Annotated in this window: 113 protein-coding genes, 7 pseudogenes and 4 riboswitches (2 of these 124 running past the window's edge); of the genes and pseudogenes, 54 read left to right on the top strand and 66 right to left on the bottom strand. The window is 75.3% G+C overall.

Features of this window, described 5'->3' with window-relative positions; all coding sequences use genetic code 11:
- Both sigB and dtd read right to left on the bottom strand, forming a co-directional pair.
- Positions 1-35 carry the start of an RNA polymerase sigma factor SigB gene (gene sigB / locus JKP75_RS12120; RefSeq protein WP_200490984.1) on the bottom strand. Its footprint begins 958 nt before the window's first position, so 35 of the gene's 993 nt are visible here — the first part of the coding sequence; it begins with the start codon at positions 33-35; the stop codon falls past the left edge of the window.
- Positions 36-281: 246 nt separating this feature from the next.
- The gene (dtd, locus tag JKP75_RS12115; RefSeq protein ID WP_309229787.1) at positions 282-731 is read right to left on the bottom strand and encodes a D-aminoacyl-tRNA deacylase; all 450 of its coding nucleotides are present in this window, start codon (positions 729-731) and stop codon (positions 282-284) included.
- A gap of 94 nt (positions 732-825) precedes the next feature.
- Between dtd and JKP75_RS12110 the strand changes: the two genes are divergently transcribed.
- The gene (locus JKP75_RS12110; RefSeq protein ID WP_200490986.1) at positions 826-1167 is read left to right on the top strand and encodes an STAS domain-containing protein; all 342 of its coding nucleotides are present in this window, start codon (positions 826-828) and stop codon (positions 1165-1167) included.
- Between the two features lie 74 nt (positions 1168-1241).
- Here JKP75_RS12110 and JKP75_RS12105 read toward each other — a convergent pair whose 3' ends face one another.
- A complete protein-coding gene (locus tag JKP75_RS12105; protein ID WP_200493117.1) occupies positions 1242-2210 on the bottom strand; it encodes a LysR family transcriptional regulator in 969 nt (322 codons plus the stop codon).
- A 72-nt stretch (positions 2211-2282) separates the two neighbouring features.
- Between JKP75_RS12105 and JKP75_RS12100 the strand changes: the two genes are divergently transcribed.
- The 4 genes from JKP75_RS12100 (at position 2283) to JKP75_RS12085 (ending at position 7496) form a co-directional block, all read left to right on the top strand.
- Positions 2283-3266 carry a DMT family transporter gene (locus tag JKP75_RS12100; RefSeq protein ID WP_200490988.1) on the top strand — a complete coding sequence of 328 codons (984 nt, stop codon included), beginning with the start codon at positions 2283-2285 and terminating at the stop codon, positions 3264-3266.
- Between the two features lie 96 nt (positions 3267-3362).
- Positions 3363-5723, top strand: coding sequence for a heavy metal translocating P-type ATPase (locus tag JKP75_RS12095; protein ID WP_200490989.1), 2361 nt, complete (start codon positions 3363-3365; stop codon positions 5721-5723).
- The gene (locus JKP75_RS12090; RefSeq protein WP_200490990.1) at positions 5720-6640 is read left to right on the top strand and encodes an ABC transporter ATP-binding protein; all 921 of its coding nucleotides are present in this window, start codon (positions 5720-5722) and stop codon (positions 6638-6640) included. The genes JKP75_RS12095 and JKP75_RS12090 overlap by 4 nt, the downstream gene beginning before the upstream one ends.
- Positions 6630-7496 carry an ABC transporter permease gene (locus JKP75_RS12085; RefSeq protein ID WP_200490991.1) on the top strand — a complete coding sequence of 289 codons (867 nt, stop codon included), beginning with the start codon at positions 6630-6632 and terminating at the stop codon, positions 7494-7496. The genes JKP75_RS12090 and JKP75_RS12085 overlap by 11 nt, the downstream gene beginning before the upstream one ends.
- Positions 7497-7505: 9 nt before the next feature.
- Here the strand turns inward: JKP75_RS12085 and JKP75_RS22870 are convergent, their stop codons facing one another.
- The 3 genes from JKP75_RS22870 to JKP75_RS12070 all read right to left on the bottom strand — a co-directional run bounded on the left by JKP75_RS22870 (position 7506) and on the right by JKP75_RS12070 (position 9326).
- Positions 7506-7625, bottom strand: coding sequence for a PLDc N-terminal domain-containing protein (locus JKP75_RS22870; RefSeq protein WP_200493116.1), 120 nt, complete (start codon positions 7623-7625; stop codon positions 7506-7508).
- 201 nt (positions 7626-7826) lie between these two features.
- Positions 7827-8465, bottom strand: coding sequence for a hypothetical protein (locus JKP75_RS12075; protein ID WP_200493115.1), 639 nt, complete (start codon positions 8463-8465; stop codon positions 7827-7829).
- Positions 8466-8891: 426 nt separating this feature from the next.
- Entirely contained in the window at positions 8892-9326 is a 435-nt protein-coding gene (locus tag JKP75_RS12070; protein ID WP_200490994.1) for a monooxygenase family protein, read from the bottom strand.
- 51 nt (positions 9327-9377) lie between these two features.
- On the opposite strand from JKP75_RS12070, the pseudogene JKP75_RS12065 reads away from it, so the two are divergent.
- Positions 9378-9944 (top strand): annotated as a pseudogene (locus tag JKP75_RS12065) (TetR/AcrR family transcriptional regulator); the annotation flags it as partial.
- Here the strand turns inward: JKP75_RS12065 and cobA are convergent.
- The 9 genes and pseudogenes from cobA to JKP75_RS12025 all read right to left on the bottom strand — a co-directional run bounded on the left by cobA (position 9892) and on the right by JKP75_RS12025 (position 19407).
- A complete protein-coding gene (gene cobA, locus JKP75_RS12060; RefSeq protein ID WP_309229786.1) occupies positions 9892-11268 on the bottom strand; it encodes a uroporphyrinogen-III C-methyltransferase in 1377 nt (458 codons plus the stop codon). The pseudogene JKP75_RS12065 and the gene cobA overlap by 53 nt on opposite strands.
- Positions 11265-12308, bottom strand: coding sequence for an Rv2231c family pyridoxal phosphate-dependent protein CobC (cobC, locus tag JKP75_RS12055; RefSeq protein ID WP_200493114.1), 1044 nt, complete (start codon positions 12306-12308; stop codon positions 11265-11267). The genes cobA and cobC overlap by 4 nt, the downstream gene beginning before the upstream one ends.
- A complete protein-coding gene (locus JKP75_RS12050; RefSeq protein WP_200490996.1) occupies positions 12305-12670 on the bottom strand; it encodes a cobalamin biosynthesis protein in 366 nt (121 codons plus the stop codon). Before JKP75_RS12050 ends, cobC begins: the two co-directional genes overlap by 4 nt.
- Complete coding sequence (locus JKP75_RS21365) at positions 12667-13245, bottom strand: hypothetical protein (protein WP_309229785.1); 579 nt, start codon at positions 13243-13245, stop codon at positions 12667-12669. The genes JKP75_RS12050 and JKP75_RS21365 overlap by 4 nt, the downstream gene beginning before the upstream one ends.
- Positions 13184-14032, bottom strand: a pseudogene (locus JKP75_RS21360) (cobyrinate a,c-diamide synthase); the annotation flags it as partial. The gene JKP75_RS21365 and the pseudogene JKP75_RS21360, both read right to left, overlap by 62 nt.
- Before the next feature lie 56 nt (positions 14033-14088).
- A complete protein-coding gene (cobO, locus tag JKP75_RS12040) occupies positions 14089-14703 on the bottom strand; it encodes a cob(I)yrinic acid a,c-diamide adenosyltransferase (protein WP_200490998.1) in 615 nt (204 codons plus the stop codon).
- A gap of 1 nt (position 14704) precedes the next feature.
- The gene (locus JKP75_RS12035) at positions 14705-16609 is read right to left on the bottom strand and encodes a VWA domain-containing protein (protein WP_309229784.1); all 1905 of its coding nucleotides are present in this window, start codon (positions 16607-16609) and stop codon (positions 14705-14707) included.
- Between the two features lie 225 nt (positions 16610-16834).
- Positions 16835-16907: riboswitch (cobalamin riboswitch) on the bottom strand.
- Positions 16908-16972: 65 nt separating this feature from the next.
- Positions 16973-18472, bottom strand: coding sequence for a cobyric acid synthase (locus tag JKP75_RS12030; RefSeq protein ID WP_200491000.1), 1500 nt, complete (start codon positions 18470-18472; stop codon positions 16973-16975).
- Positions 18469-19407, bottom strand: a complete 939-nt coding sequence (locus JKP75_RS12025) for a cobalamin biosynthesis protein (protein ID WP_200491001.1) — start codon at positions 19405-19407, stop codon at positions 18469-18471. The genes JKP75_RS12030 and JKP75_RS12025 overlap by 4 nt, the downstream gene beginning before the upstream one ends.
- A gap of 54 nt (positions 19408-19461) precedes the next feature.
- Between JKP75_RS12025 and cbiE the strand changes: the two genes are divergently transcribed.
- Genes cbiE through JKP75_RS12010 form a run of 3 tightly spaced genes read left to right on the top strand, consistent with a single transcriptional unit; the run spans position 19462 to position 22183 of the window.
- On the top strand, positions 19462-20691 hold the full coding sequence (cbiE, locus tag JKP75_RS23980; RefSeq protein WP_200491002.1) for a precorrin-6y C5,15-methyltransferase (decarboxylating) subunit CbiE: 1230 nt from the start codon (positions 19462-19464) through the stop codon (positions 20689-20691).
- A 5-nt stretch (positions 20692-20696) separates the two neighbouring features.
- Positions 20697-21437, top strand: coding sequence for a precorrin-4 C(11)-methyltransferase (gene cobM, locus JKP75_RS12015; RefSeq protein ID WP_200491003.1), 741 nt, complete (start codon positions 20697-20699; stop codon positions 21435-21437).
- Positions 21434-22183 (top strand): cobalt-precorrin-6A reductase, encoded by a 750-nt coding sequence (locus tag JKP75_RS12010; RefSeq protein ID WP_200491004.1) that lies wholly within the window; start codon positions 21434-21436, stop codon positions 22181-22183. The genes cobM and JKP75_RS12010 overlap by 4 nt, the downstream gene beginning before the upstream one ends.
- Here JKP75_RS12010 and JKP75_RS12005 read toward each other — a convergent pair.
- From JKP75_RS12005 to JKP75_RS11980, 6 genes are all read right to left on the bottom strand, one after another.
- Positions 22171-23673, bottom strand: a complete 1503-nt coding sequence (locus JKP75_RS12005) for a precorrin-2 C(20)-methyltransferase (protein ID WP_200493113.1) — start codon at positions 23671-23673, stop codon at positions 22171-22173. The genes JKP75_RS12010 and JKP75_RS12005 overlap by 13 nt on opposite strands.
- 74 nt (positions 23674-23747) lie before the next feature.
- Complete coding sequence (locus JKP75_RS12000; RefSeq protein WP_200491405.1) at positions 23748-24368, bottom strand: precorrin-8X methylmutase; 621 nt, start codon at positions 24366-24368, stop codon at positions 23748-23750.
- Between the two features lie 20 nt (positions 24369-24388).
- Entirely contained in the window at positions 24389-25546 is a 1158-nt protein-coding gene (locus JKP75_RS23975; RefSeq protein ID WP_200491005.1) for a nitrite/sulfite reductase, read from the bottom strand.
- A gap of 108 nt (positions 25547-25654) precedes the next feature.
- Complete coding sequence (locus JKP75_RS11990) at positions 25655-26422, bottom strand: CbtA family protein (protein ID WP_200491006.1); 768 nt, start codon at positions 26420-26422, stop codon at positions 25655-25657.
- A gap of 13 nt (positions 26423-26435) precedes the next feature.
- On the bottom strand, positions 26436-26639 hold the full coding sequence (locus JKP75_RS11985) for a CbtB-domain containing protein (protein ID WP_200491007.1): 204 nt from the start codon (positions 26637-26639) through the stop codon (positions 26436-26438).
- A gap of 33 nt (positions 26640-26672) precedes the next feature.
- Positions 26673-26845: riboswitch (cobalamin riboswitch) on the bottom strand.
- The gene (locus JKP75_RS11980; protein ID WP_200491008.1) at positions 26842-27585 is read right to left on the bottom strand and encodes a (2Fe-2S)-binding protein; all 744 of its coding nucleotides are present in this window, start codon (positions 27583-27585) and stop codon (positions 26842-26844) included. It overlaps the preceding riboswitch by 4 nt.
- Positions 27586-27731: 146 nt before the next feature.
- Here JKP75_RS11980 and cobF point away from each other — a divergent pair, with 146 nt between their 5' ends.
- From cobF to JKP75_RS11965, 3 genes are all read left to right on the top strand, one after another.
- Entirely contained in the window at positions 27732-28496 is a 765-nt protein-coding gene (gene cobF, locus JKP75_RS11975) for a precorrin-6A synthase (deacetylating) (RefSeq protein ID WP_200491009.1), read from the top strand.
- Between the two features lie 70 nt (positions 28497-28566).
- Positions 28567-28636, top strand: a riboswitch (cobalamin riboswitch).
- A 52-nt stretch (positions 28637-28688) separates the two neighbouring features.
- Positions 28689-32339, top strand: coding sequence for a cobaltochelatase subunit CobN (gene cobN, locus JKP75_RS11970; RefSeq protein ID WP_200493112.1), 3651 nt, complete (start codon positions 28689-28691; stop codon positions 32337-32339).
- A gap of 24 nt (positions 32340-32363) precedes the next feature.
- Complete coding sequence (locus JKP75_RS11965; protein ID WP_200493111.1) at positions 32364-32951, top strand: HhH-GPD-type base excision DNA repair protein; 588 nt, start codon at positions 32364-32366, stop codon at positions 32949-32951.
- A gap of 100 nt (positions 32952-33051) precedes the next feature.
- Here JKP75_RS11965 and JKP75_RS11960 read toward each other — a convergent pair whose 3' ends face one another.
- Together JKP75_RS11960 and JKP75_RS11955 are read right to left on the bottom strand one after the other, a co-directional pair.
- Complete coding sequence (locus JKP75_RS11960) at positions 33052-33657, bottom strand: DUF305 domain-containing protein (protein ID WP_242471278.1); 606 nt, start codon at positions 33655-33657, stop codon at positions 33052-33054.
- A 103-nt stretch (positions 33658-33760) separates the two neighbouring features.
- Complete coding sequence (locus tag JKP75_RS11955; RefSeq protein ID WP_200491010.1) at positions 33761-34168, bottom strand: four-helix bundle copper-binding protein; 408 nt, start codon at positions 34166-34168, stop codon at positions 33761-33763.
- Positions 34169-34365: 197 nt separating this feature from the next.
- On the opposite strand from JKP75_RS11955, the gene JKP75_RS11950 reads away from it, so the two are divergent.
- From JKP75_RS11950 to JKP75_RS11920, 7 genes are read left to right on the top strand one after another with little or no spacing between them, the layout of a single operon-like run.
- On the top strand, positions 34366-34806 hold the full coding sequence (locus tag JKP75_RS11950; protein ID WP_200493110.1) for a molybdopterin-dependent oxidoreductase: 441 nt from the start codon (positions 34366-34368) through the stop codon (positions 34804-34806).
- 34 nt (positions 34807-34840) lie between these two features.
- Positions 34841-36208 carry an IS256 family transposase gene (locus JKP75_RS11945; RefSeq protein ID WP_375335624.1) on the top strand — a complete coding sequence of 456 codons (1368 nt, stop codon included), beginning with the start codon at positions 34841-34843 and terminating at the stop codon, positions 36206-36208.
- Positions 36209-36245: 37 nt separating this feature from the next.
- A complete protein-coding gene (locus tag JKP75_RS11940; protein WP_200493109.1) occupies positions 36246-38315 on the top strand; it encodes a molybdopterin oxidoreductase family protein in 2070 nt (689 codons plus the stop codon).
- A complete protein-coding gene (locus JKP75_RS11935; RefSeq protein ID WP_200491013.1) occupies positions 38312-38794 on the top strand; it encodes a hypothetical protein in 483 nt (160 codons plus the stop codon). The genes JKP75_RS11940 and JKP75_RS11935 overlap by 4 nt, the downstream gene beginning before the upstream one ends.
- Positions 38794-39453 carry a GPR1/FUN34/YaaH family transporter gene (locus tag JKP75_RS11930; protein WP_200491014.1) on the top strand — a complete coding sequence of 220 codons (660 nt, stop codon included), beginning with the start codon at positions 38794-38796 and terminating at the stop codon, positions 39451-39453. The genes JKP75_RS11935 and JKP75_RS11930 overlap by 1 nt, the downstream gene beginning before the upstream one ends.
- A gap of 25 nt (positions 39454-39478) precedes the next feature.
- The gene (locus JKP75_RS11925; RefSeq protein WP_309229782.1) at positions 39479-40729 is read left to right on the top strand and encodes a cation:proton antiporter; all 1251 of its coding nucleotides are present in this window, start codon (positions 39479-39481) and stop codon (positions 40727-40729) included.
- Positions 40730-40731: 2 nt separating this feature from the next.
- Positions 40732-41247, top strand: a complete 516-nt coding sequence (locus JKP75_RS11920; protein WP_200493108.1) for a DUF421 domain-containing protein — start codon at positions 40732-40734, stop codon at positions 41245-41247.
- Here JKP75_RS11920 and JKP75_RS11915 read toward each other — a convergent pair.
- From JKP75_RS11915 to JKP75_RS11900, 4 genes are read right to left on the bottom strand one after another with little or no spacing between them, the layout of a single operon-like run.
- Positions 41212-42552, bottom strand: coding sequence for a DUF2254 domain-containing protein (locus JKP75_RS11915; RefSeq protein WP_200491015.1), 1341 nt, complete (start codon positions 42550-42552; stop codon positions 41212-41214). The genes JKP75_RS11920 and JKP75_RS11915 overlap by 36 nt on opposite strands.
- A 47-nt stretch (positions 42553-42599) precedes the next feature.
- Entirely contained in the window at positions 42600-43109 is a 510-nt protein-coding gene (locus tag JKP75_RS11910; RefSeq protein ID WP_200493107.1) for a GerMN domain-containing protein, read from the bottom strand.
- Positions 43110-43133: 24 nt separating this feature from the next.
- Positions 43134-44531 (bottom strand): HAMP domain-containing sensor histidine kinase, encoded by a 1398-nt coding sequence (locus tag JKP75_RS11905; protein WP_200491017.1) that lies wholly within the window; start codon positions 44529-44531, stop codon positions 43134-43136.
- On the bottom strand, positions 44528-45205 hold the full coding sequence (locus tag JKP75_RS11900) for a response regulator transcription factor (RefSeq protein WP_309229780.1): 678 nt from the start codon (positions 45203-45205) through the stop codon (positions 44528-44530). Before JKP75_RS11900 ends, JKP75_RS11905 begins: the two co-directional genes overlap by 4 nt.
- 180 nt (positions 45206-45385) lie before the next feature.
- Between JKP75_RS11900 and JKP75_RS11895 the strand changes: the two genes are divergently transcribed.
- The 4 genes from JKP75_RS11895 (at position 45386) to JKP75_RS11880 (ending at position 48157) form a co-directional block, all read left to right on the top strand.
- Positions 45386-46159, top strand: a complete 774-nt coding sequence (locus JKP75_RS11895; protein ID WP_200491019.1) for a hypothetical protein — start codon at positions 45386-45388, stop codon at positions 46157-46159.
- A gap of 578 nt (positions 46160-46737) precedes the next feature.
- The gene (locus JKP75_RS11890) at positions 46738-47289 is read left to right on the top strand and encodes a hypothetical protein (RefSeq protein ID WP_200493106.1); all 552 of its coding nucleotides are present in this window, start codon (positions 46738-46740) and stop codon (positions 47287-47289) included.
- A complete protein-coding gene (locus JKP75_RS24645) occupies positions 47286-47834 on the top strand; it encodes a CBS domain-containing protein (protein ID WP_200493105.1) in 549 nt (182 codons plus the stop codon). Before JKP75_RS11890 ends, JKP75_RS24645 begins: the two co-directional genes overlap by 4 nt.
- Complete coding sequence (locus JKP75_RS11880; RefSeq protein WP_200491021.1) at positions 47831-48157, top strand: hypothetical protein; 327 nt, start codon at positions 47831-47833, stop codon at positions 48155-48157. Before JKP75_RS24645 ends, JKP75_RS11880 begins: the two co-directional genes overlap by 4 nt.
- 53 nt (positions 48158-48210) lie before the next feature.
- Here the strand turns inward: JKP75_RS11880 and JKP75_RS11875 are convergent, their stop codons facing one another.
- Positions 48211-48837: an HPP family protein gene (locus tag JKP75_RS11875; RefSeq protein WP_200491022.1), complete on the bottom strand. Its 627-nt coding sequence runs from the start codon at positions 48835-48837 to the stop codon at positions 48211-48213.
- 36 nt (positions 48838-48873) lie between these two features.
- The gene (locus JKP75_RS23970) at positions 48874-49791 is read right to left on the bottom strand and encodes a universal stress protein (RefSeq protein ID WP_200491023.1); all 918 of its coding nucleotides are present in this window, start codon (positions 49789-49791) and stop codon (positions 48874-48876) included.
- Positions 49792-49992: 201 nt separating this feature from the next.
- On the opposite strand from JKP75_RS23970, the gene JKP75_RS23965 reads away from it, so the two are divergent.
- Positions 49993-50325 carry a DUF3099 domain-containing protein gene (locus tag JKP75_RS23965; protein ID WP_200491024.1) on the top strand — a complete coding sequence of 111 codons (333 nt, stop codon included), beginning with the start codon at positions 49993-49995 and terminating at the stop codon, positions 50323-50325.
- Between the two features lie 5 nt (positions 50326-50330).
- Here JKP75_RS23965 and JKP75_RS11860 read toward each other — a convergent pair whose 3' ends face one another.
- The 5 genes and pseudogenes from JKP75_RS11860 to JKP75_RS24635 all read right to left on the bottom strand — a co-directional run.
- Entirely contained in the window at positions 50331-51164 is an 834-nt protein-coding gene (locus JKP75_RS11860; RefSeq protein ID WP_200491025.1) for an ABC transporter ATP-binding protein, read from the bottom strand.
- Entirely contained in the window at positions 51161-52111 is a 951-nt protein-coding gene (locus JKP75_RS11855) for an iron chelate uptake ABC transporter family permease subunit (protein ID WP_200493104.1), read from the bottom strand. Before JKP75_RS11855 ends, JKP75_RS11860 begins: the two co-directional genes overlap by 4 nt.
- A gap of 99 nt (positions 52112-52210) precedes the next feature.
- Complete coding sequence (locus tag JKP75_RS11850) at positions 52211-53254, bottom strand: iron ABC transporter permease (protein WP_200493103.1); 1044 nt, start codon at positions 53252-53254, stop codon at positions 52211-52213.
- 34 nt (positions 53255-53288) lie between these two features.
- On the bottom strand, positions 53289-53579 hold the full coding sequence (locus tag JKP75_RS24640; RefSeq protein WP_375539250.1) for an ABC transporter substrate-binding protein: 291 nt from the start codon (positions 53577-53579) through the stop codon (positions 53289-53291).
- 112 nt (positions 53580-53691) lie between these two features.
- Positions 53692-54309 (bottom strand): annotated as a pseudogene (locus JKP75_RS24635) (ABC transporter substrate-binding protein); the annotation flags it as partial.
- A 224-nt stretch (positions 54310-54533) separates the two neighbouring features.
- On the opposite strand from JKP75_RS24635, the gene JKP75_RS11840 reads away from it, so the two are divergent.
- Positions 54534-54764 (top strand): DUF3039 domain-containing protein, encoded by a 231-nt coding sequence (locus tag JKP75_RS11840; protein WP_200491029.1) that lies wholly within the window; start codon positions 54534-54536, stop codon positions 54762-54764.
- A gap of 1 nt (position 54765) precedes the next feature.
- Here the strand turns inward: JKP75_RS11840 and JKP75_RS11835 are convergent, their stop codons facing one another.
- The 5 genes from JKP75_RS11835 to ppgK form a co-directional block, all read right to left on the bottom strand.
- Positions 54766-55866, bottom strand: coding sequence for a YihY/virulence factor BrkB family protein (locus tag JKP75_RS11835; protein ID WP_200491030.1), 1101 nt, complete (start codon positions 55864-55866; stop codon positions 54766-54768).
- Positions 55867-55940: 74 nt separating this feature from the next.
- Entirely contained in the window at positions 55941-58361 is a 2421-nt protein-coding gene (locus tag JKP75_RS11830) for a VanW family protein (RefSeq protein WP_309229779.1), read from the bottom strand.
- Between the two features lie 142 nt (positions 58362-58503).
- Positions 58504-58728 (bottom strand): hypothetical protein, encoded by a 225-nt coding sequence (locus JKP75_RS11825; RefSeq protein WP_200491031.1) that lies wholly within the window; start codon positions 58726-58728, stop codon positions 58504-58506.
- 728 nt (positions 58729-59456) lie between these two features.
- Positions 59457-60815, bottom strand: a complete 1359-nt coding sequence (locus tag JKP75_RS11820; RefSeq protein ID WP_200491032.1) for an RNA polymerase sigma factor — start codon at positions 60813-60815, stop codon at positions 59457-59459.
- Positions 60816-61051: 236 nt separating this feature from the next.
- Positions 61052-61795, bottom strand: coding sequence for a polyphosphate--glucose phosphotransferase (ppgK, locus tag JKP75_RS11815; protein WP_200491033.1), 744 nt, complete (start codon positions 61793-61795; stop codon positions 61052-61054).
- Between the two features lie 55 nt (positions 61796-61850).
- Between ppgK and JKP75_RS11810 the strand changes: the two genes are divergently transcribed.
- Positions 61851-62678 carry an inositol monophosphatase family protein gene (locus tag JKP75_RS11810; protein ID WP_200491034.1) on the top strand — a complete coding sequence of 276 codons (828 nt, stop codon included), beginning with the start codon at positions 61851-61853 and terminating at the stop codon, positions 62676-62678.
- A gap of 4 nt (positions 62679-62682) precedes the next feature.
- On the opposite strand, the gene JKP75_RS11805 is transcribed toward JKP75_RS11810, so the two are convergent.
- Both JKP75_RS11805 and JKP75_RS11800 read right to left on the bottom strand, forming a co-directional pair.
- Complete coding sequence (locus JKP75_RS11805; protein WP_200491035.1) at positions 62683-63231, bottom strand: LytR C-terminal domain-containing protein; 549 nt, start codon at positions 63229-63231, stop codon at positions 62683-62685.
- Between the two features lie 29 nt (positions 63232-63260).
- The gene (locus JKP75_RS11800) at positions 63261-64307 is read right to left on the bottom strand and encodes a phosphotransferase family protein (protein WP_200491036.1); all 1047 of its coding nucleotides are present in this window, start codon (positions 64305-64307) and stop codon (positions 63261-63263) included.
- A 299-nt stretch (positions 64308-64606) separates the two neighbouring features.
- On the opposite strand from JKP75_RS11800, the gene JKP75_RS11795 reads away from it, so the two are divergent.
- The 6 genes from JKP75_RS11795 (at position 64607) to JKP75_RS11770 (ending at position 68386) form a co-directional block, all read left to right on the top strand.
- On the top strand, positions 64607-64906 hold the full coding sequence (locus tag JKP75_RS11795; RefSeq protein ID WP_200491037.1) for a DUF4193 domain-containing protein: 300 nt from the start codon (positions 64607-64609) through the stop codon (positions 64904-64906).
- A gap of 75 nt (positions 64907-64981) precedes the next feature.
- Positions 64982-65863 (top strand): hypothetical protein, encoded by an 882-nt coding sequence (locus tag JKP75_RS11790; protein ID WP_200491038.1) that lies wholly within the window; start codon positions 64982-64984, stop codon positions 65861-65863.
- Between the two features lie 42 nt (positions 65864-65905).
- Complete coding sequence (gene dut / locus JKP75_RS11785; protein WP_200491039.1) at positions 65906-66388, top strand: dUTP diphosphatase; 483 nt, start codon at positions 65906-65908, stop codon at positions 66386-66388.
- 1 nt (position 66389) lies between these two features.
- On the top strand, positions 66390-67160 hold the full coding sequence (locus JKP75_RS11780) for a DUF3710 domain-containing protein (RefSeq protein WP_200491040.1): 771 nt from the start codon (positions 66390-66392) through the stop codon (positions 67158-67160).
- A complete protein-coding gene (locus tag JKP75_RS11775; protein ID WP_200491041.1) occupies positions 67157-67534 on the top strand; it encodes an OB-fold nucleic acid binding domain-containing protein in 378 nt (125 codons plus the stop codon). Before JKP75_RS11780 ends, JKP75_RS11775 begins: the two co-directional genes overlap by 4 nt.
- Positions 67535-68386 (top strand): DUF3159 domain-containing protein, encoded by an 852-nt coding sequence (locus JKP75_RS11770; protein ID WP_309229778.1) that lies wholly within the window; start codon positions 67535-67537, stop codon positions 68384-68386.
- Positions 68387-68444: 58 nt separating this feature from the next.
- Here the strand turns inward: JKP75_RS11770 and JKP75_RS24630 are convergent.
- A pseudogene (locus JKP75_RS24630) lies at positions 68445-69114 on the bottom strand (potassium channel family protein).
- On the bottom strand, positions 69114-69782 hold the full coding sequence (locus JKP75_RS11760) for a TrkA family potassium uptake protein (RefSeq protein WP_200491043.1): 669 nt from the start codon (positions 69780-69782) through the stop codon (positions 69114-69116). Before JKP75_RS11760 ends, JKP75_RS24630 begins: the two are co-directional and overlap by 1 nt.
- Positions 69783-69952: 170 nt before the next feature.
- Between JKP75_RS11760 and JKP75_RS11755 the strand changes: the two genes are divergently transcribed.
- From JKP75_RS11755 to JKP75_RS11715, 9 genes are all read left to right on the top strand, one after another.
- Positions 69953-71980, top strand: coding sequence for an APC family permease (locus tag JKP75_RS11755; RefSeq protein ID WP_200491044.1), 2028 nt, complete (start codon positions 69953-69955; stop codon positions 71978-71980).
- On the top strand, positions 71973-73280 hold the full coding sequence (locus JKP75_RS11750) for a class I SAM-dependent RNA methyltransferase (protein WP_200491045.1): 1308 nt from the start codon (positions 71973-71975) through the stop codon (positions 73278-73280). The genes JKP75_RS11755 and JKP75_RS11750 overlap by 8 nt, the downstream gene beginning before the upstream one ends.
- Positions 73281-73308: 28 nt before the next feature.
- Positions 73309-73995, top strand: coding sequence for an SGNH/GDSL hydrolase family protein (locus JKP75_RS11745; RefSeq protein ID WP_200491046.1), 687 nt, complete (start codon positions 73309-73311; stop codon positions 73993-73995).
- 51 nt (positions 73996-74046) lie between these two features.
- Positions 74047-74274 carry a DUF4177 domain-containing protein gene (locus tag JKP75_RS11740; RefSeq protein WP_200491047.1) on the top strand — a complete coding sequence of 76 codons (228 nt, stop codon included), beginning with the start codon at positions 74047-74049 and terminating at the stop codon, positions 74272-74274.
- A 55-nt stretch (positions 74275-74329) separates the two neighbouring features.
- Positions 74330-74698, top strand: coding sequence for a hypothetical protein (locus tag JKP75_RS11735; RefSeq protein ID WP_200491048.1), 369 nt, complete (start codon positions 74330-74332; stop codon positions 74696-74698).
- 127 nt (positions 74699-74825) lie between these two features.
- Positions 74826-76745, top strand: coding sequence for a 1-deoxy-D-xylulose-5-phosphate synthase (gene dxs, locus JKP75_RS11730; protein ID WP_200491049.1), 1920 nt, complete (start codon positions 74826-74828; stop codon positions 76743-76745).
- Complete coding sequence (locus JKP75_RS11725) at positions 76742-77023, top strand: MTH1187 family thiamine-binding protein (RefSeq protein WP_200493101.1); 282 nt, start codon at positions 76742-76744, stop codon at positions 77021-77023. Before dxs ends, JKP75_RS11725 begins: the two co-directional genes overlap by 4 nt.
- A 342-nt stretch (positions 77024-77365) precedes the next feature.
- Positions 77366-77659, top strand: a complete 294-nt coding sequence (locus JKP75_RS11720) for a hypothetical protein (protein ID WP_200493100.1) — start codon at positions 77366-77368, stop codon at positions 77657-77659.
- Positions 77656-78474 carry a sugar ABC transporter substrate-binding protein gene (locus tag JKP75_RS11715; protein WP_200493099.1) on the top strand — a complete coding sequence of 273 codons (819 nt, stop codon included), beginning with the start codon at positions 77656-77658 and terminating at the stop codon, positions 78472-78474. Before JKP75_RS11720 ends, JKP75_RS11715 begins: the two co-directional genes overlap by 4 nt.
- Positions 78475-78789: 315 nt before the next feature.
- On the opposite strand, the gene JKP75_RS11710 is transcribed toward JKP75_RS11715, so the two are convergent.
- Both JKP75_RS11710 and JKP75_RS11705 read right to left on the bottom strand, forming a co-directional pair.
- Complete coding sequence (locus JKP75_RS11710; protein WP_200491410.1) at positions 78790-80037, bottom strand: ribonuclease D; 1248 nt, start codon at positions 80035-80037, stop codon at positions 78790-78792.
- 94 nt (positions 80038-80131) lie between these two features.
- Positions 80132-80752 carry a DUF3000 domain-containing protein gene (locus tag JKP75_RS11705; RefSeq protein ID WP_200491051.1) on the bottom strand — a complete coding sequence of 207 codons (621 nt, stop codon included), beginning with the start codon at positions 80750-80752 and terminating at the stop codon, positions 80132-80134.
- 115 nt (positions 80753-80867) lie between these two features.
- Here JKP75_RS11705 and hemE point away from each other — a divergent pair, with 115 nt between their 5' ends.
- Together hemE and hemG are read left to right on the top strand one after the other, a co-directional pair.
- Entirely contained in the window at positions 80868-81929 is a 1062-nt protein-coding gene (gene hemE / locus JKP75_RS11700) for a uroporphyrinogen decarboxylase (protein ID WP_200493098.1), read from the top strand.
- The gene (hemG, locus tag JKP75_RS11695) at positions 81926-83299 is read left to right on the top strand and encodes a protoporphyrinogen oxidase (RefSeq protein WP_200493097.1); all 1374 of its coding nucleotides are present in this window, start codon (positions 81926-81928) and stop codon (positions 83297-83299) included. The genes hemE and hemG overlap by 4 nt, the downstream gene beginning before the upstream one ends.
- A 20-nt stretch (positions 83300-83319) precedes the next feature.
- Here the strand turns inward: hemG and JKP75_RS23960 are convergent, their stop codons facing one another.
- Both JKP75_RS23960 and JKP75_RS24625 read right to left on the bottom strand, forming a co-directional pair.
- Positions 83320-85572 (bottom strand): LuxR C-terminal-related transcriptional regulator, encoded by a 2253-nt coding sequence (locus JKP75_RS23960; protein ID WP_309229776.1) that lies wholly within the window; start codon positions 85570-85572, stop codon positions 83320-83322.
- A gap of 98 nt (positions 85573-85670) precedes the next feature.
- Positions 85671-86165: pseudogene (locus tag JKP75_RS24625) on the bottom strand (ATP-binding protein); the annotation flags it as partial.
- 147 nt (positions 86166-86312) lie between these two features.
- On the opposite strand from JKP75_RS24625, the gene JKP75_RS23955 reads away from it, so the two are divergent.
- The 4 genes from JKP75_RS23955 to hemQ all read left to right on the top strand — a co-directional run bounded on the left by JKP75_RS23955 (position 86313) and on the right by hemQ (position 88415).
- Complete coding sequence (locus tag JKP75_RS23955) at positions 86313-86900, top strand: hypothetical protein (RefSeq protein ID WP_200493095.1); 588 nt, start codon at positions 86313-86315, stop codon at positions 86898-86900.
- The gene (locus JKP75_RS23950; RefSeq protein WP_200491053.1) at positions 86897-87409 is read left to right on the top strand and encodes a YceI family protein; all 513 of its coding nucleotides are present in this window, start codon (positions 86897-86899) and stop codon (positions 87407-87409) included. The genes JKP75_RS23955 and JKP75_RS23950 overlap by 4 nt, the downstream gene beginning before the upstream one ends.
- Positions 87410-87486: 77 nt before the next feature.
- Entirely contained in the window at positions 87487-87702 is a 216-nt protein-coding gene (locus tag JKP75_RS11675; protein ID WP_200493094.1) for a hypothetical protein, read from the top strand.
- Positions 87699-88415, top strand: a complete 717-nt coding sequence (hemQ, locus tag JKP75_RS11670) for a hydrogen peroxide-dependent heme synthase (protein WP_200491055.1) — start codon at positions 87699-87701, stop codon at positions 88413-88415. Before JKP75_RS11675 ends, hemQ begins: the two co-directional genes overlap by 4 nt.
- Before the next feature lie 93 nt (positions 88416-88508).
- Here hemQ and msrB read toward each other — a convergent pair whose 3' ends face one another.
- The 3 genes from msrB to JKP75_RS23945 are packed head-to-tail and all read right to left on the bottom strand — an operon-like array spanning position 88509 to position 91742.
- Positions 88509-88925: a peptide-methionine (R)-S-oxide reductase MsrB gene (gene msrB / locus JKP75_RS11665; protein WP_200491056.1), complete on the bottom strand. Its 417-nt coding sequence runs from the start codon at positions 88923-88925 to the stop codon at positions 88509-88511.
- Between the two features lie 44 nt (positions 88926-88969).
- A complete protein-coding gene (locus JKP75_RS11660; protein WP_200491057.1) occupies positions 88970-89629 on the bottom strand; it encodes a response regulator transcription factor in 660 nt (219 codons plus the stop codon).
- The gene (locus JKP75_RS23945; protein ID WP_200491058.1) at positions 89622-91742 is read right to left on the bottom strand and encodes a sensor histidine kinase; all 2121 of its coding nucleotides are present in this window, start codon (positions 91740-91742) and stop codon (positions 89622-89624) included. The genes JKP75_RS11660 and JKP75_RS23945 overlap by 8 nt, the downstream gene beginning before the upstream one ends.
- Before the next feature lie 178 nt (positions 91743-91920).
- Here JKP75_RS23945 and JKP75_RS11650 point away from each other — a divergent pair, with 178 nt between their 5' ends.
- Positions 91921-92559: a hypothetical protein gene (locus JKP75_RS11650; protein ID WP_200491059.1), complete on the top strand. Its 639-nt coding sequence runs from the start codon at positions 91921-91923 to the stop codon at positions 92557-92559.
- 74 nt (positions 92560-92633) lie between these two features.
- Positions 92634-93110, top strand: a complete 477-nt coding sequence (locus JKP75_RS11645; RefSeq protein WP_200491060.1) for a hypothetical protein — start codon at positions 92634-92636, stop codon at positions 93108-93110.
- 78 nt (positions 93111-93188) lie between these two features.
- Here the strand turns inward: JKP75_RS11645 and JKP75_RS11640 are convergent, their stop codons facing one another.
- Together JKP75_RS11640 and JKP75_RS11635 are read right to left on the bottom strand one after the other, a co-directional pair.
- Positions 93189-93392: a cold-shock protein gene (locus tag JKP75_RS11640; protein WP_014377016.1), complete on the bottom strand. Its 204-nt coding sequence runs from the start codon at positions 93390-93392 to the stop codon at positions 93189-93191.
- A gap of 125 nt (positions 93393-93517) precedes the next feature.
- Positions 93518-94003, bottom strand: coding sequence for a hypothetical protein (locus JKP75_RS11635; RefSeq protein WP_200491061.1), 486 nt, complete (start codon positions 94001-94003; stop codon positions 93518-93520).
- A gap of 297 nt (positions 94004-94300) precedes the next feature.
- Here JKP75_RS11635 and JKP75_RS11630 point away from each other — a divergent pair, with 297 nt between their 5' ends.
- Complete coding sequence (locus JKP75_RS11630; protein ID WP_200491062.1) at positions 94301-94774, top strand: PilZ domain-containing protein; 474 nt, start codon at positions 94301-94303, stop codon at positions 94772-94774.
- A 188-nt stretch (positions 94775-94962) separates the two neighbouring features.
- Here JKP75_RS11630 and JKP75_RS11625 read toward each other — a convergent pair whose 3' ends face one another.
- From JKP75_RS11625 to JKP75_RS11610, 4 genes are all read right to left on the bottom strand, one after another.
- Entirely contained in the window at positions 94963-95826 is an 864-nt protein-coding gene (locus JKP75_RS11625; RefSeq protein WP_200491063.1) for an ATP-grasp fold amidoligase family protein, read from the bottom strand.
- 74 nt (positions 95827-95900) lie between these two features.
- The gene (locus JKP75_RS11620; RefSeq protein ID WP_200491064.1) at positions 95901-96962 is read right to left on the bottom strand and encodes a DNA polymerase domain-containing protein; all 1062 of its coding nucleotides are present in this window, start codon (positions 96960-96962) and stop codon (positions 95901-95903) included.
- A 37-nt stretch (positions 96963-96999) separates the two neighbouring features.
- Positions 97000-98568: an alpha/beta hydrolase gene (locus JKP75_RS11615; protein WP_200491065.1), complete on the bottom strand. Its 1569-nt coding sequence runs from the start codon at positions 98566-98568 to the stop codon at positions 97000-97002.
- 69 nt (positions 98569-98637) lie between these two features.
- Positions 98638-99711: an ATP-dependent DNA ligase gene (locus JKP75_RS11610; protein ID WP_200491066.1), complete on the bottom strand. Its 1074-nt coding sequence runs from the start codon at positions 99709-99711 to the stop codon at positions 98638-98640.
- Between the two features lie 102 nt (positions 99712-99813).
- Here JKP75_RS11610 and JKP75_RS11605 point away from each other — a divergent pair, with 102 nt between their 5' ends.
- A complete protein-coding gene (locus tag JKP75_RS11605; RefSeq protein WP_200491067.1) occupies positions 99814-100155 on the top strand; it encodes a GYD domain-containing protein in 342 nt (113 codons plus the stop codon).
- On the opposite strand, the gene JKP75_RS11600 is transcribed toward JKP75_RS11605, so the two are convergent.
- Both JKP75_RS11600 and JKP75_RS11595 read right to left on the bottom strand, forming a co-directional pair.
- Positions 100152-100754 (bottom strand): CoA pyrophosphatase, encoded by a 603-nt coding sequence (locus tag JKP75_RS11600; protein ID WP_200493093.1) that lies wholly within the window; start codon positions 100752-100754, stop codon positions 100152-100154. The two genes, JKP75_RS11605 and JKP75_RS11600, sit on opposite strands and share 4 nt — an antisense overlap.
- 82 nt (positions 100755-100836) lie before the next feature.
- Entirely contained in the window at positions 100837-101520 is a 684-nt protein-coding gene (locus tag JKP75_RS11595) for a signal peptidase I (protein WP_200493092.1), read from the bottom strand.
- Positions 101521-101606: 86 nt separating this feature from the next.
- On the opposite strand from JKP75_RS11595, the gene JKP75_RS11590 reads away from it, so the two are divergent.
- Together JKP75_RS11590 and JKP75_RS11585 are read left to right on the top strand one after the other, a co-directional pair.
- Positions 101607-102587, top strand: coding sequence for a hypothetical protein (locus tag JKP75_RS11590; RefSeq protein ID WP_200491070.1), 981 nt, complete (start codon positions 101607-101609; stop codon positions 102585-102587).
- Positions 102584-103177 (top strand): hypothetical protein, encoded by a 594-nt coding sequence (locus JKP75_RS11585; RefSeq protein WP_200491071.1) that lies wholly within the window; start codon positions 102584-102586, stop codon positions 103175-103177. Before JKP75_RS11590 ends, JKP75_RS11585 begins: the two co-directional genes overlap by 4 nt.
- 11 nt (positions 103178-103188) lie before the next feature.
- Here the strand turns inward: JKP75_RS11585 and JKP75_RS11580 are convergent, their stop codons facing one another.
- Positions 103189-103878 carry a response regulator transcription factor gene (locus tag JKP75_RS11580; RefSeq protein WP_200491072.1) on the bottom strand — a complete coding sequence of 230 codons (690 nt, stop codon included), beginning with the start codon at positions 103876-103878 and terminating at the stop codon, positions 103189-103191.
- On the bottom strand, positions 103875-105365 hold the full coding sequence (locus JKP75_RS11575) for a sensor histidine kinase KdpD (RefSeq protein WP_200491073.1): 1491 nt from the start codon (positions 105363-105365) through the stop codon (positions 103875-103877). Before JKP75_RS11575 ends, JKP75_RS11580 begins: the two co-directional genes overlap by 4 nt.
- 254 nt (positions 105366-105619) lie before the next feature.
- Here JKP75_RS11575 and JKP75_RS11570 point away from each other — a divergent pair, with 254 nt between their 5' ends.
- A complete protein-coding gene (locus JKP75_RS11570; RefSeq protein ID WP_200491074.1) occupies positions 105620-106225 on the top strand; it encodes a hypothetical protein in 606 nt (201 codons plus the stop codon).
- Positions 106226-106276: 51 nt separating this feature from the next.
- On the opposite strand, the gene JKP75_RS11565 is transcribed toward JKP75_RS11570, so the two are convergent.
- The 6 genes and pseudogenes from JKP75_RS11565 to JKP75_RS23935 all read right to left on the bottom strand — a co-directional run.
- A complete protein-coding gene (locus JKP75_RS11565; RefSeq protein WP_200491075.1) occupies positions 106277-107008 on the bottom strand; it encodes a dihydrofolate reductase family protein in 732 nt (243 codons plus the stop codon).
- Position 107009: 1 nt separating this feature from the next.
- Positions 107010-108560, bottom strand: a pseudogene (treZ, locus tag JKP75_RS11560) (malto-oligosyltrehalose trehalohydrolase); the annotation flags it as partial.
- 337 nt (positions 108561-108897) lie between these two features.
- On the bottom strand, positions 108898-109536 hold the full coding sequence (locus JKP75_RS23435; protein ID WP_200491076.1) for a transglycosylase family protein: 639 nt from the start codon (positions 109534-109536) through the stop codon (positions 108898-108900).
- Positions 109536-109682: riboswitch (cyclic di-AMP (ydaO/yuaA leader) on the bottom strand. (Overlaps the previous gene by 1 nt.)
- Positions 109683-109858: 176 nt before the next feature.
- Positions 109859-110269 (bottom strand): MOSC domain-containing protein, encoded by a 411-nt coding sequence (locus JKP75_RS24620; RefSeq protein ID WP_242473463.1) that lies wholly within the window; start codon positions 110267-110269, stop codon positions 109859-109861.
- Between the two features lie 292 nt (positions 110270-110561).
- Positions 110562-110669 (bottom strand): annotated as a pseudogene (locus JKP75_RS24615) (hypothetical protein); the annotation flags it as partial.
- A 153-nt stretch (positions 110670-110822) separates the two neighbouring features.
- Positions 110823-111891 carry the 3' portion of a hypothetical protein gene (locus JKP75_RS23935; protein WP_309229774.1) on the bottom strand. The gene runs 224 nt beyond the window's last position, so 1069 of the gene's 1293 nt are visible here — the last part of the coding sequence; its start codon lies off the right edge, out of view; the stop codon is at positions 110823-110825.

Below are 111891 nucleotides of genomic sequence, written 5' to 3'. Positions count from 1 at the left end.
AGGGTGTCGGTGGGGGAAGACTGCAGCAGCGTCACGATGCTTCTTCGTCCTTGCCTTCGATGCGGATGCACCCGCCGGTCGTCGGTGGCTCGGCGGTGCTGTCATCCGGGGGGTCGACGGGGGCGCCCGGGTTGGCCGGACCGCCCCTGTCTGTCGTCTGTCCGGTGTGGTACGGAATGCACAACGGCGCGAGCCGCCCCGTGTGTTCCGCCGTTCCCCGCTTCACAGGCAATCCGCAGGGAGTGTCGTCGCTCACCCCTGCTACCCGCGGACGGGCGAGGTCAGACCTCCAGGAGCAAGGTCATCGGCCCGTCGTTGACCGAGGACACCTGCATCCGCGCCCCGAAGACGCCGGTGGCCACCGTCGCGCCCCGCCGCCGCAGCTCGGCCACCACCTCGTCGACCAGCGGTTCGGCCACCTCGCCGGGCGCCGCCTCCGACCACGAGGGGCGCCGGCCCTTGCGGGTGTCGGCGTAGAGCGTGAACTGGCTGACGACGAGCACCGGCAGACCGAGGTCGGCGGCCGAGACGGTGCTGTCGTCGCCCGGGAAGATGCGCAGCTCGTGGATCTTGCGGGCCAGCAGCCGGGCGCGGCCGGCGTCGTCGTCGTGGCCGACCCCGACCAGGGCCAGCAGGCCCGGGCCGATCTCGCCGACGGTCCGGCCCTCCACGGTGACCGCCGCTGCACCGACCCTGGTCACCACCGCACGCGCCTGGTCATCGTCGCGCACCGGTCGTACCGTCGGGGCACGGACCCGCGGTGCACCCGAGGTGCCATGTGGGGCCGGCGGCACGGTCGTACCTGGCCAGCACGAGGGGGCGTCCATGGACGCGGACTCCGCCCCGGGGGTGCCCGGGGGGACGATCGCGATCGAGGTCGAGGGCGATCAGCGGGTGCTGGTCCTCCGCGGCACCGTGGACACCGCCGAGGCCACCCACTTCCGCGCCGCCCACGGGCGGGATCGGCAGGTGGTGGACGCCATCGACGCCGGGTCGGTCACGTTCATCAGCTCGTCGGGCCTGAGCCTCATGGTCATGTACCTGGAGGCGGCGGCTGCGGCGGCCGGCCGGCGTCCGGTGCTCCGCTCGGCGTCACCGACGGTGAACCACGTGCTCCGCTCGGCGGGGCTGGACGCACTCTTCCCGCGGAGCGGGCCCGCGGCATGACGCCGCGGTCACGAGCGTCGTCCGGAGCAGCCGGCCTTGCGCAGGGCCGACGGGCCCCGGACCACACGTCGGGATCATCGCGGTCCCGGCGCCCCGGACGAGCCGCTCGAGGGCGCAGCGGGCGCGGCGCCGGCCAGCGAGCGGCCCTGCCGGTCCACGGTGGCCAGGACGGTGCGCAGCGCGGGACCGGGCCGGCCCTCGCGCGTCGCGACCACCAGCCGCCGCCGGACGACGCCCTCGGCAACGCTGCTGACCGCCAGGCCGGGGTCCGCAGCCGGCAGGGTGAGCGCCGGCATCAGGGCGACCGCGCCGGCGGTGCGGACGAGCTCGAGCTGCACGTCGGCGTCGTTCGAGCGGTGCCGCAGGTCCGGCTCGTAACCACCCAGCTCCCGGCAGGTGCCCACGACCGACGCGTGGTGGCCGGTGCCAGCGGCGGACGAGGCCCACACCTCGTCCCGCAGGGCCGCCAGGGGGACGGCGCCGCCCGGCGCGGCGAACGGGTGCCCGGCGGGCAGCACGAGCAGCAGCGGTTCCTCCAGCAGCGGGGTGAACGCCAGGCCGGCCGGGCGGGGTCGCGGGTGGCCGTCGTACTCGTCGCTGACGACGAGGTCGAGCCGGCCCAGGCGCAGCTCCGGCAGCGCCTGCTCCACCTCCAACTCGGAGATCTCGACCCGGAGCCGGGGGTGCTCGGCGAGCAGCCGGGCCACCGCCGGCACGAGGACGCGGCGGGTGGCCGACTGCAGGCCACCGACGCGGACCGTGCCGCGGACGTCGTCGGTCAGCGCGGCGAGGTCGGCCCGGGCCGACTCCGCCGCGGCGAGCAGGACGGCGGCGTGCCGGGCGAGCAGGTGCCCGGCGTCGGTCAGCCGGACCCCGCGGCCGGCCTTCTCGACCAGCTGCGCCCCGACCTCGCGTTCGAGGACGGCGAGCTGCTGGGACACCGCCGAGGGGCTGTAGCCCAGCGCGGCGGCGACGGCGCCGAGCGTGCCGCGGGTCTCCAGCTCGCGGAGCAGCCGCAACCGCCGGAGGTCCAGATCGACCATGCAGGAATGCTAACCAGTCCGCTCCAGGAACCGTCACTGGACCTGGACGGATGGGGACCGGATGCTGGCTGCGTGGGTCCCCTCCTCTGCCTGGTCTCGGCCACCTGCTTCGGCGCGATGGCCGTCTTCGGCAAGTTCGCCTACGAGGCCGGCGTGACCCCCGCGGCGCTGGTGCTGCTCCGCTTCGCCCTGGCGGCGCTGCTCCTGCTCGCGCTGCTGCGGCTGCGGCCCGGGTTGCGCACCGGGCGCCCGGACCCGGCCAGGGGAGGAGCACCGGCGCGGCTGCCCCGCCGGGTGGTGCTCACCGCCCTCGGTCTCGGCGCGTTCGGCTACGCCACCCAGGCCTCGTTGTTCTTCGCGGCGCTCGAGCGCACCGACGCGTCGCTCGTGGCGCTGGTGTTCTACACCTACCCGGCGCTGGTCACGCTGGCCGCCGCGCTCCTCGGTCGCGAGCGGCTGACGCCGCCCCGGGCGGCCGCGCTGGCCGTGGCGTCGTGCGGCACGCTGCTGGTCCTGCTCGGGGCCGGCGGTGTCCCGGTCGACGTCGCCGGCGTGACCATGGCGTTCGGCTGCGCGGTCACCTACACCGCCTACATCCTCGTCGCCGACGGCGTGGTGCACCGGGTGCCGCCGGTGGTGCTCTCCGCGCTGGTCATGAGCGGTGCCGCCGTCGCCCTGGCGCTCCGCGCCCTCGTCTCCGGGGGGATCGACCTGGGGTTCGGCCCGGCCGGGTGGTTCTGGATCGGGTGCATCGCCGTGGTCTGCACGGTCGTGGCGATGCTGACCTTCTTCGCCGGGCTGCGCCGGGTCGGGCCGTCCGGGGCGGCGATCCTCTCCACCCTGGAGCCCGTCGTCACCGCCGCGCTCGCGGCGGTCGCGCTCGGGGAGGTGCTCACGCCGCTGCAGGCCGGCGGCGGGCTGCTGGTGCTGGCGTCGGTGGCCGTTCTGCAGCTCCGTCCGCGGCGGCGGGCCGGCAGCGGTCCGGACGCCGCCCCGCACGGCCTGCCCGACCGCCGCGCGGGGGTCGAGGTGCCCGCGCTGACCGCGGGGTCCTGACCCGGCGCCCCACCCGCGGAGGAGCCGGGACCTCCGTCCTCGGTTTCGAGGACCAACGCCACGGGCCGGTGGGGTGGGCGCCACCATCATCGGGGGATGGACGGCGGTCGGGACGGCGACGCGACGACGCTCCGGTCCGGCACGTGGCCGCTGCGGACGGCGCGGCGGTGGGTCGAGCCGGCCCTCCTGGTCGCGACGACGGGGCTGCTCGCCGCCGGCGGGCTCGCCTGGGCGACCGGCGCCGGCCGCTGGGACGACGTCCTGTGGGCGGCGGCGACGCTGCTCGCCCTCGTACCCGCCGTCGGGTGGGTGGTCGTCGCGCTCCTGCGCGGGAGACTCGGCGTGGACCTCATCGCCGTGCTGGCCCTGGTGGGCACCCTGGCGGTCGGCGAGCACCTGGCCGGCGCGCTGATCGCGGTGATGCTGGCGACCGGGCGGGCGCTGGACGCCGCCGCGCAACGGCGGGCGACGCGGGACCTGCGCGCGCTGCTGGAGCGGGCGCCGCGCACGGCCCGCCGGCGGGTCGGTGGTGAGGTGACCGAGGTCGACGTCGGAGAGGTGGCCGTCGACGACGTCGTGGTCGTGGGCCCGGGTGAGGTGCTGCCGGTCGACGGCGAGGTGCTGGCCGGGCCGGCGGTGCTGGACGAGTCGGCGCTGAGCGGGGAGGCGGAACTCGTCGAGCGGGCGGCCGGGGACGCCGCGCGCAGCGGCACGCTCAACGCCGGCGGGGCCTTCGAGCTGCGGTGCACGGCACCGGCCTCCCGCAGCACCTACGCGGGGATCGTCGCCCTGGTCGAGCAGGCGGGGGCGGACACCGCGCCGGTGGTCCGCCTGGCGGACCGGTTCGCCGCCTGGTTCCTCCCGCTGTCGCTCGCCGTGGCCGGGCTGGCCTGGGCGGGGAGCGGCTCCGCCGAGCGCGCGGTGGCGGTGCTGGTGGTGGCCACCCCGTGCCCGCTGCTGCTGGCCGCCCCCGTCGCGATCGTCTCCGGCCTGTCCCGGACCTCCCGGCTGGGGGTGGTGGTCCGCACCGGGGGCGCGCTGGAGAACCTGGGGCACGCTCGCACGATGGTCGTCGACAAGACCGGCACGCTCACGGCGGGCCGGCCGGCGGTCGTCGAGGTGCTGACCTCCCCGGGCGGCTCCCCGGAGGAGGTCCTGCGGCTGGCCGCGTCGGCCGATCAGCTCTCCCCGCACGTGCTCGCCGAGGCCGTCGTCGCCGAGGCGCGGGTCCGCGGCCTGGGGCTGTCGCTCCCGACCGCCGTCGAGGAGGTGCCCGGCCGAGGGGTCGCCGCCACCGTCGACGGCGTCCGCATCCGCGTCGGCAAGCGCGAGGAGGTACCCGGGGACGGGTGGGCGCGGACGGCCGTCAGCCGGGCGGGGCTCGACGGTTGCGCGGTGGTGTGGGTGGAGGCGGACGCCGCGCCCGTCGGAGCGGTCCTCCTCAGGGACCCGGTCCGGGCCGACGCCGGCCGGACGTTGCGGCGGCTGCGGGCGGCCGGCATCGAGCGGCTGGTCATGCTCACCGGCGACCGTCCCGAACCGGCGCGCGAGGTGGGCGCAGTGCTCGGCCTCGACGAGGTGCGGGCCCAGCAGACGCCGCAGAGCAAGGTCGACGCCGTCCGCGACGAGCAGCGGCGCGCCGTCACCATCATGGTCGGGGACGGGCTCAACGACGCCCCCGCCCTGGCCGCCGCCACGGTGGGGATCGCGATGGGGGCACGCGGCGCCACCGCGTCGTCGGAGGCCGCCGACGTGGTGCTGACCACCGACCGGCTCGACCGGGTGGCCGACGCGATGGAGATCGCCCGCCACGCCCGCCGCATCGCGGTGCAGAGCGCCGTCGCGGGCATGGGCATGTCGCTCGCGGCCATGGCGGTGGCCGCCGTCGGGTTGCTGCCGCCGGCGTTCGGGGCGCTGCTCCAGGAGGCGATCGACGTCGCCGTCATCGTCAACGCGCTGCGCGCGCTCCGCGGTGGCGAGGTCGGTGGGCGGCCCGTCCAGCCCGGCACGCAGGCCCTGCTCCGGCGGTTCGAGGCCGAGCACGATGACCTCCGCCAGGTCCTCCCGCTGGTGCGGGAGGCGGCGGACGCGCTGGCGACGGGGTCCGCGCCGCAGGCGGTCGAGGCGCTGCACCGGGCGAGGGCGGCCCTGGAGGACCGGCTCGTGCCGCACGAGGAGGCGGAGGAGGCCGAGCTGTACCCCGCCCTGGCCCGGGCGCTGGGCAGCGGTGAGGCGGTGGCGCCGATGAGCCGGGCGCACGCCGAGATCGGCCGGCTCACCCGCCGGCTGGCGACCCACCTGCACGCCCTCGACCTCGGGGCGGAGCTCGACCCGGCGCGCCGGCAGGACCTCCTGGCCTGCCTGTACGGGCTGCACGCCCTGCTGGAGCTGCACTACCTCCAGGAGGAGGAGAACTACTTCGCGATGGCGACCGACCGGGCCGGGGAGTCGGGATGACCGGCGGCGCAGCCGAGGTCGCGGTGGCCACGACGGGCCTGACCAAGCGGTTCGGGCGCACGACCGCCCTGCAGGACGTCGACCTGGCGGTCCGCCGCGGGGAGGTGCTCGGGTACCTCGGGCCCAACGGCGCGGGGAAGACGACGACGCTGCGGCTGCTCATGGGCTTCCTGCGCCCCACCTCCGGATCGGCCCGCGTGCTCGGCCTGGATGCCTGGCGGGACGCCGCCCGGGTCCACGCCGACGTCGGCTACGTCGGCGGGGAACCCGCGCTGCACGACCGCCTCACCGGACGGGAGCACGTCCGGGCGACGGCGCGGCTGCGCGGGGGCGACGGACCCGGTCGTGCGCCGGAGCTGGCCGGCCGGCTCGACCTGGACCTGGACCGGCCGGCGCGGGAGCTGTCCAAGGGGAACCGCCAGAAGCTCGCCCTGGTCCTGGCGATGATGTCCGACCCGCCGCTGCTCGTCCTGGACGAGCCGACCAGCGGGTTCGACCCCCTGGCCCAGCAGGAGTTCCAGGCGCTCCTGCGCGCGCACACGGCCACCGGAGGCGCCGCCCTGCTCTCGTCGCACGTCCTCGGGGAGGTGCAGCGCAGCGCCGACCGCATCGGCGTCCTGCGCGCGGGCAGGCTCGTGGCGGTCGAGGCCATGGAGGACCTGCCTGCCCGCTCCCTCCACCGGGTCCGCGCGCGCTTCGAGGACGAGGTCCCCGCCGGCGACTTCGCGGGCCTACCGGGCCTGCGCGACGTCGTGGTGAGCGGCACGGCGCTGTCCTGCAGTGCGCCGGCGTCGGCCCTGGACGCCCTGTGCCGGCGGATGGCCACCCACCGGCTGGCGGACCTGGAGTGCACCGAGGCGGACCTGGAGGAGACCTTCCTCGCCTACTACGGGACGGAGCGGGCCGGTGCTGCCTGACGTGCTCGACCCCGCTCCGTCGCCCCCGGACGCCGTGCGGCCGCGCGCGGGACGGAGTGCGCGGCCCGGCGAGGTGCTCCGGCAGAGCCTGCGGTTGCAGCGGCGCAGCCTGCTGGCGTGGTGCGCGGGTCTGGCCGCGATGGTGGTGCTCTACGGCTCGCTGTGGCCGAGCATCCGCGACGAGCCGTCGATCACCGACGTCATGGACCAGCTGCCCGAGGTGCTGCGATCGCTCCTGGCGACCGCCGACATGTCGACGCCGGTCGGGTACGTCCAGGCGGAGCTCATGGGCCTGACCGGCCCGCTGCTGGTCATCCTGTTCGCCGTCCTGGCCGGTGCCGCCGGGATCGCCGGTGAGGAGGACCGCCGGTCGATCGACCTGCTGCTGGCCAACCCGGTCAGCAGGACGAGAGTGGTCGTCGAGCGCACCGCCGCGACGGTGGTCGCGACCGCGGTCGTGGTCACTGCCCTGGGCGTGGCTCTGGCCGCCGGGGGCGTGCTCTTCGGCCTGGACCTCCCGCTGGCGCACGTGCTCGCCGCGATGCTGCACCTGTGGCTGCTCGGCGCCGTCTTCGGCGCCCTCGCGGCAGCCGTCGGCGCGGCCACCGGCAGCGTGGCCCTCGCGCGTGCGGTGCCGGCCGCGACGGCGGTCCTCGCCTACCTGGTCAACGGGCTGGCGCCCCTGGTCGGCTGGCTGGAGCCGGTGCGCGACCTGTCCCCGTTCGCGCAGTACCAGGGGCACGTCCCGCTGGCCTCCGGGGTCTCCTGGCCGGCCGTCGCGGTGTCGGCCGGCACGGTCCTGGTGCTGGGCGTGGTCGCGGTGTCCACGTTCCGGCGTCGCGACCTCCGCGGCTGAGCGCGGGCGTCAGCCGCGGCGTCCCCAGCGGAACCAGGCCGCCGGTCCCACGAAGTTCACGGCGATGACCGCGGCCCACACCGGCTTGGGCCCGTTGACCCGCGCGGGCGGGCGGGAGGCGAGGTCCACCCCACGCCGTCGCGGCCAGGGAGAGCTGGACCGAGGCGAGCACGAGCACCCCGGTCTGCTGGGCCGGGCTCAGGTCGCGCCAGCGTCGTCGCGCCATCGGTCCTCCTCGGTCGTGGGCTGGTGGTCCTGGGTGGGGTGGGTCCTGGGTGCACGGATCCTCCCGCCATCCGTGGACGACGTCCACGGCGGCCGCGCTCCGGCTCAGGCGGTGGCGCGGCGCGAGATGACGCGGGCGGCGAGCACGGTGAGCACGGTCCCGGCGGCGATCCACCCCACGATGACCCAGAGGGCCGGCGCCATCCCGGTGCCGCCGAAGTAGACGGCGCTGCGCAGCGCGTCGACGCCGGCGCCGTTCGGCAGCCACGGGCCGATCTCGCGCCAGAACCCGGGCAGGAGGGGGTAGGGGTAGGCGCCCCCGGCCGACGGGTTGCCGACGACGACGAAGACCAGGATGGTCGCGGCGATCCCGAAGATGCCGAAGAGCACCTGGAAGCTCATGGTGACCGTGGCCGCGCTCAGCACGAGCAACGTGGCCACGGCGAAGACCGCGCCGACGTGCCCGGTGATCGCGCCCAGCACGGGGCCGGTGATGATCGCGATGCCCAGCCCCACGGCGAGCGCGTAGGGGACGGTGGCGGCGAGGCGCCACAGCGTGCGGCGGAAGGTGGCCGGGCGGGCGCCCTTCGCCATGCCCAGGACGGCGGCCAGCAGGTAGCCCGCGAGCACCGCGCCGACGGCGACGTAGAACGCGCTCGAGCCCTGCGGGTCCCCGGACTGGTGCGGCACGGCGTCCGAGACGGCGAGCGTGCGCCCCTGCTCGTCCTCGACCGCGGTGAGCACCCGCTGCACCGCCGTGGAGATCGCCGCGCCCTGGCCGGAGGCGACGAGCAGGGTGTCCTCGGTTGCGGCGGGGTCGACGAGCAGGGCGCCGGAGATCTCGTCGCGCTCCAGGAGGCGGCGCGCGGCCGCCTCGTCCTCGACCGCGCGGGCCCGCAGCGGCTCCGCCGTCGATCCCGTTGAGCCCGTCCACGAGTTGCCCGCTGACCTGCGCCGGGGCGACGAGGGCGACCGGGATGCGGTGCGGGGTCGGGGCGTGGAAGGCGCCGACGTAGGAGAGGACGAACCCCAGGCAGAGCAGGGCCACGCCGACCACCAGCAGCAGCGTCCGGGGCGCGAAGGCGTCTCGCAGCTCCTCGGCGAACGTCTCCGTGGCGGGCCGGCCGGGCTCGGCGGGAGCCTCGTGCCGGCCGGTGGTGCTGGAGGTGCTCATGGTCGGGAACTCCTCGGGGCGGCGGCCGGCCCGGGTCCGTGTCGAGGGCCGACCGAGTCTGGCACACCCACGCCGGCGCCCCAGGACCGCCGGCGGCGGGGGACGTCGCAGTTGTCGCGGGTGCGCCGGTTGAACTCCCGCCAGGCGGGGAGGTGTGCGGCGTCCCGCGCGCGGGCGTAGCGGTCGAGGTCCTCGGCGCTGCGCCGGTACTGGACGGTGAGCACCGCGCGGCCGCTGACATAGGTGCGGGCGGAGAGCAGGCCGAGTTCGGGGTGCCGGGCGAGCTCGCGCAGCATCCGGGGCATCGCCGCCGCGACCGGCAGCCAGTGCCGGAGGCGCGCCGGGCGGTTGACCCGCATGCCGATCAGGAAGGCGACGGTTCCGGGCGGGGCGTCGGCGGTCGTCCGGCCGGCGAGTGCGATGCGGCTCATCGGATCTCCTGGGGGTGGGGCGTTCCGGCTGCCCATGTGGACGCCGGCAACATGGACATCGCAGTACGGCCGGTGGACACTGTCAACATGGTTGAGCACCCCCGCGCTGCGCGGCGTTACCACCACGGCAACCTGCGGGTCGCGCTCATCGACACCGCCGTCGACCAGGCCCGGGCCGGTGGGGCCGAGGCCGTCGTGCTGCGCGACGCGGCCCGCCGCACCGGGGTCTCGCACAACGCGGCCTACCGGCACTTCGCCGACCGCGACGACCTGCTCGCGGAGGTCTCCGCCCGGGGCATGGCCGAGCTGGAGCGGCGTATGCGCGACCGGCTCGACGAGCTCCCCGGTGCCGGGCAGGGCGAGCCGACCGCGCGGCTGCGCGCGGTCGGCCGGGAGTACGTGCACTTCGCGCTCGCCGAGCCCGGGCTCTTCGCGACCGCGTTCGCCTGCGCGCGGCCCGAGGAGGGTGCCGCGGGGGAGGGCGCCTACGGGGTGCTCTCCGGCGTCCTCGACGAGCTGGTCGCCACCGGGGTGCTGCCCGCCGAGCGCCGCCCCGGCGCGGACGTCACCTGCTGGGCGGGGGTGCACGGCTTCGCCGTCCTCTGCCTGCAGGGCCCCCTGCGCGACCTGCCGGAGCAGCAGCGGGAGGAGCAGCTGGACGGCCTGCTCGACCGCCTGGCGCGCGGGCTCTAGCCGTCCCGGCGTGCCGGAGCCCCGCACCGGCCGGGACGACGCCGCCGGCGGGGGCCCGGAGGTGGCGGGGGCTCAGCCGAGGAGGGCACCCCGAGCCGCGTGCTGCCCGATGGGCACCGCCGGCGAACCCGGCGACGTCACCGACCACCCAGACGGCGGGCGGGCAGATCCCCTCGTCGCGGATCGTGGCTCCGAGCCGCGCCAGCGACGTGGTGACGACCCGCTGCGCATCCGTCGTCCCCTCGGTGACGACGGCGACCGGGGTGTCCGGCCGGCGGCCATGGTCGACCAGCGCTGCCGCGATCGCGGCGGCGGTCTCGACCCCCATGAGGACGACGACCGTGCCGCGCAACCGCCCGATCGCGGCCCAGTCGACGAGCGACTGCGGATGCCCCGGCGGCAGGTGGCCGGAGACGACGACGAACTCGTGGGTGAGACCGCGGTGCGTGACGGGGATGCCGGCGACCCCGGGCACCGCGACGGCACTGGTCACGCCCGGGACCACCTCCACCGGGACGTCGGCGGCCGTGCACGCGAGCAGTTCCTCCATGCCGCGGCCGAAGACGAACGGGTCCCCGCCCTTGAGACGCACCACGCACCTGCCCGCACGGGCGTGCGACACCAGCAGCGCGTTGATCTCGTCCTGGGGCATCGCCCGCCTGCGCGGCAGCTTCGACGCGTCGACCACCTCGACATCGGGTCGCAGCCCGGCCAGCAGCGTCCGGGGACCCAGGTGGTCGACGACCACGACGTCGGCCTCGGCCAGCGCCTCCCGCCCGCGGACGGTGATCAGCCCGGGGTCGCCGGGGCCGCCGCCGACGAGCACGACCCGGCCGCCCCGGCGGTCGCGGAGGAGCGGGGCCCCGCCGTCCGGCAGCGCCGGCCGGGCGCTGGACGCGTCCGGGGCGTCGGTGCGGGTGCAGAAGACCCGGGCGCGCTCGGCGTCGGCGGCGACGGCCCCGTCCACCACCGGGTCCGCGGTCGCGGTGACCGCGTACCAGGCGCCGTCCAGGTCGCCCGGTGCGTAGCGGCGGCGGATCCAGGCCAGGGCGCCGGAGTCGGCCAGCGCCTCCAGCGCGGGGACGACGGCCGGGCTCACGACGGTCACCAGCGCGCCGGAGGCGAGCAGCCCGGCGGTCGCCCGGTAGGCGACGGTGCCCCCACCGGCGACCACCACCGGGCGACCCTCCAGCCGCAGGCCGACGGGGTGGAGGGGAGCGGACGGGCGGGGGAGCGGCGGGGTGCTCACGGCACCTCCTCGGGGGTGGGGGCGGACGACAGGACGGCGGCGAGGTCGGCGGAGAAGGCGGAGGAGATCCCGGGGGTCCGCACGGCCACCCTCAGGTGGTCCGGCGTCAGGCCGGGGAACGTGTCGCCGCGGCGCACCGCCCAGCCGCGCTGCCGGAGCTCCGCACGCACCCGGGCGCCGTCCGGGACGCGGAGGAGCACGAACGACGAGCGGGGGGTGCCCTCCACCAGCACCGACGGCGGCAGGCTGCGGAGCAGGACCTCCCGCCGGTGGCCCAGCTCGCGGGCGGCGGCGTCGGCCTCCGCGCGGGCGGCCGGGGTGCTGCACGCGGCGAGCGCGGCGAGGGCGGGCGTCGACACCGGCCAGTGCGGTTGCTGCGCCTCCAGGGCGGCGATCAGCGGTGCCGGACCGAGCGCGTAGCCGACCCGCAGGCCGGCCAGCCCCCAGGTCTTGGTCAGGCTGCGTACGACGAGGACCCCGGGCAGGTCCCGCCGGGAGGCCAGCGACTCCCGCTCGCCGGGGACCGTGTCGGCGAACGCCTCGTCGACGACGAGCACCCGGCCCGGTCGCGCGAGGGCGGCGATGTCCGCTGCCGGGTGCAGCACCGAGGTCGGGTTCGTGGGGTTGCCGAGCACGACGAGGTCGGCGTCCCCGGGGACGGCCGCCGGGTCGAGCCGCCGGCCGTCGTCGGCGCTCAGCACCACCCGGGTGACCGGGTGCCCGGCCGCGCGGAGCGCCGCCTCCGGCTCGGTGAACGAGGGGTGCACCACGGCGGCGAGCCGGGGGCGCACCGCCCGTGCGACGAGGACGAAGACCTCGGCGGCGCCGGCGGCCAGCAGCACCTCCTCGACGGGGCGGCCGTGCGCGGCGGCGACCGCCGCACGGGCGGCGACGGGGTCCGGGTAGGCGGCCGACGCGTCGAGGGACGCGTGCAGGACGGCGCGCAGCCAGGGGGGCGGGGCGTCAGCGCGCACGTTGACCGCCAGGTCGACCAGGCCGGGGCCCAGGTCGGCGTCGCCGTGGTGGCGCAGGTCGGTCACCGGGCCACCGCCACGGTGACCCGGCCGACCACCGTCTTCGGCACCAGGAGCGAGCCGCCGCCCAGCAGGGCGGCGGCCTCGGCCACCGAGGCGGTGCCGACCGCAGCCGCCACCCGGTCGGACGGGGACGGCACGAGGACGGCGGCCAGCACGGCCGCCGGGGAACCGACGAGCTGCCAGCCCCGCCGGGTCGCCGCCTCCACCAGGCCCGGTTCGGCGAGCCGGGCGTCGAGCGTCGCGAGGCGCACACGACCGGGCGCGGCCGGCAGCACCGCGTCCACGGCGGCCAGCACCGCGTCCACGGCGGCCAGCACCTCGTCGGCGCCCACCCCGCTCGACGTCCCCACGCCCACGGTGATCACGGGCGCTCCGCCGGTTCGGGGACCCGCAGCGGTGCCGCGCGGACGTCCTCCGGTCGTCCGGCGGTGGCGCACGCCGCGACGAAGCGTTCGGCAAGCCGCGGGCTGCCGGCCCAGTTGAGGTGCAGGTAGGAGGCGTGCACGGAGCCGGGGGTGAAGCCCTCGGCTCCGGTCGGGGACCAACGCCAGGCGCCGTCGCGACCGACCGGGGGATCGGCGCGCGTGCGGTGGAACTCGTGCCCGCGCACCCGGGCCCCGGCCGGGGCCAGCACGGAGTCACCGACGGCGACCGCCTCCCGGTACCCCAGGGTCAGCCGGGGGGACATCGCCGTGACGACGTCGAGCACCCCGCACATCGGCCTGCCGTCGAGCTCGCGGGCCAGGTAGAGCAGCCCGGCGCACTCGGCGGCGATCGGCGCACCGCGCGCCGCGAGTGCCGCGATGCCGGCGCGCAGGGTTCCGCTTCGCGGACAGCTCGGCGGCGTGCACCTCCGGGAAGCCGCCGCCCACGACGAGGCCCGCGGTCCCCGGTGGCAGCGCCTCGTCGCGCAGCGGGTCCACCGCCACGACCTCCGCACCGGCCGCCTCGAGCAGCTCGGTGTTCTCGGCGTAGCCGAAGGTGAAGGCGGGGCCGCCGGCCACCGCGATCCGCGGGCGGCCGGGTGCCGGCGTGACCTCGTCGGCCGGGTCCCACGGCGCGGCGTCCAGCGGGGGAGCGGAGCGTGCGAGGGCCAGCACGGCGTCCAGGTCGACAGCGTGCTGCACGACATCGCCGAGCAGGCGGACGGTCGCCACGGCGGCGTCCGATCGCTCCGCCGCCGGGATCAGCCCCAGGTGCCGCGACGGGGTGCGCAGCCGCTCCATCCGCCGGACCGCGCCGAGCACCGGCACCCCGGCGGCGGCCAGCGCATCGCGCAGGATCGCCTCGTGCCGGTCGCTCCCGACCCGGTTGAGGACCACGCCACCGAGCCGGACGCCGGGGTCGAACGTGGCGAAGCCGTGCACGAGCGCGGCCACGGAGCGGGCCTGCGAGGAGCCGTCGACGACGAGCAGCACCGGCGCCCGCAGCAGACCCGCGACGTGGGCCGTCGATGCGAAGCCGGGCTCGACCGACGGGTGGGTGGCACCGTCGAACAGGCCCATCACGCCCTCGACGACGGCGACGTCGGCGGGACGCGGGTGCAGCGCACCCCGCAGGAACAGCGGGGCGATGCGGTCCTCGCCGACCAGCCAGGGGTCCAGGTTGCGGCCCGGGCGGCCGGCGGCGAGGCCGTGGTACCCGGGGTCGATGTAGTCGGGACCGACCTTGTGCGGGGAGACGGCGAGCCCGCGGGCGGTGAGCGCGGCGATGAGCCCCGTGGCCACCGACGTCTTGCCGGCGTTCGAGGAGGGGGCGGCCACGACGAGCCGCGGCACTGCCGTCACCACTCGATGCCTCGCTGTCCCTTCTGGCCGGCGTCCATCGGGTGCTTCACCTTGGTCATCTCGACCACGAGATCTGCCGCCCCGATCAGCGCCGGGTGGGCGTCCCGGCCGGTGATGACCACGTGCTGGGCGCCCGGGCGGTGCGTCAGCGTCTCGACCACGTCGTCGACGTCCACCCAGCCCCACGTCAGGGGGTAGGTGAACTCGTCGAGCACGTAGAAGCGGTGCGCCTCGGCGGCGAGGTCGCGCTTGATCTGCGCCCAGCCCTCGGCGGCGTCCGCGGCGTGGTCGGACTCGGTGCCCGCGCGGCGTGACCAGCTCCAGCCGGAGCCCATCTTGTGCCAGACGACCGGCCCGCCTTCGCCGGTCTGCTCGTGCAGGCGGCCCAGCGCGGTCAGCGCGTTCTCCTCGCCGACCTTCCACTTGGCGCTCTTGACGAACTGGTAGACCGCGATCGGCCAGCCCTGGTTCCAGGCGCGCATCGCCATCCCGAAGGCGGCGGTGGACTTGCCCTTCATCGGGCCGGTGTGCACGACGAGCAGCGGCCGGTTGCGCCGCTGCCGCGTGGTCAGCCCGTCGGCCGGGACGGCCTCGACCTGCCCCTTCGGCATCTCAGGCCACCTGCCGGGCGTCGCGCACGGTCGCGGCGAGGCCGTCGGCGGCGAGGTCGCCCGTGCTCAGGGTCGGCCCGCCCAGGACGGCGCCGAGGGCCGAGGCCAGGCCCAGCCGGACGGGCCCGGACTCGCAGTCGACGACGACGGCGGCCACCCCCGAGGCGGCGAGCAGCCGGGCGGCGGCGTGCGCCTCGGCGAGAGGGGCACCGCCCCGTGCGCCGGTGGCCCGACCGTCGGTGACGACGACGAGCAGCGGGCGGCGGCGCGGGTCCCGGATGCGCTCCACCCGCAGCACCTCGGCGGCGCGCAGCAGCCCGGCGGCCAGCGGGGTGCGGCCGCCGGTGGGCAGCTCGGCGAGCCGCGCGGCGGCGGCCTCGATCGACCAGGTGGGCGGCAGGGCCAGCTCCGCCTCCGCACCGCGGAAGGTGACCAGCCCGACCTTGTCCCGGCGCTGGTAGGCGTCGACCAGCAGCGAGAGGACCGCACCCTTGACCGCGCCCATCCGGGCGCGCGACCCCATCGAGCCGCTGGCGTCGACGACGAAGAGCACGAGGTTGCCCTCCCGCCCCTCGAGCGTCGCCTGGCGGAGGTCCTCCCGGACGATCCGCAGGCCGGGGCCGGTGCGGCCGCGCGCCCGCTGGTGCGGCGCGGCGGCGAGCACGGTGTCGGTGAGGTGCAGCTTCGTGACGTTCGCGACCGGGCGGGTGGAGCCGACGACCCGGCCGCGCTCCGAGCGGGCGCGGGACCGGCGGCCGGCCGCGCCGGCACCGATGCCGGGCACCTCGAGCCGTCGCGCGCGGAACGTCCCGGACGGTGCGGCCGCCGCCTGGTCGGGGACCGGCGCGGCATCGGTGCGGCCGCCGCCCTCACCGCGCGGCGCCGTCGTCGGGGACCCGCCGTCGCCGTCCGGGACTTCCTGTACCGGAAGTCCCTCGTCGTCCGGGACTTCCTGTACCGGAAGTCCCTCGTCGTCCGTGGAGGAGACGTCCGGGTCGCTCGGCGGGGGAGGTGCACCGCCGCCGTCCCCGGGGCCGTCGTCCTCCGGGCGGCTGTCGGCGAGCGCCTGCTCCAGGCTGTCCTCGTCGAGGCCGGGGGCGTCGAGGGGATTGCGCCGGCGGCGGTGGGGGAGCGCGAGGCGGGCGGCCACCCGGACGTCGTCCTCGGTCACCTCGTCGCGGCCGGACCAGGCGGCGTGCGCCATGGCGGCGCGGGCGGTGACCAGGTCGGCGCGCAGGCCGTCCACGTCGAAGGCGGCGCACACGGCGGTGATCTGCCGCAGGGCGGCGTCGGAGAGCAGCACGCGGGGCAGCCGGGCCCGGGCGTCGGCGATCCGGTCGGCCAGCGCGGTCTCCTCGGCCGCCCACCCGGTGGCGAAACCCGTCGGGTCGGCGTCGGAGGCGAACCGCCGGCGCACCACCTCGGCGCGGACCGCCGGGTCCCGCGGCGCGGCGACCTCGACGGTCAGGCCGAACCGGTCGAGCAGCTGCGGCCGCAGCTCGCCCTCCTCGGGGTTCATGGTCCCGACCAGGAGGAAGCGGCTGGCGTGCCGGACGGAGATGCCCTCGCGCTCGACGTAGGCGGTGCCCATCGCGGCCGCGTCCAGCAACAGGTCGACCAGGTGGTCGTGCAGCAGGTTGACCTCGTCCACGTAGAGGACGCCCCGGTGGGCGGCGGCCAGCAGGCCGGGCTCGAAGGCCTTCACGCCCGCGGTGAGCGCACGCTCCAGGTCCAGCGAGCCGACGACGCGGTCCTCCGAGGCCCCCACCGGCAGCTCGACCAGCCGGGCCGGCCGCTCGGGGCCGGCCGCGGTCGGCTCGTGCGGGCCGTCGGGGCAGGCGGGATCGGGGGCGGCCGGGTCGCAGGCGAAGCGGCAGCCGGGCACGACGGCGACCGGCGGCAGCACGGCGGCCAGGGCGCGGACCCGTCGTCGACTTCGCCGTGCCCTTCTCGCCGCGCACGAGCACGCCGCCGACGGCGGGGGAGACGGCGTTGAGCAGCAGGGCCAGTCGCATGTCGTCCATGCCGACGACGGCGCTGAAGGGGTAGGTCATGCGTGGATACGGCGCACGGGAGCACGCTTCCTCTCCCCGGGTGTCCACGCCCGGAGGTGGCAGGAGCGCGACGGCGGGAGTTCCTGACTCACCGACCCGGGGGCCGGCTCACAGTGGCGGGACCGCGCCGGAATCTCACCGGGCTTCCTCCACTGCCGTCGCGTGTGGCGGCGTCATGCAACCACAGCCTCCCGGCGGCCGGACAGCCCCGGGGGTCAGGCGCCGGCCGCACCCGGCGGCAGCAGCGGCAGCCCGGAGGGGGCGCCGGACTCGATCAGCCGCCACAGCGCGTCGGTGTCCGCGTGCTCGGCGATCAGGTCGCCGAGCCGGTCCAGCCGGGCCTCGCGGACGGCGGCGAAGTCGGTGTCCGGCGCTGGCACGAACCGGCGACCGGTGGTGCGCGCGACCTCGGCGAGGAACGCGCGGCGGAAGCCGTCGTTCTCCAGCGCGCCGTGCCACGTCGTGCCGGAGACCGCCCCGGCCTGCGCGCCGTCCAGGAAGGGCTCGGCGCCGTCGTCGACGGTCACCACGCCGTGGTGGATCTCGTAGCCGGTGACCTGCTGGCCGAGGGCCGACCCGGTCGGGCGGCCCAGGGTCTTCTCCCGCTCGAAGCGCACCTCGGTGGGCAGCAGACCGAGCCCCGCGACGGTGCCGGCGCGGGACTCGACGGCGTCGGTGATGCTGCGGGCCAGCATCTGGTGCCCGCCGCAGATGCCGAGCACCGGCCGGCCGGCCGCGGCGTGCCGGGAGACCGCCTCGGCCAGCCCGGTCTCCCGGAGCCAGCGGAGGTCGGCGACCGTCGCGCGGGTACCGGGCAGGACGACCAGGTCGGCGTCGGCGAGGTCCTCGGGCCGGGTGACGTACCGGACCAGGACCCCGGGCTCGGCGGCGAGCGCGTCGAGGTCGGTGACGTTCGACAGGCGCGGCAACCGGGCGACGGCGACGCGGAGCACCTCCTCGCCGTGCGGGGGGGCGCCCGACACGGCGCCGGTGGGGACGCCGAGGGAGTCCTCGACGTCCAGCTCCAGGCCGCCGAGCCACGGCAGCACGCCCAGCGTCGGCCGGCCGGTGAGCCGTTCCAGCTCCACCAGGCCCGGCTCCAGCAGGCGGACGTCACCGCGGAACTTGTTGACCAGGAAGCCGGCGACCAGCCGCTGGTCGGCCGGCGGCATCAGCGCGACCGTGCCGTAGAGCGCCGGGAAGAGCCCGCCGCGGTCGATGTCGCCGACCACCAGCACGGGCAGGTCGGCCGCCGTCGCCAGCCCCATGTTGGCGATGTCGTCGGCGCGCAGGTTGATCTCGGTCGGGGAACCGGCGCCCTCGCAGATCACGACGTCGAAGCGGGCGCGCAGGTCGGCCAGGGAGGCCAGGGCCTGCTCGAGCAGGGCGGCCTTCATCGGCCGGTAGGACAGCGCGGTGACGTCGGCGACCGCCCGGCCCAGCACCACCACCTGGCTGGAGTTGTCGCCCCCGGGCTTGAGCAGCACCGGGTTCATCGCCGCCTCGGGCACTACCCGCGCGGCCGCGGCCTGCATGACCTGCGCCCGGCCGATCTCGGCGCCGTCGGGGGTGACCACGGAGTTGTTGCTCATGTTCTGCGCCTTGAACGGCGCCACCGAGACGCCCTCCCGGGCCAGCCACCGGCAGATGCCCGCGGTGACCACCGACTTGCCGGCGTCCGACGTGGTGCCGGCGACCAGCAGCGCCCCGCTCACGGCCGGCTCCGCAGCAGCCGACCGCCGACCGCCAGCCCCGTGGCGCCGAGCCAGATCGCCCGCGACAGCCGCACCGCGGCCGTGATGTCGGCCGGCCCCGGCGCCCGTCCGGAGCCCAGCGCGGGCCGGACCTCGACCCGGGTGCCGTAGACGTTGCGCCCACCGAGCCGCACACCCAGCGCGCCGGCTGCGGCCGCCTCGCAGCGGCCGGAGTTGGGGCTCGGGTGGGCGGCGCCGTCCCGGAGCCAGGTGCGCAGCGCGCCGGCGGCCGAGCCGCCGGCCACGGGTGCGCAGGCGACCGTGAGCGCGGCGGTGAGCCGGGCCGGCAGCCAGTTGGCGACGTCGTCGAGCCGGGCGGCGGCCCAGCCGAAGCGCGCGTAGCGCGGCGAGCGGTGCCCGACCATCGCGTCGAGGGTGTTCACCGCGCGGTAGCCGAGCAGCCCGGGGAGCCCGGCCACCGCACCCCAGAACAGCGGCGCGACGGCGGCGTCGGAGGTGTTCTCGGCGACCGACTCGACGGTGGCCCGGGCCAGGCCGTCCGCGTCGAGCGACTGCGGGTCCCGGCCGGCGAGCGCCGGCAGGGCCGCCCGGGCGGCGGCGAGGTCGCCGGCGTCCAACGCCGTCCGCATCCGCTCGGCGGCCCGGCCCAGCGAGGTGCCGCCGAGCACGGCCCAGGCGGCCACCGCGGTGGCGACGGTCCGCGCCGCCGGCCGGCGGCGCGTGCCGCGGTCAACGAGCACGCCGATCCCGGCCGCGCCCGCGACCAGCGCGGCGGTGTGGCCGGCACCGGCGGCCCGGGAGTCGCGCCAGACCCGGCGCTCGAGCCCGGCTGCGACGGCACCGAAGCCGGCCACGGGGTGGGCGCGCCGGGGGTCGGCCAGCAGCAGGTCGGCGGCGGCGCCCAGGGCGAGGCCGGCCGCGATCGGGGTGTCCATCGCCGGTCATCGTGCCAATGGGCTCCGCGGACCCCGTGCCTAGGATCGCCCGCTGTGCGCGCCGACGAGCAGGGGACGAGCGCGCCGGTGACCGTCGTGGGCATCGGCGCCGACGGCTGGGACGGGCTGCCGCCGGTCGCCCGCCGGGTGATCGAGGGCGCCGACGTCCTGCGCGGGAGCGCCCGCCAGCTCGGGCTCGTGCCCGGCGACGTGCCGGCCGAGCGGGTGCCCTGGCCCTCGCCGATGGCACCGGCGCTCGCCGCCCTGCCGGAGGCGCACCCCGGCCGGCGCGTGGTGGTCCTGGCCAGCGGCGATCCGATGCTCTCCGGGGTCGGCACCGCGCTGGTCCGGCTGCACGGACCCGGCGCGGTGCACGTCCTCCCGCACCCCTCGTCGGCGAGCCTGGCCTGCGCGCGGCTGGGCTGGGCGGTCGAGGAGACCGCCCTCGTGACCGTCGTCGGACGGGCGCTGGAGCTGGTCACCCCGCACGTGACCCCCGGGCGCCGGCTGCTCGTGCTGGGCTCCGACGGTGGCACGCCGGCGGAGGTGGCGGCGCTCTGCGCGCGGTTGGGCTACGGCGCGAGCCGGATCACCGCGCTCGCCCAGCTCGGCGGGCCCGCCGAGCACGTGCTGACCGGATCGGCCGCGGACTGGCCGCACGGCGTCGTCGACCCGTTGGTCGTCACCGCGGTCGAGGCGGTGGCCGACGAGGCCACGGTGCCCCTGCCGGTGGTGCCCGGGCTGCCCGACGAGGCGTTCGAGGACGACGGGCAGCTCACCAAGCGGGACGTGCGGGCGGTCACGCTGGCGCGGCTCGCGCCGCTGCCGGGCCGGCTGCTGTGGGACGTCGGCGCCGGGGCGGGGTCGATCGGCATCGAGTGGATGCGCGCCCACCCGTCCTGCCGGGCCGTGGCGGTCGAGAGCCGGCCGGACCGCGCGGCGCGGATCCGCGGCAACGCCGCCCGGCTGGGTGTCCCCGGACTGCAGGTCGTGGAGGGGCGGGCGCCCGAGGCCCTCGCCGGGCTGCCCGCCCCCGACGCCGTCTTCGTCGGCGGCGGGGCGACGACCCCGGACCTGCTGGACACCTGCTGGGCCGCACTCCGGCCGGGCGGGCGGCTGGTGGTCACCGCGGTCACGCTGGAGAGCGAGGCGGTGCTGGCCGGCTGGTTCGCGCGCGTCGGGGGTGACCTGGTCCGGCTGTCGGTCGCGCACGGCTCGCCGGTCGGTTCGTTCACCGGCTGGCGACCGGCCATGCCGGTGACCCTCCTCAGCGTGGTTCGGTAGCGGCCATGACCGTGCACTTCATCGGCGCCGGACCGGGTGCGGCCGACCTCGTCACCGTCCGCGCCGCCCGGCTCATCGCGAGCGCTCCGGTGTGCCTCTACGCGGGCGCGCTGGTGCCGCGCGAGCTGCTGGACACCGCGCCCGAGGGCGCCCGCCTCGTCGACACCGCCGACCTGGACCTGGACCAGATCACCGCGGAGCTGCTGGCCGCCCACGAGGCCGGGCTCGACGTCGCCCGGCTGCACTCCGGCGACCCGTCGGTCTACAGCGCCATGGCCGAGCAGATGCGCCGGCTGGACGCGCACGGCGTGCCCTACGACGTCGTGCCGGGGGTGCCGGCGTTCGCCGCGGCCGCCGCGTCGCTGAAGCGGGAGCTCACCGTGCCCGGCGTCGGGCAGACCGTCGTGCTCACCCGGACCTCGGCCCGCTCCACGCCGATGCCCGCGGGGGAGCAGCTCGCCGCCTACGCCGCGACCGGGGCCACGCTCGTGCTGCACCTGGCGGTGCAGCGGCTCGGCGAGCTCGCGCCGCAGCTGGCCGAGCACTACGGGCCCGAGGGGCCGGTCGCCGTGGTGGCCCGTGCCAGCCGGGACGACGAGCTGGTGCTCCGCGGCACGCTGGCCGACATCGCCGCGCAGGTCGAGGCGGCGGGGGTGCGCCGGACGGCGGTCGTCGTCGTCGGGCCCGTGCTGACCGCGGGGCAGTTCCCCGACAGCCACCTGTACTCGACGACGCGACCGCGGTGAGCGGGACGCCGCCGGGGCGGGTGCTGGTGCTCGGCGGCACCGGCGAGGCGCGCCGGCTGGCCACGGCCCTGGTGGACGAGGGCGTCCCGGTGCTCAGCTCCCTGGCCGGGCGGGTCGCCGATCCGGTGCTGCCGCCCGGTGACGTGCGCGTCGGCGGCTTCGGGGGCAGCGATGGGCTGGCCGCCTGGCTCTCGGCGCACCCCGTCCAGGTGATCGTGGACGCGACGCACCCGTTCGCCGTCGCGATGACCGCCTCGGCCGCGACCGCCGCCGCGGCCACCGGCGTCCCGCTGCTGCGCCTCCAGCGCCCGGGCTGGACGGCGGAACCCGCCGACGACTGGCGCTGGGTCGACTCGCTGACCGGGGCGGCCGAGGCGGTGCGCGGCTTCGGGTGCGTCTTCCTCACCACCGGGCGCCAGGGGCTGGCCGCCTTCGCGACGCTCACGGCGCACTGCGTCGTCCGCTCGGTCGACCCCCCGGACCCGCCGTTGCCGGCGCGGACCACCGTCGTCCTCGAACGCGGCCCGTTCAGCCTCGCCGACGAGCTCGCGCTCCTCCGCGAGCACGCGGTGGAGGTCCTCGTCACCAAGGACAGCGGCGGCGCCATGACCGCGGCCAAGCTGACCGCCGCCCGCGAGCTCGGGCTGCCCGTGGTGGTCGTGCGCCGGCCGCCCCTGCCTCCGGGGGTGCCGGTGGTGGGGACGGTCGACGAGGCGCTCTCCTGGCTGCGGGGTCAGCCCGGGTAGGTCCGCGACGTCCAGACCAGGCCGGAGGGCCCCACCCGGGTCTGCGACGAGCCGATGATGAGCAGGCACCGCATGTCGACGGTCTCCGGGTCCAGGTCGCCCAGCGTGGTCACGGTGAGGCGTTCCTCGGCCCCGCCGACGTCCCGGCCGACGACGACCACCGTCTCCGGCGCTCGGACCTCCAGCAGCGCCTGCTGTGCCTCGCCGAGCTGGTGCGGGCGGTGCTTCGAGCGCGGGTTGTAGAGGGCGATGACCAGGTCGGCCGCGGCCGCGTGGCGCAGCCGGTCGAGGACGACGTCCCACGGCTTGCGGACGTCGGACAGCGACAGCACGCAGAAGTCGTGCCCGAGCGGGGCCCCCACCTTCGAGGCCACCGCCTGGGCCGCGGTGAGGCCGGGCACCACCCGCACCGGCACCCCCGCGAACTCCGGCCGCTCGGCCACCTCCAGCACCGCGGCCGCCATCGCGAAGACCCCCGGGTCGCCGCTGGAGACCACGGCCACCCGCCGGCCGGAGCGGGCCAGCCCGAGGGCGTGCGCGGCGCGCTCGGCCTCCACCCGGTTGTCGGTCGGGAAGCGCTCCTGGCGGGGGTTGGCCGGCACCCGGTCCAGATAGGGCCCGTAGCCGATCAGCACCTCGGCGCAGGCCAGCGCGTCCGCGGCCTCGGGGGTGGTCCAGTACCGCGCCCCCGGCCCCAGGCCGACGACGACCACCTGGCCGGTGGCCGTGCCGCCACCCGGGTCCGGCTCGGCTCCGGGCAGCTCGCCGGTCAGCGGGCTGGGCAGCAGCGCGAGGGAGAAGTAGGGAACCGTCTCCGGGTCGACGTCGGCCAGCGGCGCCGTGCGCTGCCCGACGGTGGTGGCGCGCTCGACGTACAGGGCGCGGTCGAGGACGCCCGCCCGCTCGAACGCCTCGCGGACGTGCGGGAACGTGCGGCCGAGCTTCATGACCGCGGCCGAGTCCGTCGTGGACAGCCACTCGGTCAGCTCGTCGGCGGGCAGCGTGCCGGGGAGCACGGTGAGCACCTCGTCCCGCTCTACCAGCGGCCGGCCGACGGCCGCGGCGGCGCCGCTCACGCTGGTCACGCCCGGGACGACCTCGGTCGGGTAGCGGTGCGCCAGCCGCTTGTGCATGTGCATGTACGAGCCGTAGAAGAACGGGTCGCCCTCGGCCAGGACGACGACGTCGCGGCCGGCCTCGAGGTGCGCGGCCAGCCGGGCGGCCGCGGCCTCGTAGAACTCGTCGATGGCGCCCTGGTAGCCGCCGGGGTGGTCGGTGGCCTCGGTGGTGACGGGGTAGACCAGCAGCTCCTCGATCTGGCCCGCGCGCAGGTAGGGCTCGGCGATGCCGCGCGCCACCGACCGGCCGTGGCGGGCCGCGTGGAAGGCCACGACGTCGGCCGCGCCGATGAGCCGGGCGGCCTTGACGCTGACCAGCTCCGGGTCGCCCGGGCCCAGCCCGACCCCGTACAGCCGTCCCTGTCCGCTCATCGCTCCTGCTTCGCTCCCGCGGGGCCCTCCGCTCCTCGCTCGTTCCTCGCTGCGATGCTCACGCCCCTGTCCGCTCATTCGACGTCGCTCGCGATCGCGTTCACCGCAGCCGCGGTGATCGCGCTGCCGCCGCGGCGGCCGCGGACGACCAGGAAGTCGAGGTCGGAGGCGGCCAGCGCCTCCTTCGACTCCGCGGCGCCGATGAAGCCGACCGGGATTCCGAGGACGGCGGCCGGCCGGGGCCCGCCCGCGGCGACCATCTCCAGCAGGTGGAACAGCGCGGTGGGGGCGTTGCCGATCGCGACGACGGCGCCCTCCAGGCGGTCGCGCCACAGCTCGGTCGCGGCGGCGGTGCGCGTGGTGCCGAGGTCGGCGGCGAGGGCGGGCGTGCGCGGGTCGTCCAGGGTGCAGACCACGTCGTTGTCCCGGGGCAGCCGGCGCCGGGTGACGCCGGACGCGACCATCCGGACGTCGCAGAGCACCGGCGCCCCGGCGTCCAGAGCTGCCCGGGCGCGCTGGACGACGGCGGGGGACCAGGCCACGTCCTCGACCAGGTCGACCTGCCCGCAGGCGTGGATCATCCGCACGGCCACGCGGGCGACGTCCGCGGGCATGCCGCGCAGGTCCGCCTCGGCGCGGATGGTCGCGAACGACTGCCGGTAGATCTCGGCGCCGTCCCTCTCGTACTCGTGCAGGTGCTCGGGCATCGGCGTCGCTACGTTCCGTTCGTGATCAGGTAGCCGTCGCCGGTGGCGACGACGTCGAGGACAGGGCCTGCGGGGCGGCCGCAGCGGCGGGCGCAGCCCACCCAGTGCTGGCGGGTGCCGCCCGCCGGGAGGGCGCCGGCCGTCACCGCGCGGACGACGTCGGCCCGGACGTCCGCGAGGGAGTTCGCGCATCCCGGGCGTCCGGCGCAGGAGGTGACCTGCAGCCAGGCGCTGCCCGGGTCCAGGACCAGGCCGGCAGCGGTGAGGGTGGCCGTGGCCGACGCGTCCGGCAGGTCGGGGACCACGACGCTCCGCCAGGGGGTGAGCTGCAGCTCGCCCCTGGACAGGTCGGCCAGCAGCAGCGCCTGGTCGGTGGTGAGCCGGCCCAGCGGGACGACGGCGGTCAGCGCCGTCCGCCCGTCGTCCTGGTGCACGGCGCCGGCCGGTCCGGCCGGGAGGGGAGGGGCGGGCGCGATCCGCACGGGCACCGGGTCGCCGAGGGTCGCGGCGACGCGCGCCGGCCCGTCGGCCAGCTCGCCGAGCCGCCACGCGGTGCCGCCCTGCGCCGCGCGCTCGGCGACGAAGGCGCGGGACGCGGCCAGGGCCAGATCGACCGCGCCCGCGTGATCGGCGCGCAGCCCGCTGTCGTGGCCGGCCAGCAGCAGCGCCGCGCTGCCCGGCCCGAGCGCCCGGAGCGCGACGTCCGCGCCCTGGCCGGCGACGTCGCCGCGGCCGTCGTCGAACGCGACCAGGAACCGGCCGGGGAGTGCGGCGAGCGACGGGTCCCCGCACAGGCCGGTGTCGAAGGCCCGGACCCAGGGGCGGACGTCGACCAGCCCTCCGGACCGCCCGGTGAGGGCGCTGGCCAGCACGTTGCGGGCCGTCTCGTGGGTCTCGCTCGGGAGGAGCCCGGTGTCGGCCAGCCGCGCGCCCAGCTCTCCCTCGGCGCCGTCGAGGAGCCCGCGCAGCTGCAGGTTCCCCCGGCTGGTCAGCTCGAGCGCGGCGTCGCCGAGGTCACGGGCGGCCGCCGCCAGCACCCGGCACTGGTCGGCGGTGAGCAGCCCTCCCGGTACGCGCACCCGCGCGAGCCGGCCGTCCGCGGCGGCATGGGTCCGGAGCGCGCCGGGGCAGGCGTCGGCCCGGTTGCGGGCAGGGGTGGGGGTCACGGCGATACCTGGGGGTCGGGTCGTCGGTCGGAGACGTCGACGCGCACGGGGTGGCCGTCCACGGCGGGACGGCCACCCCGTGCGGTCGCACGGGGCGGGACGCGCCGGTCAGCGCACCCGGGGACCGCGGGTGGCGCGATCGGCGAACCACCCGCCGGCCAGCCCGATGCCCGCCCACAGGACGGCCAGCTGCCCCAGCGACGCGAGCCGGAAGTCCCAGACCACGGCCGCCGGGACGTCGGCGGCGATCACGTCGGGGTTGTCCGGCACGAGCACCAGGACCAGGGCGAGCGCGACGGCGGAGGCCACCACCGCGGCCACCGTCGTCCCGGGCACGCCGACGCCGCGGGCCCGCAGCGCCTGGACCAGCACGCCGACCAGCACGGCGGCGACGACCCCGCACAGCAGGGTCGCGCCGTAGATGGCGGTCCGGGTGCCCACCGTGTCCGGGTCGCCCACGGCCGGCGGGCTGGCGGGCAGCTTCAGCGCCGGCAGCAGCGCCAGCACCGCGAACCCGACGGCGGCGAGGACGGTCACCCGGGCGAAGTCGGTGCGCCCGGGGAGCCGGTGGCGGACGGCGCCGTAGACGGCGGCGAAGACCACCGCCAGGACGACACCGGCCAGCACCGTGCCCAGGAAACCGCCGACGAGCTGCTCGCCGCGGCTGAACAGCTCCTCGCCGTGGTCGTGGCCGGCCTCGCCGGCGGTGCGCGCCTCCTCGAGGTCGAGCGCGGGCGCGATGGCCCGCTCGGTGACCAGGAGCGAGAAGACGCCCGCCAGCGCCCCGGCGACGAGGCCTCCCGCCACGAGGCGGGAGAACAGCGTGCCGAAGCCGGGCGGCTGGGTGGTGGACGGTCGGTCGAGGACCTCGGTCATCTCCCGTGCCCCGTCAGTGACAGGGCATGCCCAGCGAGTGCCGGGCGTCGTGGAAGAACTCGTGCGCGGTCCCGCCCATCGAGGCGAGCACCGCCCCGTTGTCCTGGGCGATGAGGTAGAGCCCGAACAGGCCCAGCAGGGCGAGTGCCCAGGCCCAGGCGGGGACGGCGATGCGGGATGCGGCGGTCGCCGGGTGCGCGTGCGGAACGGAGGTCATGACTGGGAAACCTTTCTTCCATGCCTCGTGGAGTGGGATGGTGCGCGCCGCAGCAGGTTTCCTGACTCCCGGATCGTCGCTCGCCCCGACCTTCCCGGTCATGTTCTGACCAGTGGTGCCATGCGGGGTCTGCTCCTCGGTCACAGTGGCGAGGACCGTGCCGGATTTGAACCGGCTTCCCTGACACTGCGGCGGTGGGACCCTACGCCGGGTCGTCGGGCGTGCCCCCGGGCGCCTGCCGGAGGACGCAGTCACCGCAGGTCCCCGCGCCGGGGATCCGGTAGAAGAGGCAGCACGACCGGCGGACGAAGGAGCCGTCGCTCCGGTGCGAGCCGGTGCCGGCCAGCGGGCCGCTGCGCAGCAGCGCCCTCAGCACCTCGTCCGCCGCCGCGGCCAGCCCTGGGCGGGCCTGCGCGGCCATCCGCAACGCGCCGGCCGTCGCGGAGACCACGTTGCCGGCGAGCACCTGCGGCGGGACGCCGGTCGCCGTCCGGACCGCGTCGCCGAGGGGTGCGATCGCCGGCGCCAGCCAGTGCTCGTCGAACGCGCCGGCCAGCTGCTCGGATCCGCCGGCCGGCACCGCTCGCGGCAGCGTGACGGCCAGCGGGTGGGGGTTGGTGCCCGACAGCCGCAGGTGCACCGACGACGTGGCGGACACCGGCAGCGTGCCGGTCAGCAGCGCCGCGCCGAGCACGGGTGCGACCAGCCGGGCGACCAGGCCGAGGTGGGCGATCGACGCCCCCACGACCGGGTCCACCGCCGGGGAGCCGGGGCCGCCCGCGAGGACCGTGCGGACCTCGGCCAGCCGGCCGCCCAGGACGGCGGGGTCGGCGGTCAGCCGGTCCCAGGTGACCCAGTCCGGGCCCGCGTCCGGGGAGGTCGCGAAGAACGGCCCGAGGTCGGCCGCGGCGGCCAGCGCGGCGCGCGCGGCGGGGTCCCCGGGCATGCGCACAGCATGCCGTGCGCCGCGGGCGTGCCCGGAGCGCGCGCCCGGTCGGTGGCGGCGGGCCGGGTGGTCTCGGTGACACTGTCCCGGTTCGGACACCCACCGGTGGCTCCCGTCCCGGACCCACCCGTACGGAAGGGGCGCGCGTGCGTCGCCTGCTCGTCATCGGCATCGGCGCCGGGGATCCCGCCTTCGTCACCGTGGGTGCCGTGGAGGCGCTCAACCGGGTCGACGTCTTCCTCGTGCTCGACAAGGGGCCGGCGACGGCGGACCTCACGCGCGCCCGCCGCGACGTGTGCGAGCGCTTCATCACCCACGACCGCTGGCGGCTGGTGGAGCTGGCCGACCCGGAGCGGGACCGCCGCACGCCCGCCTACGAGCGGGCCGTCGACGACTGGCGCGACGACCGCGCGGCGCTCCTCGAGCAGGCCCTCGCGGACGAGGTGCCCGACGGCGGGACCGCGGGCTTCCTCGTGTGGGGTGACCCGTCGCTCTACGACGGCACGATCCGGGTCATCGAGAGCATCGCGGCGCACGGCTCGATGGACCTGGAGTGGGAGGTGGTCCCGGGGATCACCAGCGTGCAGGCGCTCACCGCCCGGCACCGGATCCTGCTCAACCGGGTGGCGGGCGCGGTGCACCTGACGACGGGCCGGCGGCTGGCCGAGGCGTTCCCGGACAACGCCGACGACGTCGTGGTCATGCTCGACTCGCACCTCGTCTGCCGGAAGTACGCCGACCAGGACCTCGACATCTACTGGGGGGCCTACCTGGGCACCGAGGACGAGATCCTCGTCAGCGGCAAGCTCGCCGACGTCATCGACGACATCGCCGACGAGCGGGCCGCGGCCCGCGAGCGCAAGGGCTGGGTGATGGACACCTACCTGCTCCGCCGTCCCGAGCGGGCCTGACGGGCCCGGCCGGCCCGTCGCCGGGCCGGCGCGGCGCTCGCGGTAGCGTGCGCCCATCGCGGCAGTCAGCGAGGAAACCGGTGCGATTCCGGTGCGGTCCCGCCACTGTCAGCCCCGAGAACGGGGTGAGCCAGACACTCCGGCTGCCGTGCCCGACGACCCGGGGCGCGGACCCCGAGTGAGGAACGCGCCGTGAGCGACCCTGCCTCCAGCACCCCTGCCTCCAGCACCCCTGCCTTCGCGTTGCTGTCCACCAGCGACACCGACCTGCTCTCCGCCCGCGCCTCGGGCGCCGGCTGGCGGCTGGGCAACCCCGCCCGGCTCGACGGCGCCGCGCTCGCCGCGATGGTCGAGGGCAGCGCGCTGGTCGTCGTCCGCATCCTGGGGGTGCGGCGGCAGTACGAGGAGATGCTGGCCCCGCTGCTGGCCGGCCCGGCGCCGGTCGTCGTCCTCGGCGGCGAGCAGGTGCCCGACGCCGAGCTCATGGAGCTGTCCACCGTCCCGATGGGGGTGGCCACCGAGGCGCACGGCTACCTCGCGCAGGGCGGCCCGGACAACCTCGTGCAGCTGCGCCGCTTCCTGTCCGACACCGTGCTGCTCACCGGCGAGGGTTTCGAGCCGCCGTCGGTCGCGCCCGACTGGGGTGTCCTGGACCGCACCCCGCGCCGCACCGACGGCCCGGTCGTCGCCGTCCTCTACTACCGGGCGCACCACCTCTCCGGGAACACCGGCTTCGTGGAGTCGCTGTGCCGCGCGGTCGAGGACGCCGGCGGGCGGGCGCTCCCGGTGTTCACCTCCTCGTTGCGGTCGGTCGACCCCGGGCTGCTCGAGACGCTGCGGGGTGCGGACGCCATGGTCGTCACGGTGCTCGCGGCCGGCGGGGCCCGGCCGGCCACGGCCCAGGCCGGCGGGGACGACGGCGCGTGGGACGTCGGCGAGCTCGCCGCTCTCGACGTCCCGGTCATCCAGGGCCTGTGCCTCACCCGGTCGCGCGCCGAGTGGGCCGCGGACGACGACGGGCTCTCCCCGCTCGACGTCGGCAACCAGGTCGCCATCCCCGAGTTCGACGGCCGGCTGATCAGCGTGCCGTTCTCCTTCAAGGAGACCGACGAGGACGGGCTCACCTCCTACGTCGCCGACCCCGAGCGGGCCGCCCGCGTCGCCGGGACCGCGGTCGCGCACGCGCGGCTGCGGCACACCCCGCCCGGGGAGCGGCGGATCGTCGTGATGCTGTCGGCCTATCCGACCAAGCACGCCCGCATCGGCAACGCCGTCGGTCTGGACACCCCGGCGTCCGTCGTCCGGCTGCTCGCCGCGATGGCCGGCCAGGGCTACGACATCGGGCCGTTCGACGGGCCGGACGCGCTGCCCGGCGTGGCCGAGCTCGACGGCGACGCCCTGTTCCACGCGCTCATCGCCGCCGGTGGGCAGGACGCCGACTGGCTCACCGAGGAGCAGGTCTCCGGCAACCCGGTGCGCATCCCGGCGGCCGCCTACCGCGCGCACTTCGACTCCCTGCCCGCCGACCTGCGCGAGACGGTGGAGGAGCACTGGGGCCCCGCGCCCGGCTCGCTGTTCGTGGACGGGGACGACATCGTGTTCGCCGCCCTGCGGGCCGGCAACGTCGTGGTGATGGTCCAGCCGCCCCGCGGCTTCGGCGAGAACCCGATCGCGATCTACCACGACCCCGACCTGCCGCCCTCGCACCACTACCTCGCGGCCTACTGGTGGCTGCGCTCGGAGTTCGGCGCGCACGCACTCGTGCACGTGGGCAAGCACGGCAACCTCGAGTGGCTGCCGGGCAAGAACGTCGGCCTGTCCGCCTCCTGCGGTCCGGACGCCGCGCTGGGCGACCTGCCGCTGATCTACCCGTTCCTCGTGAACGACCCGGGCGAGGGGTCGCAGGCCAAGCGCCGCGCGCACGCCACCCTGGTCGACCACATGGTCCCGCCGATGGCGCGGGCGGACAGCTACGGCGACATCGCCCGGCTGGAGCAGCTGCTCGACGAGCACGCGAACGTCGCGGCGATGGACCCGGCGAAGCTGCCCGCCGTCCGCGCGCAGATCTGGACGCTGCTGCAGGCCGCGAAGCTCGACGCCGACCTGGGCCTGCACGAGCGCCCCGAGGACGACCACTTCGACGAGATGATCCTGCACGTCGACGGGTGGCTCTGCGAGATCAAGGACTCCCAGATCCGCGACGGCCTGCACGTGCTCGGGGCGCCGCCCACCGGGCAGAACCGCGTCGACCTCGTGCTGGCCATGCTGCGCGCCCGCCAGATCTGGGGCGGTTCGGTCGCGCTGCCCGGGCTGCGCCAGGCGCTGGGCCTGGTGGAGGACGGCACCGCGGGCCTGCAGGAGACCGACCGCGTCGAGGCGCTGGCCGAGGCGCTCGTCCAGGGGATGGAGAGCCGCGGCTGGACGGTGGCGGCGGTCGGGGACGTCGTCCGCGAGGTCCTCGACCGCGACGACGCCGGGGTCGCCGCCGTCCTCCGGTTCGCCGCCGAGGAGGTCGTGCCCCGGCTGGACCGGACGACCGACGAGCTCGACGCGACCCTGCACGCCCTGGAGGGCGGCTACGTGCCGGCCGGCCCCTCGGGCTCGCCGCTGCGTGGGCTGATCAACGTGCTGCCGACGGGCCGGAACTTCTACTCCGTCGACCCGCGCGCGGTGCCGTCGCGGCTGGCCTGGGAGACCGGGCAGGCGATGGCCGAGTCGCTCGTCGACCGGTACCGCGCCGACACGGGGGAGTACCCGCGTTCGGTCGGGCTGTCGGTGTGGGGCACCTCGGCGATGCGCACGTCGGGCGACGACATCGCCGAGGTGCTCGCACTGCTGGGCGTGCAGCCGGTCTGGGACGAGGCGTCCCGCCGGATCACCGGCCTGGAGGTCGTTCCGCTCGACGAACTCGGCCGGCCGCGCATCGACGTCACGGTGCGGATCAGCGGCTTCTTCCGCGACGCCTTCCCGCACGTCGTGACCATGCTGGACGACGCGGTGACCCTGGCCGCGGGGCTGGACGAGCCCGCGGAGCAGAACTACGTCAAGGCGCACGTGGACGCCGACGTGGCTACCCACGGCGACCGGCGCCGCGCGACCACCCGGGTCTTCGGCTCCAAGCCGGGCGCCTACGGCGCCGGCCTGCTGTCGCTGATCGACAGCCGCAACTGGCGGGGCGACGCCGACCTCGCCGAGGTGTACGCGGTGTGGGGGGGCTACGCCTACGGCCGCGACCTGGACGGCGTGCAGGCCCGGCCGGACATGGAGGCCGCGTACCGGCGGATCGCGGTGGCGGCGAAGAACGTGGACACCCGGGAGCACGACATCGCCGACTCCGACGACTACTTCCAGTACCACGGCGGGATGGTCGCCACGGTGCGCGCGCTGACCGGCACCGCGCCGGCGGCCTACATCGGCGACTCCACCCGGCCCGAGCAGGTGCGCACCCGGTCGCTGACCGAGGAGACCGCCCGGGTGTTCCGCGCGCGCGTCGTCAACCCCAAGTGGCTGGCCGCCATGCGCCGGCACGGCTACAAGGGCGCGTTCGAGCTGGCCGCCACGGTCGACTACCTGTTCGGCTACGACGCCACCACCGGCGTGGTCGCGGACTGGATGTACGAGAAGCTCGCCCAGACCTACGTGCTCGACCCGGAGAACCGTGCCTTCATGGAGCAGTCGAACCCGTGGGCGCTGCACGGCATCGCCGAGCGGCTGCTGGAGGCGGTCGACCGGAAGATGTGGGCCGAGCCGGACCCCGCTCTGCTGGCGGAGCTGCAGCAGGCCTACCTCGACACCGAGGGCGACCTGGAGGGCGGGGAGTCCCCGGCGACGGCCCGTCGCTGACCGGCGGAGCGGCACACTGCCGGGGTGCCGAACCTCCGCATCGCCCAGGACGACGCCGCCGACGAGCTGCTGGGCCGCGACCCGCTCGCGCTGCTGATCGGGATGCTGCTGGACCAGCAGTTCCCCATGGAGCGGGCCTTCTCCGCGCCCCGGCTGCTCGCCGACCGGCTCGGCGTCGACACCCTCGACGCCGCGCAGCTGGCCGGCATGGACCCCGAGGCCCTGACCGCGGTGTTCCAGGGGCCGCCGGCGCTGCACCGCTACCCGGGATCGATGGCCGGCCGCGCCCAGGAGCTGTGCCGGCTGCTCGTCGAGCGCTACGACGGGCGCGCGGAGAACCTGTGGGCCGGCGCCACCGACGGCAAGGCGCTGCTCCGCCGGTTGAAGGAGCTCCCGGGTTTCGGCGCGCAGAAGGCGTCGATCTTCCTGGCGCTGCTCGGCAAGCAGTACGGCGTCGCCCCGGACGGCTGGCGGGAGGCCGCCGGCGCCTACGGCGAGGAGGGCTCGCACCGCTCGGTCGCCGACATCACCGGGCCGGAGTCGCTGGCCGAGGTGCGCCGGTTCAAGCAGGAGCAGAAGGCGGCCGTCAAGAAGGCGGCAGGCGCCGGGTGATGGCAGAGGGATGCCGGACGTCCTGCGCGCAGAGCCCGCTGCAGGCGGAGCAACCGGCCCGTCGCTAGGCGAACGGACGCGCCGCCGCCGCCTCCGCCGGTCAGCCGGTGGGGCAGTCGCGCAGGGCCGACACGTCGAACTCCGGGATGGGACGCGCCGCTGCCTCTTGCGCGGTCGAGGCTTTCCCGTTGCGTTCGATGTCGTCGAGGAGCCAATCCATCTCCATGATCTCCCGGCGCTGGGCCTCGCTGATGGAGACGGCGAGCTCGCAGACGCGGACGTCGGAGATCCCGGCACGCTCTGACCTGGTGATGGCCAGCGAGTGGTGCGGGATCATCGAGCTCATCCAGTCCTCGTCCTGGACGGTCGTCTGACTGCGGTCGAGGAACACCCCGACGCCGAGCAGAACGAGGCTCGCTACCACGATCGCGATGTTGGCCTTGGTGTTGCGGTACATGTTCAGCATCCAGCCGAGCATCACCAGGCCCATCGTCCCGCCCATGGTGAGCGCCATGAACACGCGGCTCTCGCTGAACCGCACGTGACCCCACTCGTACGTGCCGGCGAACATGGCCGCGTACATCACCACCATGGCGGTGAGGATCATCGCCCCGAAGCGCAGGTACATGGTCCTGCTCATCGGGTCGCTGCCGCCGTGGTTCCCGTCATGCGTCTGCGGGGGGTCATGCTCGGCTGGCGAGGCCATGGAGGACTCCGTTCTCGAGTTGGGGCCCCTGCTCGGCCACGCGCGCAGGAACTGGTGCCTTCGTTCCTGACACGGGGAGCAGGAGCGGCGATGGGGAGGTGGGTCAGCCCAGTGCGGAGATGAGCTCCAGGCAGGCTTGTTCGCAACGACGGCAGGACTCCGCACACACCCGGCAGTGCTCGTGCATGGAGGCGTGCCCCCCGCACTCGTCCCCGCAGGCCTTGCAGGCCGCCGCGCAGGCCTCGAGCACCGCGCGGGTCAGGTTCGCGTCGTAGCCGGTGTGACGGGAGAGCACCCGGCCGGTGGCGTCGCAGACGTCGGCGCAGTCGAGGTTGGTGCGGATGCACTTCGTGAGCTCGGCGACCATGTCCTCGGACAGGCAGGCGTCGGCGCAGGCGGTGCAGGCCTGGGCGCACTCGACGCACGCCTCGATGCACTCCCTCAGCTTGTCGCGGTCAACGCCGCCGAGGTCCTTGGGGTAGGTCTCGAGCATCTGGCTGGCAACCGTCATGTCTCCTCCTCCGGGCGCCGGTGGGAGGCGTTCTTTCGACGCATGCGGCTTCCACCGACCACTCGCCACCTACCCCGGGCGTCGCACGCACCGCTCCGATGTCACAGATCTGTCATGTGGTGCCAGCGGCAGACGTGCAGGCACGGGTAGGGGTCGGGCGGCTCTACCGGGCCGTTCGTGGAGCGGAGGAGGACGTGATGGGGCGCATCGACCGGATCGCCGAACCGTGGGGGACCCGCACGCCGTACGGGCCGGGGGAGACGTGGCCGACCCGGGTGGACTCCTACCTGGCCGAGGGGCTGACCGAGGACGACGTCGAACGGTGGGTGCAGTCGGCGACGATCATGCACTCCAACGGCGACGGGCTCGACATCGCGGTCAAGGACGCCCGGATCGTCGGCGTCCGGGGCCGGGCGGTGGACCGGGTCAACCACGGCCGGCTGGGCCCCAAGGACCTGTACGGGTGGCAGGCGAACAACTCGCCCGACCGGCTGACCAGGCCGCTGATCCGCCGGAACGGCGAGCTGGTGGAGACCGACTGGGACACCGCGATGGACGCCGTCGCCGGCCGGTGCCGCGAGTTGCTGGACGAGCAGGGCCCGAGGGCGTGTCAGATGGTCTGTGTAGGAGCTGCGTGAGCCTGGGGCTGTGGCCTCGGGAGGGAGCACCCTGATGACCGTGACCGATGAGCAGGCCGGCGACCCGGGTGGCCCGGGCCGGGTGAGCGGGGCGCAGCTGCGGCAGCTGTTGGCCGATGACACGTGGCTGGATGCGTTGATCGACCGGGCCGAGACCGGCGGAGTGGCGCTGACCGGGGAGGGCGGGTTCCTTCCGGAGCTGGTCAAGGCCGTCCTCGAGCGGGGACTGGCCGCTGAGCTGACCGAGCACGTCGGCTACGAGCGGGGCGATCCGGTCGGCCGGGGCTCGCCGAACAGCCGCAACGGCAGCACGCCCAAGACGGTGCAGTCCGAGGTCGGCCCGCTGCCGCTGGCCGTGCCCCGGGACCGGGCGGGCAGTTTCACCCCGCAGCTGGTGCCCAAGGGCGAACGCCGCCTCGGCGGCCTGGACGACATGATCATCTCGCTCTACGCGGGTGGGATGACGGTGCGCGACATCCAGCACCATCTGGCCCGCACGATCGGCACCGAGCTGTCCCACGACACGATCAGCAAGATCACCGACGCGGTGCTCGACGAGGTCGGCGCATGGCAGGCTCGGCCGCTGGAGCCGATCTACCCGATCGTCTACGTCGACGCGCTGGTGGTGAAGATCCGCGACGGCCATCAGGTGCGCAACCGGGCCGCGCACATCGTGGTCGGAGTGGACCTCGACGGCATCAAGCACGTGCTGGGGATCTGGGTGCAGGCCACCGAGGGCGCGAAGTTCTGGGCCGGCGTGGTGGCCGAACTGGCCAACCGCGGCGTGCGGGACATCCTCATCGCCTGCTGTGACGGGCTGACCGGCCTGCCCGAGGCGATCGAGGCGACCTTTCCGCACACGACCGTGCAGACCTGCGTGGTGCACCTGATCCGCGCCTCGATGCGGTTCGTGTCCTACGGCGACCGCAAGAAGGTGGCCGCCGCGCTCAAGGGCGTCTACACCGCCCCGACCGCCGATGCCGCCGAGACCACGCTGCTGGAGTTCGCCGACTCCGACCTGGGACGCAAATACCCGGCGGCGGTGGCGACCTGGCAGAACGCCTGGGAGCGGTTCATCCCGTTCCTCGCCTTCGGACCCGCGCTCCGCAAGATCATCTACACGACGAACATGATCGAGTCGCTGAACTACCAGCTCCGGAAGATCATCAAGAACCGGGGGCACTTCCCCAACGACGCCGCGGTGATCAAGCTGCTCTGGCTGGCGATCCGCGACATCGAGGACAAGCGGGCCCGGGAGCGGCTCAAGGACCGCGGCAAGCCGGCCAACCAGCGCACCGCACCCGGCAAGCTCGTCGAGGGCGCGGTCACCCAGGGCTGGAAGCCGGCCATGGCCGAGATGATGATCGCCTTCGGCGACCGCATCGAGCCTTACCTCAGCTGACAACATCAAGATCGACTGCAGGTCTTACACAGAGAAGTTGACAAGCTCCTTCCCGAGCGCAGTCGCCTTCTACACGACCGGGCAGCTGTTCCTCGAGGAGTACTACACCCTCGGGCTGATCGCGCACGGCGGGATCGGCACCAATCACGTCGACGGCAACACCCGGCTGTGCACGGCCACGGCGGCCGCCGCGCTCAAGGAGACCTTCGCCTCCGACGGCCAGCCGGGCAGCTACACGGACATCGACTCCGCCGACGTGATAGCCCTCTACGGGCACAACATGGCCGAGACCCAGACCGTCCTCTGGACCCGCATCCTCGACCGGCTCGCCGGGCCGAACCCGCCGCAGATCATCTGCGTCGACCCGCGTGAGACGCCCGTGGCCCGAGCGGCCACCGTGCACCTGGCCCCACGGCCGGGCACCAACGTGATGCTGATGAACGCTCTGCTGCACGAGATCGTCGGCAACGGCTGGATCGACCGCGAGTACATCGAGGCCCACACCGTCGGCTTCGACGAGCTGGAGAAGCGCGTCCGCGACTACCCGCCGGAGGTCGCTGCCGAGGTGTGCGACGTCCCGGCCGAGGACATCCGCGCGGCGGCCCGCATCATCGGGCACGCGCAGCGGCTGCTGTCGACGGTGCTGCAGGGCTTCTACCAGTCCCACCAGGCCACGGCGGCCGCCGTCCAGGTCAACAACATCAACGTCGTGCGAGGCATGCTCGGCCGGCCCGGCTGCGGGATCCTGCAGATGAACGGCCAGCCGACGGCGCAGAACACCCGCGAGGCGGGCGCCGACGGTGACCTGCCGGCGTTCCGCAACTGGTCCAACGACAGCCACATCAAGGACCTCGCCCGCATCTGGAACGTCGACCCGATGGACATCCCGCACTACTCGCCGCCCACGCACGCCATGCAGATGTTCCGCTACGCGGAGGAGGGGTCGATCCGCTTCCTCTACGTCACTGCGACCAACCCGGCGGTCTCGCTGCCCGAGCTGGCCCGGATCCGGGAGATCCTGGCGCAGGAGCGGCTGTTCCTGGTCGTGCAGGACATCTTCCTGTCCGAGACCGCGCAGCTGGCTGACGTCGTCCTGCCCGCGGCGACGTGGGGTGAGAAGACGGGCACCTTCACCAACGTCGACCGCACGGTGCACCTGTCGGAGAAGGCGGTCGAGCCGCCGGGGGAGGCGCGTGCCGACCTGGACATCCTCATCGACTTCGCCCGGCGGCTGGACCTGCGGGACAAGGACGGCGCCCCGCTGGTGAAGTGGTCGGACCCCGAGGGCGCCTTCGAGGGCTGGAAGGAGTGCTCGAAGGGACGGCCGTGCGACTACAGCGGTCTGTCCTACGACAAGCTGCGCGGCGGTAGCGGGATCCAGTGGCCGGTCACCGAGGACGCGCCCGACGGCACCCAGCACATCTACGTCGACGGGCAGTTCTGGGCGCAGCCGGAGTACTGCGAGAGCTACGGCCGCGACCTGGTCACCGGCGCCGCGCTGGACGAGACCGAGTACCGCGCGCTCAACCCGACGGGCCGGGCGGTGCTCAAGGCTGCCGAGTACCTGCCGCCGCACGAGCTGGTCAGCGAGGAGTACCCGTTCCAACTGATCACCGGCCGCACGCTCTACCACTTCCACACCCGCACGAAGACCGGCCGAGCGCCGCAGCTGCAGGCCGCTGCGCCCGAGGTCTGGGTCGAGATGTCGGCCTCGGACGTCGCCGACCGAGGCTGGGCCGAGGGCGACCTGCTGGAGCTGCGGACGCCACGCGGGCGCGTGGAGGCGAAGCTGCGGATCAGCGGCATCAGGCCGGGGGTGCTGTTCCTGCCGTTCCACTACGGCTACTGGGACGAGCCCGGCGGGCACGAGCCGGACGGCTTCGGCCGGGCGGCCAACGAACTCACCCTCACCGACTGGGACCCCTGCTCCAAGCAGCCGATCTTCAAGACCGCCGCCGCCGCGGCCGACCGGCTCGGCTCCGGGGACGGCCCGTCGGCGGCGCCCACCACCACGAGCTCGCGGCCGGTCACCGGCGACGTACCGCCGACGCGGGGCGGGCCTGCGGCCGAGGCCGTGGAGGAGCTCGCCACGGGAGGTGCGCGATGAAGCTGGGCCTGGCCATCGAGGAACTGCACCGCTCGGAGAACCACCTCGCCCGGGTGCTGCTGGCCGTGTCCGACCGGCACAAGGCCGACCACGAGGTGTTCTACGTCGCCCGCGACATCGCCGGCTGGTCGCAGCGGCACGTGCAGGAGCTGGCCCGCATCGGGGCAGACTTCGGCGTCGACCTCGACCCCGAACCGGAGGGCGAGCCGGGGATCCTGGAGAAGATCCAGCAGGCCACGTCGGACCTGCTCGGCCGCCGGCCCGAGCCCGGGCTGCTGCTGCTCGCCGATCTGCGGCACGTGCACCGCGAGGCCGCCGGGGTGTCCCTGGACTGGGAGCTGCTGGCCCAGGCCGCGCAGGGCGCTCGCAAGCGGGAACTGCTGGAACTGGCCGAGCGCTGCCACCCCGACACGCTGCGGCAGATGCGCTGGGCCAACGCCAAGCTCAAGGAGTCCGCGACGCAGGCGCTGGTCAGCTGATGGAGCCGCAGACCCGCGTCGTCCTCCGGCCCATCGCCACCCCGCTGCCCCCGGGGTTTCTCGCGCTGGCCCTGTCGACCGTGATGTTCAGCGCGGTCCAGCTCGGCTGGATCGCTCTCGCCGAGGGCCGGATCGCGGCGCTGACGGCGCTGCTCGCCACGCTGCCGCTGCAGTTCCTGGCCGCGGTCATCGGCTTCCTCAGCCGCGATCCGGTGGCCGCCACCGGCATGGGCATCCTGTCTGGCACCTGGGCGGTCATCGGCTACACGACGCTGACCTCGCCCCCGGGCGCGGTCAGCGACGGCCTCGGCGTCTTCCTGCTGACCGCCGGCCTCGCCATGGTCGTCCCGGCGGCCGCCGCCGCGGGCAGCAAGGCCGTGCCTGCCGCGGTCATGGCGCTGGCCGGCACCCGCTTCCTCGTCACGGGGGCCTACGAGCTCACCGGCTCGACCGGGTGGAAGACCGCGGCCGGCTGGGTCGGTCTGGCGCTGGCGGTCGTCGCCTTCTACGCGGCTCTGGCGCTGGAGCTCGAGGGCGCCCGGCGGCGGACGGTGCTTCCGCTGGGGCGGCGCGGCCCGGGGCAGGCCGCAGTCGACGGACGTGGACCGCTGCAGCCCGCCGACCTCCGGGACGAGGCCGGCGTCCGGCCCCAGCTGTGAGTACTGGTCGCGAAGGGCGAGGCCGGTGCTGATCGACGTCGTGCTCGTCGCCGCGGGCGTGCTGGGCCTGGCGGTGGCTGCGCTGTCGGATCGGTTGCGTCGTCTCCCCGTCTCCGAGCCGGTTCTCGCGCTCGCCGCGGGCGTGCTCCTGGGGCCGGAGCTGCTGGGCCTGCTCGACGTGCCGCCCCTGACCGAGGACAGCACCTGGCTGCACACGACCACCCGCCTGCTGCTGGCGATCTCGGTGATGGCGGTGGCCCTGCGGTACCCGTTCGGCGGCGCCCGCAGGCGGCTGCGCCCGGTGCTCCTCCTGCTGGCGGTCGCGATGCCGGTCATGGCCGGGGTCACCGCGGGGCTCGCCGCGTGGGTGCTGGGTGTCGGGCTCGGCACGGCGGTGCTGATCGGTGCCGCGCTGTGCCCCACAGACCCCGTGCTGGCCTCCAGCGTCGTGACCGGCGGGCCGGCCGAGGAGGACCTCCCGGCCCCGGACCGGCAGATCCTGTCGCTGGAGTCCGGGGCCAACGACGGCCTGGCGTTGCCCCTGGTCCTGCTGGCCCTCGCCGTGGCCGGCGCCGACAGCATCGGTGCCGCGCTGGCCGAGTCGGTGTGGCAGGTGGCCGGGGCGGTCCTGCTGGGCGTCCCGGCCGGCTGGCTCGGCGCCCGCGCGCTGCAGGCGGGGAAGAACCACGGGTCCGTCGACACCGGCCCCCGGCTGCTCTTCACCGCGGTGCTGGCCTTCGCCGTCCTGGGGGCAGCCGGGCTGCTGCACGTGGACGGCATCCTCGCGGTGTTCGTGGCGGGGCTCGCCTTCAACTACGCGGCCACCGGCCCGGACCGCACCGACGACGTGCCGATCGACGAGGCGGTCAACCGCTTCCTGGTGCTGCCGCTCTTCGTGGGCCTCGGAGCCGTCCTGCCGTGGTCGGCGTGGGCAGACCTGGGCTGGCGTGGGCTCGCCCTCGTCGTCGGTGTCCTGCTTCTCCGTCGGCTACCGGTGGTGTGGTTGCTGCGCCGGCCCCTCGGCCTGGGTGGGCCGGACGCGGCCTTCCTCGGGTGGTTCGGCCCGATCGGGGTGTCGGCGGTGTTCTACCTGGCGATGGAGGCCGAGCGGCTGGCCGTGGATCCGGTCGTGCTCGCGGCCGGCAGCCTCGTCGTCGCCGCCAGCACGGTCGTCCACGGGACGACGTCGGCGCCTAGCCGGGTGTTCTACCGGCGGGCCGCCCAGGCCGGGGCCGGCAGCGGGCACAGGAAACGCGTGAGCGAGAGGGAGGAGTGACCGTGTGGTTCGACTCGTGGTCCGACCTGGTCCGGGTGGCCGTCATCGGCGCCAGCGCCTACCTCACCGTGGTGGTGGTCCTCCGGCTGTCCGGCAAGCGCACGCTGGCCAAGCTCAACGCCTTCGACCTGGTCGTCACCGTCGCCCTCGGTTCCACCCTGGCGACGATCCTGCTCAACAGCGACGTGTCCTGGACAGAGGGTGCGCTTGCGCTGGCCGTGCTGGCGCTGCTCCAGTCGCTGGTGGCCTGGGGCACCGTGCGCTGGCCGGGCGGTCGGAAGGTGGTGACCGCACGGCCGACCCTGCTGCTCCGCGACGGGCGCGCCCTGCCGGAGGCGTTGCGGGCCGAACGCGTGACGATGGACGAGGTCCGCCAGGCGGTGAGAGCGACCGGGTCCGGCGACCTCACGTCGACCGCCGCCGTCGTCCTGGAGAGCGACGGCTCCTTGAGCGTCATCTCGGCCAGTCGGCTGGGGAACGGGTCAAGCCTGGAAGGGGTGCGCGCCCGCGACGCCTGACCGGTCGGTCCACGTGTCCGGGGGCCAGTCGCCCGCGAGCGCGTCCGCGAGCTGCCGCCGCCAGCGCGCCGTCTCGGTGGCGTCCACGGCCGCGGACGTCTCCGACAGCCGGACGATCCGATCCATGTGGTCGGTCAGTTGTTGATCGATCACCCCGCGTGGAGCCCGCCAAGCGAGCTCGCGCAGCAGGGCAGCCAGGCGGCGCAGGACGGCGGGCTGTCCCTCCGCGAAGTGCACCGGCTCCTCGAGCCCCAGCTGGACGAGAGCCGACAGGTCCCACTGGGGCAGCAGGAGGCGCAGGACGCCGTCGTGGTCGTGCAAGGGCGTCGCCCGAGGCGGGCGGGTGAGGACCTCGCCCAGCAGGGCGGAGACGTGCGAGAGGGCGTGCACGGCTGTCGTCGGGTCGTTGGTGCCCGGGGAGAGCGCCCGCACGGCGATGTCGACCGTCTTGCGGAGGCTGTAGGCGATGTCGTGGTCGGGGACGCGCTCGAAGCGCAGGTGCACGCTCTCGTCCAGCGACCGCTTCACCGCATCGGTGTCGGCCTCCGCTCCCGGGTGTGAGGGCCAGACGTGTGCAAGGGGGGTACCGGCGACGACGGAGTCCCCGATGCGGTGGGCGAGGAGCACCGTGGCCCCGGCGGACTCGGCCACATCCACGATGCGGGGCCCGTCCACATGGGTGATGAACCCGCTGGCCGAGGCGACGACGATTGCCGGGGTGCCGGTCGGAAGGACATAGCCCGCCGCATCGCCGTCGTCGCTCGGAAGTTCGCGGGCGAAGGTGGCCTGGGCCTCGTCGGAGACGTCCCGCAGCATGGTCTCGACGCGGAGCGAGCGCGCCAGGTGGCCGAGGAAGAGGACCAGGGCCACGACGCTGACCACCGTCAGCACGAACGCCGCGGTGACCGAGGCCCGGGGGACGAACGCGGGACCGGCCGACTGCTCCGTCCGCACCGTCCGCAGCACCGTCAGGGCGTAGACGAAGGTGCCGACCAGGACGGCGAGGGTGGCCTGGACGACGCGGTCGGTCACGAACGTCTGCAGCAGACGCGGTGAGTGCTGGCTGCTGCTCAGCTGGAGGGCGACGACGGTGAAGGAGAACGTCAGGCCGGTCACCGAGATCAGGGATCCGGCGATGGCGGCGAGGACGTCGCGCGCCGCGGAGGGTCCCCCTCCGAACACGAAGGTGAGCGGATGCTCCCCGCCGGGTTCCTCGAGAACCTGGTCCACCGCCGGCAGACCGATGCCGAGCCCGATGGCCAGTGCGATGGCGAGGACCGGGAGTGGCCACAGGGAGCTGCGCAACCGGCTCCACACCCAGCTCCCGGCGCCCGGGCGTGCTCGACCCGCCCTCACCGGGGTGCCACCGATCCGTAGTCGGCCCGGTCGACCGGTTCGTCGGTGAGCCCGTCGTCGGTGGGCACCTCCAGGGGGCTGCCGTCGACGCTGAACCGGACCTCGTCCACCCCGGGGAACTCGGTCACCGTCCAGACGATCTGGGCGACGGCGAGCTGCTGGTTGCCCCCCAGGAGACCGGTGAACTCACGGGTGACCGTGACGGTGACCGAAGGGTCGTCCGGGGTGGGTCCGCTGTGCCGCAGGGTCTGCGGTGCCAGCGCCGTCCGCAATCCTGCGTCGACCTCGGACGGTGTCAGCCCTGCGACGAGCAGGTCCAGGGCGGCGTGCACGTCGGCCGGTCCGACGGGCCGGGACACCGCCTCGAGCTGACGGCCGCGGATGAACCACAGCTCGACGGCGCCGTCGTCCACCACCGGCTCGGTGGTCGAGGTCCGAGCCGGGGCCCCGACGACGAGGCTCTCGGGCCGGTCCTGGGTCGGCACGCCGCAGGCGGCGAGCGCCATTCCCGAGGCGAGGGAAGCAGATGATCAGTCGTCGCACGACGCCTCCCAACGGGGCAGGGTGACGGTCAGACGTGCTCCGCCCTCGGGGCTCTCGGACAGCGAGACGCTGCCGCCCATGCCCCCTACGTGCCGCGCCACCAGCGAGAGCCCCAGACCGGAGCCGTCGGACCGAGCTCGGTTCGCGTCGCGCCCACGGGCGAACCGCTCGAAGACGCGCGACCGTTCGGCCTCGGGGACACCGGGGCCTGCGTCGTCCACCAGGATGCTGGCCTCGGCCGGACTCGCCTCCACCCGGACAGCCGTAGCGCCGCCGCCGTGCTTCTCGGCGTTCTCCAGCACGTTGCTCACGACCCTCTCCAGGCGTCGCTTGTCCGCACGTACGACGGCCGTCCGCGCATCGGGGGCGACGACGAGGGGAACAGCCGGCCCGCCGGTGGTCTGGCGCCTGGACAGGGACTCGGTCACCAGGTCGGCCAGGCGGACGTCCTCGAGCACGGCATCTTCCGCGCCGGCGTCGGCGCGGGAGATCTCCAGGAGATCCGCCACCAGCCGCTCGAAGCGGGTGACCTCGGCGCGGAGCAGCTCCAGACCCTCGCGCCCGTCCTCAGGGAGGTGTCCGTCGTACGCCTCCAGCAGCGCGAGGGCACCTGTGATCGTGGTGAGCGGGCTGCGGAGCTCGTGGCTGACGTCGGCGGCGAACCTGGCGTCGCTGCGGACCCGCTCCTCCAGCCTGGCCACGGTGGCGTTGAACGACCGGGCGATGGGGATCAGGGACGGATCCCCCTGCGGATCGATGCGGGCGGTCAGGTCGCCGGCCGCGATCGCTGCCGCCGCGCCCGCCACCCGGTCGAGCGGGCGGAGCGTCGGCCGCGTGGCCCAGCTGCCGACCAGCAGCGACGCCGGAACCACGGCCAGGGTCGCGCCGGCGAGGACGCCGGCGAGCACCCGGTAGGTGTGGTCGAGCTCGTCCAGCGGGAACACCTCGAAGTAGCCGCCGCCGGTCGTCTCGAGGGGCACGCCGATCCCGAGGACCGTCTGGCCGTCCACGTCGAACCGCTGGCGGGCGGGGGTCCCGTCCAGGACCACCTGCCGCAGGCGGGGCGGTATGTCGTCGCGGCCGACCGTCAGCGACGTGGTGATCCAGCGGTCGCCGTCGCCCAGGAGGGACGTGGATCCGGTCTCTCGCGGGAGCTGCGACAGCAGCTGTTCGGAGGACAGCCCAGCGGCTCCGGATGCGCGCTGGACCTGCGCCGCGTTGGCCATGGTCTGCGCCAGCGTGGCCCGTTCCCGGCCGACGAGCAGGTAGCGGGACACCCCGAGCCACACCCCGACGGCGAGGACGATGCTGAGCACGACGGCCACGGTGGTGAACGCCAGGGTGGCGCGGCCGCGCAGGGTTCCCGGCCAGCGGGCGGCTCTCATGCCGGCACCCGGTACCCCAGGCCCCGCACGGTGGTGACCACCTCCGGTCGGGCCGGATCGGCCTCGACCTTCTTGCGCAGCCGGCGGATGTGCACGTCCACGAGGCGGGAGTCCCCGAAGTAGTCGTAGCCCCACACCCGTTGCAGCAGGTCCTCGCGGCTCAGGACGCGGCCGCGGTCGGCGACGAGTTCGACGAAGAGGCGCAGCTCGGTCTTGGTCAGCTCGATGGGCACACCGTCGCGGGTGACCGAGCCGGCGAGCGGGGACACCTCGATGCCGTTGACGACGATCGTCGGCGGCTCGCCGCCCCCGCGGTTGCGCCGGGCGATGGCGCGCACCCGCGCCACGATCTCCTTGGGTACGAACGGCTTGGTGACGTAGTCGTCCGCGCCCGCCTCCAGTCCGGCCACGACGTCGTCGCTGTCGGACCGGGCGGTCAGCATGATGACGGGAGTCGTACTCGTCTTCCGGATCTCGCGGCACACCTGGAAACCGTCGAGGCCGGGCAGGCGGAGGTCCAGGAGGACCACGTCGAACGGCCGGCCGCTCAGACGGGCCAATCCCTCCTCGCCGGAGGCGGCACCGCTCACCTCGAAGCCCTCGCGCTGCAGGGTCATCTCGACCACCCGGCGGATGCGGGCGTCGTCCTCGATGACCAGAACCGACTGCGGCACGTCGGGCAGTGTGCCCGCGTGCGCACGGCCTGAACGGTCCACGTCCGAACTGTGCATCTCCTCTCCACGGGAAGGCGGGCTGAGCGCGGAGATCGTCACGGATCTGTCATGGCCGGGCGGACTACCGCCACAGGGCGGGGGAAGGGCACCTCGTCGGCAACCGGCGGCGGGAGGCATCGGGTGGACGTCGATCTCACGACGACGGGGTCGGTGGTGGGGGCGCTGGTCATCAGCCTGCTGCTGGCCGCGCTGCACGTGGCGGCGCCACGCATCCGTCGGCTGCCCCTCGTTCCCGAGCGGGTGACCGGCTCCTTCGCTGGGGGCCTGGCGGTGGCGTACGTCTTCCTGCACCTGCTGCCGGAGCTCGCCGAGGGCAACGAGGCGATCGGCGAGGCCCTGAGCGACGTGCTGGAGCCGACACCGCTGCTGGACCTCGGCATCTTCCTGGTCGCACTGGCCGGATTCGCCGCCTTCTACGGGCTGGAGCGCCTGGCCCGGTCCCGGGCGGCCACGGCGGGGGGAGCGCGGGAACCGGCCGGGGTCTACTGGCTGCACCTGGGGTCGTTCATGATCTACAACGCCCTGATCACCTACACGATGGCCCTACGGCTCCGGACCGGCGTCGCCTTCGCCGTCCTGTTCGCCCTCGCGATGGGCCTGCACTTCGTGCTCACGGACCGCTCGCTCGAGGAGCACTACCCGCGCCGGTTCCCCCGCAGCGGCCGCGCCCTCCTCGCCGCCGCCCTCCTGCTCGGGTGGGGCCTGGACGCGCTCTTCGCACCCACGAGCACGGTGGTCGTCGCTCTTCTCACCGCGCTGCTCGGTGGATCCATCCTGCTCAACGTCTTCAAGGAGGAACTGCCCTCCACCGGCCGGTCGAGCTACGGCTGGTTCCTCACCGGCCTGGCCTTCTACGCCGCGCTGTTGACCGCGGTCACGGCGCTGGGGAAGTGAGGGTGCTGGGCGCCGCCGGGTCGTCCGTGGTCTCGCGTGGCGCGCTGGCCACGCAGATCCGGGCGCTCGGATGCCGGGGACCCGACGAGTCCGCGCAGGGGGCCATCGCTGCCCTCGACGACGGCCTGCTGGTGCTCGACGCCGCGGTCGAGCCGTCTGCAGCGCCGGACCCGCTCGGCGTCCGGCCGGTGCGGCGGCTGTGCGCCCGGTACGTCCCGACGGTGTGGGGGCGCACCGGCGTCGGGGATGTCCGACCCACCGGTTCCCGCGCCGAGGGTTCCCCGGGACCGCCGGGGTCCGGACATCAGGGGCCGGAACCCCCGCATGTCAGTTCCGTGACAGACGGCGCTGTGGTCGTTTTCCGGTCGCCGGCTCGGGCAGCCCGTCATTGCACGGGGATCGACCGGCAGGCGGAGACGTGTCGAGCAGGCCCGCAGCCACACCGAGGACCTGCGCCACAGCGGGCCGCGCCACGTGGGCCTCGGAGGCGGAACCGCACGCGCCCGCGGTGCGCCGCGAGTCGCCGTCGGTGAACCGCGGGAACCGGCCCGCCGCCCCTGACGGAGAGGAGTACCGACATGGCACGCAGGAGTTCCACCACAGCGCGTCTGGGCGCGGCGGCCGCTGCGGCCGCTCTCGCCCTGACCGTCAGCGGTTGTGGCGACGAGACGCCCGACGTCGACGACAGCGGCGCGATCGGCCCGGACGAGGCCGTGAACGAGGACCTGAAGCTGCTCCAGGTCCAGCTGGCCTACCCGGAGGACGGGGTGTACGAGCCGGGCGAGGATGTGCCCCTCTACGCAGGCATCGCCAACACCGGTGAGCCCGAGGACGACCTGGTCGACGTCCGCGGGCCCGACTTCCTCGACAGCAGGATCACCGTCGACGGCGAACCGGGGGTCATCCGTGTCCCCGAGGACGACAACGTCTACGTCGGGGCGGAGGGAGCGCCCTCCATCGTGCTGGAGGACGTGCAGACCACTCTGCGGTCCTCGGAGTCGATACCCGTGACCTTCGTCTTCGAGGAGGCGGGGGAGGTCACCATCGACGCGATGGTGGCCGCCGAGGGGCAGACCCCGAACCCGTCCTTCGACTTCGAGAACCCCGCCGACGACCCGACCGACGAATGACGGCCACCCCGGTAGCCCCCGCATCCCTTCCCCGGCGGACGGGCGAGGCGCGCGAGCGCTGTCCCGGCTCGTCGCCGGAGGCACCAGGTGCGGGACACGTCGTCACCGCGGCCGACGTGATGATCGCCGGCCCGAAGGTCGTGTCCGGTGACGTCTCGGTCGGAGACGTCCGGCACGTGTTCGAGGACGACCACGTGGTCATGGTCCTGCTCGCCGAGCGGGGCTTCCTCCTCGGCGCCCTGCTCCGTGGAGACCTGCCGGACACCGTCCCCGCATCCGCGCCCGCACTTCCGCTGTCGACCACCAGTGGCAGGACTGTGCTGCCGACGGAGCCGGTCGCGGCCGTGCTCCGTCGGCTGCGGGACGCCCGTGCCCGCCGGCTGGCCGTGGTCGATGGAGCGGGTCGCCTCCTGGGACTGGTGTGCCTCAAGCGCAGTCGTACCGGCTTCTGCAGGGACGCCGGTGTGGCCGCACGCAGCCGGGCGACCTCCCGGAGCCGTGGTCGGCAGGGAGGCGCTGACGTGGGAAGTCCGAGGAACGCATGACCTGGCTGGCGATCCTCCTGATGGTTGTCGCAGCGGCGTGCGCGACGGCCGGCGCGGTGGTGGCCCTCGGGCAACGGTCCGGCGCCGCGGAAGAGGCGGGGACACAGCGCGGGATCACGGTGCTGTGGTTGCTCGCTGCCGCAGTGGCCGCAGCGGCGATCGGCGCGGCCATGCTGGGCGCGCACGCCACGCGCTCGGCACAGATCGGCGTCTTCGCCGCTGCAGCAGCGACTGTCGCACTACCCCTGATGGCGGTCGGGCTCAGCCGGCGAGCCCGCAGGTCCGACCGAGACCGACGGTCGAGCCGCAGCGGCCGAGCCTGAGCAGCGTCGGGATCGCGTGCCGTCCGGGACGGCGGCCCGTACCGAGGAGCCACTCAGCGGGCGGGCTGCGCGTGCACCCGCACGCCGACGATCCCGCTCACCGTGTGCGCCAGCGCGCGCAGCGCCCGCTCCTCGGTCTCGACGGCGCCCTCGGGGCTGCCCGACGTCCGGCTGATCGTCGCGTAGCCGTCGGTCACGGCGACCTCCCAGGCGTCCGGCTCACCGGTGTACTCGGTCACGAGCCGGACCAGGTCGGCGCGCAGCCGCTCGTCCGGGACCAGCAGCGTGCGCAGCAGGTCGCGCCGGCTGATGATCCCCACCAGCCGCCCGCGGTCGGTGACCGGGACGCTGCGCAGCCGCGCGTCGACGAACAGGCGCGCGATGTCGGCGACGTCGGCGGTGGTCTCGACCGTGCGCACCTCTGTCGTCATGATCCCGCGCACCTCCGCGGGAGGCGGCTCGCCGTCGGCGACGTCGCGGAGCACGTGCGCGCGCGGGTCCCGGGGCAGCCGGCCCCGCAGCACGTCGGCCTCGGCCACGATGCCGAGCACGTGGCCCTCGTCGTCGACGACCGGCAGCGCGGCGAACCCGCGCTCGGCCAGCAGCTCCGCGGCGTCCTTGGCCGAGGAGCCCGGCCGGACGGCGACCACCTCGGTGGTCATCACCTCGTGGGCACGCACGGGTCCTCCTCGCCGTCGGGCAGCTGGGGATCGAGCCTAGGGGGACGGCGGCGTGCTCGGGTGCTCCCGGACCGGCACGACCGCGAGCGGGCAGGTGGTCCGGTGCAGGACCGCGTGCGTCGTCGACCCGAGGCGGGCCAGCCGGCCGCGGTGCCGGTGGCCCACGACGAGCAGGTCGGCCGATGCCGACGCGGCCAGCAGCGCCGCCGCGGGTCGGCCGCGCACCACGGACTCCTCGATCACCAGCTCGGGCTCCGCCGTCCGCCAGGGGGCGATCACCTCGCTCAGCAGCTGCTCCTGGTCGGCGGCCAGGACGCTCCAGTCGACCACCGGCCCGAAGCTCCCGAGGGCGGCCTCCGCCGCGAGGTCCCGCCACGCGTGCACCGCCGTGAGGACCGCGCCGCGGGCGGTGGCCTCGGCGACGGCGACGGCGAGGACGGCGGCGTCACCCGGCCCGCCCTCCACGCCGACGACCACCTCGGGCCGGCCGTCTTCGCGCCTCACGACCTCGTCGGGCAGTGCGATCACCGGGCAGTGCGCGTGCTGCACCAGCGCCCCCGCGGTGGACCCCAGCAGCAGCCCGGGGAGCCCGCCGGCCCCGCGGCGCCCGGTCACGAGCAGCGCGGCCCCGGCGGAGAGGGCCAGCAGCCCGTCGACGGGGTAGTCGTCGACGACCGCGGTGTCCACGTCGGTCAGGTCGCTCCCCGCGCGGACGGCGTCGGCGGCGGCCTGCACCAGAGCGGTGGCGCTGGCGTCGAACCGCTCCTGCACCTCGCGGTCGGCCATCGGCACCGCGTCCCCGGCGCCCTGCCGCGGGGTGACGTGGACGATCAGCAGCCCGGTCGCCCGGCGGCGGGCGCACTCCGCCGCGTACAGGGCGGCCCGGGTGGACGCCTCCGACCCGTCGACGCCGACGACGACCCGTCCCGCCGCGGACACCTGTGCTCCGGTCACCCCGCACCTCCCGTCTCGAGCCCCGTCCGGCGGGGCTCTCCAAGTCCTACCGGACGGGGGCGCGGATCGGGGGCGGGGGTGCCGGCGGAGCTCCGGCCGCCGCCTGCACGGACCCCGTCCGCGGTGGCACCATGGAGCGCGGACCGGGGAGCGCCCGGGGCGCTCGCCCCCGCGGACCGGCCCGCGGAGGGATGGAAGCCCGTGGCCACCAGCCAGCAGTTCCCGCGGCCGCGCCGTGCCGAGCCCGTGCTCATCACCGAGGCGCAGGTCAGCCAGGTGGACCAGCACGCGGCCCGCAAGAAGCGCTACGCCCTGACGATGCTGGTCCGCGGCATCTGCCTGGTCCTGGCGGCGGTGTTCTACCAGATCGTCTGGCTGATGCTGATCTTCGCGTTCCTCGGCACCGTGCTGCCCTGGATCGCCGTCGTCATGGCCAACGACCGGCCGCCGAAGAAGAAGCAGCACGTCAACCGGTACGTCGCCGGCCCCGACCGGCAGCTGGAGAGCCGCCCGCACCGGGTCATCGACGGCTGACCCGGTCAGACCTCGGCGGCGACCGCTCCCGCGGTGCTGGGCGCGGCGTGGTGCCGGCCGATCGGCAGCACCAGGGGCTTGCCGGACACCGGGTCGACGATCACCCGGCTCGCCAGCCCGAACACCGCGCGCACGCAGTCCTCGGTGAGGACGTCGCCCGGGGCTCCGGCCGCGTGGATCCGCCCGGCCTCGAGCGCCACCAGGTGGTCGGCGTAGCGGGCGGCGAGGTTGAGGTCGTGCAGCACCATGACGATCGTGGTGCCGCGCACCGCGTTGAGGTCGGTGAGCAGGTCGAGCACCTCGACCTGGTGGCTGACGTCGAGGAACGTCGTCGGCTCGTCGAGCAGCAGGACGTCGGTCTGCTGGGCCAGCGCCATGGCGATCCACACCCGCTGGCGCTGCCCGCCGGAGAGCTCGTCGACGGCCCGCTCGGCGAGCTCCGTGGTCTGCGTGGCCTCCAGCGCCGCCGCGACCGCCGCGTCGTCCTCCCGGCTCCACCGGGAGAACACGCCCTGGTGCGGGTGCCGCCCGCGGCCGACCAGGTCGGAGACGGTGATGCCCTCGGGTGCGATCGGCGACTGCGGCAGCAGGCCGAGCGTGCGGGCCAGCTCCTTCGCCGGCATCCGGTGCACCGCGGCGCCGTCGAGCAGCACCCGACCGGCCCGCGGCGCGAGCAGTCGCGACATCGACCGCAGCAGCGTCGACTTCCCCGACGCGTTGGCGCCGACGATCGCGGTGATCCGGCCGGCCGGTACGGCCAGGTCCAGCCCGTCGATCACGGTCCGCTCGCCGTACGCGAGCGTCAGCTCCTCGGCGACGAGCGAGTGCGTGGACGTCATAGCGAGCCTCCGGCCCGGTTGGTGCGGACGATCAGGTAGACCAGGTAGGGCGCGCCCAGCACGCCGGTGACGACGCCGACGGGGAAGCGGGTGTCCAGCGCGAACTGGCCGACCAGGTCGGCCACCAGCACCAGGAGGGCGCCGACCAGCGCGGCCGGCACGAGCAGCGAGCCGTTCGGGCCCACGATCCGTGCCGCGATCGGGCCGGCGAGGAACGAGACGAACGCGATCGGCCCGCACGCGGCGGTGGCGAAGGCGACCAGGCCGACGGCGGCGACGATCGCGATGACCCGCGTCCGCTCCACGCGCACACCCAGCGCGGCGGCGGTGTCGTCACCCAGCTGCAGGGCGGCGAGGTTCCGCGTCTGCCCGAGCAGCACCGGGCCGAGCACGAGCAGGGCGACCAGCGCCGGCCCGACCGTCGTCCACGAGGTGCCGTTCAGGCTGCCGGTCAGCCAGCGCAGCGCCTCCTGGTAGTCCCACTGCCCGGCGCGCGACAGGACGTACTGGATGACGCTGGTGAGCATCGCGCCGACGCCGATGCCGATGAGGATCAGCCGGGTGCCGGCCACCCCGTCCTTGAACGCCAGCGTGTAGATCAGCAGTGCGACGACCAGCGCCGCGACCACCGCCAGCGTCGACACCGAGGTGCCGTCCAGGCCGAGCAGCACGATGCCGACCACGGCCGCGGCGCTCGCACCCGAGCTGATGCCGATGACGTCGGGGCTGGCCAGCGGGTTGCGCAGCATCGTCTGGAAGGTGACGCCGGCCAGCCCGAAGGCGAGCCCGGCGACGACGGCCAGCACGCCGCGCGGCAGCCGCAGCCGGCCGACGGTGAACGAGGCGCCCGGCACCTGCTCGCCCAGGACGACGCGCAGCACGTCGCCCGGCGGGTAGAAGGTACGGCCGACCATGAGAGTGACCGCGAACGCGGCGACCACCAGCACCGCCAGGACGGTCGACGACGACCCGGCGGCGCGCCGCGCGGCGGACCCGCTGCCGGGTCACGGCGTCGACGACGGTGGCCGCGGGGGCGACGACGGCGGTCACAGCTCGCGCACCCGCTGCCGGCGCACGACGGCGATGAAGAACGGGGCGCCGACCAGGGCGGTGATGATGCCGACGTCGAGCTCGCCGGGCCGGGCGACGATGCGGCCCAGCACGTCGGAGGCGGTGACCAGGCAGGCCCCGGCGAGGGCGCTGAACGGCAGCAGCCAGCGGTGGTCCACGCCGACGAGCAGCCGGCACAGGTGGGGGACGACCAGGCCGACGAACCAGATCGGGCCGGCGACGGCGGTGGCCGCGCCGCACAGCAGCACGGCGCCCAGGGCGGCCAGGCCGCGGGCGAGGGCCACGCGCTCCCCGAGGCCTGCGGCGAGCTCGTCGCCGAGCGCGAGGGAGTTCAGGCTGCGCGCCGACAGCAGGCTGATGACCAGGCCGACGGCGAGGAACGGCAGCACCGGCGTGATCGTGGAGACGGTCGCGCCGCCGACGCCGCCGACCTGCCAGGACTGCACGTCGGCGGCGATGTCGCCGCGCGGCAGCGCGATGGCGGTGACGAACGACGTCAGGGCGGCCGAGGTGGCGGCTCCGGCCAGCGCCAGCTTGAGCGGGGTGGCGCCGCCGCGGCCCAGCGAGCCGACCGCGTAGACGAACACCGCGGCCAGGGCGGCGCCCGCGATCGCCGTGAAGATCTTGCTGGTCGCGGTGAACAGGCCGAACCAGGCGAGCCCGGCGACGACGGCGAGCGAGGCGCCCATGGTGATGCCGAGGACGCCCGGGTCGGCCAGCGGGTTGCGGGTGACGCCCTGCATCACCGCGCCGGAGAGGCCCAGCGCGGCCCCGACCAGCACCGCGAGGAACGTGCGGGGGATCCGCTTGGTGACCGCCGCCTCCGCGACGGTCTCCTGCGAGCCGCCGAGGGCCGCGACGATGTCGGACCAGCCGACGCCGCGGGAGCCGATGGCGACCGAGGCGGCCATCAGCAGGACGAGGGCCGCCAGGACGACGACCAGCCAGAGGAACCGCACCGACCCCGGGCGCCGCGGGGGAGCGGCGTCCGGGGTCGGGACGGGGAGGACCGAGGTCACGAGGAGATCGTCACAGCCGTCCGTCGCGGGGCGGTCAGGAGGCCTTGTCGGCGGCCTCGGCGAGCATGCCGACGTAGTCGGCGAGGACCCAGGAGATGGCCAGCGGCGTCGGGTTGGCGGCGGTGCCCAGCGGGGTGTCGGGCAGCAGCACGATCGCGCCGTTCTTGACCGCGGGCATCTGCGAGAGCAGCGGGTCGGCGTTGAGCGCGTCCACCAGCTCCTGGTCGCCGTAGGTGACGATCAGCTCGACGTCGTCCAGGGTGTCGATCTGCTCGGCGCTGATCGAGCCGGAGAACTTCTCCGGGTCGGTCGAGGCGTCCTGCACGCTCGCCGGCGTGGTCAGGCCGAGGTCCTCGAAGAAGGCGCTCCGCGGTGTCGTAGGGGGTGTAGAAGCTGACCTCGCTGAGGTCGGTGGTGTCGACGTGGGTGAGGAACATCGTCGCGCGGCCGGCGAGCTGCGGGTACTCGCCCACGGTGTCGGCGATCTCCTGCTCGAGGTCGGCGACCAGCTCCTCGCCCTCGGCGGCCATGCCCATGCCGGCGGAGTTGATCTCGATCATGTCGCGCCACGAGGTGGCCCACGGGCCCTCGGGGTAGGCGATGACCGGCGCGATCTCGCTGAGCGTGTCGTAGTCCTCCTGGGTCAGCCCGGAGTAGCCGGCCAGGATCACGTCGGGCGCGGTGTCGGCGACGGCCTCGAAATCGATGCCGTCGGTCTCGTCGAACAGCACCGGCACGTCGGCGTCGAGCTCCTCGAGGCGCTCGCTGACCCAGGGGAGCAGGCCGTCGCCGTCGTCGTCACCGAAGTTCGCCGCGGCCATGCCGACCGGCACGACGCCGAGGGCCAGCGGCACCTCGTGGTTGGCCCAGGCCACCGTGGCCACGCGCTCGGGCTTCTCGTCGATGGTCGTGGTGCCGAGCGCGTGCTCGATGGTGATCGGCTCGAAGTCGCCGGCGCCCGAGGACGACGCGTCGGCGTCGTCGGAGCAGGCGGCGAGGCCGCCGACCAGGAGGGTGGCGGCGGCCAGAGCGACCAGTCGCGGTGCGCGGTGCATGGTGTCCTTCCAGCGGAGGGCTGCGGGCCGCGCAGCGGCACCGCAGGAGCAGGCCGACCGGGGTGAGGGTCGGCTAAGTGAGGCCCGCCTAACCTAAGTGGCGGGCTCCGGCCGTGTCGATCACGGAACGATCACGATCACCGAGGGTGCTGTCATCATGGACACCGCGCGGCCGCGTCCGGGGACGGGCGACGGCCGGCGAACGGACCACGGAAGGGATCCCGATGAGCAGCAGCGACATCCTCGAGCGGCCCGACGTCCGCGACGCCGACACCGGCAGCGCGAACGAGGTCTTCCACTACGTGCGGAAGAACAAGATCGCCGAGAGCGCGGTGATGGGCACGATGGTCGAGGCCCTGTGCGGCGAGGTCTTCCCGGTGACCAAGAGTCCCAAGCCCGGCAGCCCGGTGTGCCCGGCCTGCAAGGAGATCTACAACCAGCTGAAGAAGGACTGAGCTAGCCGCCGTTCAACCGCCGGGCCTCGGCGGCGAGCTTCGCCTCGCGCCGGGCCCGCCGGCGCGGGTCGTGCCGGCGCAGCGGCGCCGGCCAGCGGGCCTGGATCGTGGCGTTGAGCTCGGCGCCGAGCAGGACCGCCATGCCGAAGAAGAAGCAGAACAGCAGGATGCCGATCGGCGCGGCCAGGGCGCCGTACGGCAGCGCCGCGGTGAGGACGTCGGCGACGTAGGTCCGCAGCACCGTCGCGGCCACCATGAAGAAGCCCAGTGCCAGCACCGCTCCGGGGAGGTGCCGGCTCCACGGCAGCCGGTTGGGCAGTGTCACGTTGTAGAAGCTGGTCAGCGCCAGCAGCAGCCCGACCAGCACCAGCGGCCAGTAGATGCCGTTGACCAGCACGGTCGCCACCGGCTGCCAGTCGGCGGGTAGCAGGTCGACCAGCACGCCGCGGCCGAGCACCAGCAGCGGCAGCGTCAGGACGGCGACGACCATGCCCACGACGAACAGCCACAGCGCCTTGAGCCGGGTGCGGATCGGCCCGCGGACGTCGCGCTGGTCGTAGGCGATCACGGTGGTGTTCATGAAGGTCGCCGTCGCCGAGGAGCCGGCCCAGAGCGAGAGCAGGAAGCCCAGGCTGACGACGTCGAGCCGGCCCGAGCTCAGGATGTCGTTCAGCGTGGGTGCGACCAGGGAGTCGACGACGTCCGGGGTGAGCACCTCGGCGGAGGCGCTGAGCAGGTTGTCCTCGATCTGCCGGACGGCGTCGGCACCGATGACGTCACCGAGGTAGCCCAGCGACCCGAGCAGCCCGATGAGCAGCGGCGGCACCGAGAGGATCTGCCAGAACGCCGCCTCGCCGGACAGCCCGAGGATCCGGTCCTGCCACGCCTTCGCCACCGTGCGACCGAGGACCTCCAGCGGGACGCGCAGGACCGCCGGCCAGGCGGCCAGCCGGCCGCGGGGCTGCCCGACGCGGGTGGCGCCGGTGCCGCCGGGGGGCTGCGCGTCGACGACCGGATCACCGGGCCCCTGCACCTCCCCGGTCGAGCCCGCGGAGCCGCCGGCCTGCGCCGGCGGCGGACCGCTGGGCAGCACGGCGCTCATGCGCCCAGTGTGCACGTCACCGGCCGCGTTGCCGGGCGGTTCCTCGTCGGGAGCCGCCCTCCCGGGGGAGCCGGTCAGCGCACCCGCCGGCCGCCGGGAGCCCGGTCGCCGGGCCGCCGGCCGCCGGGACGCCGCCCGCCCGGGGTGGGTGCGCCCCCGGGCACGGTGCCCTCCGGGCCGGGCGGCGGAACGGTGCCCTCCGGGGGCACGCAGTTGATGACCGCCTCGGCGTTGTAGCGGGTCTGGAAGTCCTCGCGCTTGATCTCGCGGCCGGTCGCGGGGTCCTTGAACACCCGCGTGACGGTGATGTCGAAGCCCGGGACACCGGACTGCCGGGTGCAGTTGCCGTTGTCGACCTTGTCGATGACCGCCGGCTGCCGCGGGTTGCGCCGCTCGCTGCTGATCGACTCGATGTCGTAGCGCTTGGTCCCGTAGAACGTGACGGTCAGCGCCGACGGCGTCCACCGGGTGTCGATGAAGACGCCGGTGTCGCTGTCGTTGCGCCACTGGAGGTCGATCGCGCCCTCGTACACCGTCGCCTCGCGGCCGGCCGGGTAGCGGCTGATGTAGAAGCTGTGCGGCTTGTGGAAGACGTCCTCGAGGCCGGCGAAGAACACCGCGTTGAACATCGTCGTGGCGAACTGGCTGATGCCGCCGCCGACGGCCTTGGACAGCTCCCCGTTCTGGATGACGGCGGCCTCGACGTAGCCCTGCGCCGTGCCCCGCGGGCCGGTGAAGGTGTTCAGGCTGAACGTCTCGCCGGGCAGCACCAGCGCGCCGTCGACCTCCTCGGCCACGACCCGGATGTTCTCGCCGCTGGCGGCGTTGCTGATGTTCGTCGTGAAGCTGCTGATCTCCTCGCGGATGCCCAGTGCCTCGGCCTGCTGCGTGGTGAACTCCGCCGGCACGGGACCCGGCTCGGCGGTCACCGAACGCGGCGCCGGGTCGTCCAGCACGGGCAGCAGCTGCTCGGCGAGGTGCGCCGGGTCGATGCCGGTGCCGTCGACGGAGGGCACGATCTGCACCGAGCCACCGACGACCTCGAAGCGGGCGTCCCGGGCGGGCGTGCCGAACACCGCCAGCTCGTCGCCGAGGGCCTCCTGCAGCGCCACCGGGTCGATGCCGACGTCCAGGGCGCCGTCCTCGGTCGGCGTGAAGGTGAGCGAGGCGGCGATCGCGGTCACCGGCACCTCGGCGGTCTCCCCGTTGCCGGTCACCTCGACGGGGGCGGCCAGCGCCGGCTGCACCGTCCCGGTCAGCACCCGCTCGGCCTCGGGGGTGTCGACGGCGGCGGGCTCGACGCGCACGGGCAGCTCGAGTGCAGCGGCGGGGTCGGCGGTCAGCGCCGCGGTGATGGTCTCCTCGGCCGCGTCGCGGTCCAGCGTGCGGCCGTCGACCGGCTCGATGACGCGGGCGTCCGTGCCGTCGATCGCGATGGTCGCGTCGGCCGGCGCGCGGTCGACCTGCTCGGCGAACGTCGCCAGCTGCGCCTCGAAGGAGTCCAGGTCGTCGGCGACGGCGGACTCGTCGACGGCGACGACCGGCTCCACCTCGCGGTCGCCGAACAGCGAGGTGAGCCGGGTCCACGGGTTGAGCGGCTGGTCGTCGGCGGCGTCGACGGTCTCCGCGGCGTCCAGGCGGAACCCGGCCCGGCTGGGGGAGAAGACGCCCTCGACGTCGTCGGCCACGACGGGCCGGTCCGCGGTCACCCGGTCGGCGAGCTGCTCGGTGAGCGCGGCCTCGGCGCGGGCGGGGGAGAGGCCGCCGATCTCGACCCCGGCGACCACGGTCGAGCGCGGGACGCTGCCGGAGGAGAGGGCCAGGTCGGCGCCGTACACGGCGGCGAGCAGGACGAGGGCGCCGGCGGGCACGAGCACCGCCGGGCGCCGCCACCGCGGCGTGCGCGAGGTGCCCTCGCCCCCGGCAGGAGGCAGGGCGCCGCCGTGGCCGCTACCGGAGCCGCCCGCGTACGGGGCGTCGTCGGCGTGCGCGGGAACCGCGGCGGGCAGCACACCGGTGGCGTCGTCGGCAATCGGGTCGGGCGACGGCGCGGCCGGGGGGTCGGCCAGCGGGGGAGCCGCAGCCGACGGTGGGGCGGGCGCGTCGCCCAGCTCGACCGGCGCCGTCCGGTGGACCGGGTCGGGCTCGGGCTCCGTGGCGACCTCGGGCTGGGCCGCAGGGATGGGCTCCCCGGTGAGCTCGGCCTGCGCTGCGGCTTCGTCCTCCGCGGCGGCCCGGGGCTCCGCGGCGAGCTCGTCCTCCGCGGGGACCGGGTGCTCCGCTGCGGGGTCGGACTCGGGCGCGCCGCTGAGCCAGTCGCGGGGCACCGGACGGGTGTCGTCGATCGCGCCGCCGTCGGCCGCGAAACCGCTCTGCGGCCCGGGCGTGTCCACGTCGTCGGACGCGGGGCGGGACGCCTCGACGGGCGGCCGGCTGTCCGGGCCGTCCGCGCGCATCCGCACGGTCTCGTCCTGCGCAGGGTGGTGCTGGGTCACGCTGGGTTCCTCCGGTCGCCGTGTACCGGGGGTGCCCGGGAACGACGGAGCCGCCGGTCCCCCCTCCGCCCGGGGCGGGGGAGAGGAGCCGGCGGCGTCGTCGGGTGAGGCTGTCATCGCGGGCGCGACGATAGCCGTTCTCTCACGCAGTTACGCGCTGCTCGCCGTCTGTGTCGATGATGTCGACGGCGATGTCACGGAGCTTGCTCTCGTACTCGCGCGCGTGGTGCCCGCAGAAGACGAGGTCGCTGCCACTGGCGAGAACGACTCGCACCTTGGCCAGAGCCCCACAGCGGTCGCAGTGGAAGGGAACGACGAGGTCATCGGTGGGCGGGGTCGTCGTCAGCGTCTGGGTCATCTGGCTCATCACTCGCTCTCTACCGCACGGATCCGCGGATGCGGATCGGCCTCCTGCACAGCGCCAGGATGGCCCCTCGTGTTCCCGCTCAGCCGGTGGCGAACCCGGACTCGCAGATCGAGATGAGTCCGTGATGTGCCGTGGGGAGTGCGGGTTCAGCAGGGGACGTCACTGGGGTGGAACCGGTCGTGCTGGTGCTGGTCTCGCATGCCGTCCCGGTCGGGTGACCGGGGCGGCCGTGGGTCCGCTGCTGTCTTGACGCCCCCCACGCTACGCGGTCTGCCCGCGGCGTGCTGCTGTGACACTGCGGTCCTCCGGACCGCACCGCGGCCAATTGCCGTCCCCCCGCTGCCACGAGCGCGTCCGTCGCGCCTGCGCGGGACCCTCCGGGCCCCACTCGGCACGACACGACTGCACCGCGGCCAGGAGCCGTCCCCCCGCTGCCACGAGCGCGTCCGTCGCGCCTGCGCGGGACCCTCCGGGCCCCACTCGGCACGACACGACTGCACCGCGGCCAGGAGCCGTCCCCCCGCTGCCACGAGCGCGTCCGTCGCGCCTGCGCGGGACCCTCCGGGCCCCACTCGGCACGACACGACTGCACCGCGGCCAGGAGCCGTCCCCCCGCTGCGACACGCCCCCGCCGAGTTCGACGAACTGGTGGCGATCAGCGCCTGATGACCACGAGTTCGTCGCATTCGCCGTCGGGCGCCGCTGGCCGCGCTGACGTCCGGAGGACGTCAGTCGAGGTAATCCCGCAGGACCTGGCTGCGGCTGGGGTGGCGCAGCTTGGACATCGTCTTGGACTCGATCTGGCGGATCCGCTCGCGGGTCACGCCGTAGACCTGGCCGATCTCGTCGAGGGTGCGCGGCTGGCCGTCGGTGAGGCCGAAGCGCAGCCGGACGACGCCGGCCTCCCGCTCGGACAGGGTCTGCAGGACGCTGGTCAGCTGGTCCTGCATGAGCGTGAAGCTCACCGCGTCGACGGCGACGACGGCCTCGGAGTCCTCGATGAAGTCACCGAGCTGGCTGTCGCCCTCGTCGCCGATGGTCTGGTCCAGGCTGATCGGCTCCCGGGCGTACTGCTGGATCTCCAGCACCTTCTCCGGGGTGATGTCCATCTCCTTGGCCAGCTCCTCCGGGGTGGGCTCGCGGCCCAGGTCCTGGAGCAGCTCGCGCTGGATGCGGCCGAGCTTGTTGATGACCTCGACCATGTGCACCGGGATGCGGATGGTGCGCGCCTGATCGGCCATGGCGCGCGTGATGGCCTGCCGGATCCACCAGGTGGCGTAGGTCGAGAACTTGTAGCCCTTGGTGTAGTCGAATTTCTCGACGGCGCGGATGAGGCCGAGGTTGCCCTCCTGGATGAGGTCCAGGAACGCCATGCCGCGGCCGGTGTAGCGCTTGGCGAGGGAGACCACCAGGCGCAGGTTGGCCTCGAGCAGGTGGTTCTTGGCCCGCTCGCCGTCGCGGACGATCCAGTTGAGGTCGCGGCGCATCTGCGGGGTGAGCTTGATGCCCTCGTCCTCGACCTGGCGCAGCCGCTCGGAGCCGTAGAGACCGGCCTCGATCCGCTTGGCGAGGTCGACCTCCTCCTCGGCGTTGAGCAGCGCGACCTTGCCGATCTGCTTGAGGTAGGCGCGGACCGAGTCGGCCGAGGCGGTGAGCTCGGCGTCCTTGCGGGCCTGCCGCAGCGCCTCGGACTCCTCCTCCTCGTCCCACTCGAAGTCACCGCTGCCCGGCTCGGCCGCCTCGTCCTCGGCGGGTGCGACCTCGACGCCGTCCTTGCCGGTCATGACCGTCTCGTCGAGGGTCAGCCCCTCGGAGCCGGCGTCGACCACGGCGACCGTCGTCCCGTCCCGGGCCACGGCGGTCAGCACCGTGCCCTCGCCGGCGGTGGTGGAGGAGGCGATCGCCGGCTTGGCCTTGCCCGTGCCGGCCGCCTTCGCGGGCTTCTTCGCCGCCGGCTTCTTCGCCGCTGCCCCGTTCGCCGGGACCGCGGCGGTGGCCCTCGGGGCGCGGGCGCCGGCGGCCACGGTCCTGGACCGCTTCGGGGTGCTCGCGTCGGCGGCTTCCGGTGCTGGCTGGTCGGCGGGCACTCAGGTTCCTTCCCGGGGTGGGGACGAACGCCGGGCGGGCCGCGGTGGTCCTCCCGGGTAGCGACCCCGGCACACGCGCTCCGGCAGCAGGGATCACGGTCGACCTGCGCGGCGTTTGACCGCTGGCCGGCCGGGGGATCCCTCCCGGCTGGAGTGCAGCGGGCTGGGGCGTGACCATTGTAACGACGGACCACCGCGTTTCCACCGTCCCGCGGCCGTCGTCCTGACCAGCGCGGTCAGCCCTCGGGCCGCTCGTGCGCCGCCAATGCGGCCCCGACGATGCCGGCGTCGTTCTGCAGCTGCGCCGGCACGACCGGTGTCCGGGTGCTCAGCAGCGGCACCCACTTGTGCGCCTTCCTGCTGACCCCGCCGCCGACGATGATCAGGTCCGGCCAGAGCCCGGCCTCGAGCACGTCGAGGTAGCGATCGACCCGGGCGGCCCACTCGGGGTAGCCCAGCCCCTCGCGCTCCCGCGCCGACGCAGCGGCCCGGCGCTCGCCGTCCTCGCCGTCGACCTGGATGTGACCGAACTCGGTGTTGGGCACCAGGTGCCCGTCGACGAACAGCGCGCTGCCGATCCCGGTGCCGAACGTCAGCATGAGGACGACGCCGGCGCGGTCGCGGCCCGCGCCGTAGCGCATCTCGGCGATCCCGGCGGCGTCGGCGTCGTTGAGCGTCTCGACCGTCCCGGGCACGTGCGCGCCGAGACCGGCGTCCACGTCGGTGCCGATCCAGCTCTCGTCCACGTTGGCCGCGGTGTGCGCCACGCCCTGCTTCATCACGCCGGGGAACGTGACGCCGATCCGCCCGGTCCAGCCGAAGGAGTCCACGATCCGCCCGACGACGCCGTAGACCGGTTCGGGGAGCGCGGGCTGCGGGGTCTCGATGCGCACCCGTTCGCCGATCAGCTGCCCCTTCTCGAGGTCCACCAGGCATCCCTTGATGCCGCTGCCGCCGATGTCCACCCCGAAGCCCTGCATCGGCTCAGGCTAGTGAGGGACCCCGCGGGCCGCCCGGGTGCGCGATCATCGGCGGGTGACCGCCACCGCACCCGACCCCACCGCCCTGCTGGCGCTGGCCGTGGCCACGGCCCGGGAGGCCGCGGAGCTGGTCCGCTCCGGGCGGGCCGGCGCGGCCGACGACGTGGCCGTCAAGTCCAGCCCCGTCGACGTCGTGACCGCCGTGGACACCGCCAGCGAGCACCTGATCGTGGGGCGGCTGCTCGGCGCCCGGCCGGACGACGGCGTGCTGGGGGAGGAGGGCGCCGAGCGGAGCGGGACGACCGGCGTCCGCTGGGTGGTCGACCCGATCGACGGCACCGTCAACTTCCTCTACGACCTGCCCGCGTACGCGGTCTCCATCGCCGCGGAGGTCGACGGCGTGGTCCGCGCCGGCGTCGTCCTCAACGCTGCCACCGGCGAGCTGTTCACCGCGGTCACCGGCGGCGGGGCGTTCCTGGCCACCCCGGCGGCGCCCGAACCGGTCCGGCTGACCGCCAGCGGGGCGGGAGTGCTCGACCAGAGCCTCGTGGCGACCGGCTTCGGCTACCGCGCCGAGCAGCGCCGGGCGCAGGGGGCCGTCGTCGCCGAGCTGCTCCCGCGGGTGCGCGACATCCGCCGGCACGGCAGCGCAGCACTCGACCTCTGCTCGGTCGCCGCGGGGCGGATCGACGCCTACTACGAGTCCGGGCTCAACCCCTGGGACCACGCCGCCGGCGCGCTGATCGCGGCCGAGGCGGGCGCGGTGGTCACCGGGCTGCGCGGGCGAGCGGTCGGGGATCCGATGGTCGTGGCCGCCGCCCCGGGGATCGCCGCGGCGTTCCTGGACCTGCTGGGCGAGCTGCACCCGGACCCGGGGAGCTGACCGCTCAGCAGTCGGCCGCGGCCTCCTCGGCCGGGGCGAGCGCCGCGGTGACGGCGTCGTCGGAGGCCAGGCTCTCGCCGATCACGAACTCCGGGCCGAGGACGAGGTCGACCTGCTGGGTGGCCCGGACGTCCTGGTACAGCTCGGCGCCGGGCAGGTACAGCGCCACGAAGGCCGCCGTCCCCTTGCCGCTGGGGCCGTGCCGCACCTCGCCCACGCCGGTGACCTCGCGGCCGGAGTTGTCGTTGGCGATCTCGGCGATCGTGAACCCGCGGGCGCCCAGGTCGTCGGCGACGGACTGGGCCAGGCCGCCCTGGTCGGAGGCGTTGTAGACCCGCACCGACACCGTCGCCGGGTCCAGGGCTTGCGGCGCGGCCTCCGCCTCGGCGCAGGCCGCGTCCTTCTCGGCCCGCAGCTCGGCGTCCTGGCGGAAGACGTTCCACCAGACGCCGCCGGCGACCAGCGCCAGCACCAGCAGGAAGACGATCGGCGGCAGGGGGCGGCGCCCGCTGCGCGTGCGCACCGCGGGTGCCTCGGTGCGCAGCGTCGTCACGCCCGCGAGCTTAGGGCCGGACCGGCGGGCTAGATGGCACCGTCCTCGAGCGCGGCGCGTCCCAGCTCGACGACCGGGTCGATGCGCTCGGCGTAGCCGCTGGTGTTCTTCCCGGCCATCGCACCCGCGGCCGAGCGGGCCACGATGCCGGCGATGATCGCGGCGAACTTGAAGAACGCGAAGCCGACGTACCAGTTCAGGTCGCCCAGGTCGGTGCCCGTCCGCTGGGCGTAGCGCTCCGCCGCCTCGAGGCGGGTCGGGAAGCCGGGCAGCGTGGTCAGCGAGCTCTGCGTCGAGGCGCGCTCCTCACCGGCCTGCGGCCAGTAGACGAACATCATCCCGATGTCGGTGAGCGGGTCGCCCAGCGTCGACATCTCCCAGTCCAGGACGGCCTTGATCCGGCCGGGCGCGGCCGGGTCGAGCAGGCAGTTGTCCAGCCGGTAGTCGCCGTGCACGATGCTCGACCGCTGCGTGGCGGGCACGGTCTCGGCCAGCCGGGCGGCGAGCGCGTCGAGCTGCGGGCGGTCCCGGTCGCGGGTGGCGTCCCACTGCTTGGTCCAGCGGCGCACCTGGCGGGCGGCGAAGCCCTCGGGGCGGCCGAAGTCGCCCAGGCCCACGGCCTCGTGGTCGACGGAGTGCAGGTCGGCCAGCACGTCGATGAGGCCCTCGCCGATCGCGCGGCGCTGCTCGGGCTCGTCGGCGTACCCGGGCGGGAAGGAGCTGACGGCGTGGATGCCGACGACGCGCTCCATGACGTAGAAGGGCGCGCCCAGCACCGACTCGTCGGTGCACAGGTGCAGCGTGCGGGGGACCGGCACGGCCGTCCCGTCCAGCGCGGAGATCACCTTGTGCTCGCGGACCATGTCGTGGGCGGTCGCCAGCACCGCGCCCGTCGGGGGCCGCCGGAGGATCACGGCGTCGTCCTCGGAGCCGCCCTGCGGTGTCACGACGTACGTGAGGTTGGACATACCGGCTGCGATGAGGTCGACGGTCACCTCCTGCCACCGCTGGTCGCCCAGCGCACGCGCCAGGTAGGGGCCCACGACGGTCGGATCAGCACCCACAGGAGTCGCCACGGCGGCAGGGTAACCTCTGGCGCTCCGCCGTCCGGAGGCCCGTCCGCGGGTCCGAGGTGTCGCCCGAGAGCCCGCGGGCACAAACCGAGCCCCTGCGGCGTTGGGCGGCTGCCGGTCCCATCCGTCGTCCTCGCGGACGGCAGGGACCGGCGCGAAGCAGAGCGTCCCGCCCGCGGGGCCCTGCCCACGGACACCCCGATCGCCCACCGGCGACCGGCCGAGACGACGGCGCCCATCCGGCACCGCGTCAGCACAAGCGGGCACCGACCGCCCGCGAGAACAACGAGGAGGGGCACCCCATGGCCACCGACTACGACGCCCCGCGCCGCAACGAGGCCGACGAGCTCGGCGAGGACTCGCTCGAGGAGCTCAAGGCCCGGCGCGCCGAGGCCCAGTCCTCGTCCGTCGACGTCGACGAGACCGACTTCAACGAGAACCTCGAGCTCCCCGGCGCGGACCTCTCGAACGAGGAGCTCACCGTCCGCGTGCTGCCCAAGCAGGAGGACGAGTTCACCTGCTCGCGCTGCTTCCTGGTGCAGCACCGCAGCCGGCTCGCCGCGACCAAGGGCAACGACCTGTACTGCCGCGACTGCGCCTGATCGACGCCTGATCGAGATGCCTCCCGCCCCCGCCGTCCGCGCCGGGGGCCGGGAGGACTGCGGGGAGAGGGGCCCATGACCGAGCACTCCGCGCGCACCGGCGCGCTCCGCGACGTCCCGGCACCCCGGCCCGTCGCGCCTCCGCCGGCGCCGGTCGAGGAGACCGGGCTCGGGCGGGCGGCCCGCGCGGTCGCCGACGCCGTCACCGGCCTCGTGGGCGGCACTGGGGCCGCCGAGGGCCCGGCGGCGGGGGAGGCGCCCCCTCGGACCGGGCTGCGCGACGTGCTCGGTGCGGTCGCCACGGCCGTCGGCGCCGCCGTCGGCGGGAACCGCGCCGCCGACCCGCCACCTCCGCCGGACGCCGACCCGCCGGCCGAGCCGGGCCGCTCGCCCGGCGCCGTGCTCGGGGACCTGCTGTCGGCGGCCGCGCCCCGGCTGCCGGTCCGCGATCGCGCCCGGTTGCGCGCCGCGCACCCCGGCGCGTCCGACGCGGAGATCGCCGACGCGCTCATCGCGCGGGCGGCCCGGCTCACCGCCGGGATCGGCGCGGCCACCGGCGGGCTGTCCGCGGCGCACTGGTTCGCGCCGCCGTCGCTGCTCGCCGTCCCGCTCGAGCTGGGGGCGGAGACCGTCCTCACCGCGGCGGTCGAGGTGGTGCTCATCGGCGAGCTGCACGAGCTGCACGGCCGGCCCGCACCCGGCGACGCCCGCGCCCGCGGAGCGGCCTACCTGTCCAGCTGGTCGGCGCAGCGGTCCGTGCAGACCGCGGGGCTCGGCTCCGTGCTGGGTGCCGCCGGGCTGCGTGCCCTGCGCCGCCGGATGGGCCGCCGCCTGGTCAGGACCGTGCCGACCGCGGCCCCGCTGCTCCTGGGTGCCGCGCTGGCCGGGCGCGGCAACCGCCGCGCCACCGAGACGCTGGCGGCCAGGGTGCTGCGGGACCTGCGCGGCGGGACCTGAGCCGGGCGTACCGGGCCCGGCGTCGTGGGTAGGGTCGCCGACGTGCCCGACGCCCCCTCGTCCGACCTGGACGTGCCGGTCTCGTTGCTGTCCCCCGAGGGCACCGTGCCGCGCTACGCGTTGCCCGGCGACGCCGGCGCCGACCTCACCCTCGCCGAGGACGTCGAGCTGGCGCCGCTCCAGCGCGCGCTCGTCGGCACCGGCGTGGCCGTGGCCATCCCCGAGGGCTACGCCGGGTTCGTGCACCCGCGCTCCGGGCTGGCCCACCGCCTCGGCCTGAGCCTGGTGAACGCGCCGGGGACGATCGACGCCGGCTACCGGGGCGAGATCAAGGTGAACCTGGTCAACCTGGACCCCACCGCGACGCTGACCCTCCGGCGCGGTGACCGCGTGGCCCAGCTGGTGGTGCAGCCGGTTGTCCGGGCCCGGTTCGTGCCGGTGGACGAGCTCCCCGGCAGCGAGCGGGGAGCGGGCGGGCACGGCTCGACGGGGATCGCGACCACGGTGGACGAGGAGCAGGGCTGACATGCCGTTCGGACGACGACGCAACCGGATCGACCGCAGCCTGCGCGAACGCGGCGTGCCGCCGGAGCCGCAGGTGCGCGAGCGGGACGTGCAGGCGACCAGCGGGCCGTGGGACGTCACCGACGCCCCGGACGACGGCCTGCCCCGGCTGGACCTGGGCGCGCTGCGGCTGCCCGCCCGCCCCGGCATGGAGCTGCGGGTGGACCTGAACCCGCAGGGCCAGGTGGTCGGCGCGACGCTGCGCTCGGGCGACTCGCTGCTCCAGGTCGCCGCCTTCGCCGCCCCGCGCGCCGCGGGCATCTGGGACGACGTCCGCCAGGAGATCGCCACGACCGCCTCCGGTCAGGGCGCGTCCCTGCGCGAGGTCGACGGCCCGTTCGGCCGGGAGCTCGCGGGCACCGTCGTCGCCGCGCCCCCGGCGCAGCCCGGCCAGCCTGCGCCGGAGCCCACCCGCCGCGCGGCGCGCTTCCTCGGCGTCGACGGCCCGCGCTGGTTCCTGCGCGGCACCATGAGCGGCTCGGCCGCGGAAGGGCCCGAGGCGGCCGCCGCGCTCGAGGAGGCGTTCCGCGCCATCGTCGTCGTCCGCGGGTCCGAGCCGATGCCGGTGCGCGAGGCGCTGCCGCTCACGCTGCCGGCCGAGGCCGCCGCGCGGGTCGCCGCCCAGCAGCAGGCGGCCGCCGGGGGCGCGGCGGCGACCCCGCCGCGGACACCCCCCGCCGGGGGGAGCGGCGCCGCCGCCCCCGCCCCGGGCCGAACTACCCTGGAACCGTGACCGAGACCCGTCCGGTCGGCTGGCTGTCGCGCACCCTGCAGCGGCTGACGGCCGACGACCACAGCATCGACGCCGAGGAGTTGCGCGCCGAAGCCGCCAGCGCCGGCTGCGAGCCGCTCAGCTCCTGCCGCAAGGGTGAGGTCGTGACGGTGACCGGCCGGCTGAAGGCGGTCGTCTACACGCCCCGCGAGACGGTGCCCACGCTCGAGGCGGAGCTGTTCGACGGCTCCGGCTCGGTCACGCTGGTCTGGCTGGGCCGCCGGCGGATCGCCGGCATCGAGCCGGGCCGCACGCTCACCGCGCGCGGCCGGTTCGCCGCCTTCGACGGCAAGCGGGTCATCTACAACCCCTGGTACGAGCTCGGCTCCTGCTGAGTGAGCACGACGGGCTCGGACGGCGCACCGCCGTCCCCTGACGACGACGGGCGTTCGGTCGTCTTCGACCGGCACCTGGTGCTCGAGCAGCTCGGTGGCTGGCGCGGCATGGTCGACGCGACCGTGCCGACCATCGCCTTCATCGTCGCCAACGGCATCGGCGGGCTGCGGACGGGGATCTGGGCCGCGCTGGGCACCGCCGTGCTGGTCTTCGCGCTCCGGCTGGCCCGCCGGGAGAGCGTGCAGCAGGCGGTCAGCGGTCTGTTCGCCGTCGGTATCGCGGTTGCCATCGCGGCCGTCACCGGCCAGGCGCGCGACTTCTACGTCCCGGGCATCCTGCGCAACGCCGTCCTCACCCTGGTGCTGCTGGGCTCGGTGGCCCTCCGCCGGCCGCTGGTCGGCGTCGTCGCCGAGTTCCTGTCACCCAGCCACCTGGGCGCCATGGCCGCCCCCGGCTCGGCGTTCCCCGGCATGCGCGGCCGGGTGGACAGCGCCCGGGCGGCGGCGCAGGCCGCCGAACGCGATCCCGGCACCGGCCGGCGCGCGCCCGACCCCGAGCCCGAGCGCCCCTGGCGCGAGGACCCGCGGCTGCTGCGCGCCTACGGCTGGCTCACGGTGCTGTGGGCCGCGGTGTTCCTGCTCCGGGCGGGCGTCCAGGGCTACCTGTACCTGCGGAGCGAGGACGGCGACGCCACCGACCTGGGCATCGTGTCGCTGCTGCTCGGCGTCCCGGTGACCGCCGTCGAGGTCGTGGTGACGCTGTGGGTCGTCGCCCGGCTGCACCGGCACCGCGCCCCGAGCGGACCGGACGAGGACCCGCAGGCCGACCCGGAGGAGCACCCGGCCGCCTGAGGCGTGGGTTCTCGCGCCTGGCGTTCTGCCCGCGGGGGCGGGCAGAACGCACCTGCCCTCAGGCGGTGCGGTCGGGGGCGAAGACGGCCGTGAGCTGCTCCTCGACGTCGGCGTGGGTGATGAACAGCAGCTCGTCCCCGGCCTCCAGCGGCTCGTCGGGGGACGGCGTGATGACCCGCTCGCCGCGCAGCACGGCGCTGAGCACCGTCTCGCGGGGGAGCGGCACCTCGCGCAGACGGCCGGCCCACCCACGGGGTGTCCTCGGCGAGGGTGATCTCGACCAGGTTGGCCGCGCCCTTGCGGAAGCTCATCAGCCGGACGACGTCGCCGACGGTGACCGCCTCCTCGACCAGCGCCGCGAGCACGCGCGGGGTGGAGACGGCGACGTCGACGCCCCACGCCTCGGTGTACAGCCACTCGTTGCGGGGGTCCTTGACCCGGGCGACGACGCGGTTGACCGCGAACTCCGTCTTGGCCAGCAGCGAGACGACCAGGTTGGCCTTGTCGTCACCGGTGGCGGCGACGACGACGTCGCAGGTGGCCAGCTGGGCCTCCTCGAGCGAGGAGACCTCGCACGCGTCGGCCTGCACCCACTCGGCGCCGGGCACCGAGCGGGTGCGCACCTTGCGGCCGTCCTTCTCGATGAGCATGACCGCGTGCCCGTTGCCCAGCAGCTCGCCGGCGATCGACCGGCCGACGGCGCCGGCGCCCACGATGGCGACCCGCATCAGTGCTCAGCTCCCTGGGGGCCGCGCTCGACGACGTCGTGCACGCGGCCGGTGATCTCGTCGGTGACGGCGACGACGAGCTGGTCGCCGTCCTGCAGCACGGTCGCGGCCGTCGGCAGCTGGGACTCCCCGAAGCGGACCACCCACGCCGCGCGGGCGCCGGTGGCGGCCTCCAGGTCGGTCAGCCGCCGGCCGACCCACCCGTCGCTGATGCTGACCCGCATCAGCGAGACCTTGCCGGTGGGCTCGCGCCACAGCTCGCTGACCTTGACCGAGAGCAGCTCCCGCATCAGCCGGTTCACCGTCCACGGCACGGTCGCGACGCTGGGGATGCCCATCCGCTCGTAGACCTCGGCGCGCTTGGAGTCGTAGATGCGGGCCACGACGTGCTGGACGCCGAAGGTCTCGCGGGCCACGCGCGCGCTGATGATGTTCGAGTTGTCCCCGCTGCTGACCGCGGCGAACGCACCGGCGGAGTCGATGCCGGCGTCCAGCAGCGTCTGCCGGTCGAAGCCCAGCCCGGTGACCTGCCGGCCGCCGAAGTCGGGGCCGAGCCGGCGGAACGCGGCGGGATCCTGGTCGATCACCGCGACGCTGTGCCCGACCTCCTCGAGCCGGCGGGCGACTTCCGAGCCGACCCGACCGCAGCCCATGACGACCACGTGCACGTGACGCTCCCAGCGACGGTGTCGCGCGGGCGGCCGTCCGCCCGCGCATCGGGCGCGAAGCTACACCCGCCGGACGTGCCGGCCCGCCCGAGACCGGCGGGTTCCCCCCGTGATCAGGAGTACAGCCCGGCGGCCGTCGCGCACCCGTCGCGCTCCGTACGATCGCCGCCGTGCCCACGCTGTCCGACCTCGGACACCTCCCGAAACGACTCGTGCTGGGGCGCGCCGTGCGCACCGACCGGCTGGGCGAGTCCCTGCTGCCGAAGCGCTACGCGCTGCCCATCTTCGCCAGCGACCCGCTCTCCTCCGTGGCGTACGCGACGCAGGAGATCCTCATCGTCCTGACGCTGGCCGGGACGGCGTTCCTGTACCTGGCGCCGTGGCTGGCGATCGGCGTGGTGCTGCTCCTGGGGACCGTCGTCCTCAGCTACCGGCAGGTGGTGCGCGCCTACCCGTCGGGCGGCGGCGACTACGAGGTCGCGATGAAGAACCACGGGCAGTTCGCCGCGCTGGTGGTGGCCAGCGCGCTGCTGGTGGACTACGTGATGACCGTGGCCGTCTCGGTCTCGGCCGGTACGGACAACATCATCTCGGCGTTCCCGGAGCTGAACGAGCACCGGGTGGCCATCGCCCTCGGCCTGGTGGCGTTGCTGGCGGCGGCCAACCTCCGCGGCCTCCGGGAGTCCGGCAAGGCCTTCGCCGCTCCGACCTACCTGTTCGTCGCCGGCATCGGGGTGCTGATCGTGACCGGGTTCGTGCGGTGGTTCGCCACCGACGGCGGCCTGGTGTCCGAGACCGCGCAGTACACCATCACGCCGGAGCCCGAGTACCAGAACATGGCCGGGCTGGCGCTGCTGTTCTTCGCGCTGCGGGCCTTCGCGTCGGGGTGCACCGCCCTGACCGGCGTCGAGGCGATCGCCAACGGCGTCCCCGCCTTCAAGCCCCCGAAGAGCCGGAACGCGGCCACCACCCTGGCCCTCATGGGTGGCATCGCCGCCGCGATGTTCGCCGGGGTGACCGCGCTGGCGCTGCTGGCCGACGTCAAGTACGTCGAGCACGCCTGCGACCTGGAGGGGTTCGCGAACTGCGAGACCGAGCCCCAGCGGACCGTCATCGCGCAGCTCGCCGCGGCCGTGTTCGGCGGCGACACGTCGATCGGCTTCTTCTACATCCAGGCCGCCACCGCGCTGGTGCTGATCCTCGCCGCGAACACCGCCTTCAACGGCTTCCCGCTGCTGGGCTCGGTCCTGGCCCAGGACCGCTTCATGCCGCGGCAGCTGCACACCCGCGGCGACAAGCTGGTGTTCAGCAACGGGATCCTGCTGCTCGCCGGGTTCGCCGGGCTGCTCATCGTGGCCTTCGACGCCGACGTCACCCGGCTGATCCAGCTCTACATCATCGGCGTCTTCACCAGCTTCACCATCGGGCAGTGGGGGATGGTCCGGCACTGGAACCGGGAGATGCGCGGCGCCTCCGACCCCGCCGACCGCCGCCGCATGCGGCGGTCCCAGGTCATCAACTTCCTGGGCGGGAGCCTCACCACCGTCGTCCTGGCGATCATCGTGCTCACCAAGTTCACGCACGGCGCCTGGCTGGTCCTCGTGGCCATGCCGATCCTGTTCGTGCTGATGAAGTCCATCAACAAGCACTACTCGCACGTCTCCGACCAGCTCGTCCCCGACACCGACGCGCGGATGCTGCCCAGCAAGGTGCACGCCGTCGTCCTGGTGTCCAAGGTGCACAAGCCGACGCTGCGCGCGCTGGCCTTCGCCCGGGCCACGCGGCCCGACGAGCTGACCGCCCTGACGGTCAACGTGGACGACGACGACACCCGCAGGCTGCAGGCGGACTGGGAGCGCTTCGACATCCCGGTGCCGCTGACCGTGGTCGAGTCGCCGTACCGGGAGATCACCCGGCCGGTCGTCGAGTTCGTCAAGGGCATCCGCCGGGGGAGCCCGCGCGAGCTCATCGTGGTGTTCGTGCCGCAGTACGTCGTCGGCCACTGGTGGGAGAACGCGCTGCACAACCAGAGCGCGCTGCGGCTGCGGGCCCGGCTGCAGTTCCAGCCCGGCGTCATGATCACGACCGTCCCGTGGCAGCTCGAGAGCTCCCTGGGCCGCGAGGCCGCGGACGGTCCGGCGCCGGGTGACCTCCGCCGCGGCGTGACCGACGACCCCGAGGTGACGCCGTATGGCTGAGCGCCGCGGACGCCGCCCGGCCCGCCCCACCCGTTCCGACGCGCCCCGTCCCGACCGCGGGGGCGGCTGGACCGGCACCGAGTTCGAGGTGACCGTCGGCCCCGTCGCGCACGGCGGGCACTGCGTGGCCCGGCACGAGGGCCGGGTCGTCTTCGTCCGGCACAGCCTGCCCGGCGAGCGGGTCGTCGTGCGGGTGACCGAGGACCGGCACCTCGGCTTCTGCCGCGCCGACGCGATCGAGGTGCTCGAGGCCGCCCCGGCCCGCGTCGAGCGGCCCTGCCCGTACAGCGGGCCCGGGCGCTGCGGCGGCTGCGACTGGCAGCACGTCGACCCCGCCGAGCAGCGCCGGCTCAAGGCCGCGGTGGTCCGCGAGCAGCTGGCCCGGCTGGCCCGGCTCGAGGACGTCGACGTGACCGTGGAGGAGCTCCCCGGCGGTCCGCTGCGCTGGCGCTCCCGCGCCCGCTTCGCCGTCGACCGCACCGGCGCGCCCGGGCTGCGGCGGCACCGCTCGCACGACGTCGTCGTCCTCGACGACTGCCCGATCACCGTGGAGCCGGCCGCGCAGGCCGTGCTGGGCCGCTCCTGGCCGGGCGCCGGCGCCGTCGACGTGTCGATCGACTCGACGGGGGCGGTGACCACCAGCCGGCTGGACCGGGCCGGGCGGACGACGTCGAGCCGGGTCGTCCGGCCCGGTGGCGAGCTGCCCGAGGAGCCCGCCACCCGCGCCGAGCGGCGTGCCGGTGGCCGCGACTGGGAGGTCGAGGGCACCGGTTTCTGGCAGGTGCACCCCGCCGCCGCCGATGCGCTCGTCGGGGCGGTCGCGGAGTTCGCCGCCGTCCGGCCGGGTGAGACGGTGCTCGACCTGTACGCGGGCGCGGGCCTGTTCGGCGGCGCGCTGGCGCCGGTCGTGGGGGAGACCGGGCGGGTGGTCTGCGTGGAGTCCGACCCGGGCGCCTGCGCCGCGGCCGACGCCAACCTGGCGGACCTGCCGCACGCCGAGGTCTGGCAGGGCGAGGTCGACGCCGAGGGGCTGCGCGAGCTGCTCGACGAGCTCGGCGGCCCACCGGACGTCGTCGTCCTCGATCCGCCGCGCGCCGGCGCCGGGACGGCGGTGAGCCGGCTGCTGGCCGGCACCGGCGCCCGGGCGGTCGTCTACGTGGCCTGCGACCCCGCCGCCCTGGCGCGCGACGTGGCCGCCTTCGGCGAGGCCGGCTACCGGCTGGCCGGCATCCGCGGGTTCGACGCCTTCCCCATGACCGCGCACGTTGAGTGCGTCGCACTCCTGGTGCCGGGGGCGTAGTGCCGCGGACGCCGGGTACGGCTCGCAGGTGACGCGGGGGCGCTGGGCGGTCGTGGCCGCGGTCGTCGTGCTGCTCGTCGCGGGCGGCGTCGCGCTGTGGCGAGCGCAGCAGGAGCCGCCGCTGTGCGAGGGGGCCCGGGAGGCCCGTGACGCGCTGCTGGAGCGGCCCTTCGCCGGCGGGGACGCGCGGTCGGTGTTCGTCGTCGGCGACAGCTACAGCCAGGGCACCGGCCCCGACGGCCCCGACGGGGCCTGGCCCGCGAGGCTCGCCGCGCTGGCCAGGGCGACGGTCACCGTCGACGGCATGAGCTCCACCGGCTACACGACCGGGGGCTTCTGCGAGGGGGAGCCGGTCACCTACGGCGACCGGCTGGCCGGGGACGACCTGGACGGCGCCGACGTCCTCGTCCTCCAGGGCAGCGTGAACGACGGGCTGGCCGGGGACCCGGACGCGGTCCGGTCCGCCGCGGGCGACCTGCTCGGCGAGGTGGACGACGTCGGGCGGGTGCTGCTGGTGGGCCCGCCCGACATCCCGGCGCTGGAGCCCGCGCAGCTGCAGACCATCGACCGCGGGCTCGCCGACGCAGCGGGGGAGCACGGTGCGACCTACCTGTCGCTGCTGGGCGCGGGCATCCCGATCGGCGACGACGGCGTCCACCCCACCGACGCCGGCCAGCAGCGCATCGCCGAGCTGGTCGCCACGGCCCTGGGCTGACCGGGCCCGCCCACCGGGGCTGCCGCGCGGGCCGTTGGCTACCGTTCAGGGGTGCCCACGTGGGAATACGCCTCGGTCATCACAGCCAACGATGCGGAGTCGCAGCGGGCCGGAGTGAGCGTCAAGCTCCCCGGCGGGACGTCGGAACGTCAGCAGGGCGACACCAGCACCGTGCTCAACCGCCTCGGCTCCGAAGGGTGGGAGCTGGTCAGCTACCACTCCAGCGGCGCCGGGACCTGGGGCTTCGAGCAGTTCTGGCTGAAGCGCCAGAAGCCCTGACCGGCTGACGCGCACCGGTCGAACGCGTGTTCGACCGGTGCGGCACACTGGTGCGGTGGACGCGACGGTGCCGCCGGGCTGGCCGGACGAGGTCCGCCCGCCCGGTGCCCCCGACTGGGAGCGGACGGCGGTCGCCTGGCTCTACGACCTGGTGCCGCCGGACTACCGCGCCCACGAGGTGCTGCGCCGGTACCCGGTGCTGCTGGCCCGCTTCGCGGCCGACCACGTCGCGGCCGGGCTGGAGGCCGCCCGGGCCGGCTGGCGGACGGTCCGGGTCGAGCTGGTCGACCAGCTGCCGCCGGATGCGATCGAGGGCGCGATGCGGGCGTACGAGCGCGAGGGCGCCCGGCTGGCCGCCGCGGCGCGCGGCGTCGAGGTCGTCGGCGGCGCGTTGCGCGGGGAGCGCTGGGTACCGCGGCTGTGAACCCGCGGGTGTGAGCTGCGTCCGGGCCCGCCTCCGGACCGGAAGAGATCGACATCCGCACGTACAGTTGACCGGCGGCTGCACGCACTGCCGCACCTGCCGCCCATGGAGAGGAAGACACCGCATCGTGTCGCTCCTGCGATCGCTCGCCGGCCCGGAGGACCTCCGCGCTCTCGCCCCCGAGCAGCTGCCGGTCCTCGCCGCGGAGATCCGCGACGCGCTGGTCACCAGCGTGGCGAAGACCGGCGGCCACCTGGGCCCCAACCTCGGCTGCGTCGAGCTGACCATCGCGCTGCACCGGGTGTTCGACTCACCCACCGAGCCGATCGTCTTCGACACCGGCCACCAGTCCTACGTGCACAAGATGCTCACCGGCCGGGTCGAGGACTTCGACCGGCTGCGCCAGCGCGGTGGCCTGTCCGGCTACCCGAGCCGCGCGGAGAGCGAGCACGACTGGGTCGAGAACAGCCACGCCTCGACGTCGCTGTCCTACGCCGACGGGCTGGCCAAGGCCTACGCCATCCGCGGCGACTCCCGCCCCGTCGTCGCCGTCATCGGCGACGGCGCGCTGACCGGCGGCATGGCCTGGGAGGCGCTGAACAACATCGCCGCCGCGCAGGACCGGCCGGTCGTCATCGTGGTCAACGACAACGGCCGCTCGTACTCGCCGACGATCGGTGGTGTCGCCGACGCGCTGGCCACCCTCCGGCTGCGCCCCGGCTACGAGAACGCGCTGCTGCAGGTGCGCCAGGCGCTGCACCGCGCGCCGGTCCTGGGCTCGGCGCTCTACGACGCGCTGCACGCGATCAAGAAGGGCCTCAAGGACGTCCTGTCCCCGCAGGGCATGTTCGAGGACCTCGGCATGAAGTACGTCGGCCCCGTCGACGGGCACGACATCGAGGTCATGGAGTCCGCGCTGCGGCGGGCCCGCTCGTTCGGCGGGCCGGTGATCGTGCACGCCGTCACCACCAAGGGCTACGGCTACGCGCCGGCCGAGACCGACCAGATCGACGCCTGGCACGCCACCGGCATCTTCGACCCCGACAGCGGCGCCAGCGTCCGCAAGACGGGCCTGGCCTGGACCGACGCCTTCTCCGACGAGCTGGTCCGGGTCGGCGCCGAGCGCGCGGACGTCGTCGCCATCACCGCGGCGATGCTGCACCCGACCGGCCTGGCCGCCTTCGGCGAGCGGTTCCCCGAGCGCACCTTCGACGTCGGCATCGCCGAGCAGCACGCGCTCACCTCGGCCGCGGGCCTGGCGATGGCCGGGATGCACCCCGTCGTCGCCGTCTACTCGACGTTCCTCAACCGGGCGTTCGACCAGCTGCTCATGGACGTCGCGCTGCACCGCCAGCCGGTGACCGTGGTGCTCGACCGCGCCGGGGTGACCGGTGACGACGGCGCCTCGCACAACGGCATGTGGGACATGTCGATCCTCTCGGTCGTGCCCGGCGTGCACCTGGCCGCCCCGCGCGACGAGGCGACGCTCCGCGCGGCGCTGCGCGAGGCCGTCGACATCTCCGACGGGCCGTCGGTCATCCGCTTCCCCAAGGGCGTGCTGCCGCCGGACCTGCCCGCGCTCGAGCGGCGCGGCCCGGTCGACGTCCTGCGCCGCGGCGAGGCCGCGGACGTGCTGCTCGTCGCCGTCGGCTCGATGGTGCCGATGTGCCTGGCCGCCGCCGAGCGCGCCGCCGACCACGGCATCGGCGTCACCGTCGTCGACCCGCGGTGGGTGCTGCCGGTGTCGGAGGACCTGGTGCAGCTGGCCGCCGGCCACCGGCTCGTGGTCACCGTCGAGGACGGCGGCCGGGCCGGGGGTGTGGGCACCACGCTGACCCAGGCGCTGCAGGACCGCGAGATCGACGTGCCGGTCCGCGCCCTGGGCCTTCCGCAGCAGTTCTTCGACCACGGGTCGCGCGGGCAGGTGCTGGCCGATGTCGGCCTCACCGAGCAGGACGTCGCCCGCCGGATCGCCGAGTGGAGCGCGAAGCTGGGGGAGCGGACGGAGAACCACGTCGTCGAGCCCGTCGACGGCGCCCAGCAGTGATCATCGCGGAGATCCAGGTGGCGCCCTCGCCGCCCGGCACGCCCGATGACCCGCACGCGCACGTCGAGGCCGCCGTCGCGGTGATCCAGGCCTCCGGGCTGCGGCACGAGGTCGGCGCGCTGGGCACCACGCTCGAGGGCGAGGCCGACGAGGTGTGGGCGACCCTGCGGGCGGCGCACGAGGCGATGCTCGCCGCCGGCGCGACCGGTGGGCTCTCGCACATCAAGGTCGCGTCGGTGAACCGGTCGATGGACAGCCTCACCCGCAAGTTCCGCTGACCGCCCGGCGCGACAGCGCCCACCGTCCCCCGCCACGATCAGGGAACCTGATCGTCGAGCGTCCTCCCTCACCGTGCACCACGAGGGAGGACGCTCTGCCGTGAGGGAGGACGCAGGGAGCGAGGCGCGGCCGGAGCACGCGCGGAGCGGATCGCGCCGTCGGCGCCGCCGGGCGGCCACGCCACCGTGGGGTCGTCCTGGACCAGGGGCAGCACTGCCCAGGCGGGCGCGGGTCACGATCGCGCATCGCGTGCACTGTGTGGTTGCGGTCACACTCCCGGCACCGCAAAATGTGAGCCGCGGGAATTTGGCTGCAACCCCAACTAAAGGCGGGTCCACCTCATGGCGCGCCGGAGCACCCTCACGACGGCGATCGCCGCCACCCTCCTCCTGGGCCTGGCGGCCTGCGGATCGGATGACGACGGCGGCGACAGCGGCGGCGGTGGTGGCGGCGGCGGGGGTGACTCCGCGGGCAAGGTCGGCGTCATCCTCCCCGACACCGAGTCCTCCGTCCGCTGGGAGAACTTCGACCGCCCCTACCTCGAGGCGGCCTTCGAGGAGGCCGGCATCGAGTACGACATCCAGAACGCCGAGGGGGCGACGCCCAGCGGCAGGCCACCATCGCCGAGCAGATGATCACCGAGGGCGCCACGGTCCTGGCGATCGTGAACCTGGACTCGGCCTCCGGCGCGCAGATCCAGGAGTCGGCGGAGGCCGAGGGCGTCCAGACGATCGACTACGACCGGCTCACGCTCGGCGGATCCGCGGCGTACTACGTCTCCTTCGACAACGAGGAGGTCGGCCGCCTGCAGGGGCAGGGGCTGGCGAAGTGCCTCGAGGACAAGGGCGTCACGCAGGGCAACATCGCCTTCCTCAACGGGTCGCCGGACGACAACAACGCCACGCTGTTCTCGGGCGGCGCCCACGAGGTGCTCGACCCGATGACGCAGTACACGCAGGTGGCGGAGCAGGCCGTGCCCGACTGGGACAACCAGGAGGCTGCGACGATCTTCGAGCAGATGTACACGCAGAACGGGAGCAACATCCAGGGCGTCCTGGCCGCCAACGACGGCCTGGCCAACTCGGTGATCCAGATCCTGGGTCGGAACAACGCCGCCGGCGCCAACAACGTCACCGGTCAGGACGCCACGGCCGAGGGGCTGCAGAACATCCTCGCCGGCGACCAGTGCATGACGGTCTACAAGCCGATCCGCGACGAGGCCAACGCGCTGGCCGAGCTCGCCGCCGACCTGATCAACGGCGACGAGGCCGAGACGTCGGGCACCGTCACGGACCCGGAGGGCGACCGCGAGGTGCCCTCGGTCCTGCTGACGGGGATCTCGATCTTCCGGGACAACGTCAAAGCCGTCGTGGACGACGACTTCGTGACCGCCGACGAGCTGTGCACCGGTGAGTTCGCCGCCGCCTGCGACGAGCTCGGGATCGAGTAGCCGCATGACGTCCGCCGGGGCACCCCTCGGGGTGCCCCGGCGCTGTCGCATCCGCAACCAGCGCGACGAGAGGCCCGGCGTGTCCGAACCGACCGGCCGTCCCGAGGACGGCACCGGCTGACATGCGGCGGCTCTCGTCGCTGCGGACCCTCGCGGCAGGACCTCGGGCGCGCCGTGCTGCGGCAGCGTCGCCGGGCGAGCACGGCGGCCTCCCTCACCGCAGCGCGTCCTCCCTCACCGCAGCGCGTCCTCCCTCGCGGTGCACCGTGGGGGAGGACGCGCTGGGATCAGGTCACCTGATCCCAGCGCAGGGCGTCAGGCGCGGGTGGCGGCCTCGGTCAGCAGGTCGGCGGTGAGCTCGATCTGCCACTGCCGGGCGCCGCCGGCCCGGAGCGCCTCGACGACGGCGTCGCGCTCGCGGGGCGCCGGCGGGTGCCACATGAGCCGGCGGACCAGGTCGGGGGAGACCACGTTCTCCACGGGGACCGCGTGCTTCTCCGACAGCTCGGCCAGCCCGGCGCGGGCCGCCTGCAGCCGCGTCGCGGCCGCCGGGTCGCGGTCGGCCCAGCGGTTCACCGGCGGCGGGCCGTCGCCGGTGCGGGTGTGCGGCGGCAGCTCGTCCTCGGGCAGCGCCTTGCCGCGGGCCAGGGCGGAGAACCAGTGCGCGACCAGCCGGCGGTTGGCCCGGCCGCGGAACACCGGCAGCTCCAGCAGCGCGCCCTCGTTCTTCGGGTCGGCCTGCACCGCGGCGACCATCGCGGAGTCCGGCAGCACCCGGCCGGGGGCGACGTCCCGGCGGCGGGCGAGCTCGTCGCGGGCCTCCCAGAGCGCGCGCAGCATGCCCAGCTGCCGGCGGCTGCGCAGCCCGTGCACGCCCGAGGTGCGCCGCCACGGGTCGGCCTTGGGTGCCGGCGGGCCGGTGGCCAGGATCGCCTCGAACTCCTGGCGCGCCCACTCGGTCTTGCCCTGCTCCTCGAGGATCGCGGCGAGGGCGTCGCGCAGGTCGACCAGCACCTCGACGTCGAGGGCGGCGTAGACCAGCCACTCCTCGGGCAGCGGCCGGGTGCTCCAGTCCGCCGCCGAGTGCCCCTTCTGCAGCGAGAAGCCCAGCAGCGATTCGACGACGGCGCCCAGGCCCACGCGGGGCAGGCCGGCGAGGCGGGCGGCCAGCTCGGTGTCGAACAGCCGGCGCGGGGCCAGGCCGATCTCGGCGAGGCAGGGCAGGTCCTGGTTGGCGGCGTGGAGCACCCACTCGGCGTCGCCGATCGCGTCCTGCAGCAAGGAGAGATCCGGCAGGGGGACGGGGTCGACCAGGCCGCTGCCGGAGCCGTTGCGGCGCAGCTGGACCAGGTAGGCGCGCTGGCCGTACCGGTAGCCGGAGGCCCGCTCGGCGTCGACGGCCACCGGGCCGGTGCCCTCGCGCAGTGCCTGGGCGTACTCGACCAGCTGGGTGGAGTTCTCGATGACCGGCGGCAGGCCGTCGCGCGGGGCGAGCAGCGGGACGGCGGTGGACTCCTCCGCGCCGTCGTCCGTCGCCGGCCGGGGAGTGGGCTCGGTGCTCAGTTGCCGTCCACCTTCTCGCCGGAACTCGTCGGTCGGGCCCGGGCGGACGCCCGAGTGCCGCTACCGATGTTAGAGAGTCGCGCCGGCGGACCGGTCAGCGACTCTCCCCGCCCGGTCCCAGCAGGCGGACTCCGGGTGGCGGCAGGCCGGCCGCGTTGGCCAGGACCTGGAGCCAGGCGGTGAGGTGCTTGTCGAGCGCGGTGTCCCCGGCGGTCCAGGAGGCACGCATCTCGACGTCGACGGTGTGCTCCGGTCCGGCGAGCTCGCCGAAGCGGGTCGAGGCGGTGCGGGTGACGGTGCCCCCGACGGTGGCGTGCGCGGCGCCCGACTCGGCCAGCGCGTCGGTCAGCCAGCTCCAGGCCACCTCGGAGAACATCGTGTCGTCCACGAGCTCCTCGTCGGTCTCCGCGGAGAGGTAGCCGACGCAGCGCGTGGTGCCGTTCCAGGTCTCGTGGCCCTCGGGATCGTGCAGCACGATGAACCGCGCGCTGGCGATCTCGACGTCCTCGTCGCCGTCGCGCTCGCTCACCGAGGCGCCGATGGCGTGCGCGAAGGGCGCCAGCCGCTGGGGGGCCGGGATCTGCTCGAGGACGATCTCCGGACGGGCACGCACTCCCGCCAGCGCCTCCAGCGCGGCGCGGAACGCGGCGGGCACGTCGTCTGCGCGCGCGTCCTTGCCTCGGTTCCCGGCATCGGCCAGGATGGGCGGCTCCACGAGCGCAGGGTAGGTCGCCGGCTAGCACATCGCGCCCGACGCGCCGCAGCGGCACCCGACTCGCCCGCGACGCGCCGGGAACACGTCCGCACCGGGTCTGGGAGACTCGACCCCCGTGACCTCCGTACCCGCCCCGGTCCCGTCGACGTCGCCGGCCGACTCCGACCTCGTCCGCGCCGCCCGAGGGCTGCCGGTCAGCCGCACCCCGGTGTGGTTCATGCGCCAGGCCGGGCGGTCCCTGCCCGAGTACCGGAGCCTGCGCGCCGGCACCGCCATGCTCGAGGCCTGCCAGGACCCGGACATGGTCACCGAGATCACGCTGCAGCCGGTCCGCCGGCACGGCGTCGACGCGGCGATCCTCTTCTCCGACATCGTGCTGCCGCTGCTGGTCGCCGGTGTGGACCTGGAGATCAAGGCGGGCATCGGCCCGGTCATCGCGGACCCGGTCCGCTCGGTCGCCGACGTCGACGCGCTGCCGGGCCTCGAGCCCGAGGCGCTGGGCTTCCTGCAGACGGCGGTGCGCCAGCTGGTCGCCGAGCTCGGGCCGACCCCGCTGATCGGGTTCGCCGGGGCGCCGTTCACCCTCGCCACCTACCTCATCGAGGGCGGCCCCTCCAAGGAGCACGCCCGCACCAAGGCGTTCATGTACGCCGAGCCCGAGGCGTGGAGCCGGCTGCTGGACAAGCTGGCGGTCTCCGCGGCGATCTTCCTGCGGGCGCAGGTCGACGCCGGAGCGGTCGCGGTGCAGCTGTTCGACTCGTGGGCCGGTGTCCTCTCGGCCGCCGACTACGCCGAGCGGGTGCTGCCCTTCTCGCGGTCGGTGTTCGACGCGCTCGGCGACCGGGACGTCCCGCGCATCCACTTCGGCGTGGGCACCGGCGAGCTGCTGCCGCTGATCGGCGACGCCGGTGCCGACGTGGTCGGCGTCGACTGGCGGATCCCGCTGGACGAGGCGGCCCGCCGGGTCGGCCCGCACCGCTCGCTGCAGGGCAACCTGGACCCCGCGGTGCTGCTGGCCGACCGCGCCACCGTCGACCGCGAGGTGCGCCGCGTCGTCGAGCAGGGCCGGGCCGCGCGCGGGCACGTCTTCAACCTCGGCCACGGCGTGCTGCCCGACACCGACCCCGGCGTGCTCACGCACGTGACCGAGCTGGTCCACGAGCTCACGGCCCGATGACGCGCCGCCGCCTGGTCGTCGTCGGCGCCGGGATCACCGGTCTCACCGCCGCCTTTGAGTGGCGTCGGCGCCGGCCCGACGACGAGATCGTCGTGCTCGAGGCCGGGGACCGGATCGGCGGCAAGCTGCACCGCGTCGAGCTGGCCGGGCAGTGGTACGACACCGGCCCCGAGGCGATGCTCGCGCGGGTGCCCGACGCCGTGGAGCTGGTCGAGGCGCTGGGCCTCGGCGACCGGCTGGTCGCGCCGGCCACCACGCAGGCCTCGGTGGTGCTGCCCGACGGCCGGCACCCGCTGCCGCCGGGAACGGTGCTCGGCGTCCCCGCCTCGGCCGAGGGGCTGGAGGGCTTCCTGTCCGCCGACGGCGTCGCGCGCGTCCGCGCGGAGGCCGACCTCCCGCCGGTCCGGCTGGACGGCGACGTCGCCGTCGGGGCGCTGCTGCGCGAGCGGCTCGGCGACGAGGTGGTCGACCGGCTGGTCGAGCCGCTGCTGGGCGGGGTCTACGCCGGCCGCGCCGACGAGTTGTCGCTGCAGGCCACGATGCCGGCCCTGGCCGCGCACCTGCCCCGCGCCGGCTCGGTGCTCGGTGCCGCGGCCGCGGCCCGCGACGCCGGCATCCGGAGCCGCGGCGACGCCGACGGCCCGGTGTTCGTCACCGTCGCCGACGGCATCGGCGCGCTGCCCGCCGCCCTGGTCGCGGCGTCCGGGGCCGAGGTGCGGCTGCGCACCCCGGCCCACGGCCTGCGCCGGACGGCGACCGGCTTCGAGCTGTCGATCGGCTCGGCCGCCGAGCCCGAGCTGCCCGGGGCCGACTCGGTGATCGTGACCGCGCCGGCGGGCAAGGCGGCCCGGCTGCTCCGGGACGTCGTGCCGGGCGCGGTCGAGCCGCTGCTCGGCATCCCGTACGCGTCGATGGCCGTCGTCGCCATGGCCTTCCCCGCCCAGGAGCTCGCCGCCGGGTCGGGGCTGCTCGTGCCGCCGGTGACCGGCCGGCTGGTCAAGGGCGTCACGGTGTCCTCGGCGAAGTGGCCGCACCTGGGCGGCGAAGCGCTGCTGGTCCGCTCCTCGGTCGGCCGGTTCCGCGCCGAGAGCGACCTCCAGCGGGACGACGACGAGCTGGTGGCCGCCGTGGTCGCCGACGTCGCCGACCTGCTCCGGCTGTCCCGTCCCGAGCCGCTGCAGACCGAGCTGGTCCGCTGGGGCGGCGGGCTGCCGCAGTACCTCGTCGGCCACCCGGGCCGGGTCGCGGCGGTGCGCGCGGCCGTCGCCGGGGTGCCCGGGCTCGAGGTGGCCGGCGCGGCGTTCGACGGGGTGGGCGTGCCCGCCTGCATCCGCGACGCCCGGCGGGCGGTCGGCGCGCTGCTGGGCTGACGGGCCCGGGCGCTGCCGGGCTAGCCCCGGGCCGAGGTCAGCACCGCGATCTCGGTGCGGTTGGCCGCACCCAGCTTGGTCAGGATGTTGCGCACGTGGCTCTCCACCGTGCGCTCGGAGAGCACCAGCTGCTCGGCGATCTGCCGGTTGGTGAGCGCCGCGGCGACCAGGCCGGCGATCTCCCGCTCGCGGACGGTCAGGGGATCGGCCGCCCGCCCGGCGGCGCCGGCCGCGTCGGCCAGCTGCGCCGCGGTCCGCGCCGGCCCGGGCATCCCGAGGCGGAGGGCCTCCTGCCGGGCCGCCCGCGCGAGCGCCCCGGCCCGGGGCAGATCGCCCGGCCGCGCCCGGCGCAGCAGCGCGCCGGCCAGGCCGGTCCGGTCGTGGACGAGCGCCGGCCGCGCACCGGTCCCGGTGTCGACGTCGAGGGCAGTTCCGAGGTGCGCCACCGCCTCGTCCAGGGCGCCGCGGACGACGGCCAGCCGCCCCAGCAGCCCGGCCGTGGCGCCGCAGCCGTACACGCCGGCGCCGCCGGCCGCCAGGGGGTGCGCGGCGATGAGGCCGGCCAGCACCTCGGCGGTCGCCGGGTCCTCGAAGGCCTCGACCAGGGGGACCAGGCTGGTCGGCACCCCGCTGGACGCGGCGAAGTCCGGCTCCGCCAGGCGCCGGCGCAGCTCCTCGTACCGGACCTGCGCGTCGTCCCGGTCGCCGCGCAGGAACGCCACCAGCGCCCGGGTCACCAGGACGATGGGGATGTCGCCGGCGAGGTCGAGCAGCTGGAGGGCGTCGTCGTCCCAGAACTCCGGGTCCCCGGTGATCAGCGCGTGCTGCAGCAGGAACGCCCCGGACATGCCGGCGGTGGACATGTCCTGCGCCAGTTCCCGGGCGCCCAGGTCGCGGGCCTGCTCGTTGAGCGCCAGTGCCTCGGGGAACCGGCCGACGAGCGCGGCCACCGACGCGCGCAGCCGGAGGTCGTGCCAGCGCACCAGCGGCAGCCCGGTCCGCCGGGCGAGCGCGGAGATGCGGGCCAGCTCCTCCTCGGTCGTGGCCAGATCCCCGGTCTCCAGCGCCGCGTCGATCCGCCACTTCGCGCCCCACAGCTCGACCAGGGGCTGACGGGTCGCGGCGGCGTGCTCGATCGCCAGCAGGCCCAGGCGCAGGCGTTCCTCCGGGGGCAGCGCGTCGACGCTCACCTTCATCCGGGCACGGACGGCGTCGAGGACGGCCTCCGGGTCGCCCGCGCCCTCGGCCAGCTCCAGCGCGGTCGCGGCCAGCTGCGAGGAGGTGCCGAGCCGGCCGGCGTCCGCGTGGGAGGAGGCCATCTGCGCGAGCAGCCGGGCGCGCACGGCGGGGGAGGCGGCCACCTCGGGCTCGGCGAGGGCGCGCTCGCAGAGGGCGATCGCCGCGGGCGGGAAGCCGGGCGCCGCGACGTCGTGGACGGCCAGCGCCGCGGCCACCAGCAGGTCCGCACGGTCCGGCCCGTCCGCGGTCTCGGAGGCGGTGACGGCGTGCGCGAGGCCCTCCGCGAAGCGCCCGGCGCGGAACTCGGTGCCGGCGACCTCGACGAGCAGGGCGGCCCGATCCGCGCCGTCCCAACCCGCCCGTTCCGCGGCGTCGAGCGCCGTGCGCAGGAAGGTGGCCGCCTCCTCGAACGCCAGCGACCGCGTCGCGGCGGCGGATGCCCGGCGCGCCCACGCCGCCGCGCGGGCGAGTGCGTCGGTATCGGCCGAGGCCCGGAGCCAGTGCCCGGCGACGACGCCGGCGCTCGTGTCGTCCACACCGACGGTCGCCTCCCACGCCTCGGCCACCCGTCGGTGCAGGGCCTCCCGGTCGCTGGGGGCGAGGTCGGCGTAGATCCCGTCGCGGACGACGGCGTGCACGAAGCGACGGCGTCCCGGGCTGCCGGGCACGGTCGTCAGGACGCCGGCGTGCACGGCGTCGTCCAGGGCCCGGTGCACCTCGTCCTCCGGCCGCTCGGCGACGGCGGCCAGCAACCCCGGGCGCACCTCCTCGCCCAGCACCGCCGCCACGGTCAACAGCCCGACCGTCTCCCCGGGCAGGGCCGCCAGCGCCGCCCGGACCGCGGAGCGCAGCGCGGCGGAGGCCGGCGCGTCGTCGGGCGTGCCGCCGGCCGACGCGAGCGCGCGCAGGTAGAGCGGGTTGCCGCCCGAGCGCCGGTGCACGACGTGGACGGTCCCCGGTGCGGGGACGGCCGGACCGACCGCCGTGAGGTACCGGCGGACGTCGTCCTCCGCGAGCGGGGTGAGCTCGAGCACGTCGGTGCCGGGCCAGCGGAGCAGCTCCGGCAGCGCCTCGCGCAGCGGGACGACCCGTGCGGGCCGGCCGGTTCGCGGTAGCTGCCGAGGACGAGCAGGTGCGACCGGTGCAGCTCGGCCGCCAGGTGGACCAGCAGGCGCAACGAGGTGGGATCGGCCCAGTGCAGGTCCTCGAGGACGACGACGAGGCCGCCGGGTCCGGCCGCGGCGACCAGCGCCTCGGTCGCGGCCGACACGAACCGGAACCGGGCGGCCTCCGGGTCGGCGGCCTCGGGGTGCCGGTCGACGGCGGCGAGGGCGTCGCCGACCGCCGTCGCCACCTCCGGCCGGGCCCGCAGGACCCGCCGCCACGGCCACAGCGGCGGGGCGCCGGGGTCGTCGACGCAGCGCCCCCAGACGACCGGGACGGGCACCCCGTCCAGCGCCTCCTCGACCGTCCGGGTCTTCCCGATACCCGCCGGGCCGGTGACCAGCACGAGGCCGCCCGCGCCGGCCCAGGCGCCGTCGACGGCACCGCGGAGGCGGGCCAGCTCGACGTCCCGGCCGACGAAGGGACCCCGGTGCGCGCCCGGGGGAGGCCCGGCGTCCGCCATGCCGGGAGCATCCCACCGCCCGCCGGGTCTGCGTACCGGAATTGCGTACCGGAGGTCAGTGGCAGCACGGATGCCCGTGCCCGGCCGCGGGCGGAGGGTCGACCCGTGCCGGACCGGTCGGCGGTCCGCTCGGCAGGAGGAGGATCCGTGAACGCCACTCTCCACCGGTTCCGGCGGTGGCCGGACGAGGACGCCGGGACCTGGGCGCGCGGTCTGCTCGCCGGGATCAGCGGCGACGGGCAGGAGGACGCCTGCGTGCTCGGCAGGCTGGACGGCGCGGACGGCGCGCTGCTCGTGCTGTGGCGGACGCCGGCGGACGCCGCCGCGGTCCGCGTGCCGGACCCCGGCTTCCTGGTGGGCTCCGGCAGCTACGAGCTGCTCGAGCGCGTCGCGGGCTCGGCGGCCGGCTCGGCGCCGGAGTTCGCCCAGGTGCTGTGGTTCCCCGGCGGGAACGCGGCCCGCACCGACGCGCACGTGCGGGCCGGCCGCGAGCGCATCGATCCGGCGATGCGGACCGTCAGCGGCGTCGTCGTCACCTACGTGCTGCGCGGCGCCGACGACGCCCTCGTCGTCGTCACGCTGGTCACCGGCCTGCCGGTCCTGGAGGACATGCGGCGGGCCGTGTTCGCCACCGACCTGCTGCCGTGGGAGGACCCGGCGCTGCTCACCGACCCCGAGCGGGTCGACGTCGACCGGGTGCTGCACGCGCGGCTGGCCACGGGGGTCCGGTCGTGACCGCGGCCCCGCGGACGGCGATCCGGGCGTACCGGGTCTCGGACAGCCGCACGCAGGTGCGCTTCACCGTGCGCAACGTCGGGATCCCGGTGCGGGGCTCGATCCCGGTGAGCCGGGGGGAGGTGCACGTGGACGCCGGCGGCGCCCCGGTGCGGGCGCGGGCGGAGTTCGAGCTCGCCGGCCTGGACACCGGCATCACCCGCCGGGACGCCGACCTGCGCCGCGCGCGGTTCCTCTCGGTGGACCGGCAACCGGTGATGGTCTGGAGCTGCGAGCGCTTCACCCGCAGCGCCGACGGCTCCTGGCTCGCGGAAGGCCGGCTGACGGTGCGCGGGACGGCGACGCCGCTCGCGGTGGCCGGCGTCGCCGAGCCGGGGGAGGGCGGCACGCTGGTCCGGGCCGCGGCGACGCTGGACCGCACGGCCGTGGGGATCCGGGCGCCCCGGCTGCTGGTGGGCCGGGTCGTGCGGATCGAGATCGACGCCTGGCTGGTGCCGCTGGCCCGCTGATCGCCCGCGGGGGCCGTGGTGCGCGCCACGGCCCCCGGGGGGGATGCCGCGCGGACGGTGGTGCGTTCCCAGTTGACGTGAGCACCACCCACGACCCGGAGCACCCGGACCGCCCGACCGCACCCCGCCCGCGTGCACCCCGCTGCCTGCGCCACTCGTTCTGGCTGGCCGCCTGCGACGACTGCCGCCGGGCGCATGCCCACCTGCTCGCGGCGCCGGCCCGCCCTCCGGTGAGCCGCCCCACCCACCTCGTCGCCGGCGGCTGCCCGGCGCGGGGGATGATGGGCGCATGACCGAGCAGACCGAGGAACGCAGCATCGGCAAGCGGGCGAACGAGCTCAACGCCAGCATCCGCTACACGATGTGGTCGGTGTTCCGGCTGGCCCGGCCGCTGGCCGACGAGGCGCGCTCCTCGGCCGCGGACGAGGCGGCCGCGCTGATCGACGAGCTGGCCGGCAAGGACGTCGTCGTCCGCGGGACCTACGACGTCGCGGGCCTGCGGGCCGACGCCGACGTCATGGTGTGGTGGCACGCCGGCACCCCCGAGGCGCTGCAGGAGGCCTACACCCGGTTGCGCCGCACGGAGCTGGGCCGCCACCTCGACCCGGTCTGGTCGCAGATGGCGCTGCACCGCCCGGCGGAGTTCAACCGCAGCCACATCCCGGCGTTCCTCGCCGACGAGGAGCCGCGCCGCTACGTGTGCGTCTACCCGTTCGTGCGCTCCTACGAGTGGTACCTGCTCCCGGACGAGGAGCGGCGCGACATGCTCAAGGAGCACGGCATGCAGGCCCGGCCCTACCCGGACGTGCGGGCGAACACCGTCGCCTCGTTCGGCCTGGGCGACTACGAGTGGATGCTCGCCTTCGAGGCCGACGAGCTGCACCGCATCGTCGACCTCATGCGCGACCTGCGGGCCAGCCGCGCCCGCCGGCACGTGCGCGAGGAGATCCCGTTCTACACCGGCGTCCGCAAGCCGATCGCCGAGCTCGTCCGCGACCTCGCCTGACCCCGCTCCACCGCGGAGGAGCAGCTCCCCGGATACGCATGAGGGTGGTCTCCCGACGTCGGGAGACCACCCTCAGGCGCATGCGGGTGCGGGTTACTCCGCGGGCTGCAGGCGGATGCTCACGCTGTTGATGCAGTAGCGGTCGCCGGTGGGCGTCTGCGGGGCGTCGTCGAAGAGGTGACCCAGGTGGCTGTGGCAGCTCTTGCACAGCACCTCGGTGCGGATCATCCCGTAGCTGCGGTCCTCGCGGAGGACCACGTTGTCCTCGCTGGAGGCCTCGTAGAACGAGGGCCAGCCGCAGTGCGAGTCGAACTTGGTCTCGGACCGGAACAGCTCGGCGCCGCAGGCGCGGCACTCGTAGACGCCGACGGTCTTGGTGTCGACGTACTCACCGGTCCAGGCGCGCTCGGTGCCGGCCTGGCGGAGCACCGCGTACTCCTCCGGCGTCAGCTGCGCGCGCCACTCCTCGTCGGTCTTCTGCACCTGGGGCTGCTGGGAGGAGGTCGTCATACCCGGACGAACGGGCGGCGCCGGACCGCCATTCCCGGCGCCGCTCAGCGCCCGAGCCCGGCGTCGCGGGCGCGGACGATCGCCTGCGCCCGGTCGGTGACCTGCAGCTTGGCCAGCACGTTCGACACGTTGTTGCGGACCGTCTTCGGCGACAGGTACAGGGCGGCGGCGATCTGGGCGTTGGAGCGGCCGGCGGCGACCAGGTCGAGCACCTCCCTCTCCCGCGCGGTGAGCTGCGGGAAGGCGGTCTGCGGACCGGACGGCCCGGCGGTGAAGAACTCCGCGATCCGGCGGGCCAGCGCCGCACCGAACACCGCGCCGCCGCTCGCGACCGTGGTGATCGCCCGCACCACCTCCTCCTGGTCGGCCCCCTTGAGCAGGTAACCGCGGGCCCCGGCGCGGACGGCGGAGAAGACGGTCCCGTCGTCCTCGCTCATGGTCAGCACCACCACGCCGGTCGACGGCGACTCCGAGGTGATCGCCCGCGTCGCCGCGATCCCGTCCGTGCCCGGCATCTGCACGTCCATGACGACGACGTCCGGCTGCTCCTCGCGGGCCAGCCGCACCGCCTCGGCGCCGTCGGCAGCGGTGCCGACGACGGCCAGGCCGGGCACCGAGCCGAGCAGCATCGCCAGGCCGTCCCGGTAGACGGGGTGGTCGTCCACGACCAGCACCCGCAGCGGGCCCTCGTCCGGTTCAGCCATGCCGATCGCCGTCCCCTCCCACGGGCAGCACCGCCCGCACCACCGTGCCCCCGTCGGGCGGGCACTCGACCGTGCAGCTGCCCCCGAGCTCGGCGGCCCGCTCGCGCAGGGACACCAGACCCACCCCCGCGGGCGCGTCCGGCGGGATGCCGATCCCGTCGTCCACCACCGAGACGACGAGCGCGCCGTCCGCCCGCTCCAGCGTCACGGCGACCCGCGAGGCCCCCGCGTGCCGCCCCGCGTTGGCCAGCGCCTCCGAGGCGATCCGGTAGGCGGCGACCTCCACGGCCGCGGGCAGCTGCGCGGTGCCGCTCGCGGTCACGGTCACCGCCACGGCGGGCGGCAGCACCCCCTCGGCCTGCTGGCGCACCGCTCCGGTCAGCCCGAGGTCGTCCAGCGCGGGCGGGCGCAGGTCGTGCACGAGCCGGCGGACGTCGGCCAGCGCCGCGGCGACGTCGTCCCTGACCCGCCGCAGGACGGCGTCGGCCTCCTCGGGCCGGTCGGCGGCCAGGTTGCGGGCGGTGTCGATGCGCAGCACCACCGCGCCGAGGGTGGGCCCGAGCCCGTCGTGCAGATCGCGGCGCAGCCGGCGCCGCTCCTCCTCGCGGGCGGCGACCAGCTGCTCGCGGCCGGCCTGGAGCTGCGCGGCCAGGGAGCCGGCGCGGGCGGCGGCGGCCGCCTGCCGCACGACGTCGGCGAGCAGCCGCTCGTCCCGGGTGAGCAGGGAGGCGCGGACGCCGTGCCGGGGGAGCAGCAGCCGGCCGACCGGCTCCCCGCGATAGGCGATCGGCAGCGCGCGGACCGCGGCCGGCCGCTCGCCGTGCTCGGCCAGCACCCGCTCGCCGTCGGCGGAGGAGACCTCGACCCCGACGTAGGGCGACCGGAACGCCTCGGCGACCGCCGCCGCGACGGCCATGAGCTGCTGGTCGGCGTCGTCGCTGCGCTCGAGCCGCTCGGCCAGGCCGGAGACCACGCGGTAGGGGTCCTCGCGCTCGCCCAGGACCCACCGCCGCACGAGGCGCCACAGCGCGGCGCGCAGCGGCACGTAGCCGACGGCGAGCAGCAGCAGCGTCAGGAGCACCGCGTCGCGCCGGCCGCGGTCGCCGACGAGCACGCCGGCCGAGCCGAGCACGAGGAGGTCGAGGACGACGACGCCGGCCGCGAGCCCGCCGTAGACGAGCGTGCCGCCCAGCAGCCGGTCGATGTCGACCGCCCGCGGCCGGAGGAGGCCGACGGTGACGGCCAGCCCGGTGAGGCCGACGGCGACCGCCAGGTCGACGCTGATCCGCGTCGACGGGAAGAGCAGCGCGCCCAGCATCACCATCGCGTCGACGACGCCGGCCCAGAGCAGCCAGCGCATCCGCCGCCGGTCCTCGCCGGTGGCGGCCCGCAGCCGGTGCACGACGACCGCGAGCGGCAGCAGGATGCCGACCGCGCCGAGCGGGAAGGCAAGGTGCAGCAGCGGCAGGACCACCGCCTCCGGCAGCGGCACGCTGGTCGGGTCGAGATGCAGGCCGAGGAAGGCCTCGGGCATCTCCGTGCCGGCCCGCCGGTCCAGGACGTCGGCCGGCGTGGTCACCACCAGGACGGGGAGCAGCGCGGTGCAGCCGAGCGCGAGCAGCGCGACCGCGCGCCACCGCCCGGCGGGCAGCCGACCGTCGGGGTAGAGCAGGAGCAGCAGGGGCAGGCCCAGCAGCAGCCAGGCGCCGAACCGCTGAACGAACCAGAACGCCAGGGAGGCGCCGGGCAGTGCCGGGTCGGACTGCACCGCGTAGGTGAGCCAGGACGAGGCCAGCCCGTCGAGCGCCCAGAACAGCGCGGCGGCGGCGACCACCCAGGAGACGGCGTTGCGTGGCGCGCGGCTCACCAGCAGCGCGCCGGGAACGGCGAGGAGCAGCCCGGACAACCCGATCTCCCAGCCGGCTCCGGAGTCGACCGCCTCCCGGGCGGCGTGCGGGGTGGCGAGGTCCAGAGCCGCGCTCCCGGCGACGGCCGCGAGCGTGACGGCCGCCGTCGTCCAACCCAGCACGGCGAACCTGGGCTCCGGCCCGGCGTCCGACGGCGGCGGAGGTGCCACGGGCGGGGCGTCGTCGGCGGGTGTCCGGACCTCCACGCGCGGATCATGCCGGGTTCGGCGTCCCGGCGGACAGGGGCGCGGTGTCCCGGATCGGGCGGGACACGGACGGGCCGGATCCGGGCGCCGGGTCACTGGCTGCCCGGGACGCCGGCCCGCGACGGTTCTCCCAGCGGTGCCGCAGGGGCACCGCCCCTGCTGCTCGGAGGACCGATCGATGTCCGTCAACACCAGCCCGGCGCCCGCCCGGACCGACACCGCCGCCGTGTCCGCGGGGCCGGTGACCGACCCGCTGCGGCCGATCCGGCTCGGCGGCCTGGCGATGGCCGCCGGCGCGGCCGCCTGGGCGGTCGGGTCGATGCTCACCTACGACGTCGACCCGGCCGGCGAGTACCCGCTCTACTACAAGGCGAGCTCGCTGCTGTTCCAGCTCGGCCTGGTGGCGCTGGTCAGCGTCCAGCTGCGCACGCGGGCCACCGGCACCGGGCGGCTGGCCCGGCGGCTGCTGCACGCCGAGCACGTGCTGCTGGGCCTGGCGATCGTGTCCTCGATCCAGTGGATGGTGGCGCCCGACGTGTCGGAGGACGCCTTCTGGCTGGCGCTGGACGCCTTCTGGCCGTTGTCGATGCTCGGCATGGCGGCGATCGGCATCCGCATCGCGATCGCCGGCCGGTGGCGGGGGCCGGCGCGGGTCTGGCCGGCTGTCGCCGAGACGTGGCTGCTGTTCATGATCCCGGCGATGGCCCTCGTGGGCGACGAGGCGAGCGCCTTCGTCAGCGCCGGCCACCTGCTGGTCGGCTACACCGCGCTCGGCGTGATCCTGGCGGTCCGGCCCGAGCTGACCCTCCCGCGGTGACGCGGACGGTGCCCCGCCCTCGTGACCCCGGGGCGGGGCACCGCCGTGTGCACGGCAGCGGGGAGACTGGCGGGGTGACCCCGCCGTCCTCGCCGCCCGACCGGCCCCTGCCCGACACCTGGTTCACCCGCGACCTGCCCGTGCTGCGGGCGATCGCCCGCCTGGTGGACGCCCCGGAGCACGGCGGGTCGCCCTACCTGCTCGGCGCCGTCGTCCCCGCGAGCGGCTTGCCCAAGGCCGACGTCGTCGTGGCCGCCAAGGCGCTGGCGGCGGGGGGCTACATCGAGCCGCTCACGAACCACGCCGGGGAGATCGTGCGGATCACCGCGATCTCGGCCGAGGCGCGGCGGCTTGCCGGGCTCTGGCCGACCCCGCAGGGGGAGTGGGACCGGCTGCTCGAGCAGCTCGCGGCGCGGGCGGCGAACGCGCCGACCGACGTCGAGCGGCAGCGATGGGGGGCGTTCGCCGACGCCGCCGCTGCGGTCGGCGAGGAGGCGGGAGCGCTGCTCATGCAGTCGCTGATCGGCGGGTACGTGCCCCGCGCCCGCTAGGTCCGCGCAGGAACCCCTGCGAACGGCAGCGCCCCCGCCCGGAGAACCGGACGGGGGCGCTGCGTGCTGATCAGGTGATCAGAGCGGGGTGACGTTCGCAGCCTGCGGGCCCTTCTGGCCCTGCTCGATGTCGAACGCGATCCGCTGGCCTTCATCGAGCGAGCGGTACCCGCTGGACTGGATGGCGGAGTAGTGGACGAACACATCAGGTCCGCCGCCGTCGGGGGTGGCGAAGCCGAACCCCTTCTCGGCGTTGAACCACTTGACAGTTCCTTCGGGCATTGCTCGCTCCTTGCTGAGGTGGTGCATCGGGGTCCTGCCATAGCGCAGGGCCTTCCCGACGGAGAAAGCCTAGCGGCTGCTGCACCGGTGCGACCAGGGCTGTGGGACCTGGGAAAACGCGCCGGTCAGATCCGGCGGCCACGGCGGTCGGGCAGCGGCGGTGCCGGCGTGGCCCCGCGGGCGTAGGACGGCCCGACGTAGGTGAAGCCCGCCGGCGCGGTCTGCGCGGACAGCGCACCCGGGGCAGGGAGCGCTGTCCGGTCGGGCGCCACGGGCGGGGCCGGGGCGGTCTGCGCCTCACCCGGAGCCGGGGAGCGACGGGTGCCGGGGCGCCAGGAGGTGACCCCGACGACCTCGGCGACGGGGAGGGCGGTGGCCTCGGCGAGGGCCTGCTCACGGCGCCACCGCACCATCGAGCGCCCCCACGCCTCGAGCGCGAGACGACCGGCCAGCAGGACGGCGGCGGCCACCGCGAGGACGAGCACCGCGTCGACCAGGCCGGCGGCGACGTCCAGCCCGCTCACTCCGGTCCAGCCCGCCGATTCGAACCGCCGGGCCACGGCCAGGAGGAGGGTGAGGACGACGCCGTACGCCACGAGCGCGTGCTTCATCCCGCCTCCTCCGCCGGTGCGCCGCCGGGGTGCCCGGCGTCCTGCCTGCGACCAGCGTTGCCCGTGATCGCGCGGAACAGGCACCTGCGGAGGGCGCCGTCACCCCGAGGAGGGACGGACGTGTGCCCGCGAGGTGCTTGCGTGCCGGGCGCGGATGAGTGAGCGTGTGCGGGCGTTCTGCGACGCGGGGGCGGTCCGGCCGGCGCTCCGGCTCGTCCCCGACCACGGAAGAGCTCCCGATGCCCTCGCTCGTCGCGTCCCCTCCGCGCTCCGCCGTCCCGGCGCGGCGGCCCCCCCGTGACCGACCGCCCGGACGCGCCCGACCCCTCCACCTTCCGCCCGCAGGAGGGCATCCGCGCCGACGTCACCCTGGTGGCACGCGGCGCCACCTGCGGCTCGCTGGTCGAGGCCTCCACCGAGTTCGCGATCGCGGTCCGGCCGGACTGGAGGACCGAGGTCGCCCCCGGCGACGCCGTGGAGCTGTACTGGACCGGCACGGGCGGGGAGCGGATGCTGCCCGCGCGCATCGCCCGTGCCGAGGCGGGCGGTGACGGACCGGGCGGCGCACCGCGCTGGCACCTGGCGGCCACCGGCCCCGCCGAGCGCGGCCAGCGGCGCGCGGCGGTGCGCGGGCGGGTGGCCCTGCCGGTGTACCTGCCGTGGTCCGACGGTCAGCTGGTCGGCGAGACGGTCGACCTCAGCGAGGCGGGCATGCGCGTCCTCGTCGACGGTTGGGGCTGCCCCCAGAGCCCGGCACGCCGATCCAGGTGAGCGTGACCGTCGAGGAGGACGTCGTCGTGCACCTGCGCGGCGAGGTCGTCCGGCACGGCCGCTCCGGCCTGCGCTGGCTGCTGTCCCTGCGCTACGGCGACCTCCCCGAGCGGGACGCGGACCGGCTCCGCAAGCGGGTCTTCCAGGCGCTGCGCGCAGAGCGCGCCCGCGAGGAGTGCCCGCCCCGGTCAGCGGCCGCGCTGCCCGCCGGCACGGACCGACCGGCGGGGAGGCAGCTGCCACAGCGCGCCGAGCCGCCGGTCCAGGTCCGGGTCGAAGCGGGCCAGCCCGGCGCCGGGGTAGGGGGTGAGCTCGCTGAACCAGACCTCGCCGTCGAGGTCGTAGAGGTCGACCCGGATGAAGTCGAACGCCGCGCCCAGCGTCTCGGCGATCTCGAGCATCCGCGGCAGCGATGCCGGGGGAGGGGACACCGGGCCGGGCGCGACGTCCTCGGTCACGTCCACCGGCGTCCAGTCCCGGGTGTACAGCCGGCGGCGGTGCTCGCCCCACCGGCCGGTGTCCACGTGCACCAGCTCGACCCGGCCGCCGAAGACCAGGAACTTGTGGTCGGCCGGCGGGGCGTCGGACCCGAGGAACTCCTCGACGAGCAGCAGCCGCCGGGCCTGCGTGTACACCCACTCGCCCTGCTTCCGGAACAGCGGCTCGTCCAGCCAGCCCGCGGTGATCCGGCGCAGCGCGTCGACGTCGGGCCGGCCGGTGGCGACGTGCACCCGCCCCGACCCGTGGTTCGGCTTCAGCACCCACTGCTCCGGCAGCTCCGCGCCGGCGAGGTCGGCGAGGTCCGTGCCGGACCAGAGCACGGCCGGCACCCGCACCGCCGGGCACGTTGCGGACGCGTACGCCTTCATCGCCAGCTTGTCGCCCAGCCGGCCGATCAGCGGGCGGCGGTCGTGGACCACCCGCCAGTTCACCTTGTCGGTGAACGTCGTCCGCCCCGGTCGACGGCCGTGCGCCTCGTGGAACAGCACCGCGCGCTTGAGCCGGAGGGGGAGGCGGACCAGCACCGACCGGGGCAGCCGCCAGCCCGACACCACGCCTCCTCCGGCCGCACGTGTCGGCAGCACCCCTCGTCGTCCCGCACAGTCTGGTCCACCGGGGTCAGGTGTCAGTCGTCGGCCGGCTTCTTCGCCCGGCTGGGCTGCACGCGCATCGGCTCGCCCGGCATCTTCGGGTAGTCGGGGGGATAGGGCAGGTCGCCCAGGCCGTCGTCCGCGGCCTGGCGCTCGGCGAGCTCCAGCAGCGGCTCGATGCCGAAGGCGTGGTCGGCCAGGCCGGCGTGCTTGTCACCGACGGCCGCGAAGCGCGCGGGCATGGTGAGGACGTCGAAGTCGAACGGCGTCACGTCGGGCAGCTCGTCCCAGTCGACGGGCGCCGACACCGGCGCGTGCGGCTTGGGCCGGATCGAGTACGCCGAGGCGATCGTGCGGTCCCGGGCCATCTGGTTGTAGTCGATGAAGATCTTCTCGCCGCGCTCCTCCTTCCACCACGACATCGTCACGCGGTCGGGGAGGCGCCGTTCCAGCTCCCGGCCGAAGGCGATGACCGCCCGCCGGACGTCGGTGAAGGTCCAGCGCGGCTGGATCGGCACGTAGATGTGCACGCCGCGCCCGCCGGAGGTCTTGGGCCAGCCCTCCATGCCGAACTCGTGCAGCAGCTCGCGCACGTGCGGGGCGACCCACACCGCGTCGGAGAAGTCGGTGCCCGGCTGGGGGTCGAGGTCGATGCGGATCTGGTCGGGCTGCTCGACGTCGGCCTTGTCCACCGGCCACGGGTGGAAGGTGAGCGTGCCGAGGTTGGCGCACCACGCGACGACGGCGAGCGAGTCCGGCGCGATCTCGTCGGCGGTGCGCCCGCTGGGGAAGGTGATGTGCGCCGTCGGCACCCACTCGGGCGCGTTCTTGGGCACCCGCTTCTGGTAGAACGCGTCGCCGGTGTTGTCCACCCGCGTGGAGAGCCGGGCGCCCTCGAACACCCCGCCCGGCCAGCGCTCCAGCGTCGTCGGCCGGTCCTTGAGCGCGAACAGGATGCCCTCGCCGACGGCGAGGAAGTACTCGACGACGTCGATCTTCCGGATGCCCTTGTCCCCGAAGTACGGCTTCTCCGGGTTGGAGATCCGCACCTCGTGCCCGGCGACGTCGAGGATCACCGCGTCCTTGCTGCTCGCCATGTGCGGGAGGGTCCTCTCGTCGGCCGGGCAGCGAGTGTCACGCAGGGCAGGTGAGGCCGTCCACCGGAACTACCAGGTCGATGAGGTAGGCGTTCACCGCGTCGTTGACGCACTGGTTCTTCGGGTACGCGGTGTGCCCCTGGCCCTGCCAGGTCAGCAGGACGCCGGCGGTGAGGTCCTCGGCGAGGTTCACCGCACCCGGCAGCGGGGTCACCGGGTCGCCCTGGTTGCCGACGACGAGGATCGGCGCGCTGCCCTCGGCGTCGACGGTCGGCAGCGGGGTGCGGTCGGCCTCCCACGGGGTGCAGTTGTACAGGCCGGCTGCGGCGTTCGCGCCGAACAGCGGGTACTCGGCGTCCCACTCGGCGGCCAGTGCGCGCACCTCGTCGGTGTCGACCTCCTCCTCGGTGTCCGCGCAGTTGATCGCCAGGTTGGCGTCGAGCAGGTTGGAGTAGCGACCGTCCTGCAGCCGCCCGGAGTAGCTGTCGGCCAGGGAGAACAGCCCGGCGGCGTCGCCGGCGCGGGCGGCGGCCAGCGACTGGGAGAGCTGCGGCCAGGTGCGGGTGTCGTAGAGCCCGGCCTGGATCGCGGTGAGGACGACGCCCGGCGTCGCCTGCCGGGTCTCGCCCTCCTTGGTGCTGGCGATGGGCGCCTGCGAGGCCTGCAGCATCAGTTCGTCGACGAACACCCGCGGGTCGGCGCCGAGCGGGCAGCCGGCGATGAGGCCGGTGCAGTTCTGCGCGAACGCGTCGAACCCGGCCTCCAGCCCGGCCGCGCGGGCCTCACCGGCGGCGCGCAGGTCCGCGTCGGGGTCGACGGCGGCGTCGAGCACGAAGGCCCGCACCCGGTCGGGGAACAGCTCGGCGTAGGTGGAACCCAGCGTCGTGCCGTACGAGTAGCCCAGGTAGGTGAGCTGCTCCTCGCCGAGCGACTGGCGGATCAGGTCCATGTCGCGGGCGGTGTCGACGGTGTTGAAGGCGCCCAGCGCCGCGGGGGACTCATAGCGCTCGGCGCAGCCCTCGGCCACCTCGCGGGCCAGGTCGAAGACGCTGTCGAGCTGCTCGGCGCTGGTCGGCTGGGGCTCGGCGGCGACGATCCGGTCCTTGGTGGCGTCGGGGATGCACTCGACCGGCGAGGACGACGCGACCCCGCGCGGGTCGAAGCCGACCAGGTCGAAGCGGCGCAGCACGTCCTCGGGCAGGGTGAGCGCCAGGCCGAGCGCGGCGTCGAGGCCGGAGGCGCCCGGGCCGCCGGGGTTGACCACCAGCGAGCCGATCTTCTCCGTCTGCTGGGGGTGCACGCCCCGCACGAGGCGCAGCGGCAGCCGCTCGCCGCCGGGTTCGTCGTAGCTGATCGGGACGGTCACCTGGCCGCACTCGAACGTCATGCCGCGCTCGCTGCCGGGCCGGCCGGCGAGCAGCGGCTGCAGCAGGTCGTTGCAGTCGGTCCACTCGATCGGCTCCGCCGTGGGCTCGGCGGGGGCGCTGCTCGCGGAGGTCGTGGCCTCCTCGTCGCTGCCGCCGTCGGAGGTGCAGCCGGCCGCCAGGAGGGTCAGCGCGGCGAGCAGGCTGGGCAGGACGGCTCGCCGGCCGTGGTGCAGAGGCATGATCACGAGCCTAGGAGGCTCGCGGCGACCCCGCAGACGAGCACCGCCCCGCGCGGCCCGAACCACCCGTCAGGGCGTCTCGAGCACCTCGGCCAGGTCGTACCGCACCGGCACGTCGAGCTGGTCGTACGTGCAGCTGAGCGGGTCGCGGTCGGGTCGCCAGCGCAGGAACTGGCCGGTGTGACGAAGCCGACGGCCCTCGAGCTGGTCGTACTTGATCTCGACCACGAGCTCGGGGCGCAGCGGCACCCAGGAGAGGTCCTTCTTCGCGTTCCACCGGCTGACCGCTCCGGGCATGCGGTTCTCCCCGTCCTCCTGGACCTGAGCGTTGGCCCAGTCCTGCCACGGGTGCCCGTCCAGCGCCTCGGCCCGATAGGGCGCGAGCTCCTCGACCAGCTCGGCCCGTCGCTTCATCGGGAAGGACGCGGCGACGCCGATGTGCTGCAGCCCGGTCCCGTCGTACAGGCCCAGCAGCAGCGAGCCGACGATCGGCCCGCTCTTGTGCCAGCGGAACCCGGCGACCACGCAGTCGGCGGTGCGCACGTGCTTGACCTTGGTCATGAGCCGCTGGTCGGGGCCGTAGGGCAGGTCGGCCCGCTTGGCGACGACGCCGTCCAGGCCGGCGCCCTCGAACGTGTCGAACCAGCGCTGCGCGGTGGCGGGGTCCTCGGTGATGCCGGTGAGGTACACCGGCGGCGCGGTGCCCGCCAGCGCCGCCTGCAGCTGCTGCCGGCGCTCGGCGAACGGCCGGTCGACCAGCGACTCGTCGCCCAGGGCAAGCAGGTCGAAGGCGACGAAGGAGGCCGGCGTCTGCTCGGCCAGCAGCCGCACTCGGGACTCGGCCGGGTGGATCCGCTGCAGCAGCGCCTCGAAGTGCAGCCGGTCGCCGGCCGGGACCACGATCTCGCCGTCCACCACGCAGCGCTCGGGCAGGTGCGCCTTGACCGCCTCCACCACCTCGGGGAAGTAGCGGGTCAGCGGCCGCTCGTTGCGACTGCCCAGCTCCACCTCGTCGCCGTCGCGGAAGACGATGCAGCGGAAGCCGTCCCACTTGGGCTCGTAGAACAGGCCGTCGCCGGTGGGCAGCGCGGTCGCCGCCTTCGCCAGCATGGGCTTGACCGGTGGCATCAGCGGCAGGTCCATGCCGGTCAGTCAAGCAGTCCGCGCCGCCGCGTGCGGAGCTCTCGACCCGCCCGCTCCCGCGTCCTAGCCTCGGCGCCGCGGGGGGCGACCGGGAGGTCCACCATGCCGCTCTACCTGACCCGTTTCCGCTACACCCCGGAGACGTGGGCGATGCTCATCGCCGAGCCGGAGGACCGCCGGCGGGCCGCCACCGTCTACATCGAGTCCGTGGGCGGATCGCTGCACGGTTTCTGGTACGCCTTCGGCGAGTGGGACGGCTACACGCTGTGGGAGGCCCCGGACGACGTCGCCATGGCCGCGGTGGCCCTCGCCATCGGCGGCGGCGGGGCGATGGCGGCCATCGAGACGACCGTGCTGCTGACCGTCGAGCAGACGCTGGAGGCCCTCGACCGGGCGCAGTCGGTCGGCTACCGGCCGCCGGGCGCACCCCGCACGGACGGCTAGCGCCAGGCGAAGACCGGCTGCTCGTAACCGGCCACCCGCTCCACCTCGCCGCGGCAGGCGATCCGGCAGAACTGGTGCACCACCGCGGCGGTCGGGGCGTGCACGAACCCGCCGAGCAGCGGCAGCCGGATGACCGGACCGTCGGACTCCGGGATGGTCTCGAACACCGGGTCGACGTCCAGGTCGGCCAGCGGCACCTCGAAGACCGCGGCCACCTCGGGCTCCGAGCCGGCAAACCCGTCGACCGGCCCGGCCCAGCAGACGACCGGCGTCATCACGTAGCCCGAGCGCGTCACGTAGTCGTCCAGCAGCCCGAGCACCGCCTCCCGGCCAAGGTCGAGCCCGATCTCCTCGTGCAGCTCCCGCAGCGCGCCCTCGACCGGGCCCTCGCCGGCGTCCAGCCGGCCACCGGGCAGCGCCCACTGCCCGGCGTGCGCGCGGAGGCCGGCCGCGCGGCGGGTGATGACCAGGGTGGGGACGCCGCCCTGCTCGGTGACGCAGAGCGCCACGGCGGCCTGCTTGAGCTCGGGGCGGTCCGCGGCGATCCGGGGGAACCCGGCGACCCGCCCGGCGACGGTCTCCCGGTCCAGCACTGCCATGCCTGCTCCTCGCCGCCGTCCGCGGCCGCCGCCGGCCGCCGCACCGCCGCCAGTCAACAGGACGACGCCGGACCCGGCCGGGTCAGCTCCGGAGCAGGGCTGCCGGGGCACCGGTCCGGGCCGGCGGGGGGACGGGCGGGAGCGGGCGGCGTGCCCGCGGGTGGCCGTCCACGGCGCGCAGGGTCACGGTCCGGGCGACGTCGGGCTCCCGCGGGCCGTCCGCGGCGCGCGGCGCGTCGTCGTCCTCGTCGTCCCGCCCGGGTCGTGCTGTGCCGGGTCGCGGCCCCGGGTGGGCCGCGATGACCCCGCAGACCAGCACGACCAGCAGCCCCGCGCCCTTGGGGGAGTGCAGCAGCGCCGACGCGCGGCCGAGGTTGCTGACGCCGAACCACAGCTCGCCCCGGACCGCGGACGCGGGGACGGGGTCGAGGTCGGGGGAGGCGTTGGCGTCACCCTGGGTCGTGAACACCGGCACGCCGCTGCTGTCGTCGACGGCGAGCACCCGGTGGGTCACCAGCTCGGGTGCGTCCGGCGCGCGCTGGAAGGTGATGACGTCACCCGGCTCGACGGTCGCGGGGTCGACGGTGCGGACGAAGGCCATGGCGCCGACCGGCAGCCCCGGGCTCATGCTGCCGCTCAGCACCGCCAGCGCGGACCCGCCGGTGACCAGGGGGAAGACGGCGACGGCCAGTGCGGCTGCCGTGCCGGCGACGAGCACGAGGCCGAGGGCCCACGCGACGACGCGGCGGAGCGTGTGGAGCAGCACGTCCCGATGCTCCCCGGCGGCTCCCCGGCCCCGCATCATCGATTCTGACGATGCGGGCGACCGCGCGGGTCGCGCACGATCGCCGCGTGCGACTCCCCGTCGCCGCCCTCGCCGCGGCCCTGACGATCGGCGGCATGCTGTCCACCGCCGCCCCGGCGGCAGCCGGCGGCCCGCTGGCGCCCGGCGGCACGCAGACGGTGGTCGTGGCGGTGCCCGCGTCCTGGGCGGCCGAGGCCACGCAGATCGCCGTCAGCATCCGCGGCCTCGAGCAGGCGGAGAACGGCTGCCTCGAGGTCGAGGCGGAGGCGGGCGACGACTGCTCGTCCGACGTCGGGGAGCTGGCCGGGAAGCTCAGCACGACCGCCGCGTGGGGCCGGGCAGCGGGCGCGACGTGCGAGCCGGGGGCTGCCCCGGTGCCGGTGGACCTGTTCGGCGCCGCGACCGCACGGCTGGCCGATCCCGGAGGGGTGCAGTGCGTGCTCCTCGCCATGACCTTCCTCGACGGCGACTCCGACAACGTGGCCCAGTCCGACACGCTTACCTTCGACCTGGTGCTGGTCGCCGAGGGCCCGCCGGACTCGCCCGGAACCACGGCGGGTGGCACGGCGGGCGGCACGGGCACCGATGTGCCGGCGTCCGGCGGCGGGCAGGTCCCTGGAGAGCAGGGCGTCGCCCCGGCCGAGGGCGGCGGCCAGGCCGGTGCCGCTCCGGAGGTCGCCGCCTCGGGCGGAGCCGCTCCTCCGGTCGTCGGTGGGCGTGCGGTGGGCGGAGGTGCGGTGGCCGGAGGAGCTGCGCCCGGTGGCCCGGGTGCCCTCGTCGGCGGCGGGGCGCCGGCCGGGCCGGAGCTCGACCGGGTCGATGCCCAGATCACGGTCGGCGGCGCCGGAGCCGGTGTGGAGACCCAGGCCGCGGCGACCTCGTTCGCGGCCCTGGTGCTGGCCTGGGGTGCCGCACTGCTGGCGCTGGTCGGCCTCGGCTGGATGCTCTTCCTCGTGCTGAGGCGCCGTCGGCGTCGTGCGGCGAGCGGGCAGGGCATCGACGAGCCGGTCGAGGAGGTCCTGGCGTGAGGCGGTCCACGGTGTGGTCCCTCGGGGGCGTGCTCGCCGGCACGGTGCTGCTCGGCACGGGCGGCACGATGGCGACCTTCAGCGACACGCAGAGCATCTCGGTGGTGGTCGGAGCCGCAGCCGACCTGGACGGGAGCGCGCCCGCCCCGACCGCCGCGCTCGCCGTGCGGGCCGTCACCCCGCCGGGGAACGGAACGGGGCCCGGTCGCGCCCTGACGTTCGCGGTGGACGCCTCCGCGACCGGGGCGACCGCCGGCCTGCAGTGGACGGCCGTGGACGGCCCGGGCAACCGTGCCTGCGCCGGAGGGGGTGACGCCCTCACCGTCTCGGTGGCGGGGCCGTGGCTCCCCGCCGTGCCGCCCGTGTCGCTGTGCGATCTGCTCGACGCGGAGCACCCCGTCGTCCTCGTGGAGGTGGAGCCGGGCGCACCGCTCGACGGGGCGTTGCTGGAGGTCCGGTTCACCGGGCGCAACGGTCAGGGGCTCCCGCCTCGGGGGTGGAACGGCACCTTCCGGTTCACCCTGGTCCCTGGCGGGGGCGCGCCCGCTGCCACCGTCGACGTCCCGGTGGGCACGAACGGTCCGCGGTAGCTCCGCGCCGGTCAGCGGGGATCGCGCGACGCGGGTGCGTCGAGCCATCCGGCCCGGCGGGCGAGCGCGACGGCCTGCAGCTGCGAGGACACCCGGAGCTTGGTGAGCACGGCCCGGATCTGGGTGCGCACGGTCGCCTCGCTCACGTACCCGGCCGCGGCGATCGCGGCAGCCGGGAGCCCGGCTGCCAGGGCGCGCAGCACCTCGTCCTCCCTCGGGCTCAGGGAGCGGAACGGGGCGAGGAGCGACTCCTCGTCGGCGTGCGCACGGCGGGCGGCGGCCAGCAGGTCCTGGCGCCGCCCCTCGTCGAGGACCGCCCGGCCGTCTCTGACGGCGGCGACGACCGCGACGAGCTCGTCGAGCGCGCAGTCCTTGGACAGCACGGTGACCGCGCCGCGCTCGACCGCGGTGCCCCAGGTCGCGTCCTCGGTCTCCCCGGTGACGACGACGACGCGGCAGCCGGTCGCGGTGACCGGCTCGACCAGGTCCAGCCCGTCGATCGGCACGCCGTCGTCACCCGTCCCGAGTCGGAGGTCGAGCAGCACGGTCGCGGGCGCGGCCGCCGCGCACCCGGCGAGGATCCCCGAGGCCGTCCGGGCCGTCACCCGATCGGCCGGGATGCCCGCGGCACGCAGCCCGATCTGCACGGACTGGGCGAAGAGTGCGTGGTCGTCGACGAGCAGCACGGGGGAGCCGGTCACAGGGCCGCAGCCACCTCGGGGACGACGCCCGAGCGGGGGTGGGGCACGACGGGCGGGGCGGACGCGGGAACGGCGGGCAGGGTGAGCACGAAGCAGGTTCCCGCGGTGGTCTCGGCGGCGACCAGGTCCCCGCCGTGCCGGCGTGCCAGGTCGCGGGAGATCGCCAGCCCGAGCCCCTCGCCGGGGCTCCCGGAGCGCCGGACGCCCGCCTCGAAGGCCGTGGCGCGGCCGGCCGCGGACAGGCCGGGGCCGTCGTCGGAGACGGAGACGGTGAGCCGGTCGGTGACGGTCACGTCCACCCGGCACACGGACCGGGGAGCGTGCGCCAGGGCGTTGCCCAGCAGGTTGCCCAGGATGACGGCGAGCGCGTCGCCGTCGAGCGTGACGGGTGCGGCGCCGGTCGGGGCCCAGCTGACCCGTAGCCCTCGTTCGCGGTGGCTCACCACCAGCGGGCGGACCACGTCGTCCAGCTCGACGGTGCTGATCGCGGGCGCACGGCCGGGCAACCGCAGCAGCCGCTCGAGGCGGGCCAGCTCGGCGGCGACCGACTCCTCCAGGTCGGCGCGGAGGGCCGCCTGCCCCGGCCCCAGGTGCCGGACGGCAGAGGAGGCGGCGCGCACCCCGGCGACCGTGGCCCGGGAGTCGTGCAGGCAGGCGCGGGCCTCCTGCAGCTGGCGCTCGTGGCCGGCCAGCTGCTCCAGCAGCCCGGCGACGTAGCGCTCCTGGCCGGCCAGGGCAGCGCCGAGCCGGCGCAGCGCCGCGGCTCCGGCCAGGGCCGCGGCGGCCACCAGGCCGGCTCCGACGGCGACGCGGACCGGTTCGGTGGCGGCCGGCCACGCGGCGGGGACCACCCGTGCGGCCGTGGACGCGGCGACCAGTGCGGCGATGCCCGCGACGGCCCGCGAGGGGCCGCGCTCGCAGGCGACCAGCGGCTCGCTCCGCCACGCGGCGAGCGCCACGGCGAGCCAGGAGCCACCGGCCAGCGTGGCGGCGAGGGCCGTGGCGTGCGGGAGGACAGGGGAGGCCGCGAGGACCAGCAGGGCCAGGACGCCGCCGGCCAGGAACGCGCCGGCACGCCGGGTGAGGCGCCACACCGGCGGCAGCCCGCGGCAGGGGAAGGCCCGGAGCGTCACCCCGCCGGCGACGAGGACGACGCCCAGGCCTGCTGTCGGGGCGAGCTCCGGCCATCCTCCGCCGGTGAGGGCGGCGACGGCGATGGCGACCGGCTGGTGCAGCCCGAGGAGCAGCAGCCCCCCACCGATCTGCCGGGTGGCGGCCGTGCTCGTGATGCGCCAGCGGAGGAGGTAGCCCACGCCGGCGGCGACGAGCCCCAGCGTGGAGATCACCACGAGGAGGGTGTGCTGCGCGCGGTGGTCGGCGAAGGCGAGACCGGCCGTGGCGGCCGCTGCGGCACCGACGGCGGCGAGCCGGCCGGCCGGTGCGCCGACGCTGCGTCGGCGGCGAGCGGGCGTGCGGTGCAAGTCCATGACGTGAGCCCCCCCCGTGGTTCGTCCGGCCGGGGCAGGACACCACACGCGGCGCTGACCAGTCATTTCCCGGCGGCTCTGGAGTGGCTACAGGGATGGGGTGGGACCACTGTTACTGGGGGGTTCCGATTGCCGGCGCGATCAACAGTTCTGACGATGCCCGGCCCCTGGGGTGCACCGCAGTCTCGGATCGTTCGCCGAGCGCCTGCCGGCGAGAACCGTCGTCCGACGGGGACATCGACAGGAGACACCCCATGAAGAAGATCGCCCTCGCCTCCGCCGCCATGGGTGGCGTCGCCCTCATCGCCTTCGGCGCCAGCGGCACCTTCGCCGCCTTCTCCTCGACCCAGACGGTCGCCGGCCAGAAGGCCGGTGCCGAGACGTTCGAGCTCACCGTTGGTGGCGGCGTCGTGGGGACCGGGGACGAGCACATGTCGCTCGCCCCCGGCGGGAGCGCCCGGTACGCGTACGAGATCAAGAACGCCAGCGCGCTCCCCGGCAAGCTCAGCGCAACCGTGAGCGTGCAGGACGCCGAAAACACGCGCAGCGATGCGGAGAAGGCCGCGGGGGACACCAACGACGGCACGGGTGAGTTCAGCACCTTCGCCCGCGTCCAGCCGTCCTACGACGCCAACTGCGACGACAAGCCCGACACCAAGCTGGGCGGGCCGGTCAAGATCGCCGACCTGCCCGCTGCCGTCTCCGCCGCCTTCACGTCGTGGACGTTCGCCCCCAACACGACGCACTGCGTGATCCTCGACGTGTCCCTGCCGGACGACCCGAAGATCAACCAGGTCCAGGGCGACGACATGACGTTCAGCCTGGGGCTGACGCTGACCCAGGTGATCGCCCAGCAGTGAGTCCGTCCGCCGAGGGCGGTCCGGGATCTCCCGGCCCGCCCTCGCGGCGTCTCAGCTCCCGACCGCGTACCGGGTGAACAGCACGCCGTCCTCCTCGAGCACCTGGCGGAGTTCGAGCCGGGCGGGCGCCGGCAGCGCGCCGGGCAGCAGGCGCTCGGGACCGCCCACCAGCGCGGGGGCGATCGACAGGTCCAGCTCGTCGACGACCTCGGCGGTCAGCGCCGCGTGCAGCAGCTGGGGCCCGCCCTCGCACGTGACCTGCTCCAGGCCCCGCTCGGCGAGCGCGGAGACCGCGGCCGGCAGGTCGACGTCGTCGTCACCGCAGACCAGCACGTCGACGCCCGCGTCCGCCAGGGCGGTCCGCCGGCCGGCGTCGGCCGACGCGCAGGTGACCAGGATCGTGGGGGCCACGGCGTCGGCGACCAGCCGGGACGCCGGGTCCAGCGCGGCCCGGCGGGAGACGACGGCGACCGGGAGCGGTGCGGGCCGGCCGAGCGCCGACCGGAGCCGGCCCACGGTCGACTCCGGCAGCACGGCGCGGTACTGCTCCTCCGCGGCCGTGCCGTGGCCGACCAGCACCACGTCGGCCAGCGCGCGCAGCACCCGGAACACCCGCTTGTCGCCCGGCGACCCGAGCCCGGCGCTCCTCCCATCGACCGCGATGGAGCCGTCGAGGGAGGTCACGAAGTTCACCCGCAGGGCGCGGCCGCCGGGCAGGCGGTAGGCCTCGACCAACCCGTCGTCGTCGAGCTCGGACCCCGGGTGGGGCAGCAGCCGGCGCACGTCAGCGGGTGCTGAGCACGGCCGCGCTCTCCGGCGGCATCGTGACCGTGCTGCCGTCGACCCCGGGCAGCTCGGCGGTGGCGAACAGGACCTCGTCGGCGGGCCGGTCCAGGTCGATCTCCCGTGGCTCCGCGGCGAGGTTGACCACCACGCGCAGCGCGCCGCGGTGCACGACCAGCCAGCGGTCGGCGTCGTCCCAGTCGACCTCGACGGCGGTCAGGTCCGAGTCGACGAGGTCGGGGTGCGCCCGGCGGAGCGCCAGCAGTGACCGGTGGACGGCGAGCAGCCGGTCGTGCGGTTCCTGGGTCGGCTCCGACCAGTCGAGCTTCGAGCGGGTGAAGGTCTCCGGGTCCTGCGGGTCGGGGACGACGTCGGCGTCCCAGCCGTGCTCGGCGAACTCGCCGATCCGCCCCTCGGCGGTGGCCTTGCCCAGCTCCGGCTCGGGGTGGCTGGTGAAGAACTGCCACGGCGTGCTCGCGCCCCACTCCTCGCCCATGAAGAGCATCGGCGTGAACGGGCTGGTGAGCACGACGGTCGCGCCGACGGCGAGCATCGCGGGGGAGAGGGTCGCCGAGATGCGGTCGCCGACGGCGCGGTTGCCGATCTGGTCGTGGTCCTGCAGGTAGCCGAGGAACTTCCAGCCCGGCAGCGTCGCGGTGTCGACCGGGCGGCCGTGGTGCCGGCGGCGGAAGCTGGACCAGGCGCCGTCGTGGAAGAACGCGCCGGTGAGCACCTTGGCCAGGCCCGCGACGCCGGCCTCGGCGAAGTCGGAGTAGTAGCCCTGGCCCTCCCCGGTCAGCGTCGAGTGCAGCGCGTGGTGGAAGTCGTCGCTCCACTGCGCGGTCAGGCCGATGCCGCCGGCGACGCGCGGGGTCACCATGCGCGGGTCGTTGAGGTCGCTCTCCGCGATCAGCGTCAGCGGCCGGCCGAGGGCGACCGACAGCTTGTCGACCTCCTGGGCCATCTCCTCGAGCACGTGGGTGGCGCGCTCGTCGACCAGCGCGTGCACGGCGTCCAGCCGCAGCCCGTCGACGTGCATGTCGCGCAGCCACATCAGCGCGTTGTCGATGACGTAGCGGCGCACCTCGTCGGAGTCCGGGCCGGAGAGGTTGATCGAGTTGCCCCACGTGTTCGCGCCGCCCTCGGCGAAGATCGGGAAGAACTCGGGCAGGTAGTTCCCCGAGGGGCCGAGGTGGTTGTAGACGACGTCCTGGATGACGCCCAGGCCCTGCTGGTGACAGGCGTCCACGAACCGCTGGTAGGCCGCCGGGCCGCCGTACTCCTCCTGCACCGCGTACCAGAGGACGCCGTCGTACCCCCAGTTGTGCGTGCCGTTGAAGCCGTTCACCGGGAGCAGCTCGACGAAGTCCACCCCCAGCCGGACCAGGTGGCCGAGGCGGCCGATCGCGGCGTCGAACGTGCCCTCGGGGGTGAAGGTGCCGACGTGCAGCTCGTAGACGACGCCGCCGGCCAGCGGGCGGCCGGTCCAGGCGCGGTCGCCCCACGCGTAGGCCTCGGGCTCGTGGCGCCGGGAGAGCCCGTGCACGCCGGCGGGCTGGCGGCGCGAGCGCGGGTCGGGCCGCGGCGTCTCGTTCTCGTCGAGGAGGAACCCCGTAGTCGGCCTCCGGGCCCGCGTCCACCTCGGCGCGCCACCAGCCGTCGTCGTCCCGCGTCATGTCGTGGACGGTGCCGTCGACCTGGACGCGCACCCGCTCCGGCAGCGGGGCCCAGACGGCGAACTCGACGGGTGCGGACATGCGGGGGCCTCCGGGACGTGCGCGGGAAGGCCGCGGTGGCGGCCGGAGGCATCATGCCCGCACCGGCGGCCGCCAACCGCCGCGTGCGCGGACGGGGAGCCCGCCGGGTGGCGGCGGGCTCCCCGTGGCGGGTCAGCCGACGAGCACGAGCCGCTGGCCGACCTCGAGCCGGTCGGGGTTCTGCAGCTGGTCCCGGTTGGCCGCGTAGAGGGCGCGCCAGCCGCCTGCGATGCCCTGCGCCTGGGCGATCTTGCTCAGCGTGTCGCCCCGCCGGACCGTGTAGCTGCCGGTGGTCGCCGCGGGCGTCGAGCTCCCGGCCGAGGGCTGCTGGACCGGCGCCTGCTGGACCGGCGCCTGCTGGACCGGCGGCGCGGCCGGCGCCGGGGCGGGCGTCGTCGCCTGCCCCTGGATCGGGTCGTCGAGGTGGACGTGGCAGTTGTCCCAGGCCCCCGGGCCCTGGACGGCGAGCAGCGCCTCGGCGACCGCGATCTGCTGCGCCTTGGTGGCCAGGTCGGCGCGCGGGGCGTAGGCGAGACCGCCGAAGGCCTCCCACGAGGACTGCCGGAACTGGAGGCCCCCGTAGAAGCCGTTCCCCGTGTTGATGCTCCAGTTGCCGGTGGACTCGCACTGGGCGACGGCGTCCCAGTTGTTCTGCGCGGCCTGCGCCGAGGTGCTGAGCGCACCGAGCGAGACGGCGGCGATCCCGGTGAGGACGACGGCTCCGCGGCGCAGGCCGCGGGCAGGCGTCATCGACTGGCTGTGCGTGGACATGTTCCTCCGATGCACCGCCGGCGGGGTGAGCTGTCGGGTTCGGGCGATCGGTGCCCGGCCGCTCCTCGCGGCTTCACCCCGAGACGCCGTGGGCGTCGGGATCCTGGGTCCCCCGCCCCCGTCCACGGGTTGTTCGTGTGCACGCCGCCGGACGGGGTTGGGCGGGGCGGCGCGGTGCCGGGCCGGACGGCCGGAGCACCCGGAGGACGGTAGTTACCGTTTCGTTATCCGTCGCCCGCCTCCGGCGTGGCGTGGCCGCCACGCCGGAAAACGGGGCCAGCTCGACATGCGCGGTCACACCTACCGCCCGCGCCGGCCGGTCTCAGGCGAGCGTCACCGGGTCACCGCTGCGGACGACGCCCTCGCCGGTCACGTCGGCGTAGACGCCGGCGCACGCCCAGGTGCCCAGGCCCGGGATCTCTCGGCGGTGGTGGCGGGCGACGGTGCGCAGCGTGCCGCGGTCCTCGGGCAGGTCGCCCTGGGCCAGCGTCGTCATGACGCAGCGCATCGTCAGCATGCTCACGCCGGCCCGCGCGGAGTCGCCGAGGCCCAGGCTGCGGCCGACCCACGCGTCCTCCGCGAAGCCTGGATCGGTGCCCCCGATGAGCACGTTCGGCCGGTAGCGGAGGACGTCGAAGTCGCTGCCCCCGCCGAGCGCGGTGAGCTGTTCGAGCGTGGCCCGGGTGAGCACGTGCAGGGCGGCCAGATCGAAGAAGGTGCCGGGCGGCGCCATCATCCCGAGGCCGATGGCGCTGACCGGCTCGCTGCCCTCGTAGGCGTGCGTCGTCCCCTCGATGAACTCCGCCGGCGCCAGGCCCTCGATGTCGGGCCACTGCTCCTCGAAGCGGCTGCCCTCGGGCACCTCGCTGGTCAACCGGACCGGGCGGCCGAGCAGCTCGGAGAGCGCGGAGTCGGTGCCGGCGTCGTCGCTGCGCAGCTCGCGGCCGTCGGGCAGCGCGAGCACCACCGGCGGCAGCGGGGAGCCCGCCTCGGGCTCGCTCGCGAACCGGGCCGACAGCCCGAGCAGCGCACCCCACTTGCGCGGGTGCTTGGCGCTGGCCACCGTCCCGTCGGTGGTGTCGACCCAGGGCGTAGGCGCGGTCGCCGAGCACGCCGCGCCCGGTCAGCCGCACCTCCTCGACCTGCTCGCCGAGCAGGGACTTCACCGGGAAGCGGTACAGCGCGTCGATGTGCACGCGCGCATCAGACCACGAGAGGGCCCCGAGACCTGCACACTCGTGGCTTTCCGGGCGCTGAAGGCCCCGAGTGTGCAGATCTCGCGGAGGTCAGTCCCGGACGAGCAGGGCGACGGGCAGCCGGGCGAGCAGCACGTCGGCGGCCACGCCGCCGACGTCGGAGACGAACCGCTCACCGGTCAGCAGGTCGCGCCACGCACCGGTGGGGAGCTCCAGCGCGGTGTCGCCCCAGCCGTCTCGGGCCAGCCGGGCGGGCAGCCGGGTCGCCACGACGACGACGCCGTTCCCGTCGGGGCCGCCGCGGTCGTAGGCGACCAGGCACTCGGCGGCCGATCCCCGCACCTCCACCGGCGCGTAGCCGGCGAACAGCTCGGGGGAGTCGCGGCGGGCTCGGAGCACCCGCGAGGTGACCAGCAGCTTCGCCGCTCCGCTGCCGTCGACGGTGGGTACCTCGCCGGCCTCGAGCGCGGCCAGCATCCGCCGCCGCAGGTCGTAGTCCACCGGTCGCCGGTTGTCCGGGTCGACCAGCGAGAGGTCGTGCAGCTCGGTGCCCTGGTAGACGTCGGGGACGCCGGGCATCGTCAGCTGCATCAGCTTCTGCGCCAGCGAGTTCGACCAGCCCAGCGGCGCGATGCGGGCGACGAACGCCTCGATCTCCGCCGTCGTCGCCGGGTCGTCGAACGCGGCGTCGACCAGCGCGTGCAGCTGGTCCTCGAACTCCGAGGACGGATCGGTCCAGGTCGTCGAGGTGCCTGCCTCGCGCGCCGCCTTCTCCACGTAGGCGTGCGCCCGCTCCCGCGAGAGCGGCCAGGCGCCGACCAGGTTCTGCCACACCAGGTGCGCCAGCGGGCGGTCGGCCAGCGGGTGCCGGGCCAGCCAGCCGCGCACCAGCGCCGCCCACTCCGAGGGCAGCTCGGCGAGCACCGCCAGGCGGGCCCGCACGTCCTCGCTGCGCTTGGTGTCGTGCGTCGACAGCGTGGTCATCGCCTGCGGCTTGACCGCCAGCCGGTGCGCCTGCGCCGCGTGGAAGTCCGCGACCGAGCCCCCGAGGTGCGCGGGGTCCCCACCCACCTCGTTGAGCGCGACGAACCGGGACCACCGGTAGTAGGCGCTGTCCTCGACGCCCTTGGCCATGACCGGGCCGCTGGTCTGCTCGAAG

The organism is Blastococcus sp. TML/M2B (genome assembly GCF_016612865.1).
In the GTDB taxonomy this organism is placed as follows: Bacteria; Actinomycetota; Actinomycetes; order Mycobacteriales; family Geodermatophilaceae; genus Blastococcus.
This window is presented reverse-complemented; position numbering and strand designations above follow the sequence as displayed.

Excerpts from the sequence above, each read along its gene's own strand:
- JKP75_RS12110 (WP_200490986.1), top strand. The coding sequence starts at position 826 with ATGGACGCGGACTCCGCCCCGGGGGTGCCCGGGGGGACGATCGCGATC.
- JKP75_RS12105 (WP_200493117.1), bottom strand. The coding sequence starts at position 2,210 with ATGGTCGATCTGGACCTCCGGCGGTTGCGGCTGCTCCGCGAGCTGGAG.
- JKP75_RS12095 (WP_200490989.1), top strand. The coding sequence starts at position 3,363 with ATGGACGGCGGTCGGGACGGCGACGCGACGACGCTCCGGTCCGGCACG.
- JKP75_RS12090 (WP_200490990.1), top strand. The coding sequence starts at position 5,720 with ATGACCGGCGGCGCAGCCGAGGTCGCGGTGGCCACGACGGGCCTGACC.
- JKP75_RS12070 (WP_200490994.1), bottom strand. The coding sequence starts at position 9,326 with ATGAGCCGCATCGCACTCGCCGGCCGGACGACCGCCGACGCCCCGCCC.
- cobO (WP_200490998.1), bottom strand. The coding sequence starts at position 14,703 with ATGCCGAAGGGGCAGGTCGAGGCCGTCCCGGCCGACGGGCTGACCACG.
- JKP75_RS12025 (WP_200491001.1), bottom strand. The coding sequence starts at position 19,407 with ATGGACACCCCGATCGCGGCCGGCCTCGCCCTGGGCGCCGCCGCCGAC.
- cobM (WP_200491003.1), top strand. The coding sequence starts at position 20,697 with ATGACCGTGCACTTCATCGGCGCCGGACCGGGTGCGGCCGACCTCGTC.
- JKP75_RS12005 (WP_200493113.1), bottom strand. The coding sequence starts at position 23,673 with ATGAGCGGACAGGGACGGCTGTACGGGGTCGGGCTGGGCCCGGGCGAC.
- JKP75_RS11990 (WP_200491006.1), bottom strand. The coding sequence starts at position 26,422 with ATGACCGAGGTCCTCGACCGACCGTCCACCACCCAGCCGCCCGGCTTC.
- JKP75_RS11985 (WP_200491007.1), bottom strand. The coding sequence starts at position 26,639 with ATGACCTCCGTTCCGCACGCGCACCCGGCGACCGCCGCATCCCGCATC.
- JKP75_RS11980 (WP_200491008.1), bottom strand. The coding sequence starts at position 27,585 with ATGCCCGGGGACCCCGCCGCGCGCGCCGCGCTGGCCGCCGCGGCCGAC.
- JKP75_RS11960 (WP_242471278.1), bottom strand. The coding sequence starts at position 33,657 with ATGGCCTCGCCAGCCGAGCATGACCCCCCGCAGACGCATGACGGGAAC.
- JKP75_RS11955 (WP_200491010.1), bottom strand. The coding sequence starts at position 34,168 with ATGACGGTTGCCAGCCAGATGCTCGAGACCTACCCCAAGGACCTCGGC.
- JKP75_RS11950 (WP_200493110.1), top strand. The coding sequence starts at position 34,366 with ATGGGGCGCATCGACCGGATCGCCGAACCGTGGGGGACCCGCACGCCG.
- JKP75_RS11945 (WP_375335624.1), top strand. The coding sequence starts at position 34,841 with ATGACCGTGACCGATGAGCAGGCCGGCGACCCGGGTGGCCCGGGCCGG.
- JKP75_RS11935 (WP_200491013.1), top strand. The coding sequence starts at position 38,312 with ATGAAGCTGGGCCTGGCCATCGAGGAACTGCACCGCTCGGAGAACCAC.
- JKP75_RS11930 (WP_200491014.1), top strand. The coding sequence starts at position 38,794 with ATGGAGCCGCAGACCCGCGTCGTCCTCCGGCCCATCGCCACCCCGCTG.
- JKP75_RS11910 (WP_200493107.1), bottom strand. The coding sequence starts at position 43,109 with ATGGCGCTCGCCGCCTGCGGCGTGCCGACCCAGGACCGGCCCGAGAGC.
- JKP75_RS11905 (WP_200491017.1), bottom strand. The coding sequence starts at position 44,531 with ATGAGAGCCGCCCGCTGGCCGGGAACCCTGCGCGGCCGCGCCACCCTG.
- JKP75_RS11890 (WP_200493106.1), top strand. The coding sequence starts at position 46,738 with ATGGCACGCAGGAGTTCCACCACAGCGCGTCTGGGCGCGGCGGCCGCT.
- JKP75_RS24645 (WP_200493105.1), top strand. The coding sequence starts at position 47,286 with ATGACGGCCACCCCGGTAGCCCCCGCATCCCTTCCCCGGCGGACGGGC.
- JKP75_RS11880 (WP_200491021.1), top strand. The coding sequence starts at position 47,831 with ATGACCTGGCTGGCGATCCTCCTGATGGTTGTCGCAGCGGCGTGCGCG.
- JKP75_RS11860 (WP_200491025.1), bottom strand. The coding sequence starts at position 51,164 with ATGACGTCCACGCACTCGCTCGTCGCCGAGGAGCTGACGCTCGCGTAC.
- JKP75_RS11840 (WP_200491029.1), top strand. The coding sequence starts at position 54,534 with ATGAGCAGCAGCGACATCCTCGAGCGGCCCGACGTCCGCGACGCCGAC.
- JKP75_RS11835 (WP_200491030.1), bottom strand. The coding sequence starts at position 55,866 with ATGAGCGCCGTGCTGCCCAGCGGTCCGCCGCCGGCGCAGGCCGGCGGC.
- JKP75_RS11825 (WP_200491031.1), bottom strand. The coding sequence starts at position 58,728 with ATGAGCCAGATGACCCAGACGCTGACGACGACCCCGCCCACCGATGAC.
- ppgK (WP_200491033.1), bottom strand. The coding sequence starts at position 61,795 with ATGCAGGGCTTCGGGGTGGACATCGGCGGCAGCGGCATCAAGGGATGC.
- JKP75_RS11795 (WP_200491037.1), top strand. The coding sequence starts at position 64,607 with ATGGCCACCGACTACGACGCCCCGCGCCGCAACGAGGCCGACGAGCTC.
- JKP75_RS11790 (WP_200491038.1), top strand. The coding sequence starts at position 64,982 with ATGACCGAGCACTCCGCGCGCACCGGCGCGCTCCGCGACGTCCCGGCA.
- JKP75_RS11780 (WP_200491040.1), top strand. The coding sequence starts at position 66,390 with ATGCCGTTCGGACGACGACGCAACCGGATCGACCGCAGCCTGCGCGAA.
- JKP75_RS11750 (WP_200491045.1), top strand. The coding sequence starts at position 71,973 with ATGGCTGAGCGCCGCGGACGCCGCCCGGCCCGCCCCACCCGTTCCGAC.
- JKP75_RS11720 (WP_200493100.1), top strand. The coding sequence starts at position 77,366 with ATGGCGCGCCGGAGCACCCTCACGACGGCGATCGCCGCCACCCTCCTC.
- JKP75_RS11715 (WP_200493099.1), top strand. The coding sequence starts at position 77,656 with ATGATCACCGAGGGCGCCACGGTCCTGGCGATCGTGAACCTGGACTCG.
- hemG (WP_200493097.1), top strand. The coding sequence starts at position 81,926 with ATGACGCGCCGCCGCCTGGTCGTCGTCGGCGCCGGGATCACCGGTCTC.
- hemQ (WP_200491055.1), top strand. The coding sequence starts at position 87,699 with ATGACCGAGCAGACCGAGGAACGCAGCATCGGCAAGCGGGCGAACGAG.
- msrB (WP_200491056.1), bottom strand. The coding sequence starts at position 88,925 with ATGACGACCTCCTCCCAGCAGCCCCAGGTGCAGAAGACCGACGAGGAG.
- JKP75_RS11660 (WP_200491057.1), bottom strand. The coding sequence starts at position 89,629 with ATGGCTGAACCGGACGAGGGCCCGCTGCGGGTGCTGGTCGTGGACGAC.
- JKP75_RS11650 (WP_200491059.1), top strand. The coding sequence starts at position 91,921 with ATGTCCGTCAACACCAGCCCGGCGCCCGCCCGGACCGACACCGCCGCC.
- JKP75_RS11640 (WP_014377016.1), bottom strand. The coding sequence starts at position 93,392 with ATGCCCGAAGGAACTGTCAAGTGGTTCAACGCCGAGAAGGGGTTCGGC.
- JKP75_RS11635 (WP_200491061.1), bottom strand. The coding sequence starts at position 94,003 with ATGAAGCACGCGCTCGTGGCGTACGGCGTCGTCCTCACCCTCCTCCTG.
- JKP75_RS11620 (WP_200491064.1), bottom strand. The coding sequence starts at position 96,962 with ATGGCGAGCAGCAAGGACGCGGTGATCCTCGACGTCGCCGGGCACGAG.
- JKP75_RS11615 (WP_200491065.1), bottom strand. The coding sequence starts at position 98,568 with ATGCCTCTGCACCACGGCCGGCGAGCCGTCCTGCCCAGCCTGCTCGCC.
- JKP75_RS11610 (WP_200491066.1), bottom strand. The coding sequence starts at position 99,711 with ATGGACCTGCCGCTGATGCCACCGGTCAAGCCCATGCTGGCGAAGGCG.
- JKP75_RS11605 (WP_200491067.1), top strand. The coding sequence starts at position 99,814 with ATGCCGCTCTACCTGACCCGTTTCCGCTACACCCCGGAGACGTGGGCG.
- JKP75_RS11600 (WP_200493093.1), bottom strand. The coding sequence starts at position 100,754 with ATGGCAGTGCTGGACCGGGAGACCGTCGCCGGGCGGGTCGCCGGGTTC.
- JKP75_RS11575 (WP_200491073.1), bottom strand. The coding sequence starts at position 105,365 with ATGGACTTGCACCGCACGCCCGCTCGCCGCCGACGCAGCGTCGGCGCA.
- JKP75_RS11570 (WP_200491074.1), top strand. The coding sequence starts at position 105,620 with ATGAAGAAGATCGCCCTCGCCTCCGCCGCCATGGGTGGCGTCGCCCTC.
- JKP75_RS23435 (WP_200491076.1), bottom strand. The coding sequence starts at position 109,536 with ATGTCCACGCACAGCCAGTCGATGACGCCTGCCCGCGGCCTGCGCCGC.
- JKP75_RS24620 (WP_242473463.1), bottom strand. The coding sequence starts at position 110,269 with ATGGCGCCGCCCGGCACCTTCTTCGATCTGGCCGCCCTGCACGTGCTC.